This window comes from Pseudomonas fortuita (assembly GCF_026898135.2).
Classification (GTDB): Bacteria; Pseudomonadota; Gammaproteobacteria; order Pseudomonadales; family Pseudomonadaceae; genus Aquipseudomonas; species Aquipseudomonas fortuita.
Genome location: NZ_CP114035.2, coordinates 2,245,579 through 2,360,921, shown reverse-complemented (window position 1 = coordinate 2,360,921; position 115,343 = coordinate 2,245,579). Strand labels below are relative to the sequence as shown.

90 protein-coding genes and 5 pseudogenes (2 of these 95 only partly in view) are annotated in these 115,343 nt (G+C 64.0%); 49 read left to right on the top strand and 46 right to left on the bottom strand.

Going from position 1 to position 115,343, the window contains the following annotated elements; genetic code table 11:
* Positions 1-469, bottom strand: partial view of an MFS transporter gene (locus OZ911_RS10795; protein ID WP_095114874.1) — the 5' end (the start) only. It extends 743 nt beyond the left edge of the window; the window shows 469 of its 1,212 coding nt (coding positions 1-469); it begins with the start codon at positions 467-469; the stop codon falls past the left edge of the window.
* Between the two features lie 194 nt (positions 470-663).
* On the opposite strand from OZ911_RS10795, the gene OZ911_RS10790 reads away from it, so the two are divergent.
* Positions 664-2,037, top strand: a complete 1,374-nt coding sequence (locus tag OZ911_RS10790) for an 8-oxoguanine deaminase (protein WP_070086755.1) — start codon at positions 664-666, stop codon at positions 2,035-2,037.
* A 121-nt stretch (positions 2,038-2,158) separates the two neighbouring features.
* Positions 2,159-3,664: a nucleobase:cation symporter-2 family protein gene (locus OZ911_RS10785; protein ID WP_023047301.1), complete on the top strand. Its 1,506-nt coding sequence runs from the start codon at positions 2,159-2,161 to the stop codon at positions 3,662-3,664.
* A gap of 48 nt (positions 3,665-3,712) precedes the next feature.
* Here OZ911_RS10785 and OZ911_RS10780 read toward each other — a convergent pair whose 3' ends face one another.
* Positions 3,713-4,444, bottom strand: a complete 732-nt coding sequence (locus OZ911_RS10780; RefSeq protein ID WP_023047300.1) for an SDR family oxidoreductase — start codon at positions 4,442-4,444, stop codon at positions 3,713-3,715.
* Positions 4,445-4,566: 122 nt separating this feature from the next.
* Between OZ911_RS10780 and OZ911_RS10775 the strand changes: the two genes are divergently transcribed.
* The gene (locus tag OZ911_RS10775; RefSeq protein ID WP_023047299.1) at positions 4,567-5,343 is read left to right on the top strand and encodes a LysR family transcriptional regulator; all 777 of its coding nucleotides are present in this window, start codon (positions 4,567-4,569) and stop codon (positions 5,341-5,343) included.
* A gap of 28 nt (positions 5,344-5,371) precedes the next feature.
* Here OZ911_RS10775 and OZ911_RS10770 read toward each other — a convergent pair whose 3' ends face one another.
* From OZ911_RS10770 to OZ911_RS10740, 7 genes are all read right to left on the bottom strand, one after another.
* On the bottom strand, positions 5,372-6,784 hold the full coding sequence (locus OZ911_RS10770) for an MFS transporter (RefSeq protein ID WP_024717939.1): 1,413 nt from the start codon (positions 6,782-6,784) through the stop codon (positions 5,372-5,374).
* Between the two features lie 95 nt (positions 6,785-6,879).
* Complete coding sequence (gene aroQ / locus OZ911_RS10765) at positions 6,880-7,317, bottom strand: type II 3-dehydroquinate dehydratase (protein ID WP_023047298.1); 438 nt, start codon at positions 7,315-7,317, stop codon at positions 6,880-6,882.
* A gap of 3 nt (positions 7,318-7,320) precedes the next feature.
* Positions 7,321-8,139, bottom strand: coding sequence for a shikimate dehydrogenase (aroE, locus tag OZ911_RS10760; RefSeq protein WP_023047297.1), 819 nt, complete (start codon positions 8,137-8,139; stop codon positions 7,321-7,323).
* On the bottom strand, positions 8,136-9,368 hold the full coding sequence (locus OZ911_RS10755; protein ID WP_023047296.1) for a CaiB/BaiF CoA transferase family protein: 1,233 nt from the start codon (positions 9,366-9,368) through the stop codon (positions 8,136-8,138). Before OZ911_RS10755 ends, aroE begins: the two co-directional genes overlap by 4 nt.
* Positions 9,365-9,820: a MaoC family dehydratase gene (locus OZ911_RS10750; protein WP_031311769.1), complete on the bottom strand. Its 456-nt coding sequence runs from the start codon at positions 9,818-9,820 to the stop codon at positions 9,365-9,367. Before OZ911_RS10750 ends, OZ911_RS10755 begins: the two co-directional genes overlap by 4 nt.
* Entirely contained in the window at positions 9,817-10,215 is a 399-nt protein-coding gene (locus OZ911_RS10745) for a VOC family protein (RefSeq protein ID WP_016486090.1), read from the bottom strand. The genes OZ911_RS10750 and OZ911_RS10745 overlap by 4 nt, the downstream gene beginning before the upstream one ends.
* Positions 10,212-11,159 (bottom strand): ketopantoate reductase family protein, encoded by a 948-nt coding sequence (locus OZ911_RS10740; protein ID WP_016486089.1) that lies wholly within the window; start codon positions 11,157-11,159, stop codon positions 10,212-10,214. The genes OZ911_RS10745 and OZ911_RS10740 overlap by 4 nt, the downstream gene beginning before the upstream one ends.
* Positions 11,160-11,252: 93 nt before the next feature.
* Here OZ911_RS10740 and OZ911_RS10735 point away from each other — a divergent pair, with 93 nt between their 5' ends.
* Positions 11,253-12,161, top strand: coding sequence for a LysR family transcriptional regulator (locus OZ911_RS10735; RefSeq protein ID WP_016486088.1), 909 nt, complete (start codon positions 11,253-11,255; stop codon positions 12,159-12,161).
* Positions 12,162-12,175: 14 nt separating this feature from the next.
* Here the strand turns inward: OZ911_RS10735 and OZ911_RS10730 are convergent, their stop codons facing one another.
* Positions 12,176-12,667: a GNAT family N-acetyltransferase gene (locus OZ911_RS10730; protein ID WP_023047290.1), complete on the bottom strand. Its 492-nt coding sequence runs from the start codon at positions 12,665-12,667 to the stop codon at positions 12,176-12,178.
* A 183-nt stretch (positions 12,668-12,850) separates the two neighbouring features.
* Here OZ911_RS10730 and OZ911_RS10725 point away from each other — a divergent pair, with 183 nt between their 5' ends.
* The gene (locus OZ911_RS10725) at positions 12,851-13,441 is read left to right on the top strand and encodes a biliverdin-producing heme oxygenase (RefSeq protein ID WP_023047289.1); all 591 of its coding nucleotides are present in this window, start codon (positions 12,851-12,853) and stop codon (positions 13,439-13,441) included.
* A 204-nt stretch (positions 13,442-13,645) separates the two neighbouring features.
* Positions 13,646-14,020: a hypothetical protein gene (locus OZ911_RS10720; protein WP_031311767.1), complete on the top strand. Its 375-nt coding sequence runs from the start codon at positions 13,646-13,648 to the stop codon at positions 14,018-14,020.
* Between the two features lie 232 nt (positions 14,021-14,252).
* On the opposite strand, the gene OZ911_RS10715 is transcribed toward OZ911_RS10720, so the two are convergent.
* Complete coding sequence (locus OZ911_RS10715) at positions 14,253-14,411, bottom strand: DUF2986 domain-containing protein (protein WP_016486084.1); 159 nt, start codon at positions 14,409-14,411, stop codon at positions 14,253-14,255.
* Between the two features lie 204 nt (positions 14,412-14,615).
* Here OZ911_RS10715 and OZ911_RS10710 point away from each other — a divergent pair, with 204 nt between their 5' ends.
* The 3 genes from OZ911_RS10710 to OZ911_RS10700 all read left to right on the top strand — a co-directional run bounded on the left by OZ911_RS10710 (position 14,616) and on the right by OZ911_RS10700 (position 18,772).
* The gene (locus tag OZ911_RS10710) at positions 14,616-16,370 is read left to right on the top strand and encodes a phosphoethanolamine transferase CptA (protein WP_080641008.1); all 1,755 of its coding nucleotides are present in this window, start codon (positions 14,616-14,618) and stop codon (positions 16,368-16,370) included.
* A gap of 208 nt (positions 16,371-16,578) precedes the next feature.
* Positions 16,579-17,247 (top strand): TetR/AcrR family transcriptional regulator, encoded by a 669-nt coding sequence (locus tag OZ911_RS10705; RefSeq protein WP_023047286.1) that lies wholly within the window; start codon positions 16,579-16,581, stop codon positions 17,245-17,247.
* A 10-nt stretch (positions 17,248-17,257) separates the two neighbouring features.
* On the top strand, positions 17,258-18,772 hold the full coding sequence (locus OZ911_RS10700; protein ID WP_070086754.1) for an MDR family MFS transporter: 1,515 nt from the start codon (positions 17,258-17,260) through the stop codon (positions 18,770-18,772).
* Positions 18,773-18,782: 10 nt separating this feature from the next.
* On the opposite strand, the pseudogene OZ911_RS10695 reads toward OZ911_RS10700, so the two are convergent.
* From OZ911_RS10695 to OZ911_RS10675, 5 genes and pseudogenes are all read right to left on the bottom strand, one after another.
* Positions 18,783-19,055: pseudogene (locus OZ911_RS10695) on the bottom strand (ABC-type transport auxiliary lipoprotein family protein); the annotation flags it as partial.
* Positions 19,049-19,363 (bottom strand): annotated as a pseudogene (locus OZ911_RS10690) (paraquat-inducible protein A); the annotation flags it as partial. The pseudogenes OZ911_RS10690 and OZ911_RS10695, both read right to left, overlap by 7 nt.
* Positions 19,360-19,464: pseudogene (locus OZ911_RS10685) on the bottom strand (paraquat-inducible protein A); the annotation flags it as partial. The pseudogenes OZ911_RS10685 and OZ911_RS10690, both read right to left, overlap by 4 nt.
* Before the next feature lie 108 nt (positions 19,465-19,572).
* Positions 19,573-20,478 carry a LysR family transcriptional regulator gene (locus OZ911_RS10680; protein WP_016486077.1) on the bottom strand — a complete coding sequence of 302 codons (906 nt, stop codon included), beginning with the start codon at positions 20,476-20,478 and terminating at the stop codon, positions 19,573-19,575.
* Between the two features lie 150 nt (positions 20,479-20,628).
* Positions 20,629-20,814 (bottom strand): hypothetical protein, encoded by a 186-nt coding sequence (locus OZ911_RS10675; protein WP_024717937.1) that lies wholly within the window; start codon positions 20,812-20,814, stop codon positions 20,629-20,631.
* 163 nt (positions 20,815-20,977) lie between these two features.
* Between OZ911_RS10675 and OZ911_RS10670 the strand changes: the two genes are divergently transcribed.
* Positions 20,978-21,364: a VOC family protein gene (locus OZ911_RS10670; protein WP_016486075.1), complete on the top strand. Its 387-nt coding sequence runs from the start codon at positions 20,978-20,980 to the stop codon at positions 21,362-21,364.
* 30 nt (positions 21,365-21,394) lie between these two features.
* Positions 21,395-21,964 (top strand): hypothetical protein, encoded by a 570-nt coding sequence (locus tag OZ911_RS10665; RefSeq protein WP_016486074.1) that lies wholly within the window; start codon positions 21,395-21,397, stop codon positions 21,962-21,964.
* 104 nt (positions 21,965-22,068) lie between these two features.
* On the opposite strand, the gene OZ911_RS10660 is transcribed toward OZ911_RS10665, so the two are convergent.
* A complete protein-coding gene (locus OZ911_RS10660; protein ID WP_016486073.1) occupies positions 22,069-23,742 on the bottom strand; it encodes an MFS transporter in 1,674 nt (557 codons plus the stop codon).
* A gap of 207 nt (positions 23,743-23,949) precedes the next feature.
* Between OZ911_RS10660 and OZ911_RS10655 the strand changes: the two genes are divergently transcribed.
* Positions 23,950-24,636 (top strand): helix-turn-helix domain-containing protein, encoded by a 687-nt coding sequence (locus OZ911_RS10655; protein WP_023047283.1) that lies wholly within the window; start codon positions 23,950-23,952, stop codon positions 24,634-24,636.
* Here the strand turns inward: OZ911_RS10655 and OZ911_RS10650 are convergent.
* The 3 genes from OZ911_RS10650 to OZ911_RS10640 form a co-directional block, all read right to left on the bottom strand.
* The gene (locus OZ911_RS10650; RefSeq protein WP_023047282.1) at positions 24,598-25,500 is read right to left on the bottom strand and encodes a sterol desaturase family protein; all 903 of its coding nucleotides are present in this window, start codon (positions 25,498-25,500) and stop codon (positions 24,598-24,600) included. The genes OZ911_RS10655 and OZ911_RS10650 overlap by 39 nt on opposite strands.
* 245 nt (positions 25,501-25,745) lie before the next feature.
* The gene (locus tag OZ911_RS10645) at positions 25,746-26,165 is read right to left on the bottom strand and encodes a VOC family protein (protein WP_070086753.1); all 420 of its coding nucleotides are present in this window, start codon (positions 26,163-26,165) and stop codon (positions 25,746-25,748) included.
* A 77-nt stretch (positions 26,166-26,242) separates the two neighbouring features.
* Positions 26,243-27,169, bottom strand: coding sequence for an alpha/beta fold hydrolase (locus OZ911_RS10640; protein ID WP_016486069.1), 927 nt, complete (start codon positions 27,167-27,169; stop codon positions 26,243-26,245).
* Between the two features lie 184 nt (positions 27,170-27,353).
* On the opposite strand from OZ911_RS10640, the gene OZ911_RS10635 reads away from it, so the two are divergent.
* Together OZ911_RS10635 and OZ911_RS10630 are read left to right on the top strand one after the other, a co-directional pair.
* Positions 27,354-32,243 carry an NEL-type E3 ubiquitin ligase domain-containing protein gene (locus tag OZ911_RS10635; RefSeq protein WP_311124161.1) on the top strand — a complete coding sequence of 1,630 codons (4,890 nt, stop codon included), beginning with the start codon at positions 27,354-27,356 and terminating at the stop codon, positions 32,241-32,243.
* 169 nt (positions 32,244-32,412) lie between these two features.
* A complete protein-coding gene (locus tag OZ911_RS10630) occupies positions 32,413-36,891 on the top strand; it encodes a dermonecrotic toxin domain-containing protein (RefSeq protein WP_023048952.1) in 4,479 nt (1,492 codons plus the stop codon).
* 173 nt (positions 36,892-37,064) lie between these two features.
* On the opposite strand, the gene OZ911_RS10625 is transcribed toward OZ911_RS10630, so the two are convergent.
* Positions 37,065-39,581, bottom strand: coding sequence for a UvrD-helicase domain-containing protein (locus OZ911_RS10625; RefSeq protein WP_060516365.1), 2,517 nt, complete (start codon positions 39,579-39,581; stop codon positions 37,065-37,067).
* Positions 39,582-39,755: 174 nt separating this feature from the next.
* On the opposite strand from OZ911_RS10625, the gene OZ911_RS10620 reads away from it, so the two are divergent.
* From OZ911_RS10620 to OZ911_RS10600, 5 genes are all read left to right on the top strand, one after another.
* Positions 39,756-40,454 carry a pirin family protein gene (locus OZ911_RS10620; protein WP_016486065.1) on the top strand — a complete coding sequence of 233 codons (699 nt, stop codon included), beginning with the start codon at positions 39,756-39,758 and terminating at the stop codon, positions 40,452-40,454.
* A gap of 215 nt (positions 40,455-40,669) precedes the next feature.
* The gene (locus OZ911_RS10615) at positions 40,670-43,441 is read left to right on the top strand and encodes an amino acid adenylation domain-containing protein (RefSeq protein ID WP_070086550.1); all 2,772 of its coding nucleotides are present in this window, start codon (positions 40,670-40,672) and stop codon (positions 43,439-43,441) included.
* 97 nt (positions 43,442-43,538) lie between these two features.
* Complete coding sequence (locus OZ911_RS10610) at positions 43,539-44,069, top strand: sigma-70 family RNA polymerase sigma factor (RefSeq protein WP_023047927.1); 531 nt, start codon at positions 43,539-43,541, stop codon at positions 44,067-44,069.
* 2 nt (positions 44,070-44,071) lie between these two features.
* A complete protein-coding gene (locus tag OZ911_RS10605; protein WP_016486061.1) occupies positions 44,072-45,019 on the top strand; it encodes a FecR domain-containing protein in 948 nt (315 codons plus the stop codon).
* Positions 45,020-45,103: 84 nt separating this feature from the next.
* Positions 45,104-47,554 (top strand): TonB-dependent siderophore receptor, encoded by a 2,451-nt coding sequence (locus OZ911_RS10600; RefSeq protein WP_070086549.1) that lies wholly within the window; start codon positions 45,104-45,106, stop codon positions 47,552-47,554.
* A gap of 161 nt (positions 47,555-47,715) precedes the next feature.
* Here the strand turns inward: OZ911_RS10600 and OZ911_RS10595 are convergent, their stop codons facing one another.
* The 5 genes and pseudogenes from OZ911_RS10595 to OZ911_RS10575 form a co-directional block, all read right to left on the bottom strand.
* On the bottom strand, positions 47,716-48,201 hold the full coding sequence (locus OZ911_RS10595) for an isochorismatase family protein (protein ID WP_016486059.1): 486 nt from the start codon (positions 48,199-48,201) through the stop codon (positions 47,716-47,718).
* Positions 48,202-48,260: 59 nt separating this feature from the next.
* On the bottom strand, positions 48,261-50,747 hold the full coding sequence (locus tag OZ911_RS10590; RefSeq protein ID WP_023047923.1) for a TonB-dependent siderophore receptor: 2,487 nt from the start codon (positions 50,745-50,747) through the stop codon (positions 48,261-48,263).
* Between the two features lie 188 nt (positions 50,748-50,935).
* On the bottom strand, positions 50,936-51,880 hold the full coding sequence (locus OZ911_RS10585; protein WP_023047922.1) for a FecR domain-containing protein: 945 nt from the start codon (positions 51,878-51,880) through the stop codon (positions 50,936-50,938).
* Between the two features lie 3 nt (positions 51,881-51,883).
* Positions 51,884-52,393 (bottom strand): sigma-70 family RNA polymerase sigma factor, encoded by a 510-nt coding sequence (locus OZ911_RS10580; protein WP_023047921.1) that lies wholly within the window; start codon positions 52,391-52,393, stop codon positions 51,884-51,886.
* Positions 52,394-52,533: 140 nt separating this feature from the next.
* A pseudogene (locus OZ911_RS10575) lies at positions 52,534-52,869 on the bottom strand (LysR substrate-binding domain-containing protein); the annotation flags it as partial.
* A 1-nt stretch (position 52,870) separates the two neighbouring features.
* Here OZ911_RS10575 and OZ911_RS10570 point away from each other — a divergent pair.
* Positions 52,871-53,065: pseudogene (locus OZ911_RS10570) on the top strand (L(+)-tartrate dehydratase subunit beta); the annotation flags it as partial.
* A gap of 43 nt (positions 53,066-53,108) precedes the next feature.
* Here the strand turns inward: OZ911_RS10570 and OZ911_RS10565 are convergent.
* Positions 53,109-54,167, bottom strand: a complete 1,059-nt coding sequence (locus OZ911_RS10565; protein WP_016486053.1) for a sigma-54 interaction domain-containing protein — start codon at positions 54,165-54,167, stop codon at positions 53,109-53,111.
* A 293-nt stretch (positions 54,168-54,460) separates the two neighbouring features.
* On the opposite strand from OZ911_RS10565, the gene OZ911_RS10560 reads away from it, so the two are divergent.
* From OZ911_RS10560 to OZ911_RS10535, 6 genes are all read left to right on the top strand, one after another.
* Positions 54,461-55,534: an ABC transporter substrate-binding protein gene (locus OZ911_RS10560; RefSeq protein ID WP_023047919.1), complete on the top strand. Its 1,074-nt coding sequence runs from the start codon at positions 54,461-54,463 to the stop codon at positions 55,532-55,534.
* 11 nt (positions 55,535-55,545) lie between these two features.
* The gene (locus OZ911_RS10555; protein WP_268968646.1) at positions 55,546-56,769 is read left to right on the top strand and encodes a lipase family protein; all 1,224 of its coding nucleotides are present in this window, start codon (positions 55,546-55,548) and stop codon (positions 56,767-56,769) included.
* Between the two features lie 12 nt (positions 56,770-56,781).
* Positions 56,782-57,981 (top strand): LLM class flavin-dependent oxidoreductase, encoded by a 1,200-nt coding sequence (locus tag OZ911_RS10550; RefSeq protein ID WP_016486050.1) that lies wholly within the window; start codon positions 56,782-56,784, stop codon positions 57,979-57,981.
* Between the two features lie 4 nt (positions 57,982-57,985).
* Positions 57,986-59,539, top strand: a complete 1,554-nt coding sequence (locus tag OZ911_RS10545) for an ABC transporter substrate-binding protein (RefSeq protein ID WP_070086548.1) — start codon at positions 57,986-57,988, stop codon at positions 59,537-59,539.
* Positions 59,540-59,757: 218 nt separating this feature from the next.
* Positions 59,758-62,334 (top strand): TonB-dependent receptor plug domain-containing protein, encoded by a 2,577-nt coding sequence (locus OZ911_RS10540; protein ID WP_070086547.1) that lies wholly within the window; start codon positions 59,758-59,760, stop codon positions 62,332-62,334.
* A 28-nt stretch (positions 62,335-62,362) separates the two neighbouring features.
* On the top strand, positions 62,363-63,451 hold the full coding sequence (locus OZ911_RS10535; protein WP_060516378.1) for an LLM class flavin-dependent oxidoreductase: 1,089 nt from the start codon (positions 62,363-62,365) through the stop codon (positions 63,449-63,451).
* Between the two features lie 323 nt (positions 63,452-63,774).
* Here the strand turns inward: OZ911_RS10535 and OZ911_RS10530 are convergent, their stop codons facing one another.
* From OZ911_RS10530 to OZ911_RS10500, 7 genes are all read right to left on the bottom strand, one after another.
* The gene (locus tag OZ911_RS10530) at positions 63,775-65,559 is read right to left on the bottom strand and encodes a dipeptide ABC transporter ATP-binding protein (RefSeq protein WP_070086546.1); all 1,785 of its coding nucleotides are present in this window, start codon (positions 65,557-65,559) and stop codon (positions 63,775-63,777) included.
* Positions 65,556-66,383, bottom strand: coding sequence for an ABC transporter permease (locus OZ911_RS10525; RefSeq protein ID WP_070086545.1), 828 nt, complete (start codon positions 66,381-66,383; stop codon positions 65,556-65,558). Before OZ911_RS10525 ends, OZ911_RS10530 begins: the two co-directional genes overlap by 4 nt.
* Positions 66,376-67,452, bottom strand: a complete 1,077-nt coding sequence (locus OZ911_RS10520) for an ABC transporter permease (RefSeq protein WP_023049244.1) — start codon at positions 67,450-67,452, stop codon at positions 66,376-66,378. The genes OZ911_RS10525 and OZ911_RS10520 overlap by 8 nt, the downstream gene beginning before the upstream one ends.
* Positions 67,445-69,016 (bottom strand): ABC transporter substrate-binding protein, encoded by a 1,572-nt coding sequence (locus OZ911_RS10515; protein ID WP_016486044.1) that lies wholly within the window; start codon positions 69,014-69,016, stop codon positions 67,445-67,447. The genes OZ911_RS10520 and OZ911_RS10515 overlap by 8 nt, the downstream gene beginning before the upstream one ends.
* Before the next feature lie 10 nt (positions 69,017-69,026).
* Positions 69,027-70,214 (bottom strand): LLM class flavin-dependent oxidoreductase, encoded by a 1,188-nt coding sequence (locus OZ911_RS10510; protein WP_016486043.1) that lies wholly within the window; start codon positions 70,212-70,214, stop codon positions 69,027-69,029.
* Between the two features lie 163 nt (positions 70,215-70,377).
* The gene (locus OZ911_RS10505) at positions 70,378-71,109 is read right to left on the bottom strand and encodes a class II aldolase/adducin family protein (protein WP_023048648.1); all 732 of its coding nucleotides are present in this window, start codon (positions 71,107-71,109) and stop codon (positions 70,378-70,380) included.
* A gap of 18 nt (positions 71,110-71,127) precedes the next feature.
* On the bottom strand, positions 71,128-72,189 hold the full coding sequence (locus OZ911_RS10500; protein WP_070086544.1) for an ABC transporter substrate-binding protein: 1,062 nt from the start codon (positions 72,187-72,189) through the stop codon (positions 71,128-71,130).
* A 378-nt stretch (positions 72,190-72,567) separates the two neighbouring features.
* Between OZ911_RS10500 and OZ911_RS10495 the strand changes: the two genes are divergently transcribed.
* The 12 genes from OZ911_RS10495 to OZ911_RS10440 all read left to right on the top strand — a co-directional run bounded on the left by OZ911_RS10495 (position 72,568) and on the right by OZ911_RS10440 (position 89,788).
* Complete coding sequence (locus OZ911_RS10495) at positions 72,568-73,800, top strand: acyl-CoA dehydrogenase family protein (protein WP_016486040.1); 1,233 nt, start codon at positions 72,568-72,570, stop codon at positions 73,798-73,800.
* A 92-nt stretch (positions 73,801-73,892) separates the two neighbouring features.
* Positions 73,893-75,668: an ABC transporter ATP-binding protein gene (locus tag OZ911_RS10490; RefSeq protein ID WP_070086543.1), complete on the top strand. Its 1,776-nt coding sequence runs from the start codon at positions 73,893-73,895 to the stop codon at positions 75,666-75,668.
* A complete protein-coding gene (locus OZ911_RS10485) occupies positions 75,661-77,511 on the top strand; it encodes an ABC transporter ATP-binding protein (protein WP_024717693.1) in 1,851 nt (616 codons plus the stop codon). The genes OZ911_RS10490 and OZ911_RS10485 overlap by 8 nt, the downstream gene beginning before the upstream one ends.
* 419 nt (positions 77,512-77,930) lie before the next feature.
* Positions 77,931-79,082 (top strand): LLM class flavin-dependent oxidoreductase, encoded by a 1,152-nt coding sequence (locus OZ911_RS10480; protein WP_070086542.1) that lies wholly within the window; start codon positions 77,931-77,933, stop codon positions 79,080-79,082.
* 18 nt (positions 79,083-79,100) lie between these two features.
* Positions 79,101-80,165 carry an ABC transporter substrate-binding protein gene (locus tag OZ911_RS10475; RefSeq protein ID WP_016486036.1) on the top strand — a complete coding sequence of 355 codons (1,065 nt, stop codon included), beginning with the start codon at positions 79,101-79,103 and terminating at the stop codon, positions 80,163-80,165.
* Positions 80,162-81,220 carry an ABC transporter substrate-binding protein gene (locus tag OZ911_RS10470; RefSeq protein ID WP_016486035.1) on the top strand — a complete coding sequence of 353 codons (1,059 nt, stop codon included), beginning with the start codon at positions 80,162-80,164 and terminating at the stop codon, positions 81,218-81,220. The genes OZ911_RS10475 and OZ911_RS10470 overlap by 4 nt, the downstream gene beginning before the upstream one ends.
* Before the next feature lie 205 nt (positions 81,221-81,425).
* Positions 81,426-83,669 carry a TonB-dependent receptor gene (locus tag OZ911_RS10465; protein ID WP_016486034.1) on the top strand — a complete coding sequence of 748 codons (2,244 nt, stop codon included), beginning with the start codon at positions 81,426-81,428 and terminating at the stop codon, positions 83,667-83,669.
* A gap of 140 nt (positions 83,670-83,809) precedes the next feature.
* Positions 83,810-86,257, top strand: a complete 2,448-nt coding sequence (locus OZ911_RS10460; RefSeq protein WP_268968645.1) for a TonB-dependent receptor plug domain-containing protein — start codon at positions 83,810-83,812, stop codon at positions 86,255-86,257.
* A gap of 257 nt (positions 86,258-86,514) precedes the next feature.
* A complete protein-coding gene (locus tag OZ911_RS10455; RefSeq protein ID WP_016486032.1) occupies positions 86,515-87,267 on the top strand; it encodes an ABC transporter permease in 753 nt (250 codons plus the stop codon).
* Between the two features lie 10 nt (positions 87,268-87,277).
* Positions 87,278-88,033: an ABC transporter permease gene (locus OZ911_RS10450; RefSeq protein WP_016486031.1), complete on the top strand. Its 756-nt coding sequence runs from the start codon at positions 87,278-87,280 to the stop codon at positions 88,031-88,033.
* Between the two features lie 11 nt (positions 88,034-88,044).
* Positions 88,045-88,830 carry an ABC transporter ATP-binding protein gene (locus OZ911_RS10445; RefSeq protein WP_016486030.1) on the top strand — a complete coding sequence of 262 codons (786 nt, stop codon included), beginning with the start codon at positions 88,045-88,047 and terminating at the stop codon, positions 88,828-88,830.
* Between the two features lie 289 nt (positions 88,831-89,119).
* Positions 89,120-89,788: a class I SAM-dependent methyltransferase gene (locus tag OZ911_RS10440; protein ID WP_024717695.1), complete on the top strand. Its 669-nt coding sequence runs from the start codon at positions 89,120-89,122 to the stop codon at positions 89,786-89,788.
* 59 nt (positions 89,789-89,847) lie between these two features.
* Here OZ911_RS10440 and quiC read toward each other — a convergent pair whose 3' ends face one another.
* Entirely contained in the window at positions 89,848-91,755 is a 1,908-nt protein-coding gene (quiC, locus tag OZ911_RS10435; protein ID WP_060518764.1) for a 3-dehydroshikimate dehydratase QuiC, read from the bottom strand.
* 289 nt (positions 91,756-92,044) lie between these two features.
* Here quiC and OZ911_RS10430 point away from each other — a divergent pair, with 289 nt between their 5' ends.
* Positions 92,045-93,418 carry an MFS transporter gene (locus tag OZ911_RS10430; protein WP_016486027.1) on the top strand — a complete coding sequence of 458 codons (1,374 nt, stop codon included), beginning with the start codon at positions 92,045-92,047 and terminating at the stop codon, positions 93,416-93,418.
* Positions 93,419-93,555: 137 nt separating this feature from the next.
* Here OZ911_RS10430 and OZ911_RS10425 read toward each other — a convergent pair whose 3' ends face one another.
* The 5 genes from OZ911_RS10425 to OZ911_RS10405 form a co-directional block, all read right to left on the bottom strand.
* On the bottom strand, positions 93,556-94,968 hold the full coding sequence (locus tag OZ911_RS10425; RefSeq protein WP_070086460.1) for a DOPA decarboxylase: 1,413 nt from the start codon (positions 94,966-94,968) through the stop codon (positions 93,556-93,558).
* 200 nt (positions 94,969-95,168) lie between these two features.
* Positions 95,169-96,113 carry a LysR family transcriptional regulator gene (locus OZ911_RS10420; RefSeq protein WP_060518766.1) on the bottom strand — a complete coding sequence of 315 codons (945 nt, stop codon included), beginning with the start codon at positions 96,111-96,113 and terminating at the stop codon, positions 95,169-95,171.
* Positions 96,114-96,194: 81 nt separating this feature from the next.
* The gene (locus OZ911_RS10415; protein ID WP_016486024.1) at positions 96,195-96,905 is read right to left on the bottom strand and encodes a YebC/PmpR family DNA-binding transcriptional regulator; all 711 of its coding nucleotides are present in this window, start codon (positions 96,903-96,905) and stop codon (positions 96,195-96,197) included.
* Between the two features lie 97 nt (positions 96,906-97,002).
* Positions 97,003-98,394 carry an FAD-dependent oxidoreductase gene (locus OZ911_RS10410; RefSeq protein ID WP_070086461.1) on the bottom strand — a complete coding sequence of 464 codons (1,392 nt, stop codon included), beginning with the start codon at positions 98,392-98,394 and terminating at the stop codon, positions 97,003-97,005.
* A 15-nt stretch (positions 98,395-98,409) separates the two neighbouring features.
* On the bottom strand, positions 98,410-99,726 hold the full coding sequence (locus tag OZ911_RS10405; RefSeq protein WP_023048825.1) for an MFS transporter: 1,317 nt from the start codon (positions 99,724-99,726) through the stop codon (positions 98,410-98,412).
* A gap of 244 nt (positions 99,727-99,970) precedes the next feature.
* On the opposite strand from OZ911_RS10405, the gene OZ911_RS10400 reads away from it, so the two are divergent.
* Together OZ911_RS10400 and OZ911_RS10395 are read left to right on the top strand one after the other, a co-directional pair.
* The gene (locus OZ911_RS10400) at positions 99,971-100,840 is read left to right on the top strand and encodes a LysR substrate-binding domain-containing protein (protein WP_023048826.1); all 870 of its coding nucleotides are present in this window, start codon (positions 99,971-99,973) and stop codon (positions 100,838-100,840) included.
* Between the two features lie 141 nt (positions 100,841-100,981).
* Entirely contained in the window at positions 100,982-101,353 is a 372-nt protein-coding gene (locus tag OZ911_RS10395; protein WP_023048827.1) for a DUF2784 domain-containing protein, read from the top strand.
* On the opposite strand, the gene tam is transcribed toward OZ911_RS10395, so the two are convergent.
* Positions 101,343-102,119, bottom strand: a complete 777-nt coding sequence (gene tam, locus OZ911_RS10390; RefSeq protein ID WP_016486020.1) for a trans-aconitate 2-methyltransferase — start codon at positions 102,117-102,119, stop codon at positions 101,343-101,345. The genes OZ911_RS10395 and tam overlap by 11 nt on opposite strands.
* A 104-nt stretch (positions 102,120-102,223) precedes the next feature.
* Here tam and OZ911_RS10385 point away from each other — a divergent pair, with 104 nt between their 5' ends.
* Entirely contained in the window at positions 102,224-102,403 is a 180-nt protein-coding gene (locus OZ911_RS10385) for a hypothetical protein (RefSeq protein WP_016486019.1), read from the top strand.
* A gap of 3 nt (positions 102,404-102,406) precedes the next feature.
* Here OZ911_RS10385 and OZ911_RS10380 read toward each other — a convergent pair whose 3' ends face one another.
* Entirely contained in the window at positions 102,407-103,822 is a 1,416-nt protein-coding gene (locus OZ911_RS10380; protein WP_016486018.1) for an amino acid permease, read from the bottom strand.
* A gap of 325 nt (positions 103,823-104,147) precedes the next feature.
* On the opposite strand from OZ911_RS10380, the gene OZ911_RS10375 reads away from it, so the two are divergent.
* Complete coding sequence (locus OZ911_RS10375) at positions 104,148-105,572, top strand: aminotransferase-like domain-containing protein (RefSeq protein ID WP_016486017.1); 1,425 nt, start codon at positions 104,148-104,150, stop codon at positions 105,570-105,572.
* A gap of 141 nt (positions 105,573-105,713) precedes the next feature.
* Here the strand turns inward: OZ911_RS10375 and OZ911_RS10370 are convergent, their stop codons facing one another.
* Positions 105,714-106,952, bottom strand: a complete 1,239-nt coding sequence (locus OZ911_RS10370) for a Zn-dependent hydrolase (RefSeq protein ID WP_023048829.1) — start codon at positions 106,950-106,952, stop codon at positions 105,714-105,716.
* A 31-nt stretch (positions 106,953-106,983) separates the two neighbouring features.
* Positions 106,984-108,288, bottom strand: a complete 1,305-nt coding sequence (locus tag OZ911_RS10365; RefSeq protein ID WP_070086462.1) for an MFS transporter — start codon at positions 108,286-108,288, stop codon at positions 106,984-106,986.
* A gap of 290 nt (positions 108,289-108,578) precedes the next feature.
* Here OZ911_RS10365 and OZ911_RS10360 point away from each other — a divergent pair, with 290 nt between their 5' ends.
* The 3 genes from OZ911_RS10360 (at position 108,579) to OZ911_RS10350 (ending at position 111,048) form a co-directional block, all read left to right on the top strand.
* On the top strand, positions 108,579-109,487 hold the full coding sequence (locus OZ911_RS10360) for a LysR family transcriptional regulator (RefSeq protein WP_070086463.1): 909 nt from the start codon (positions 108,579-108,581) through the stop codon (positions 109,485-109,487).
* 103 nt (positions 109,488-109,590) lie between these two features.
* Positions 109,591-110,388, top strand: a complete 798-nt coding sequence (locus OZ911_RS10355; RefSeq protein WP_023048831.1) for an SDR family NAD(P)-dependent oxidoreductase — start codon at positions 109,591-109,593, stop codon at positions 110,386-110,388.
* Between the two features lie 117 nt (positions 110,389-110,505).
* A complete protein-coding gene (locus OZ911_RS10350; RefSeq protein WP_023048832.1) occupies positions 110,506-111,048 on the top strand; it encodes a WYL domain-containing protein in 543 nt (180 codons plus the stop codon).
* Positions 111,049-111,100: 52 nt separating this feature from the next.
* On the opposite strand, the gene nfsB is transcribed toward OZ911_RS10350, so the two are convergent.
* Entirely contained in the window at positions 111,101-111,754 is a 654-nt protein-coding gene (gene nfsB, locus OZ911_RS10345; protein ID WP_023048833.1) for an oxygen-insensitive NAD(P)H nitroreductase, read from the bottom strand.
* 111 nt (positions 111,755-111,865) lie between these two features.
* On the opposite strand from nfsB, the gene OZ911_RS10340 reads away from it, so the two are divergent.
* Genes OZ911_RS10340 through OZ911_RS10330 form a run of 3 tightly spaced genes read left to right on the top strand, consistent with a single transcriptional unit; the run spans position 111,866 to position 114,303 of the window.
* Positions 111,866-112,789 carry a LysR family transcriptional regulator gene (locus OZ911_RS10340; protein ID WP_016486010.1) on the top strand — a complete coding sequence of 308 codons (924 nt, stop codon included), beginning with the start codon at positions 111,866-111,868 and terminating at the stop codon, positions 112,787-112,789.
* A gap of 48 nt (positions 112,790-112,837) precedes the next feature.
* Positions 112,838-113,668, top strand: a complete 831-nt coding sequence (locus OZ911_RS10335) for an AraC family transcriptional regulator (protein WP_016486009.1) — start codon at positions 112,838-112,840, stop codon at positions 113,666-113,668.
* 50 nt (positions 113,669-113,718) lie between these two features.
* Complete coding sequence (locus OZ911_RS10330) at positions 113,719-114,303, top strand: LysE family translocator (RefSeq protein ID WP_016486008.1); 585 nt, start codon at positions 113,719-113,721, stop codon at positions 114,301-114,303.
* A 173-nt stretch (positions 114,304-114,476) separates the two neighbouring features.
* Here the strand turns inward: OZ911_RS10330 and OZ911_RS10325 are convergent, their stop codons facing one another.
* Positions 114,477-115,343: the 3' portion of a sugar transporter gene (locus OZ911_RS10325; RefSeq protein WP_023048834.1), read on the bottom strand. The gene runs 333 nt beyond the window's last position; 867 of the gene's 1,200 nt are visible here — the last part of the coding sequence; the start codon falls outside the window, past its right edge; its stop codon occupies positions 114,477-114,479.

Here is a 115,343-nt window from a genome sequence, read left to right as displayed (position 1 = left end):
ACATCGCCGCCGAGATGCCCAGGTACACCTTGGAAATGGCTTGCCCTGCTTTATCAGGCTCGGCCAACTGGCCGGCCGTTTCACTGGCCGTGCCCCAGAACACCGGCAACGCCAGTGCCGGCACGACCCGCGCGATGGCCAGCACCCAGAAACTGGTCGAGGCCGCAGCCAATGCATTGGCTGCGGCAAATACCAGCAGAATGGTGATGAATAACCGCTTGCGGTCCAGGTGCGCCAATGCCGCCGTCAGGAATGGGCCGGCTAGCATCACAGTAAAGGCAAACAGCGTGACCAACTGGCCCGCCATCGAAATGGAAACCCCCAGGTCCTGGCTGAGCGCGGGCAACAAGCCGACAATCAGGAACTCGGTGGTGACGATCAAAAAGGCCGAAAAGGCAAGGATCGCGACGCTGATTGCAGCAGTACGGCCGGTGGCAGTAGCCCCAAGGCGGGGTTCAAAAGCAGACATCAAAACAGGCTCCAGAAAAGATGCTGCCAGTCTATTGGTAAATAAAATTCCTATTTTTGGTTATTTTTCACGAATTGAATGAATCAAGATCATCAATTGCAGTTGAATGTATACAACTTACAGGTTTCCTGATTACATTATCCCTCGCCTACGACCTCGGTAATCGCCAAGGCGTATTGCAACGGGCTTAAGCCATGTTATCTGCAACCGGTAAGCAAACCCTCCTCGTCAAAAACGCCGCACTTCTGGTCACCATGGACGGCGAACGCCGCGAGATCAAGAATGGCGGCCTGTACATCGAAGACAACCTGATCACCCAGGTCGGCCCCACTGACACCCTGCCACAACAGGCCGACGTGGTCCTCGACATGGCCGGCAAAGTGGTCATCCCAGGCCTGGTCAACACCCACCACCACATGTATCAGAGCCTCACTCGCGTGGTGCCGGCAGCCCAGGACGGTGAGCTGTTCAACTGGCTGACCAACCTGTACCCGATCTGGGCGCGCCTGACCCCTGAGATGATCGCGGTGTCGACCCAGACCGCCATGGCCGAACTGATCCTGTCGGGCTGCACCACCTCCAGCGACCACCTGTACATCTACCCCAACGGCTGCAAGCTGGACGACAGCATCCACGCCGCCGCCGAGATCGGCATGCGCTTCCACGCCGCGCGCGGCAGCATGAGCGTGGGCCAGAGCCAGGGCGGCCTGCCGCCGGACGCGGTGGTGGAAAAGGAAGCTGACATCCTCAAGGAATCCCAACGCCTGATCGAGGACTACCACGATGCCAGCCACGGCTCGATGCGCCGCATCGTGGTAGCACCCTGCTCACCCTTCTCGGTCAGCCGTGACCTGATGCGCGAAGCCGCCGTGCTGGCACGCCACTATGGCGTGTCGCTGCACACTCACTTGGCTGAGAACGTGAACGACATCGCCTACAGCCGCGAAAAGTTCGGCATGACCCCTGCCGAGTACGCCGAGGACCTCGGCTGGGTCGGTCACGACGTATGGCATGCCCACTGCGTGCAGCTCGACCAGCACGGCATCGAGCTGTTCGCCCGCACCGGCACCGGCGTCGCCCACTGCCCATGCTCGAACATGCGCCTGGCCTCGGGCATTGCCCCGATACGCAAGATGCGCGACCACGGCGTACCGGTGGGCCTTGGGGTCGACGGCTCTGCCTCCAACGACGGCGCCAGCATGATCGGTGAAGTGCGCCAGGCCCTGCTGCTGCAGCGGGTAGGCTTCGGCCCCGACGCCATGACCGCCCGCGAAGCGCTGGAAATCGCCACCCTCGGCGGCGCCAAGGTGCTCAACCGCAACGACATCGGCGCCCTGGCCCCGGGCATGGTCGCCGACTTCGTCGCCTTCGACCTCGGCCACGTCGCCTATGCCGGTGGCCACCACGACCCGCTGGCGGCACTGGTGTTCTGCACCCCGACCCAGGTGCACACCAGCGTGATCAACGGCCGCGTCGTGGTGAAAGACGGCCAGTTGGCCACCGTCGACCTGCCACGCGTGCTGGAGCGCCACAACCAGCTGGCACACCAGTTGGTCAGCGGCAACTGATGGACCCGGGCTGCTGCGGCCAAGACCGGTTGCAGCAGCCCACGCCTCCCACTCAAAACTCAACGAATGCGACTGAGACCGTGCTGTTAGACGCATAAAACAATAAAGCGAGCTACTCACCATGACTTCTCCCGCTTCCCCTCGTCCCGAAGACGAGAACCTCGGCGTGGGCGCCAACCTGGCCTATGGCCTGCAACATGTGCTGACCATGTACGGCGGCATGATCGCCGTACCGCTGATCATCGGCCAGGCCGCAGGCCTCAGCGCTGGCGATGTCGGCCTGCTGATTGCCGCCTCGTTGTTCGCCGGTGGCCTGGCGACATTGCTGCAGACCTTGGGCATTCCCTTCTTCGGCTGCCGCTTGCCGCTGGTGCAGGGGGTTTCCTTTGCCAGCGTCGCCACCATGGTTGCGATCATCGGCAATGACGGCACCGGCGGCATGCAGGTGGTGTTCGGCGCGGTAATCGTGTCATCACTGGTCGGCCTGCTGATCACGCCGCTGTTCTCGCGCATCATCAGGTACTTCCCACCGCTGGTGACAGGCATCGTCATCACCACCATCGGCCTGACCCTGATGCCGGTTACCGCGCGCTGGGCCATGGGCGGCAACAGCCAGGCCGCCGACTTCGGCAGCCCGGCAAACATCGGCCTGGCGGCGTTCACCCTGGCCTCGGTACTGCTGCTGAGCAAGCTGGGCAGTGCCAGCCTGTCGCGCCTGTCGATCTTGCTGGCAATCGTGATCGGCACGCTGGCCGCGATGGCCACCGGCATGGCCGATTTCTCCCAGGCGCTGCAAGGGCCGTGGGTGGCCATGCCCGAAGTGCTGCACTTTGGCGCCCCGCAGTTCCAGGTAGCAGCGATACTGTCGATGCTTATCGTCATTGTGGTGACCATGGTGGAGACTTCGGCAGACATCCTGGCCGTAGGTGAAATCATCGGCACCCCGGTGGACTCCAAACGGCTGGGCAATGGCCTGCGGGCCGACATGATCTCCAGCGCCTTGGCGCCGTTGTTCGGCTCGTTCACGCAAAGTGCCTTCGCGCAGAACGTCGGCCTGGTCGCCGTGACAGGGGTCAAGAGCCGCTACGTGGTGGCCAGCGCCGGCCTGATCCTGGTCACGCTGGGGCTGCTGCCGGTCATGGGCAGACTGGTGGCCGCGGTACCTACCGCCGTACTCGGTGGTGCCGGGCTGGTGCTATTCGGCACGGTCGCAGCCAGCGGCATCCGCACCCTGGCCCAGGTGGACTACCGCAACAACATGAACCTGATCATTGTCGCCACCTCGATCGGCTTTGGCATGATCCCGATCGCGGCGCCGGGCTTCTATCACCACTTCCCGACCTGGTTCGAGACCATTTTCCACTCCGGCATCAGCTCGGCGGCGATCATGGCGATTCTGCTCAACTTGCTGTTCAACCACCTGCGCGCCGGCAACTCCGACCAACAGTCGGTCTTTGTCGCTGCCAGCGAACGCACCCTGCGCTACCGGGATATCGCCGGGCTGAATGAAGGTGATGTGTTCCGTGATGGCAAGCTGTATGACCGCCATGGCAACGAGGTGCCGATCATGGAGCCTGATGAGGGGCATTTGAAACCGGTCAAGGTGCCAGTGGCGCACATGCACTGACAGCACATCTCTAAAGCCTGGCGCGGCCTTATGTCGCGATCGGGCCAGTCATTGCTGCTGGCGGGTAGCGCACACCACGATTTCGCGGATGCACACGGACTGCGGCTGGCCATAGGCGAAACCGATGGTCTCGGCAATGGTCTCGGCCGTGAGCACCCCGCCCATCTCCTGCTTCCAGTCGTTGTAGCCTGCCTTGATGGCGGCATCGGTCGTGTGGCTGAGCAGTTCGGTGTCGACTGCGCCCGGCTCGATGGTGATTACCCGCACGTTGCTCGGGGCCAGTTCTTCACGCAGGTTTTCCGACAGGCCGGTTACGGCGAACTTGGTCCCGACGTAGGCGACATGGTTGGGGAAGGCCTTGCGCCCGGCCACGGAACTCACGTTGATGATGGTGCCCTGCCTGCGCTCGACCATGCCACTGGCGACCGCATGGATCCCGTTGAGCAGGCCACCCACGTTGACGTCGAGCATACGGTCCCACTGCTCTGGGTCCTGGGTAGCGATATTGCCCAGCAGCATCACGCCGGCATTGTTGATGATCGCGTCTACCGGGCCGAAGCGCGTCTCGGCTTCAGCAACGGCTGCCAGCACAGCCGCGCGGTCGGTGACATCGACCGCCAGCGCCAGGCTGTTGGGCAGCTGCAGTTGTTGCATGGGTGCCAGACGGCGGGACAGCAGCAACAGGGCGTGGCCACGGCTGGACAGCAGCTTGGCGGTGGCCAGGCCGATGCCGGAGCTGGCACCGGTAATGACTACCAAAGGTTTATGGGTGTGGGTCATGGTCGCCATCCTGTTATCCGATTTGCCTATGGGTCAGAAGTAGAGCAAGTATAAAAGCTGCTTTTTCTTGCGAAAAATGGGAAATTCTTTTCGCAGCCATCGGCATCACTTATGGGTACCTCATGGATTATCGCCAGCTTCGCGCCTTCATCGCCGTGTTCGAAGAACGCAACATCACCGCCGCCGCGCGTTCGATACACCTCAGCCAACCGGCGCTTTCCGGTAGCATCAGGGCACTGGAGCAGGCGCTGGGCACCACGCTGTTCGTGCGCCAGGCCCGCGGCGTCGAGGTGACCGAGGATGCCCGCGCGCTGTACCCCGAAGCGCAGCGCATGGTCGCCGACGCCAACCGCCTGCTCGGCCGTTTCAAAGGCGATCGTGAACGTGCGCCGTTGCAGATCGGTGTGGGGCAGGACGTGAGTGCCGCTGTGCTGGGCCAGGTGGTGCTGGCAGCGGCGGGCATTCAGCCCCCGGTGCGCCTGCAACTGGTGAGCGGCTGCATGGGCGAGGTGCGGCTGGCCAGCGAAGAACTGCGCTGTGAAGATGAGTTGTTTCTGCCGCTGCACAGCGACCCGTTCGTGCTCGCGGTTGCGCACCAAACAACAACTACTCAAGCGCGCTGGGTCACCTGCCCTGCACAGCCCAGCCATCAGCGCCTGCAACCTTTCTACAGCGGTATTCTGGTCGCAGAAGCAGACACCTTTGCCCTGGCTCTGGAGCTGGTTGCCGCAGGCGTGGGTGCCGCGATCGTGCCGGAGTCACTTGCCACCGAACACCGCGGTGTGCGCATCGAGCCAATGCCGCAGCTCGACCTGCGCCGGCGTATCGGCCTGTGCTACTCGGCCCAGGCGCTGACGCTTGACGGCGTCATTCAGTTGCGCGATGCCTTGCAGGGTTGAGTGACCGGTACCGGCCCTGTCGCTGGTCTCAGGTGCGCAGCACCTGTTCCCCGGCGTTGCGCGGCAAGCGAATGGCATCGGCCAACGCCACACAGGCAATCAAGGCAACGCCAATCAACGCCCAGTGGAAGTCGCTGACCGTCAACCCGCCTTCGCCGCCCCGCACCATCATCGCCACACGCAGCAGCAATGCCACCACCGCAACACCCAACGCCATCGCCAGCTGGAAGCACATGCTGAATAACGTCGACGCCTCGCCCATCTGCTGCTTGGGCACTTCGGCAAAGCCGACGGCGTTGTAGGTGGTGAACTGCATCGAGCGCGAAAGCCCGCCCACGAACAACACCACGGCCATCCCGTACCACGGCATGCCTTGCTGCAAGCCCAGGCAAGCCAGAATGCAACCAACGCCAATCAGCCCGTTGACCAGCAACACGCGGCGGAAACCATAGCGGCGCAGCAAGCCGGTGGTAAACGGCTTCATCGCCAGGTTGCCAGCGAAGATCGCCAGTACCAGCAGCCCGGCATCCACCGGCGACAAGCCGAAACCAATCTGCAGCAGCAACGGGATAAGGAACGGCAAGGCACTGATCGAGAGGCGGAACAAGGTCCCACCCACGATGCTGACCCTGAACGTGGGGATAGACAAGGTATCCAGTGGCAAAAGCGGCGATGGATGCCGCTGACAATGGCGAATCGCCAACCAGGTAAGCAAGCCGCCCAGCGACACCAGTGCCAGCCCGGCGCCCAGGCTACCCCCCGCCAGAGAGCCAAGCATTTCCAGGCCGACCAGCCACGCTGCACATGCCGACGCCAGGCAAACGAACCCCAGCGTGTCGAAGCGGCGCTTTTCAGCTGACCGCGCATCAGGAATCAGTAGCCAGGCCGCCGCAATGGCCAGCAACCCGAGGGGGATGTTCAGGTAAAAGATCCAGGGCCACGACCAATGCGTGACGATCAGGCCGCCAAGCGGTGGGCCCAATACTGGCGCCACCAGGCCAGGCCAGGTGATTACCGCGAGCATTCTCACCAGGTCTTTTTTCTCGGTTGTGCGCAGCACCACCAACCGGCCCACCGGCACCATCAGCGCACCTCCAATGCCCTGCAGTACCCGAGCCCCGACAAAGGTTTCCAGGCTGGGGGCCATACCGCACAGCAACGAAGCCACGGTAAACAGCCCGATGGCGCCAGCAAAAACCCGTCGCGGGCCATAACGGTCGGCCACCCAGCCACTGAGTGGGATGAACACCGCAACGGCCAGCAAGTAGGCACTGATGCCGATATTCAGGCTGACCGCGCTTTCACCGAAGTCACTGGCCATTTGCGGCAGTGCCGTGGCAATCACGGTGGCGTCGAGGTTTTCCATGAAGAAGGTGATAGCGACCAGCAAGGCAATGCAGGTAGCGTGGCGGGAGGTATTGGTCACTGCCGGGCTAGACACGGTAGAGTTCCTTCGGGTCGGTGATGCATCATGGGCTTTTGAGCGCACCCTGTGGGCACGGACATGCCCACGCCCACAAAAGTCGATGCCTTGGCTCAAAGCATGCGCATGGCCGCACGCAACGCCAGCAGGTAGGTCTCTACGCCAAAGCCACAGATCTGCCCCCGCACCACGTCGGCAAACACCGAATGGTGCCGGAACGGCTCCCTGGCATGGATATTGGACATATGTACTTCTACCACCGGCGCTTCGAGAATGGCCAGTGCGTCGCGAATACCATAGCTGTAATGCGTCCACGCCCCGGCATTGATCAGCACCGCATCCACCCGTTCTTCAAACGCCTGGTGGATTCGCTCGCACATGGCGCCTTCGAAGTTGGTCTGGAAGCTCTCGACCCGCGCCCCCAGTTCCTCGCCCAGCGCACGCAAGGCCTGGTCGATATCGGCCAGCGTGGCCGTACCGTACTGGCGCGGGTCGCGTTTGCCGAACATGTTGTGGTTGATGCCGTGCAGCATCAGGACATTGGCGACCATGCCTTACTCCAGCGGGATCGTCAGGCGATCAATCACCGCACGCGTATCGGGCCGCACCCCGCGCCACCAGGCAAACGCTTCTGCCGCCTGTTCGACCAGCATGCCCACGCCGTCGGCCAGGTGCGTCACACCCCGCTCCCCGGCCAGGCGCAGGAAAGGCGTGAGGCCTTTGCCATACGCCAGTTCGTAGGCCAGCCGCGTGCCGCCAAGTACCCCGCCAGGTAACGGCGGCTGTTCACCGACAAGGCTGGCAGAAGTGGCATTGATCACGATGTCGAACGTTTGCCCTTCCAGCGCTTCGTAACGGCTGATACGCAACCTTGGGTGATCCAGCTCGTTGCGCAGCACCAAGGCTTTGCTCATGTCGCGATTGGCAAGTACCAGCTCGCTGGGCCCAGCCTGCAGGAAGGGCAGTAACGCGCCACGAACCGCACCACCGGCGCCGAGCATCAGCACCCGACGGTTGCGCAGCGGCTCACCGAGGTTCTCTTCGATATCCCGCAGCAAGCCGATGCCATCGAAGTTCTCGGCGAAGATATGGCCATCCTCGAACTTTAGCGCATTGGCCGCCCGCGCCAGCTCAGCCCGCTCGCTGCGCCGGTCGGCAAGCTCGAAGGCGCGCAGCTTGAATGGCGCTGTGATATTCATGCCCCGCCCGCCAGCACTGCAAAATTGCAGCACCTGGGTCTCGAAACCCTCGAGCTCGCCCTCGATCGCGCCGTACTCCAGGGTCTGACCGCTGGCCTGGGCAAACAGGCCGTGGATCAACGGGGATTTAGTGTGGTTGATCGGTCGGCCAATCACTGCATAGCGGTCGCTCATCGTGCATCTCCGTGGGTGAACAGCACACCGGCCGCTTGCATGGCGGTGATTTCTTCGGGACTGAAGCCAAGCCCCGCAGCGACCTCGGCATTGTGCTGGCCAAGGTCCGGGGCAACCTGATGGATCGTGGTATCGCAGTCAGAAAAGCGGAACGGCAGATTGGGCAGGCGCAAGGTGCCGTAGCGCGGGTGCTGCTGTTCGATGACCATGTTGCGAGCCTGAATCTGCGGATCGGCCAGCACTTCATCAATGCGTTGCACTTTGGCGCTGGGAATGTCGATGCCATCGAGCAGTTGCAAGATGTCGGCGACCCGACGCACGCCGACCCAATCCCGGACTACCGCCAGAATCGCCTCGCGATGTGCATTGCGGCCATTGAGCTTATGGTAGCGGCCATCGCTACCGAACCCAGGCGGGCCGCCATTGGCCTCGACCATGGCGGCGAAGCGCTGCCAGGCGTCGTCGACCTGAGCGGCGATGACCAGGTCGCCATCGGCTGCGCGGAAGACGCCATACAGGGTCGAGGTCGGCATGTCATGGCCGGTCTGCTCGGGTAGCACTGTGCCCTGCGACAACGTGTAGCACTGCACCGCATACTCGTGCATCGACACCAGCGTGTCGTACAGGGCCATGTCGATATGTTGTCCGCGTCCAGAGCTGACCCTGCCCAGCAGCGCCGCGTTGATCGCCGCTACAGCATGGATACCGGTGTACATGTCGCCAAGGGAAATGCGCAGCAACGGCGGCGCTTCGCCCGGCACGCCAACCATCTGCATGATGCCGCTCTTGGCTTCGGCGATCAGCCCGAAGCCGGCGCGGTGGGCATCAGGCCCGGTGTGGCCGTAGGCGGAGATCGAGCAGTAAACCAGACGCGGGTTACGCGCCGACAGCTCGGCATAACCAAGGCCAAGCTTGTCCAGGGCACCTGGACGATAGTTCTCGATGAACACGTCGGCCGAATCAGTCAGGCGTTGCATGAAGGCTTTGCCACGCGGGTCCTTCATGTTGACGCTGACGCCCTGCTTGCCCATGTTCAACTGCAGGAAGTAGCCGCTCTGCTGCTCGTCCAGGGTAAACGCATGCTGGCGCCCGGCATCGCCGCTGCCCGGCCGTTCGACCTTGATCACCTCGGCCCCCAGCGCGGCCAGGCAGCGGCCCACATAAGGGCCGGCGAGGAAGTGGCTGTAGTCGATGACGCGGATACCCGCCAAAGGCAACGCCTGGCTCATGCTTCTGCCCTCCTTGGCACCATCAGGCGGTGCTCACCGCGCTGCACGACTTCGCCATTCTGGTTGATCAGTTCCGACGGCAAAACCACGATGCCCCAGCCCGGGCGACTTTTGCTGGGACGCATCGCCCCCACGCGCATGCGTACCTGCAGCACATCGTTGACCTTGATCGGCAGTACGAAATCCCACGTCCAACCCAGCGACATGCCTGGCACGAAGCGGTATTGGCATTGGGTCTTCAAGCCATCGGCGATCGACAACCCGAACAAGCCGTGGGCGACCAGGCAGCCGAAATGGCTGGCATTGGCGTATTCCTCATCGACATGGACCGGGGTGTGGTCGCCGGTAAGGTCGGCGTAAGCCAGGATGCGCTCGCGGGTTACCGTGTAGGTGGGGCTGAGGCATTCATCGCCTTCGCGGGCATCGTCCCAGAATTTCTCCACTACGCTCATGCCGATACCTCCGCACGCGGGTCGATGGCCAGTGCCTGGGCGACGCAAGTGGCCGGCGAGGCCTGGATGAACTCAACTGCCAAACCGTCCGGCAGGCGCAGCCAGTTGCGGCCCTGAGGCATTTCGCTGACGCCGAAGCGCTGGGCTGCGGCAAGGGCGGCTTCGAGGTCCTCGCACATGATGCCCAGGTGGGCCATGCGCCCCTCCGGCCCGGCGAAGTCAGGCTGGTGAATGAACTGCAGGCCGCCCAGCGTCCAGTACTGCGTGGGCTGCTCGACATCGCCCTGCGCTTCTCGCAGGGCCATACCGCACACTTCGTTGAAGAAACGGATATGCCACTGAATGTCGCGCACCCAGAAGGCAACGTGTTCGAGGTAGGCTTTCGGCTGGCTCATGGGTTATCCCTTTTCTGGTGATCGGCCATCGCGCGTTCAATGCCCTTGATACAGGCCACCAAGGTCGCGTTGACGGGGGTGGCAACGCCATGGCGCTGGCCCCAGCGCACGACGGAGCCGTTGATGAAGTCGATTTCGGTGATCGAGCCTTTTTCCAGGCTCTGCAGCATCGAGGTACGGAAGCTTGCCGGCAGGCCCTCGGCGGCCAGTGCCCATGCCGCATCTGGGCTGGTAAGGCCCAGCCTGATACCGGCCCGTTGTGCAACGGCCATTGCCTCGGCCACGGCAGCCTTGGCGGTGCTCTCGAGCAACGGTTCGCTGTACAGCTGGCCATAACTGAGCATGGTGATACCGCTGAGCGCGCCGGTTGCGACATTCACCAGTAACTTGTCCCACATGGTGCCGAGGATATTGTCACTGACCGTGGTGGCCAGCCCCGCAGCATTGAAGGCCTCGGCGATGGCCTGCACGCGAGGCGTCAGTTGCCCGTCCAATTCACCGATGTAAGTGTGCTTACCCGCCACGCCAGCTCGGATCGAACCCGGTGCCAACAACACACCGCCGACATAGGTTTTGCCCGCCAGTACTCGCGCTCTGCCGACGACCTCGGCCAGAATGTCTTCATGCCCGAGGCCGTTCTGCAGCGACAGTACCAGCGTCTGCGGCCCGAGCAGGGCTGTGGCACCGCCCATCGCTTCAGCGGTGTGGAACGACTTCACCAACACTACGACCAGGTCAACCACGCCCACGTCGTTGGCAGCGGTGGTGGCATTGACACGTACTTGCCGCTCGCCGTGTTCGTCCTGTACCTGCAAACCGTGCAGGTTGATGGCTTCGACATGCTCACGGCCACGGTTGAGCAGCCAGGTTTGGTGCCCGGCCTCACTCAACGCCGCGCCAATAGCGCAGCCCAGGGCACCGGCACCCAGAATGCAGATTTTCAAATCGCAGACCTCCTGTGGTTTGCGATTACCTTATGCAGCGTCTCCCGATCGGGCTATACAATGGCCTCAATACACCTATTGAGAATTGCAATAATGAGTGCCGCCGATGCCCTGCCCGAGCCCAAGTTGCTGCAACTGTTCGACCTGCTGTATCACTGCCGCAGCGTTACGCGTGCCGCAGAGCAGCTGGGCCAAAGCCAGCCAACCATCAGCATCTGGCTGGCCCGCCTGCGTCAGCAACTGAACGACCCGTTATTTGTCCGCACCCCCGGTGGCATGGCCCCGACTCCGCGCGCCGACCAGTTGATCGGGCCCTGCCGCGAAGTACTCGAATCGCTGCGTCGGCTGACGGCGTGGGAACCGCAATTCACACCCGCCACCGCGCAAAGACACTTTCGCCTGTGTGTCAGCGATGCCAGCCATATCACCTTGCTGCCGAGCATCCTCAACTACCTGCGCAGCCATGCCCCCGGCATTCGCCTGGAGGCGGCGCGCATCGACGGCAATAGCGAAAGTGCCCTGGAGTCGGGCGAGGCCGACCTGGCCATTGGTTTTGTGCCCTGGCTGGGAGGCGGGATGTATCAGCAGGTATTGTTCGATCAGGACTGGGTGTGCCTGAGCAATCGCCAGCACCCGCGCCTCGCCCATGGCATGAATGTGGCCCGCTACCAAGCCGAAGGCCATGTACAGATCAGCGCAGGCACCGGCCAGAAGTTGCTGGAGGCGGGGCTGGCCCGGGCGGGTATAGAGCGCCGGATCGTGCTGGATCTACCGGCGTTCCTGGGGCTGGGGATGATCGTTGGCAGCACCGACCTGGTCGCCACCCTACCAAGGCATATCGGCCAGACCCTTGCCGACATGCACGACCTGCAAGTGCACGACTGCCCATTCGCTGTGGAGGGCTTCACCGTGAAACAGCACTGGCATGCGCGCTATCACCAAGACAGTGGCAACCGCTGGCTCAGGGAAGTGATCCACGGTCTTTTCGGTCGATCGGCCTGATCCTGGCCCATGGATTACAGCGCGAGGATCATTTCATGCCAGGCCATGCCGCCATGGTCCGAAGGCGACGGTTTGACGTACTGATATCCCATCTTCTGGTACAGCGCCACATGCTGCTGCTTGCACATCAGGTGAATGGCCTGTTTGCCTGACGCCTTCATGCGGGCGATGAATTCGTCCATCAACCGCTTGGCGTAACCGTTGCCCTGGTGCGCAGGGTCCACCACCACCGACATGATCACCACGTTCGGTGCTGCCGGGTCATGGCCGACCAGTTCCTTGAAGTCTTCATCAGACATGACCACTTCGTAGGCGCAACCGCTATTGATGAAGCCGACGATTTCACCCATGTTTTCCAGGATGAGGAAGCCGTGCGGATACTGCGCGATGCGGGTGCGGATTTTTTCCAGCGTGGCCGCTTCATCTCCTTCATAGGCGCCGATTTCAATGGCGTAGCAGCGCTCGGCGTCTGCAACGGTGGGGGTACGGAACTGTAGGGTACTCATGACTGGCTCCCGGGGAACTTGAATGCGTCAGCCATGTTAAATCAGTCGCGGGCAAGCCGCTCCTATAGCCCAAGGGCTGGTGTTTTTTCGACCCACCGACGTGCGGGGCTCTCGCTCGCGCTTGCCGCCTACCCTTGCTGGCAAGCATGATTGACACATTGCCTTCTTGCCACGGATACACCCATGACAGCTGTACACTCCGACCTCTTGCAGCCGAGCCGCTGCCAACGCCTGAAAGCGGCTAGCAGCCGGGACCATGACAGCGTTGATCAACTGGTAATGGCGGCCCGGCCCTTCGAGAGCCACGAGCGTTATGGCCGCTTTCTGCAGGTGCAGCACCGTTTTCATGGCAGCCTAGTGGCGCTTTACCAGGATGACCAACTCAACCAGCGCCTGCCGGGCCTGGTGGCGCTGTCACGCTTCGCGGCAGTAGAGGACGACTTGCGTGACCTGGGCCTGTCGCTGCCAGCGCCGCCTCGACAAGTCAGCGCCAGCCCGGCCCAGGCGCTGGGATGGCTGTATTGCAGTGAAGGCTCGAACCTGGGGGCGGCGTTCCTGTTCAAGCAAACCCAGCGCCTGGGCCTGGATGGCGATCAGGGTGCCCGCCACCTGGCACCGCACCCCGATGGGCGCGCGTTGCACTGGCGCGAGTTCGTGGCCAGGCTTGATGGCCTGGTGCTGACTGACGAGCAAGAGGCCGAGGTGATTGTGGGTACGATTGCCGCGTTCGACAGTTACCGGGCACACCTGCGAGAAGTGTTCGCAAACCAATGAACAGTAGATCGCTGCACGCGCACAGTCAGGCTTGTGGAACGTAGTGACCAGGCATCATAAATTTCTACAAGTTGTTGCTGTAGCGAACTTTTTCCCGTTTGCCGGTCTATGTGGGAGGCACAGAAAGGTAGCGGAACGCGAGACAAGGTTCGTCCACACCTGCTGGCCAGATGGCTCAATTGTTATCAGAGGTTGGCTTCGCTCATGAAAATACATGTCGCAAGGTTGGTGCTGCTCGGCCTGTTCTCGTTCGCGGCGGTGGGCACGGCATCCGCAACTCAAATGAAAGCACCGGTGGCGATGGCGCCTGCGGTTCAGTCACCGTTACAGCCTGCCGCCAACCCCTGGTCGAGGGTGGCCAGTGTAGCCAATGCACAGCCGGCCACGCTGCTGGCTCACGACGACGACCGCTGGCATGACCACAGAAGCGACTGGCGCCGTGAGCAGTGGCGGCGGGAGCAAGCCCGGCGGGACTGGGAGCGGCGGCGTGACTGGGAACGGCGCCGTGATTGGGAGCGCCGCCATGAGCGGGCCATGCACCAGCGCCACCATGGCGACTACCGTTATTACCGCCGTTGACCATCACGCCTGATGCGGGTCGCACGCTCTGTGGGACAGCTGTCTGGTGCTGCTTGATCTGGCCTCATCGCCGCCTGGCCAGCGCCCACAGGTACAGCGCAAGCTTCAGACTTATGCAGTACCTGTGAAAGCAGCCCCGGCAAGGGTTGCCGTGACGTTGAAATCTGGGGCCGCTATGCGGCCCTATCGCGACGCAAGGCCGCTCCCACAGGGTAAGTTTCCAATTCCGCTATCAGCTTTGCGCTGCATCAGGGGTATCCCCCGCCGCCTCTGCTTCCATCTTCAAGCGGTCTGCCTTGCAGATGTACTTGGGCTTGCGCGGCGCCAGTTTGGCATTGGCCTTCTTGGCATGCGCCTCCAATAGCTGCTTGATTTTCTTTCGACGATTCATAATCCACAGGGCCTGTCAGTGCGGTTTTGCAGACTACATAGTACCTGTGTGGTCGGCGTATTGCGCCAGTAAACATGGCGCCGGGTAACCGGCCAGCCCCTGTCAGTCGCCACGTTGACGTTATTTTCACACGCCGCACATTAGCGTCACGCCCTTTAAGGTCACGGGCACATCCGCTGGCCGTCAAGGTACGACGAGGCATACGTGTCACACACTACATCCCCCACCGTGCGCACGCGCGTGGACTGGGCCGGCCTGGGCTGGCTGCTGCTGTTCTTCTGGTACTTCTCTGGCGTCACCCAGGCATTGCTGCTGTTCAGCGGTACTACCGGCTTCGCCGGTTTTCGCGATGCGTTCTTCCTCAGCAGCCTGTGGCTGGCCCCGGTGTTGCTGCTGCCCCGCTTCACCCGTGCCACGGCGGCCGTCATCGGCCTGGTACTGTGGGCTGCATCGCTGGTGGGCTTGAGCTACTTCGGCATCTATCGCCAGGAGTTCTCGCAAAGCGTCATCTTCGTGATGTTCGAATCCAATACCGCCGAGGCCGGTGAATACTTCAGCCAGTACTTCAGTGTGTGGCTGGGCCTGGCGCTGCTGCTCTACACGCTGGGTGCGGTACTGCTGTGGAAGCGCGTGCGCCCGGTCAGCCTGCCCCTGCGCAGCCGCCTGCCGGTGGTGGCCCTGTTGCTGGTGGCCAACCTGGTGTACCCGTTCTACAAGCAGATGGTCACCCAGGAGCGCAACTTCGCCGATGCCGCCGAGAAGGTGCAGCAGCGCATGGAGCCCGCCGTGCCCTGGCAACTGCTGGTGGGCTACCGTCAGTACCGCCAGCAACTGGACAACATGCAGGAGTTGCTGGCGCAGAATGCCGCGTTACCGCCTCTGCAAAACCTGCGTGACAGCAGCGGTACGGCGCCACGCACCTTGGTGCTGGTGCTGGGCGAGTCCACCACCCGCGAGCACATGCACCTGTACGGCTACAACCGCGACACCACACCCAACCTCGACGCACTGGCGGCCAGCGACAAGGGCCTGACGGTGTTCCGCGACGTGGTATCCCCACGCCCGTACACCATTGAGGTGATGCAGCAGATCCTCACCTTTGGCAACGAGCAAAACCCGGACCGCTTCCTTACCGATCCCTCGCTGATCAACCTGATGAAACAGGCAGGCTACAAGACCTTCTGGATCACCAACCAGCAGACCATGACCAAGCGCAACACCATGCTGACCACCTTCTCGCAGCAGACCGACGCCCCGGTCTACCTGAACAACCAGCGCAACCAGAACGCCAGCCAGTACGATGACGTGGTGCTGGCGCCGTTCGAGAAGGCCCTGCAAGACCCGGCGCCAAACAAGTTCATCATTGTGCACCTGCTGGGCACGCACATGGACTATCGCTTCCGCTACCCGAACGACTACGCGCACTTCACCGATGGCCAAGGCGTACCGAAAGTGCTGACGCCAGACCAGGTAGAAACCTACAACTTCTACGACAACGCGGTGCGCTACAACGACTACGTGGTTTCGAGCCTGATCAAGCGTTATGCGGCCGGCAGCCCCAATGGCTTCCTGCTGTACCTGTCTGACCACGGCGAAGACGTGTACAGCTCCGGTAACCACGACCGCCTGGGGCGCAACGAAGGCGCGCCGACCCGGCCGATGTACACCATCCCGTTCCTGCTGTGGACCTCGCCACGCTGGCAGGCCGAGCACCCCCGCGACCTGCAGGCGATGGCCAGCCGCCCTTACAGCAGTTCGCACCTGATCCATACCCTGTCCGACCTGGCCGGGCTGAGCTACGACCGCTTTGAGCCGGCCAAGAGCCTGGTGAGCACAGAATTTGTCGTGGCACCACGCTGGATTGGTGACCCGTACCGCAAGGATGGCTTGCGCGAGTTCGACCACCTGCCACTGGACAAGCCCGGGCAAGTGCAGGAAACGGCCAGTAATCACCAGTAGATCGTCACGTGTAGGGGCAGCCTTGTGCTGCGAAGAGGCCGGTATTGGAGGCATACGGATGCGTGGCCTGTACCGGCCGCTTCGCAGCACAAGGCTGCTCCAACAAGAATCGCGATAGGCCGTTTGCCGTATAAATTAAATTTAAATTGATTTTAGATTAAGTCTCAGCCACGCTCTGCCCACATTCCTGGTTTGCAGAGTACCCACCATGTCCGCAGCCCCCCGCGAACCCCGCAAGGACGGCGCCGTCACCCGTACGCGCATCCTCGAAGCCGCCGGCGAACTGTTCGCCGCACTGGGTTACGCCGAAACCAGCAACAAGGCCGTCGCGGCCAAGGCCGAGGTCGACCTGGCGTCGATCAATTACCATTTTGGCAGCCGCAATGGCCTGTACCTGGCCGTGCTCGACGAGGCCCGCCAACGCTTCCTCGACCTCAGCGACCTGCAACGCATCACCCAAGGCAGCCAGACACCGGCCGAAAAGCTGCGCGTGCTGGTGGAACTGGTGGTCTACAAGGCCACACAGGCCCGGGACAACTGGCACTTGCGGGTACTGGCCGCAGAAATCCTCGCCCCCAGCCCTCATGGCCAGGCGCATCTGCAGGCGGCCGCCCCCCTGCGCCTGTCACTGCTCAAGGGGCTGTTCAGCGAGGTCAGCACCATCCCCGTCGACGAACCGGCCCTGACCCGCTGCATCCTGTGCGTCACAGCGCCGTGGGCAATGCTGCTGATCGGCCCGCGCGGCGGCTCCGGGGCGCTGCACGAAATTCTGCAGATGCCCAGCGAGGCCGTTGCTGTGCAGCTTTACCGCTTTGCCCTTGCAGGCCTGCAGGACGCTGGCCAGCAGCATGCCCAGGCCAACGCCACACCCAGCTGAGGTAAGCACCGTGCAACCTGTATCCAATGATACCTCCCCCGCCGCAACGGACGCGCAAACCTCCATTCCACTGCTGCTGGCAGCGCTCATGCTGGTGATGTTCCTGGCCGCCCTCGACCAGACCATCGTCTCGACCGCACTGCCAACCATCGTCAGCGACCTCGGTGGGCTGCGCTGGCTGTCGTGGGTGGTCACCGCCTACCTGCTGGCCTCCACGGTAGTGGTGCCGCTGTATGGCAAGTTCGGTGACCAGTTCGGCCGCAAGCGCGTGCTGCAGGTGGCCATCGTGCTGTTCCTGCTGGGCTCGGCCTTGTGTGGCGCAGCACAGGACATGGCCCAGCTGATCGTCTTCCGTACCCTGCAAGGGCTGGGTGGCGGCGGCTTGATGGTGGTGGCGATGGCCGCCATCGGTGATGTCATCCCGCCTGCCGAACGTGGCCGCTACCAGGGCCTGTTCGGTGGCGTGTTCGGCCTGGCCACCGTGGTAGGGCCGCTGATCGGCGGTTTTCTGGTCGAGCAACTGTCGTGGCACTGGATCTTCTACATCAACCTGCCCCTGGGCCTGCTGGCGCTGCTGGTTATCGGCAGTGTTTTCCGCCCGCACGTGGCCCTGGTACGGCATACGGTGGACTACATCGGCGCGTTCTTTCTTACCGTGGCATTGGCGGCCCTTGTACTCATCACCAGCCTGGGCGGCAGCTTGCTGGCGTGGCAGTCGCTGGACATGCTTTGCCTTTCGTTGTTCGCCCTGATCGGCCTGGTCGGCTTCGTCCTGGAACAACGCCGCGCCGCCGAGCCCATCATGCCGCTGCACCTGTTCCGTCACCGTACCTTCGTGCTTGCCGGGCTGATAGGTTTCATCGTCGGGGTGTCGCTGTTCGGCGCGGTCACCTTCCTGCCGCTGTACATGCAGGTAGTCAAGGACGCCACGCCCACCAGCGCCGGGCTGCAGATGCTGCCGCTGATGGGTGGCCTGCTGGTGGTGTCGGCGATTACCGGGCGGCTGATCAGCCGCTGGGGGCGTTACCGGGTGTTCCCGATCCTCGGCACGTTGCTGCAAGCCATTGCCCTGGGCCTGCTCAGCCGGCTGGAGCTGGATACCCCCATGGCGCTGATGAACCTGTACATGGGCTTGCTGGGTGCCGGCCTGGGGATGGTCATGCAGGTGCTGATCCTGGCCGTGCAGAACAGCGTCGAGTTGCGCCACATGGGCGTGGCGACCTCAGGGGCCACCTTGTTCCGCTCGATTGGCGGCGCCATTGGCGTGTCGTTGTTCGGCGCCCTGTTCTCGCATGCCTTGCTGGGTGGCCTGGGCAGTGACTTCGCCGCCAGTGCCGGGGGAGCCGCAAGCCTTTCGCCAACTGCCGTGCATGCCCTGCCCGCCGCCCTGCAGCACAGCTACCTGCAGGCATTTTCCGGGGCGATGCATGGCGTGTTCCTGCTGGCCGCAGCGATCACCAGCGTGGCTTTCGCACTGTCCTGGCTGCTGCGTGAGGTGCCGCTACGCAAAGCGACGCAGGGTTGACGACAGGCCTTCAGCCAGCTTGCAAGCAGCTACCCCGACCGGCACTGCCCCGCACCGCCTCGGCCAGCTTGCGCAGGTTGGCCTGATGCGCATTCACCAGGCTGGTGATGCTGTTGTCAGCCACCGTCTGCACCGAGGTGCGGCAGGTCAGCTCAGCCTGCCCTACCCGCTTCAGCCGCCACACAGCGTCCAGCGAGGCATAGCGCCCCGGCACCGTATCGAAGCGCTGTACGTCCACCCGCAGTGCCGCAGTGCCGCCACCCGCTGGCCCACCCAGCTGGCAATGAAGATCATCAGCGCGATGTCCCAGGCGCCGGCCTCCCAGAACTCCAGCACGCCACCACCAATGGTGCTTTCACTGCCACTGCCAAGCATTTGGGTGTGTATCACCGGCAGTAGGTTGGCAGGGATATAGAACACCAACGCCGCCAGCAGAAACGCCCAGCCCCGAGTGATGGCATTGGCCTTGCGTCGGTGGATGGCTGCACCGCAGCGGGTGCATCTGTGAGCGCCGCTACTCAGCTCACAGGCCTGGCCGCAGCCATGGCACAGGCACAGGCCCAGCTCGTCGGCGTTGGCCGGGTCATTCATACCTGCACCCACAAGTCGCGAATATCCTTGCCGGCGATATGGATGATCAGCATGCTCAACGCGGCCAAGGCCAGCAGGCCGATACCGGGGATCGCCGGCAAAGGGCGCGCTCGTGCTTGAGCAGTGGCGCACGCTGGTACACCGTGTCGCAGTACTCACAGATGATCAGATCCTGGCGCTGCTAGTGCGTGCCGCACGGCATGCCCGCCTCAGAACTTCGCCAGTTCTTCCCGGCAAAACTCCACAAACAACTGTGCAGGCTTGGTCAGTTGCACCCGCTTCAACCACGCCGCCGCCAGCCCCGACAACGCCACCGGCTCGGCGATATCCAGGATGGCCAGACGCTGGCCGTCGTAGGTGAATTCCGAATGCGGCCGGGTCACCAGCAGCGAAAAACCGAAGCCCTGCCCGACCATGCCACGCACCATCTCGATCGACGGCGAGCTGAAGACGATGTTCGGCGTCAGGCCCATCTCGTTGAACAGGCTGACGAAGTAGGTGCGGCTGGGGGCCACGTCCAGCAGGATCATCGGCTCCGGGCACAGGTCGCGGAGCGACACGTGGGCCTGGCCGGCAAAGCGGTGGTTTTCCGGCAGCAGCACGTAGGGCTTTTGCGGCGGCATCAACGGCTCGGCTTCGATGGTGCCGTCCAGGTCATGATCATAAAGAAACGCCAGATCGAACGTGCCGGCGGTCAAGCCCTGGATCAGCTCCTGCTGCTCGCCGTCGCGCAGGCGGATATCCACGCCGGGGTAACGCTGGCGAAAGCCGGCGATCAGCCGCGGCAGATACAGCGGTGCGACGGTTTCGAAACAGCCAATGTCGATCTGCCCCGCCACGGTGTCGTTGTCGGCCAGGGCGTTCTGCTCGAATTCATGGGCCATCTGCAGCAGCGACCGGGTCTTGGCGTAGAAGCGCTTGCCGCTGGGCGTCAGTGATACGCCTTGGGCGTGGTGGCGGATGAACAACTGCACACCAAAGCTTTCTTCCAGGCTCTTGATGGCCGTGGAAATGGACGGCTGGGCAATGTACAGCTGGCGCGAGGCCTCAGCCACGCTGCCGGCCTCCACGGTGGTGACGAAGTACTTCAGTTGTCGCAAGGTATAGGCAGCCACAGGGTACCTCTCTGACGCTGGTCTGGGCAGACTGGGATCATGCCTGACACTTTACCCCTGACCAGCGGCGAGTGGGTGCTGAGAGCGGAAGGATTTACCTATGCCTTGCACAGGTTTTTTGTATGGGCCGAGTTGCCCCGGCCCGTTGCTTCACTCGAATTCCGGGTTCTCCGGAACGCAGTCCTCCCCAATCTGCTTGTACCCCGACTCACAGCCCATTGCGCAAACCGGGGCCACGCTACGCTTGCGCCGGGACAGCGTTGCAGACGGCTTGGCGGCATCCGCCTGATCCTCATCACGGGTGTCTGGCAGGTCTTTCATCGGTTCATCTTGCACGCATTGCACTCCTTGGTGGGTTAGGTAAGGCCAGGCCAACGATAGGTCGCGCATCCACTGCCACGCAGCGGGAAAAAAGCCCCACAGGCAATGCAGCCACTGGTCAAAAACGCCCTAACGTCTTTACTGATAGTCATCGGCCCCAGGTAAACGGTGTGCGCTTATGAAGATCGTGGTCACCAGCATTCTCGTCGACGACCAGGCCAAGGCCCTGGCCTTCTACCACTACGTACTCGGTTTCGAGCCCAGACATGACATTCCCATGGGCCGGCACCGCTGGCTGACCCTGACCTCCCCCAACGATCCCAGTGGCGTCGAACTGCTGCTCGAGCCCGACGCGCACCCGGCGGCCAAGGTGTACAAGGCCGCCTTAAAGCAGGACGGGATCCCCGCCACTTCGTTTGGCGTACGTGATATCCAGGCCGAATACACACGGCTGTGTGCAGCGGGCGTGCAGTTCACCCGGCCGCCCACCGACATGGGCCCCGTCACCGTGGCCGTATTCGATGACACCTGTGGCAACCTGATCCAGATCGCCCAGAAACACTGACACCCCAACGCGCACCAATAAGGAAAACAGATGCGCCACGAATTCAGCGAAGTACTCAATGACCTGGTCGATTACTTTCTGCTTGGCGATATCCAGCTGCTCGAGCGCTTCAAGCAAGAGCATGAGCTTGCAGATGACCTGGCCTACGCCTTCACCCATGACGACAGCGGCGACAAGGCGGTGCGCGAAGGCATCGTGCTGCCGCTGGCCGGGGTCGACAACCTGCCTTACCGCATCCTGTTCACGCTCGATGGCCATACCCCGGCCCTGCGCGAAGCCGGCAGCCGGCTCAAGCACCGGCGCAATGGCTATGTGCTGCGCGTGGAGCATGGGGCGCTGATGCTGTACACCTGGCGCATCCTGCAGCACTTCACGCCCAAGACCCTGGGTGACCTGATTGCCCGCTACCAAGTGCCGGGGCGGCCCATCATCGAGCTGGACAACGGCTGGTATGACGTGGAAGTGCTGGCGGGGGCACTGGTGCGCGACGGGCTGTACGAGCCGGCGTTCGAATTCGTGTTGAAAAAGCGCTGGAGCCGGGGTGAGCCAGTTGACGTGGATACGGGGTATACCTTCGGCTTGCGAGGGTACTTCGACTGATTGACTGCCTGTGCCGGCCGCTTCGCGGGTAAACCCGCTCCCACATGTACAACACAGTCTGTGAGAGCGGGCTTGCCCGCGAAGCGGCCGGCACAGCTGCCCCATCAGTTGATATCCCGGTCCTTGGTCTCTGGCAGGAACAGTATCCCCAGCACCGCCGTCATTACCGCGATCACGATCGGGTACCACAAGCCGTAATAGATATCCCCGGTAGCCGCCACCATGGCAAACGCAACCGTGGGCAAGAAGCCGCCGAACCAGCCATTACCGATGTGATAAGGCAGCGACATCGAGGTGTAGCGGATACGCGCCGGGAACAGCTCCACCAGCCAGGCAGCGATTGGCCCGTAGACCATGGTCACGTAGATCACCAGGATGGTCAGCAACAGCAGCACCATCGGGTAGTGGATCTTCGCGGGGTCGGCCTTTTCCGGGTAGCCTGCTTCTTTCAACGCACCACTCAAGGTGGCGGTAAACGCCTCGTTCTGCACTTTGAAATCCGCTGCGGCCATGCTGCTGCCTTCAAAGCTTGGCAGTACCCGCTCACCGATACGAATCTGCGCCACGCTGCCAGGTTCGGCCGCCTGGTTGGTGTAAGGAATGGCGCGCTTGGCCAGCAGGCTCTTGGCAATGTCGCAGGAGCTGGTGAATTTGGCCTTGCCCACCGGGTCGAACTGGAACGCGCACTGGCCAGGGTCAGCCACCACCACGACCGGGTTCTGCTCCTGGGCGACGAACACGTCCGGGTTGCCGTACTCGGTCAGCGCCTTGAAGATCGGGAAATAGGTCAGCGCAGCGATGATGCAGCCGGCCATGATGATTTTCTTGCGGCCAATGCGGTCGGACAGGCTGCCGAAGAATATGAAGAACGGCGTGCCGATCAGCAACGAGCCAGCAATCAGCAGGTTGGCCGTCTGCGGCTCGATCTTGAGCATCTGCAACAGGAAGAACAGTGCATAGAACTGCCCGGTGTACCAGACCACGGCCTGCCCGGCGGTGCCGCCCAGCAGCGACATGATCACCACCTTGAGGTTGTCCCAGCGGGCGAACGACTCGGTCAGCGGTGCCTTGGATGCCTTGCCCTCGGCCTTCATCTTAAGGAACACCGGCGACTCGTTGAGCTGCATGCGGATGTACACCGAGATTGCCAGCAGCAGGATCGACAGCAGGAACGGTACCCGCCAGCCCCAGGCCTCGAACACCTCGGTACCCATGACCGTGCGGCAGGTCATGATGACCAGCAGCGACAGGAACAGCCCCAAGGTCGCGGTGGTCTGGATCCAGGCGGTAAAGAAGCCGCGTCGGCCCTTCGGCGCATGTTCAGCCACATAGGTGGCCGCCCCGCCGTACTCGCCACCGAGGGCCAGGCCCTGCAGCAAGCGCAAGGTCACGAGGATGATCGGCGCTGCCACGCCGATCGCGCTGTAGCTCGGTAGCAGGCCCACCAGTGCCGTGGACAGGCCCATGATCACAATGGTGATGAGGAAGGTGTGCTTGCGCCCGATCATGTCGCCCAGGCGACCGAACACGATAGCCCCGAATGGCCGTACGGCAAAACCGGCGGCAAAGGCCATCAAGGCGAAGATGAACGAGGTGGTTTCATTGACACCGGCAAAGAAGTGCTTGGCGATGATCGCGGCCAGTGAACCATACAGGTAGAAGTCGTACCATTCGAACACCGTGCCCAGAGACGAGGCGAAGATGACCTTGCGCTCCTCCTTGGTAATGCCGCGTTGGGGCGCGCTACTGCCCGTGGATGCGCTGTCGATAACCGCCATGGGTTGCCTCCGTCTTGTCGTCATGCAGGCCGGAGCACCTCACAGGGAGTGAGTCACATCCCTTTCACCGTCGCACCCAGGCCCTAGGGCTTGCTTTGGTTGCGCGAAGCACGACGAGGCGGGCCGCCTCGGATCGCAGCAAGGTAAATGAAGCATAATCGGCTTTGCCGGGATATCCACCCGCCTGGCGCTACACAAGAGGGCGGCATGAACGACAAGGCAACACCGGGCTGGCAGGGCGACATCTGGTTGGCTGACGATTACTGCCTGCTGCGGTCTACGCTCGGCAGGACCGACAGCCACGTGCACTACGCGCATCAGATACTTGTCGGCCTCGGTGCGGATGTCGAGGTGCGCCTGGGCGAGCAGATCTGCAGCGGCCCGCAGGTGCTGATCGCGTCGCGGCAACCCCATGCCATCCTCAGTCATGGCGTACCCTGCCTTACCCTGTTCGCCGAACCGCTGGCGTTCGACCTGGCAGACCTTGCCCAGGCCTGCGAGCAAGCCGGCAACAGCGCAGAGCTTCTGGCTGAGAGCCTGGGGCGCTGGCCGCGTCGCCCGCTCGACCCGCGACTGGAAAAAGCCCTCGAGCGAATTCGCGCACTCGACCACAAGACATTGCCGGCCCAGGAACTGGCCAGCACTGCAGCGCTGTCGATCAGCCAGCTGGAACGCCTGTTCAGCGGCTCACTGAAACTGTCAGTGCGCCGGCTGGTGCTGTGGCAGCGCTTGCGCGTGGCCCTGCAACGGGCGCTGGGCGGCGCCAGCCTGACCGAAGCGGCATTGGCGGCGGGGTTTGCCGACTCGGCGCATTTCACCCGCAGCGTTCGCCACCAGTTCGGCCTCAGCCCCGGGTCAGTTTTGCGTCACTTGCGCCTCCGTACGCTCGGCTAAAGCCTGGCGCAGTCCGACCGGCAATAGCGCAGGTGGGTGAAACTCCCCGCTCACCCACGGCTCACGCAATTGCGCCAGGTACGCCTGCGGGTAGTCAGGCCGATCACCGATGCCCATGTCGTCATCCGCCAGCGCATAGCCTGGCAAGTACAGTAGCGTGCCAAGCAGGCGGTCCCAGAGCGGAAAGAACAGCGCAAAGTTGACGTCGCCGGTGCGGCCGTACTTCAGGTGATGCAGGCGATGCACCGGCGCCCAGGCAAACACATGGCGCAAGCCGCCGATGCGCATGTCCACATTACTGTGCTGTAACAACAGCTGGACAGACACACTGAATGCCAGCAACGCTGCCACATCCACGGGTAAGCCGAGCAGTAGCAGCGGCAAGGTGCCGCCCAAGGTTTCGAGCAACTGGTGAAGAGGGTGTTTCATCAACCCATTGAAGCCGTACAAGCGGGTGACACTGTGGTGCACCGCATGCAGCCGCCACAGCAGCGGGCTACGGTGGCTGGCGTAATGCACCAGGGTGATGCCCAGGTCGGCCAACGCAATGGCCAGCAGCAACTGCAAGGCCAACGGCCACTGATCAGGCCAAAACCCTGCTCCCGGCAGCCAGTGGGCAAGCAGCGGGATGGCCGCCACACTGCAGAGCGTCAGGCATTCGTTGATCAGTGCGTGGCAAAGGTCGCGGCGGCCATCGCCTTGTGTCTGGTTCCAGGCGGCCTTGTAGGGGATGAGTCGTTCGCAGGTGAATGACAGCAACACCGCACTGGCCAGCAGTGGCAGCAGCCACAACGGGTGGTCTGCCAATGACAGTGCCGCGGCAATGTAACCGAAGAAAAATAGCGGGGCGTAGAGGGTGCGCATGGGTGACTCCAGGTTGTCAGGAGCCACCAGTGTCGGGCCTGAGGCCAGGTAGGCGCTTGAAAGAACGGCGCATGCACAGCCGCTGAATCGGGGATGAATGCCCCCTTGGGTTCTGCTGCCACACAGAGACAGTGGTCTTGTGGGAGCGGACTTTGCCGGTGTTCGCGGGCCAAGCCTGTTTCCACAGGGGCCGCGTCAAAGTCGAGAAAACCGCTCGATCCAGTGCTCGCGAATGCACAGGTCGCTCATTTCGCCTCCGCGACTGGCCCCTTCAACTCCACCTGGTTGCCATCCGGGTCGTAGCAGTACAGGGACAGCCCCTCGCCTTCGGCGCCATAACGCTTTTCTGCGGGCTCGACCTTTACCCCGGCGGCTTCCAGGTAGGCGGTCAATGCGGCCTCGTCGAACGGCTCGATCCGCAGGCAGAAATGGTGCAGGTTGCGCCCCTCCACCCCCGGTGCCGCCCCGCCTGGCCGCCCCAACGGGCCGTCCAGGGTTACCAGGTCGATCATCGCCGTACCCGTGGCCAGGTGCACCATGCCCAGGTCTTCCCGTACGCGGCTCACATGGCAGCCGAGCAACCCGGTGTAGAAAGCAACGCTGCGCGGCAGGTCGCTGACGCGCAACACAAGGTGATCGATGTGCTTGATGGTGAACGGTCGCATGCCTGGGCTCCCTTTGGCGTTTTACGCAATGACGTTGGCCACCTTAGCCCAGGTCGCTGGAGCGTGACCAGAATCAGCTACTCATTCACCAACCGTTGCAGCACGCCGCCTTCATGCTGCGCGAGTATTCGCAACAGTTGGTCGACCAGCGCCCGGTCCGGGGCATCCAGGTGGAAGTGGTGCCCACCCGGGTGCCAGGAGACCTTCGCCTGGCTGGGCAAGGCCGCCTGACGCCGGGTAAAAGCCTCACCGGTGAATGCACCCTGCCGGCCGAACAGCAGGTACAACGGGCAGCGGATCTGGTTGAGCAGGTCGCAGGCGTCGCGCTCGGTCAGCGGCATGGGTTCGGGCAACACCAGGCGCGGGTCGTGGCGCCAGCAATAGCCATCACCCAGTTGCAGCAGGTCCCGCAATGCCAGCAACCGTGCGGCACCTTCCGACAGTTCGGTGTCGAGGCGCTCGCGGCGTTGCGCCAGGGCAATGTCCAGGTCTTCGAAGCGGCCAACGTCCGGCTCGGCGAAACCCGGCAGCTGGCTGCGCTGCACCATGCGCTTGAGCCGATAGGCCCGCGCCAGGTGCTGCACGCGGTCATCCTCGGCCACTGTGAACGGTGCACCCATGCCGTCGAGGAAGGTCATGCTGACGATGCCACTGGTCATGGCCGCCAGCAACGATGCAACACCGGTGCCCATGCCATGGGCCAGCACATGAAACTGTGACAGGCCCAGGCTGTCGGTCACCGCCAACATATCTTCGGCGTGCTCCCACAGGTAGTAGCCGCTGTCATGCCGGCGATGGTCCGAACGGCCATGACCGACCAGGTCGGGGGCCACAACGAAGCAGCCGTCCAGCATCGGTGCCAGGCGTTCGAACGAGGCAGCGTTGTCCAGCCAGCCATGCAAGGCCAGCACCGGGATACCGTCTTCGGCCCCCCAGGTACGCACCGCTATTTCAATACCATCGAGGTCAAGCAGATGATCTTTCGGACTGCACAGCGAACGCATTGCAATTCTCCTTGGCTGAAGCCTGCGCCATGGCCTGCTTCACCCTCTCGCAGATGCCCCCTCGCTGCTAGCCCCTCACCGACCCGTGCATGCGCAGGACCGACCGGTGCCGACATCTATCTACCGCACCATGGCGCCTTCATCAGCGTGGACTATTCACCCCCCAACGCAAGAGATCGTTGCCATGACCCACCCCACGCCCTTACATCAAAGCCAGATAACCCGAACACTGCCGAAATGGAGCAAGGCGCTGCACCCCGCGCATACGCATACCGTGCTGCAAAGCCTGCGCAAGGAATACCTGGCTGAAGATGGCACCCCTTACTCGTGGTACGCCACTGCCGATGAGCAAGCGCGTGAGCAGTTGCACAGCGCTATCGAAACGCGGAACAAATACCTGGCGCAAGTCCGGCAGGCCTTGGCGGGTTTCAAGGACATCATCGACTTCTGTACCCCTCTGCTGACCCGGCAGTTGCAGGTAAGCGTGCCCGTAGACAGGGCGCAATATGTCTTCCAGCCCTTCGAACCCACAGCCAACATCTGGGTCGGCGTACCCGCTGTAGAAACGCCCTTGGTCCCGGACCTTGAGGTGGACGTCCTTGCCACTCGCCCCGTGGGCGAGCCGCAAACCCGCAGTTTGCTGGAGGCTGCCCTGCACAACTTCGAGGGCCTGGACGAAGTCGGTGCTTACAGCAGGCTCACCAGCGCTGCTGGCAGCGATACGCCCCTGCCTGGCCTGACGATGGCGGACTTCGTCAACCATTGTCGGGCGCTGGACCTTGGCGAACGCTATCAAGCGCATTTGCTTGCCACCCACGAAGGCGCCAATCGCGCCGAAATCCAGCACCTGTCGATAGCAGCAAATCGCGAATCCCTCAGGGTCCAGGCACTGATGGCAAAGCTCAAAGGCCTGTTGAGCAGACCTGGGCTCGAGGCGCTTATGCAACTGTGCAACGGCCAGCCTCAGCCCACCTATGAAAACCAGCCATTGCATTGCTGGAACTTCAGCCTGTTCGAGATCCCCGTTCACGACGTGCTGTTCATGGGGCCAGACGATCCGGACCGGCAAAACCCCTGTATCGTGTACATACCTGGCGACAGCGAGCACCCGGTAAGGGAATATGCTTCTCGTCAGGACGCGGGCAAGCACCTGCGCAGCCGGCTATTGCAAAGCGGGTTTCGCCGAGCCCTGGTGCAATGCGCCTACAAGGACAGGCAAAAGGAACTGGCCGAAGCACTGGAACATGCGCTGTTCGAACAGGATGAAGCCGGCAGACGCACACCCAGAAGCACCCCCGTCCTCCGTTTCACGCCCTCGCCCATCCGAACCGACCCTTGGACGACCTTGTACAACGCACACCTTGCGCGCATGAAGGCCGACGCAAAAACCATTGCAGTCCCTACCGCCGAGGTCGACGCCAGAGCCCGTGACAAGCGCCTGAAGCACTGGCTCGATTGGGGTATGAATGTACTCAACGTCGCCGCCTTTTTTGTGCCGGGGTTGAACACGGTCATGCTGGGCGTTTGCGCATACGATCTGATGAGCTCGGTGTTCACCGGGTTCGAGGCGTGGGAAGAAGGTGATACCCGGCAAGCACTGGCGCAACTGGAATCGTTGGCCGTCAATGCGGCAGTGATTGCCGGCTTTGCCACGGGTGCCAAGATCGTCCAGGCATCAGGCTTTGTCGATGCGCTGACCAGTGTGTGGCATGAAGACAAAGAAGTGCTCTGGCACCCCGACATGAAGCCATACGCGAGCACAGCGCCCATCCCTGATCAGGCTCAACCCGATTCGCTCGGCCATGTGCACGTCGGTGGGAAGACCTTTCTCAAACTGGACGGCACGCTGTACGAAGTGTTTCAGGACGCAGCACAACAATGGCGCGTTCGCCACCCCGATGACGCGCAGGCCTATGCCCCACCCCTGCTGCATCATGGTAACGCTCGCTGGCAACTGGCGCATGAACAGCCTCTGGAATGGGACGGCGCACAACTCATGCGCCGCCTCGGCAGCTATAGCACAGGCCTGGACGACAGCGAACTGGAAAACGCCATGCGCATTACCGGTACTGATCAAACCGTGTTGCGCCGCACCCACGCTGCCGGCGTGCGTCCACCTGCCTTGTTGCTCGACACGCTACTGCGCCTGCAACTGGATAACCAGGCACAACACATCATCACCCGCGTACGCCATGGGCTACCGCTGGCTGCGCACGAGAACTTTGCCTTACCCGAGTTGCTGCGCCTGCCGGGCTGGCCTGAGGGGAACGTGATCAAGGTTTACCAAGGGCCAGAACCTTGGGGCGAATCGGTGCGCTACGGCGCTATCGACACGGTTGGCCAGGTAGAAATCGAGGTTACCCGTAGTGATCTGGACAATGGCCAGCTGAGCCAGACCGTGTTGGCTCAGCTGGATGAAGAAGCCATTCTGCAGTTGCTCGGTGACACGCCGACCGAGCACAGATCATCTACCCTGAACCATAAACTCGCACAACGCCTTGAACAACATCGTGGGGCTCTGTTGAGCAGCCTGCAACAAAGTCACCGGCCCACCCTCCCCCCCACCGTACAACCTCTCGCCCGGCAGTTTCCCGGCCTGCCGGACAGCGCGCTCGAAGCATTGCTGGCCAACATCAGCACCGTGGAGCAGGAACGCCTGGCAAACGGACGTGTGCCTCTTCGCATTGCCGAGGAAGCCCGCCTTCTGCAAGCACGGGGGCGGCTTGACCGCGCCATCCTTGGCATCTTCAGGCCCAGCCTGGCTAATGACGACAGCCAGCGCCTGATACAAGCGCTGCAAGCTGAGCACCCACAGGCCGACTCGGCCCAGTTGCTGCAACTCGCCCTGGGCGATCGCCAGCACTGCGCCTCACTGCTCGGCCAGCAACCGATCAACCCCAGATTCCGCTCCCCCTTGCGATTGGCCAGCGGCCAGCTTGGCTATCCCCTGAGCGGCCGAGGCTCCCAAGGGCGCGCCTTGCCAGCCGCGCGCCGGCTTCGGGCACTGTACCCCGAGCTCAGCGGCCAGCAGATCAGCGCACTGCAAACCGAACTTGCCTTGGGAGGCGACCTGGGCAGCGTGATCAGTCGGCTTGAAGTAGAGCAACGCACCCTCAACCGAGATCTCAATCGCTGGATTAACACCTCAGCCACCCTTGACGAACGCTTTGATCGGCAGCGGTGCACGGCGCGACTGCTGAGTGCTTCGCGCCGAGAAGGCGGCACGCAACGCGCAGCACTTGTGCTGAACCATATGCACATGGAAGCGCTGCCACCGTTCACTGCCCCTATGCCGCATATCCGGCAACTGGTAGTTGATGGGCTGCAGATGCGGCGCCTGGAAAGCGGTTTTTTGCCAAACTTCCCTAACCTGGAAACCCTGGAAATCATCGGCAACCCGGATATGGACGCCGAAACATTGTTCGAGGCACTCAAGTCTGTGCCACGGCTACGCGAACTGGCCCTGACAGACAATGGCTTGACCAGCCTTTCAGCCACTGCCCTACAGGCCATCGGGGCGATGCCCGGCCTGAGGGTACTGATCCTCAGCCGTAATCGGCTACGGCTCGATACTGCCAGCCTGGCCTTCCTGACGCGTTTACCCCTGGATGGACTTGGCCTGAGCAGCAACCAGATCACACTTGATGAAAGCCTGGCCGCCCAGTTTCAGGACATGATCCACCCCAGGGTGCTGCACCTGTCGGGCAACCCCCTGCGGCTGGCGCCAGACCTGCGCTTCATGGCCCGCCTGAGCCATCTGGACCTCGAGGGTTGCCAACTGCAGCAGTGGCCGGACAGCCTGACAATCCTGATGAGCCAGCCGCAGTATCAGCTGCGCTATCTGAACCTCTCCTTCAACCGCATTCGTACCCTGACAGATTTGCCAGGCGTGCTGCGAACCCCGTTCGCCCGCGATGTCGCGGCGCGCTTGCCGGAGCGCCGCTGGCTGTTCAACTACAACACCTTGGAAGCCCAAACACGCGCACGCCTGGGCAGCAGTGGCGTCAACGTATTCGAGCACGCAGGCGACATGCCGCAGTGGCAAGGCCTGTACCGTGGCCAGGCGAGCAGTGCCGAAGAGCAACTGTGGCGCGACCTGTTCGACCAAGGTGAGAATGCGGCGGTGCTTGGGGTGCTGGAGCGGCTTGCCCAGTCGGCAGAAGCGCGGCGCGATGCCGTGGCGTTGAGGGAGCGTGTCTGGAGCTTGCTGGAGAACGCTGCCCAGGACACCGTGCTGCGCGAACGCCTGGCCACAGTGGCCGGCGATTTCCCGCCAACCTGTGGCGATGCAGGTGCCGACGCTTTCAGTGCCTTGGAGATAGAAGTGCTGGCCCACGAAGCTGCAGGCCAGGCCGGTAGCCGAGCGGCCGATCTGCTGAACCTGTATTGCAAGTTGTATCGACGCGATCAGGTCAACCAACTGGCCGACCGTATCAGCTTGAAAAGGTCCGTGCGCAAACAGGCACTGCTCGATGGCGTCTTTAACGGCGACCTCCCCCCATACGACGAGCTCGACGACCCCTCAGCCTTTCCAGACATCGACCTTGAAACGGGCCTGGTGGACGATATCGAGCTGCGCCTGGCCTTGCGCCAGTCCTTGGCGACTGCGCTGGATTACCCTGAGCCGAGCCGAGGCATGCTGTATCGCGACACGGCCAGGGTCAACCAGACAATCATCAACCGTGTGAAAGCAGCAGTCGTGGCACTTGATACAGACGCCACAGCCCGGGAGCAATGGTTGAACCAGCAGCCGGGCTGGGTGGAGTACCTGAAACGGGAACATGCGGCACAGTTCAGCCTGATAACCGATTTTTGGCGGCCAGGCCTGGACTACCTCTACTACTGCCTGGATGAAACCGCCGACCCGGTAACGTCCCTGGACAACTCTGTGCGACGAGCATTGACCAGCGTCATGCCGGAAAACCCCTTGGATGCTCGGGGTGTTCTGCATCGCGTGGCGATCACCGAGCAGCAGTACCGTCAAGGCGTGGACTTGCTGACTGCCGAGCAGCAGCAGGTGGAACACGGCCTGCTGACAAGCCTCACCCGCCAGACGCAGACAATGGGCAGTTAACCCGCAGTCATTGGCCGCGCAAGCCTTCAAGTAAGGCCTGCCGGCCACCTGCCTGACAGAACGCACGCAACACCCGCATACGCATGAGCGCCCTGGGCAGGCAATTATCTACCGCACAGTGCGCCCGCGTATGCGGCCCCATAGCGGCTCCCGTACACGGAGTGCCGACATGAGCCACACCCCTTATCACCACGCGCAAATGGCGCGTACCCTGCCCGGCTGGAGCAAGGCATTGCATGGCGAGCATGCCCGCCAGATCACGGCGCGCTTGCACAAGGACTACCAGGACGGCCAGGGCAATACCTACGCCTGGTATCAACAGGCAGACGAAGCTACCCGCCAAGCCCTGCAGCGCGCCATCGCCAAACGCGATGCAAGCAGCAGGGCCTTGCAGGCAGCGCTCGGCAACTTGCAGGGCGTCACCGAGTTCTGCGCCCCTTTGCTGCAAAAGCAGCTGAACATCGACACCCCGGTCACCCAGGCGCAATACGTTTATCAAGCGACCACGGTCAAGCAACCCGTCGGGCTGCCCACGGGCCCGGCAGTGCCCCATGAGCAGGGCGAGATCGTTTCCAAGGGGGCCCCGCAGTACCGCAGCCTGCTCGAAGCGGCCCTGCACAACTTCGAAGGCACTGCCGACACCACGCGGTTCAGTCGCCTGCAGCACAGCCGGCAGGACATCAGGGCCATGGCTGGTCTGACGTTGACAGGCTTCATTGAGCAATGCCGGGCGCTTAACCTGGGTCAGCGCTACCAGCTGCACCTTGACCAAATCTTCGCCGGGCCAAACAGAACCGAACTGCAAGCGCTGGCCATCAACGCACGGCGTGACGAGTTTCGTGTGCAAACCCGCATCGCTGGCTGCAAAGGCCACCTCAGCGCGCCCGGCGCTCTCGCGTTGCATGGCCTGTGTGCCGAACGCGCCGACCCCACCTATCAAGGGCGTCCCCTGCGTTGCTGGCAGTTGCAGCTGTTTGGCATCCCGATCCATGAGCTGTTGTTCATTGCCCCCCTGCAAAACCGCAAGCACGACCCGGTATTTCTCTACAACCCGATGGATGTCGATGCGCTCAGGGAGTTCGCCTCGCTGGGCGAAGCACGCAAGTATTTGCGCCAACAGCTGATGCAGGACGACTACCGCAAGCGCTTCGTCGCCCTGGCATTGCAGTCACAGCAGGCTACCTTGAGCAAGCGGCTCGAGCGCGCCCTCTACAGCAACGCCGACCAGGAAGAAGGGGCGCAGCTGAAACCCCGCAAGTCGGTACACCTGGAATCCATCGACAGAAGCTTGCCCGATGCCCCTTGGGGCCTACTGGAGTCCAGCCACCTTGCGCGCCTGAGAGCGGATGCTCGCAGGGTCGCGGTTCCCACCGAAGATGTTGACGCCAGGGTACGCTTGCAGAACATCGAATACTGGCTGGACCTGGGTATGACCGTGCTGAATGTCGCAGCGATGGTCGTGCCATGCCTGAACCCGATCATGTTGACCCTCGGCGCCGCGCAAATCATGGGCAGTGTATTCGAGGGCATCTCGGCCTGGGAGGAAGGTGACAATGAAGAGGCTGCAGCCCAGCTTGAGTCGGTGCTGCTGAACATTGTCACGGTCGCTGCCGTAGGTGGCGGTGCCGTGGCGCTGAAGGCTTCCGGCTTTGTCGACGCCATGCAGAGCATCGTCAAGGATGGCAAGGACTACCTGTGGAACGCCACGCTGAAGGACCATGCAAGCCCCGTGTCGATTGGCGAAGACCTTGAACCCGATGTGCAGGGCCGTTACACGGTTGACGGGCGTCACTACATACGTATCGAGGGTGTTGTGTACGAACAGTTGCAGGAACGCGGCCAATGGCGGATCCCCCACCCGCAAGACCCGCAGGCCTATCGGCCAGTGATTCGGGACAATGCCGCAGGCGCGTGGCGCGCGGCACACGAAGTGCCTCTGGAGTGGGATGACCTGCAGCTCTTGCGACGTTTGGGGCCGATCAGTGAGGGCCTGACTGACAGCGAGTTGCAGGCCGCGCTGGAGTGCTCAGGGGTGCAAGGTGATGAACTGCGCCACACCCAGGTGGCCGCACAGCATCCGCCCGCCTTGCTGTCCGACGTACTTGAGCGATTGAAAGCCCCAAACCAGCCCGGCATGCCCGAAGAGGCCGGGCCTCTGAACAGGCAATTCCCGGGCCTGCCGCAGCATGCCATCGAGCAGATCATGGCCAGGACCTGTGCCCGTGAACGCCTGCTGATGGCCCAAGGCAGGGTGCCCTTGCGCGTTGCCGAAGAGGCCCGGGCCCTGCAGGCACACACCCGCCTGAGCAGGGCCTTGCTGGGGCTGTATCGCACTGATCTGGCCACCGCCGACAGTGAGGTACTGGACCTTGCGCTGCAAGCAGAACACCCTGATCTCGATGCGCGCCAACGGTATCACGTGGCCATCGCCGACCGGGGGCATGCGGCCAGCCTGATCGGGCAACAGCCCATCAGGCCTGGTTACCGTTCGCCAATGCGCCTGGCCGATGGGCGCGTTGGCTACCCACTCAGCGGGAGGCTGCCTTGGCCCAATACTGCAGATCGACGTTTGCGTGCGCTCTACCCCGGCCTGAACGCAAGCGCACGCAATACCTTGCGGGGCCAGCTACGCCAGCGCGGTAGCGTCTCGGCACAGCTCAGGGCACTGGAAATCGAGCGCGACACCCTTGACGACTCGCTGCGTGACTGGGCGAACCAAGGCGGTGAAAGCCAGCGCAACGCGCGCACCGTGGTGCGTGAACTGTTCAATGCCGCCTGGCGCCGTGACGACCCGTACAGCCTGACACTGCAAGACCTGGAACTCGACACCCTGCCATCACTGCCAGCGCGCTTCGATCACATCACCACCTTGAACATCCGCGCCATTGGCATCCGCCAGATACCGTCAGACTTTTTCCAGAGCTTCCCCTCGCTGCGCGTCCTGCGCCTGACGCAAAACCCAGAACTCGACTTCGAAGGGCTGTTCCAGGCACTGGCGGCCACCCCGCAACTCGAAGTACTGGATCTGGGCAACAACCAGTTGAACAGCCTGACTGAGGTAATGCGTCACCGGCTGGGTGGCCTTACCCGCCTGCGCCGGCTGAGCTTGCGTCTGAACAGGTTGCAGCTGGCCGAAGCCGACCTGCAGACCCTTGCACGGTTACCCCTCGAATACCTTGACCTGGAGAACAACCACATTGCATTGAGTGAAGGCGTGGCAGCGCGTTTCGCCGACCTGCGCAGCCTGCGCCATCTGCGCCTGACCAACAACCCGCTGGGGCAGGCGCCTGACGTGACCGGCCTGACATTCCTGGCCAACCTGCAACTGCGCAACTGCGGCCTGCGTGAATGGCCACGTGGCCTCACCTCGCTGATGACGCCGACCGCCCCGCAATTGCGTCACCTCAGCCTGAGCTACAACCCGATCGGCGAGGTGCCGGACCTCGATCAGGTACTGGCCAGCCCCTTTGCCGAAGCCTTGCGTACGCCTGGACGCGATAGCTTCTGGGACTTCAATGAAAACAACCTGGATGCCGCCAGCAACCGCCGGCTGCGCACGGCAGGGGTCGAAGTGCACGGCGCCGATCAGCTGTCGGATATCAGCGAGGACTTCTGGCTGGTGGATGCCAGCCCGGAACAGGCGCAGCTCTGGGACGCGCTGTTCGAGGGTGATGCAAACCGCCATTTGCGCGAAGTGGTCGAACGCGTGGCACGCTCGCAGCAAGCCGAGCGCAACCTGCGAGCGCTGACCCAGCAGGTTTGGCAGCTGCTTGAACAGGCCGGACGTGACGAGGCGTTGCGCACCCATCTGGACAATGTCGCGCAAGATTACCCACCTACCTGTGGCGACGCCGGCACCGATGCATTCAGTGCCCTGGAGCTCGAAGCCCAGGTGTTCAGGCAAGTGGCCGAGGAAGCGGAGCGCCCTGCCTACCTGTTCACCTTTTTCAGAAACCTCTATCGCCGCGAAATGGTCAACGCGCTGGCCGAACGGATTCAGCTTGCCCGCCTGGCCCGCCAGGCGCGCCTGCTGGAGCTGGAACGGCTGCCCGCCCAGGCTCAGCCCGCAAGGCTTGACGTACCTGAACTGGACCCCCTGGACGAACTGAGTGACGACGCCCTGCTCACCGGCGGCACTGACCTGATCGAAATACGCCTGGCCTTGCGCCAGTCACTGGCAGAACCGCTCAATTTCCCGGAAACCAGCCAAGGCATGCTGTATCGCCAAGAAGCGATGATCTCGGCACGTGTGGCCAGCAATGTCGAACGCGCTGTCCTGCAGCTCGACGATACTGTTGCCGAACGCAGGGCCTGGGTTGCCCGGCAGCCCAGCTGGCAACGCTACCTTGCCCAGCGCTTCGCCAGCCGCTTCGCCGCGCTGGATGAGCGTTGGTACCACGGCATGCAGTACCTGGATTATTGCCTGGATGGCGAAAGCGAAGCCGTCACCTTATTGGATGGCGCGGTGCTGCAAACCCTCACCGAGGTACTGCCCGCGCCACCGCTGGATGTAAACGGTCAATTGCACAGGATGGACTTGGGTAGCCAGGCTTACGACCTGGCCAGTCGGCGCCTGAATGCCGGGCGTGACCAGCAGCGCGAGGCATTGTTCGAAACGCTGACCCACGCGCAAGACCCGAACCGCTGAGCCTCTCATTTGAACAGGTTCACCTGAAGCCTCTCAGTCACGCCATTTGGGGCCGCTTTGCGGCCCTTCGCGGGCACGCCCGCTCCCACAGGGACTGCACATTTGGGAAGCTGTGGGACCGGGCGTGCCCGCGAGGGGCTGCAAAGCAGGCCCAGGAGTGCTTAGGCTTTGGCCTACTGCCCACGCAGGTCTTCGAAAAAGGCCTGCCTGCCATCCACCTGGCTGGACGCCCGCGGGGCAGCGGCCGCATCACCATTGGCGGCCTCGACATGCCAATAGCAGTGCTGCACTGCGCGCGTCACCGCCACGTAGGCCAGGCGTTGCACTTCGTCCTTCTGCGCCGTATCGAACGGCTGGGCGTCACCGGCCTTGCCCAGACCGGCCTGGCGATACACCTGGTTCTTGTAAGGCGAGCTGGTCAGGTAATGGCAGTCGCCCAACATGAACACCGCATCGGCCTGCAAGCCCTTGGCACTGTGGTAAGTCAGCTGTCGCAGCCGGCGCTGCTCGGCCGGCAATGCGGCCTCGGCGTGCAGCACGCTTTGCAGGTGCTCGCTCATCAAGGCCCTGTCACTGCCCTTGCGGTACAGCATCATGACCGTCTCGCCCCGTTGGTAGTGCTCGATCAGCGTCTCGCCCAGGGCAGCCTCATCACGGTCGAACACCTTGACCGGCGAGCAGGGCAAGCCGGCTGCCGGGCCGCTGGCGCGGGCTTTCTTGCCGGCAATTGCCGGGGTCCCTTTGACCAGGTGCTCAGCCGCGTCGATCACCTGCTGCTGGCAGCGGTAGTTGTCGACCAGCATCACCCGCGTGCTGGCCGGTGACGGGAAGGCTTTGCTGAACTCCATGAAATACTTGGGCGAACTGCCACGCCAGCCATAGATCGACTGCCAGTCGTCACCCACACAAAGCAATGACGAGTGCTGTGCATGGCGCCCGGTGTGCATGGCGGGGCCACGCCGGCGGATTTCTGCAAGGCTGGCACGCAACCAGCTGACGATCTGCGGCGACACGTCCTGGAACTCATCGATCATCAGGTGAGCCAAAGGCCGCAACAACGGGTCGGGCAGCAGTTGAAGGTTTTCCGGGTTGTTCTCGCCGAACAGGGCGAACATGCGGTTGTAGCTCATCACCGGCGGCGACTGGTCCAGCAGGTGTGCCTCCAGTGCCTTCCAGTACAGCGCCAGGGCCTCGAAGAACAAGGCATCGCTGTCGCCGGAAGGAAAGCTCATTGCCGCCACCGCGTTGTTCACGTCCAGGCCAAGGTTCTCGATGAAGTTGGCCGCACCGACAAAGGCATCCAGCAACGGCGCCGGGGCCAGTTCACCCTTGACCTTGTACTCGAACCCGGGGCCGGCCACAGCATCGCCAGCCAGCGAAGCCGCCAGGCGCCGGGCCATGGCGTAGTTGTCGAGCCAGATCAGCGGCCGATCACAAAAGGCCTGCAACAGCGTGCGCTTGACCGCCCACTCGGCACGCACTGCCAGCTTGGCCCCGGGGCGCTGGTACTGCGCGCTCTCGGCAGGGTCGAAGCCCAGCACGACCAGAGGCCCTTGGCCAGCCAGGCGGCCATGCACATGGAAGCGGCTGCCCCGGATATCCACGGTTTCGCGGCAAGGCTCTATGCCCTTGATCGGCCAGGCGCCGGCGGCGAACCACAGGTCTTCGATCACGTCGCACAGTTCTTCGTCGCGCTGGGCCGCCAATTGGGTCACCTGTGCACGCTTCTGTACGTCGGGGTTGTTCGGGTCCAGTGGTTTCAGCTGCAAGGCTTCGCTGCGCAACAGGCCTACCAGCTCGGCAAAACGCGGGCTCTCGCCCAGCAAGCCGCTGTAGCACTGGTTAAGTTGCTGGCGCTGGGCATCGTTAAGGCGCAAGTCGAACGGGTTACTGTCAGCCTCGGCTTCGCGCCCGGCAGGCATCTCGTTGCCCAGGGTTTCGAATGCGCGTACCTGGCCGAAACCCGGCAGGCTGCGCACCAGCGGCAGGATGCGTGAATGGAAGGTACGCACCAGCTCGCGCGCCTGTGCCGGCTGCAGGTTGATCTGCCACAGGGCGAACACCTGCAGCAGGCGCTTGATGAAGTCCTTGCGCGACTCGCGGGTGAACGTGACCACGGTCATCGCGTCCAGTTCGTAACCCAGATAATGGCGCAGCAGCAGAATGCGTAACACCAGCGACGTGGACTTGCCTGCCCCGGCGCCGGCCACTACACAGGTAGACGGGGTGTCACTGAAGATCAGCTTCCACTGCGCGGCGCTGGGCTGCGCCTCGGCGGGCAGGCGCTGGGCGACATCGGCCTTGAAGCGTTTCTTCAGCTCGGCCGTCAGCGGCAGGCGCCAGTCGTCGAACAGGTTGTCGTCCCGGCCGGGTACCGCAGCGGTGTCAGGGCGCGAATCGCGAATCACCAGTACCTGGCGCCCAGCCTCATAGCCCTCCAGCCGACCGCGCTCGAACCCCTCACGCACACCGTCGGCATGCCCAGTGCGCTGGCCCGTGGCGTGGCCCAGGAACCAGGAGTCACGATGCTGGGCTTGCAGGCGGGTCAGGCCACGCCCCAGCAGGCGGGCGGCCAGGCGGCGAAACCAGGGCAGTTGTGCAGGCGGCGTAAGGTCGGCGGGGGCCTGGGGTTGCTCGTGGGCCACGGTCACTCCGTTGAAAAACAAAAACAGCCGGCATGTTCGCCGCATCGACGGAAAATCGCCAGCGAATGCTTGCAGATCAGTGGATTAGGCGATGAAGCGAGTCAAACACTGCACAAATAATATCGACCAATATGATTGTTTTGAGCCGATATTTACGCTTATTTTCGATGTTTCTTTAGCGCATCATGGCGTCATTCCACTGATTCAAGGAGCACGATCATGCTGCAACTGCGACCCTTCGAAGGCCTTGGCCACGCCAACCACGGCTGGCTCGATGCCCATCACCATTTCTCGTTCGCCGAGTACCACGACGCGCAGCGCATGCACTGGGGCAACCTGCGTGTATGGAACGACGACCTGATCGCGGCTGGCAGTGGCTTCCCGCCGCACCCGCACCGCGACATGGAAATCATCACCTATGTGCGTGAAGGCGCGATCAGCCATCAGGACAGCCTGGGTAACAAAGGCCGCACCGAGGCCGGTGACGTGCAGGTGATGAGTGCCGGTAGCGGCATCGTGCACAGCGAGTACAACCTGGAAGACGTCGACACGCGTATTTTCCAGATCTGGATTGTGCCTGAGCGCACGGGTGAAGCACCGCAGTGGGGTAGCCGGCCGTTCCCCAAAGGCGAGCGTGGCGAAGGCTTCGTCACCCTGGCCAGCGGCCGTGCCGGTGATGAAGACAGCCTGCAGATTCGTACCGATGCCCGACTGGTAGCTGCCACCTTGCGTGCAGGTGAAACCGCCGAGTATCGCTTTGAGGCCGCACGCCGGGGTTACCTGGTGCCGGCCAAGGGGCTGGTGGAGATCAATGGGCTGCGGGCCAAGGCGCGCGATGGTGTGGCGATCGAGCAGGAAGAAGTGCTGCGGGTCACCGCCGTCGAGGACAGCGAGATCGTGCTGGTGGATGTGGCCTGAAATCGCAGCGGACAGGGCTCCCACAGAGTCCCTGCCAGATCAATGAGTCATGGTCTGTTCTAGGAGAGCGGGCTTGTGCCGCGATTGGGGCGCACAGCGCACCCGACTGTCGACAAGCCTCGCCCAATCCCGCTGAACATTGGCGCCATCGGCCACCCTGCACTAGCGTTGTGCTACCAGCCAGCCCCAACGTTCATGCGGAGCCCTCACCCATCATGCCGGACCTGCGCCCGAACCCGACGCTGTGCCTGGAGTACCGTGCCGACCAGCCGATTCATTGCGCCTTCCTCGAGCAGGCCGGCCGCTGCCCGGATGCCACCGCCATCCTGGCCCGGCACACCACCTGCAGCTATGCCCAACTGGCGCAGATCAGCCAGGGCATTGCCGCCTGTCTGCTGGAACAATCTGCCAGTGGCGCCGATCGTGTGGTTATCGTCGCCAGCCGGGGCGCGGGTCTGGTGTACGCCATGCTCGGCTGCCTGCGCGCCGGCCTGGCCTTCACCGTGGCCGACGCCGCCTACCCGCCCGCGCGCATCGGGCAGATCATCCGCACACTGACGCCGGCTGTGGTCTTGCGCTGTGGCGAGGCATCCGTCGATACCAACGGCCCCCTTGTCATATCGGTGCCGGAAACCACCGCCGAGGCACTACAAGCCTTCCCTTGCCACTGCGTCGCGCTGCCCAGTGTGAGCCCCGAGCAACCGGCTTACATCACTTTCACCTCGGGCAGCACCGGTGAACCCAAGGGTATCGTTACCCATCACGCGCCCCTGGTGCATTTCATCGACTGGCATGTGCGCCAGCATGGCTTCACCCAGGCCGACACCTTCTCTCTGCTTTCCGGTCTGGGCCATGACCCGGTGTACCGCGACGTGTTCACGCCCCTGTCAATTGGCGCAACCCTCGCCTGCCCCGCCCAGTCGACCCTGACCGACCCGGCACGGCTGGCAGGCTGGATTCACCAGCACGGCGTGAGCGTGATCCACCTCACCCCGCCGCTGGGCAAGCTGATCGAAACCGGCGCACACCTGAATGGCCAGCTACTCGAACACCTGCGCTACCTGTTCTGGGGCGGCGATGCGCTCAGCCCGGCGCTGTACCAGCACATCCGCGCCATTGCGCCCAATGCTGTCAACGTGAACTTCTATGGCACCACGGAAACGCCACAAGCCATGGCCTTCCATACCCTCGACCCTGATTCGGACAGTACCCGGGTGCCCTTGGGCAAAGGCATCGCCAATGCGCAGCTGCTGGTGGTCGACTCGACCAACCAGTTGGTCAGCGTGGGCGAAACCGGTGAAATCCTGATCCGCAGCCCCTACCTGTCGCAGGGATACTGGGGCGACCCGGCGCTGACCGAGGCCACGTTCATCGCCAACCCGTTCACCGGCGCCGCAGGCGACCGCTGTTATCGCACCGGTGACCTGGGCACCTACCTGGCCGATGGCAGCGCCAGTTTCCTGGGGCGCGGTGACAACCAGGTCAAAATCCGTGGCCATCGCATCGAGCTGGCGGAAATCGAGAACGCCATTACCCGTCACCCGCTCATCGGCCAATGCGTGGTGGTGGCCAACCGCGACAGTGCGTCGCCCCGGCTGGTTGCCTATTGCGTTGGGCAAAAACCCATACCCGCCGAGGACCTGCGCCAGGCGCTCACACGCCAGTTGCCGGACTACATGGTGCCAGCGCTATTCGTGTTCCTCGACGCCCTGCCGCTCACCCCTAACGGCAAGGTGGACAAACGCGCCCTGCCTGCGCCATTTGACGACAGTGCCCACCCACCTTTGTCCCCTCTGGCCGAAAAACTGAGCTCGGCCTGGGCTCGCATTCTGCAGGTGCCACGCCTGGACGCCAGGTTGAGCTTTGTCGAACTGGGGGGCGACTCGTTGTCATTCGTGCAGGCCTCGCGGGTGCTGGAGGAGCTGATCGGCCACCTGCCGCAGCGCTGGGAAACGCTGCCGGTGTGCCAGCTGGCCGAGCTGAGTGCGCCCCCCAAAGGCGCGTTGCGGTCGATGGAAATGCCGGTGTTCGTGCGCATGCTCGCCATCATCCTGATCGTGGTCGGCCACCTGAGCGAGTTCGACCACTGGCTGATCGTCGGCGAAACGTCTGTGCTGTTCCTGGTGTCCGGCATCAGCCTGGCGCGGTTCCAGCTCAAGGCAATCGACGAACGCGGAGATGCCCGCACGCTGCTCAGGTCGCTGGCGGCCATTGTGGTGCCGACGCTGTTGTACACCGCGCTGATCCAGTTGGTGTTCGACCGGTTGCACTGGCAATCACTGCTTCTGGTGTCCAACTGGTTCCCGGCCAATGAGGTGAGCCTGTTCAATTACTGGTACATCGAAGTGCTGGTACAGATGATCGTGATCATCGGTATCGTGCTGTCGATCAGGCGCGTACGTCGGGTCGTCCTCGCCGACCCGTTCCGCTGCCTGATCATTGCAACCTGTGCGCTGGTGGCGCTGGATGTGCTGCTCAACCGCTTCGTGTTCGACGCCAGTGCGCTGCTCAACCGGGTACCGCAGCACTTCCTGGCGGTCATGGTGCTGGGCATGGCCGTGCACCATGCCGACACCACAGCGCGCAAGTGGGTAGCCAGCGCGGTGGCCGTGCTGGTGGTCGCCGAGCTGGATTTGATGGCGGTTGCCGGCGTTGGCTGGGAGGCTTTCTCGCGCTATGTCGATATCGCCCTGCCAGCAATCCTGGCCCTTATCTGGTTCCGCTCGGTGCCAGTGCCTGCCCTGGTCGCACGGGCGGGTGCGGTCATCGCATCGTCAACCTTGTTTATCTACCTGACGCATTTCCAGTTCCAGTCGCTGGCAGACCATGTTTTAAGGCACCCGTTGTTCGAGGTAGCCCTGGCACTCGCCGGAGGGGTGCTGGTGGGTTACTGCTGGAACACCCTGTTGCGTCTGCTGTTTGCGCGCAGGCACAAGCAGAACCAGGCGCGTGAGGCTGATTCGGCCAGGCGTGCTACCTCTGCCTGAGCTGAATTGCCGGCACGGGATCTGTGATTGCAAACCCTGAAACACTCTGCCTAAAATGCGAACCATTAACATTTGCAAGCATTTTCAGGCGGCACGGATGAGCATCCCGGATGTAGCGTTCACTTCTCAAGTCAGCCAGCTGTACCGGGCCCAGAGCAAATGGTTGCATAACTGGCTGAAACCGCGGGTGAACTGCAGCCACCTGGCAGCGGACCTGGTCCAGGATGTGTTCGTGCGTGTCATGTCTGCCGCCGACGCCGCCGTCAAGCTCGCCGCCGTACGCGAACCCAAAGGCTACCTGGCGACCATCGCTCGCCGCCTGATGATCGATCACCTGCGCCGGGTGCACCTGGAAAGGGCCTGGCTTCAGGTGCTCGCCGAGCAACCCGAAGCACTGGACATCTCACCAGAGCAACGTTTGGCCTTGCTGCAAACCTTGTTCGAACTCGACGCCATGCTGGCTTCGCTCGGGCCCAAGGTACGTGAAGCATTTCTGCTTTCGCAGATCGACGGCATGCCCTACAAGCACATCGCCATCCAGCTGGGTGTTTCCGAAGTCAGCGTGCGCCGCTACATTGCCAAGGCCGCCGAGCACTGCATGATCTACAGCCTTGGCCATGGCCAGTGAGCATGAACCTGAACGCCGAGCAACTGGCCTCGCTACGCCAGGCCGCGCACTGGTTCAGCCAGCTCAACAGCGGTGAGGTGCAGGCCAGTGATTACTCGGCCTGGCAACTGTGGCTGAATGCAACGCCCGTCAATGCCTGGGCCTGGCAGCAGGCCGAGCGCCTGCAAACGCGCATGGCAGCAAGCGAAAACCCGGCATCGGCACGGGTGTTGGCGCTGGCAGCGCATGACCGCAACGCCAGCCGTCGGCGGGTGGTCAAGGCAGGCTTGCTGCTGCTGGGCGGCGGCGCGCTGGGCCTGGGGGGGTACCGCGAGGTCAAGCAGTCTGCAGTGTTGGCAGACCTGCGCACCGGGGTGGGCGAACAGCGCTCGCTGATGCTGAACAATGGCACCAAGCTGATGCTCAATACCGCCTCTGCGGTCGATGTGGATGACGCGCTCGACCCTGCGCGCTTGCGCCTGCGCCAAGGTGAAGTCATGGTCGCTGTGCCGGCGCGCCAGCACTGCAGGGTCAGCACCCGAAACGGCACGGTCGAAGCCGGCGAAAGCCGCTTTGCCCTGCGGCTGTTCGATGACGGCAGCAGCCTGGAGGTATTTGCCCGGCAGGCCCGTGTAACCCTGAGCTCGGGCCAGACCCTGCTGGTAAACAGTGGCGAGCGTTGTCGCTTCAATGAGCAAGGCTTCGCCGCGCTGGAACCCGTCCCCCTGGCCGCAGATGCCTGGGGCCGCGGCTTGCTGATTGCCAATGATCAGCGCCTCGACGCCTTCATCAGCAACCTTTCACGCTACCGCCCGGGCTGGCTGCGCTGCGCGCCAGCCGTGGCAGGGCTGCGTATCAGCGGCACCTACCGGCTCGACGATACCGACCAGATCCTGCGCGCGCTGACCACGTCGCTGCCGGTGCAGGTACAGGTGCGTACGCGTTTCTGGGTCACCATCACGGCGGCGTAAAAAAATGCTGGGCGCCTGATCACTTTGCCAGGGCTTATCCGACTCATAGGTATCCCGACTTTTACCTATCAGAGAAACGCGACGATGACCTGCCGCTTCAAACCCAGGCCTTTCACTGCGCCAGGCCTGCGCACCTGCCTGCTACTGACTGCACTGCTCGCGGGGCCTGGCGCTGCCAGCGCTGCGCAAGCCCATGACTACCACCTGCCACAGGGCGACCTTGGCGAAACGCTGACCCAGTTCGCTGCCGAGTCTGGCATCGTGCTGTCGTTCGACACCCACTGGACGCGCGGTAAACGTTCGCCTGCGCTTGAGGGGCGCTATGACGTCGACCAAGCCTTGCAGATCCTGCTCAGTGGCACCGGGTTGCAGGCCACCCGGGAAAGCGACGGGCGCTACTCGCTGCTGTTGAGCACCCAACAGGGGGATGTGCTTGAGTTGGCCCCCAGCCGCGTCGATGCGCTGGGGCTGGGTAACGGCACCGAGGGTACCGGCGCCTACACCACCGGCGGTTCTACCAGCGCAACCAAACTGCCGCTGACCCTGCGCGAAACGCCGCAGTCGGTCAGCGTGATCACCCGCCAGGTTATCGACGACCACGGCTCGCAAGACATCGGCGACGTGCTGCGCAACACGCCCGGGGTTTCGGTCCAGGCGTACGACAGCGAACGCATGGAGTACTCCGCACGCGGGTTTGCCATCACCAACTACCAGTACGATGGCATCAATACCATTTACGACGGCGTTTACGATGAGGGCGTGACCCACGTCGACATGGCGCCCTACGACCGCATCGAAGTGATCAAGGGTGCCACCGGCCTGATGACCGGCTCTGGCGACCCCTCGGCGACGGTCAACCTGGTGCGCAAGAAGCCCACTCAAGACTTCAAGGCGTCGATCACCGCCAGCGCGGGGTCCTGGGACAACTACCGTACCGAAGGTGATATTTCGGGTTCGCTCAACGACAGCGGTAGCGTACGTGGCCGCCTGGTGGGGGCCTACCAGGACCGCAAGTCGTACCTGGACCACTACAAGCAGAAAAAGGATGTTTACTACGGCATTCTTGAAGCCGACCTGACACCCGACACCCTGCTCACCTTCGGCATCGACAACCAGACCACGACTCCGCGTGGGTCGTCGTGGACCGGTAACCCGACTTACTTTTCCGACGGCAGCCGCACCGATTTCTCGCGTTCGCACAACCCGGCGGCAGACTGGAGCCGTCGCGACTTCGAGTCAACCACGTACTTCACCTCGCTGGAGCAGGCCCTGGCCAACGACTGGAAGGTCAAGCTCAGCCTCAACCACATGATCAGCGACCATGATACGCGCCTGGCGTCTGCCAGCGGCGGCAACCCAAACCCGGCAACCGGCGAGGGCATGTTCCTGTACTGGGGGCGTTGGGAAGGTCACCGCGTGCAAAACACCGCAGACGTGAATATATCCGGCCCGTTCACCCTGTTCGGCCGTGAGAACGACCTGGTGGCAGGCTTCATGACCTCGCATTCGAAGCAGACCGGCGATACCTACGACGCCAGCGCGTTCGCCATGGTGCCCGGCTCCATCTTCGACTGGAACGGCAAACTGCCGGAGCAGAACTTCCCGAAAAACGGCGACTACACCACCACGCAAAGCCAGAATGGCGCCTATGTGGCCACCCGCCTGAGGCCGACCGACAAGCTCTCGGTCATTCTCGGCACCCGGGTCAGCACCTTCAAGTACAACGATGATCAGGACTATTACCCAACGTCTTCGTTGAGCGACACCCACGCAAGCTACAAGGAACACGGTGTGGTCACCCCCTATGCGGGCGTGGTCTATGACCTGGACGACACCTACTCGGTGTATGCCAGCTACACGTCGATCTATCAGCCGCAGGTTTACAAGGACATCAACGGCGCCACCCTCGCTCCCGTCGAAGGCGACGGCTATGAAGCCGGGCTGAAGGCTGCCTGGTACGACGGCAGGCTGAACGGCACCCTGGCGTTCTTCCGCATCGAGCAAGACAACGTCGCTTCCAATATCGGCACCAATCCGGTGACCAACGAAGGCATCTACAAAGCCATCGACGGCGCCACCACCAAGGGCGTCGAACTGGAGCTGGCCGGCGAACTGGCACCCGGCTGGAACGTCACCGCCGGCTACACCTACGCCCGTACCCGCGATGCCGACGACCAACGGATTTTCGGCTTCCCACTGGCAACCACCAAGCCCGAGCACGTGGTACGGCTGTTCAATACTTACCGCCTGCCTGGCGCATTCGACCAGCTGACCGTGGGCGGTGGGCTGCGCTGGCAGAGCGGCTTCTACGGGAATATCTACAGCCCGATCGCCAACGACTATACCCGCATCAAGCAAGGCGGCTACACACTGGTGGACCTGATGGCCCGCTATCAGTACAGCGAGCACTTGAGCTTCACGGTCAATGCCAACAACGTGTTCGACAAGGTTTACCTGACCGGGCTTGGAAACTTCGATACCACGTACTACGGCGAACCACGCAACCTGATGGTCACGACCCGCTGGGACTTCTGACAGGGCGGTGAACCAGCGCCCAGCCATTGTGGGAGCGGGCTTGTCCCGCGAGGGGGACCGTGCGCTGCATGGCACCGGCTTTGCCGGTGTTCGCGGGGCAAGCCCGCTCCCACAGGACTGACAGACTAGCCTGCCTGCACGATGATCTGGCACTGCAGGTCTTAGCGTTGTCCCGCCAGTTCGGCCAGCACTTCAGCCGAGGTCGTGACGTGGCGAAAGTGATGCTGCCACAGCTGGATCCCCAGCTTGGCCGACCGGTCCAGTGAAGACCCAACCGTCATGTCCGTCACCAGGGTGGGCGTCAGCCCCGCATCGAACAGGGCAAAGCCGGCGGCCAGCACACAGGTTTCGGTCTGCAGCCCACACACCAGCACGCGCTCCACACCCAGTTGCCTGATGTACTCGATGGCTTCGGCGCTTTGCCCGTAGCCATGCTTGACGAACACCTGGTCGGCTTCGACCAGGCTTTCGTCCTCGGCAGCCGGGTGCCAGCCGAGCTGCCGTTCGAACGGCGTGACCTGTTCGTCGTGCAACTCGACCGAGGCAACGGTAGGGATGTTCGCTGACAACCGTCGCAAGCCATCGACCAGCCACTCGGGCGGGCTGAAGGTGGACTGGACATCGACGATGAGCAAAACCTGGCGCATAGCGTTCTCCCGCCATTGGCAAAATGGCGCGGAGTATACCGCGTGGCGCGGGGGCTTGATCACCAGTCGTAGGTCAGCTCTACCGACGCAACCCGCTCCTGTCCGTAATAGCAGCCAAACGCGTAGTTGCAGTCAGAAACGTACTCGCGATCGAAAATATTCTGAACATTCACGCTGGCCTGCAGGCCACGCAGGCTTGGGTCGAGCTTGGCCAGGTCGTAGCTGACGGTAGCGTCATACACGGCGTAGGCCGGTACTTCGAAGGTATTGGCCGAGTTACCCTGTTTGCGGCCGGTATAACGTGCCCCGGCGCCAAAGGTCAGGCCATTGAGGGTGGCCTGGGTGAAGTGGTAATCCACCCACAATGTGGCAGACACCGGGGCCTGCGCCTCATTGCGGTTGCCCTGGTCGCCATAGGTGCTTTTGGTATAGAACGAGTCGATGTAGGTGGCCGCGGCCAGTACATCGACATTCTCGATGCTGGATTTGAGCTCCAGCTCCACACCACGGGAGCGCACCTCGCCATTTTGCGTCTGGTACTGCGGGTACTCGGTATCGCCGGTCAGCATGTTCTTCTGTTTCACCTGGAACACCGACGCCGTGAACAAGGTCCCGTCGACAGGCTGATACTTCAGCCCCACCTCGTATTGCTCGCCTTCGCTTGGCTCGAACGCCTTGCCACCGCGCTCGGGCGCTGCCGTGCCCACGGTTGGCAAGAACGACTGCGAATAGCTGACATACGGCGCCAGGCCAAACTCGGTGACATAGGTAAGGCCGATGCGCCCGGTGAACTTGCTGTCGCGTTGGGAGGCAATGCTGTGCGCCAGCAGATCCTTGTTGTCGACTTCCGCCCAGTCCTGGCGCCCGCCTACCGTCAGGATCCAGTTATCCAGCTTGATCTGGTCCTGCACGTAGACCCCGGTCTGGCGCAGTGTATTGTCCCAACGGGTATCCAGCACCGGCGTTACGTTGCTGGTGGGGTAGTTGTTCTTGCCATACAGGTCGACCGGCAACACGTTGTAGGCGTTGTAACCATCGTACTTGCGCGAGAAGTGACGGTAGTCCGCGCCGGCCAGCAAGGTGTGCCGCAGTGCGCCCGTGTCAAAGGTGTACTCCAGGTTGTTATCGAGGGTGTAGGCGATGTTGTGCTGACGCCAGTCAAGCTTGACCCGGTTGGCGCGGGTGTAGTCGACCACATCACCTTCTGTCACGAAGCTGCGCAGGTAAAAGCCTTTGTAGCGGTCTCGTACGTCGGTGTAGCGCGCGGTAGATCTGAATGCCAGCTCGTCATTGAAACGGTGGCTGAAGTCATAGCCGAAGATGTACTGGTTGCGCTTGTAATCGTTGTACCGCGAGTCCCCCGAAAAGAAGTCGCGGTCGATATGCTGGCCTGTCGGGCCACGCTTGAGCGAGCCGATCATCGGCAACGTCTGATAATCGGGCAGGCCATCATCACGCTGCACTTGGGCGAGCAGCGTCAGGGACGTGTCTTCGTTTGGCGCCCAGGTCAGGCTCGGCGCCAGCAACAAGCGCTCGCTATGCGAGTGAGCGACCATTTCGTTGCCTTTGTCGGCAACCCCGACCAGGCGATAGGTAAAGACCTTCTGCTCGTCCAGCGGGCCGCTGGTATCGAAGGCGCCGTTGACCCGGTTGTAGCTGCCAGCGCCAAGCTTCACCTGGCTACGCGGCTCGCGGGTGGGGCGCTTGGAAACCATGTTGATCAACCCACCCGGCTGGTTCTGCCCGTACAGCACCGAAGATGGGCCTTTGAGTACTTCGATACGCTCCAGCGTGTAGGGGTCGATCTGGGGTGCACCCCCGAGGCTACCGGCGTACGGCAGGTATGCGCCGTCCAGGTACAGCGGGGTCGGAGCAAACCCGCGGCTGGTGATTTCGTCAGCAATGCTGTTGCGATCGGTAAAGCCGCCGGTGGCCAGGCCCGGGGTGTAGCGCAGCGCCTGGGTCAGGTTGCGCGCGCCCTGGGCTTGTACCTGGTCGGCGGTGATCACGTTGATGGCCTGAGGGATCTCCAGGATGGGCGTGTCAGTCTTGGTCCCGGTGGCACTGCGGCTGGCAACGTAGCCATTCACGGGCCCATAGGCGGACTCCGCAGCCGCACCGGTGATGCTGGTGGTATCAAGCTGCAGGGTCGAATCGTCACCGACCATGGGCAGCAGCGAGTAGCTGCCATTGGCCTGCTTCAACACCTGCAACCGGTTACCCGCCAGCAACTGGCGCAGGCCGGCATCGGAGCTGTAGCGGCCATGCAGGCCGGGCGACTTCAGTGCCTGCACCGATGACGGCTCGAAGGACACCGTCACTCCCGCAGCCGAAGCAAATTGCGTAAGCGCCGTGGCCAGGGGGCCGGCGGCAATATCGAACGAAGTTTCGGCCTGGCTTTGGGCAATGGCAGGGCTGGCCACCATCAGCGTTGCCAATGGCGTCGCCAGCACCACACTGAACATTGCGCGATTCACGGCACGCGCCAGTCTGGTTTTGGTCGAGTTGATCAAGAGGATGCGGTTGCAATCGTTGACAGCGAGCATGCGGTTTCCTTTCGCCCTGCGGCAGTGTTTTCATTGCGCTTGGTGCGCGTCTACCTACAAGTCGAACGAGAACGACAATCGATAACCCCCCCAGGCAAAAAAATCGCCAGCCTTAAGGCCACGACACTCAATCAAGCATCCTGGGGCCGCGTTGCGGCCCTAAAATGCTCAACTACCGGCATCAGGCTTCAGGCAGCCTCGACGCGCGTCCAGTAGCGGCTGAAGCGACGAATGCGCACAGGCAGCGTGGTCGTGAGGTTTTCCAGGACGATATCGATGTCGCCCAAGTGAAACGCCCCGGACAGTCGCAACCCACCCACGGCCTCATCACAGCCCAGGTACCCGGGCCGATACCGCTGCAGTTCGCTGACAACATCGGCGAGGCGCCAGTCATCCACGATCAACATCTCGCGGGACCAGGCGTCTGCCATCGCCGCTAGCGGTGTCACGTTGCCGGTTTTCCCCGCGCTGAATTCCAGCTGTTGCCCGGCCTCTACCCGCACAGACGCCAAGGCAAGTGCACTGCGCACCTCCACGGCATGCTGCAATACACAGACCCGCACAAGGTCGTTGTCGCAGCGCACGATGAAGCGCGTACCGAGTGCGCGGACGCTACCCTGCCCGGTATGCACGACGAAAGGCCGAGACAATGCATCCGAGGCGGTTTGCACCAGAATCTCTCCTTTGAGCAACTCAAGGGCCCGCCACTCGCCGTTGTAGCGAATATCAACAGCAGTGTCGGTGTTCAGGCGCAACTGGGTCCCATCGTCCAGCCGCAACGAACGCTGCTGGCCAACGCCTGTGCGCACATCGGCTGTCAACCGTGCAACGATGCCATCCTGCAACACCACCCCCCCTGTCGCGCTCCCGACCAGCAGCACTGAAAGCACCTTGAGGACCTCACGTCGCTTGGCCCTGGCACTGGTTAACGTCGGCCGTGCAATGCCGGGCGTAACCTGCGCCAGCTTGCCCTGCAAGCGTGCCAGGCGCTCCCAGGCCAGCAAGTGTTGCGGGTTACTCGACAACCAGCGCTGGTGCGCCGCTCGCAGGGTGTCATCCGCCCCGCAGCGCAGCTCGACATACCAGCGTGCGGCAGCCTCCAGTGTATCGCGGTCCAATGGTTCGGCCGCCATGGTTCAGGCCTCGGCCAGCATCAGGCAATGAGTCAGCGCCCGCACTGCATGCTTTTTGACAGTAGTGAGCGAAACATCCAGGCGCCGCGCAATTTCCACATAGCTCAAGCCATCGAGCTGGGCCATGAGGAAGATCTCGCGGGTACGCGAGCCCAGCCCGTCGAGTAGCCGATCGATTTCCAGCAGGGTCTCGATGATCAGCAGGCGCGCCTCCGGCGAAACTTCTACAGGCTCAGGCCGTGCCGCGAGGGTTTCCAGGTAGGCCTGCTCCACGGCACGCCGCCGAAACATGTCGATCATCAGGCTGCGGGCAATACTGCTCAGATAAGCCCGTGGCTGTTGCAGCTCGGCCGCCTTGCGCAGGGTCAGTACCCGCATGAACGTGTCCTGGGCCAGGTCGGCCGCATGCTCCGCACACCCGAGCTTGCGGCGCAGCCACCCGCACAACCAGGCATGGTGGTCCTCGTAAAGCGTGTGCACGGCTTTTTGCAGGGAAGGGTCAGCACAGGACATGGTAGAACCGATGAGAACGTCTTTAATAATGACTCTCATTTAACCTGAGTCTGACCGGATTTCGCAATTGCTTTGCGCAGCGGTCATGGGAAACCAAGGTCTTCGGCCAGGCCCAAGAACGCTGAGCTGACGATGCGCCATCGCAGGTGGTCAGCCAGGTTCCACTCGGCCCGCATCAGGATGCCTTGCCCATCGAGGGCCCAGTTCAGGGCGACCTCGCCATCGTTTGTGCTCAGGCTGCCGCGCACTTTCACCGACTCGCTCTGCTTGCCACGGCTGAGCCGCCAGATGCCGAACGCGGCATCGTTCTGGCGCAACACGATGCAGTTGTGGCTGGCCAGGTCTTTTGGTGCTTCAGGGGTGCCGTGGGCCTCCAGGTAAGCGGGCGCCGCGCATAACCGGCGGCGGTTGGCAGCGATCTTGCGCGCGATCAGGCGCGAATCAGGCAGCTCACCAAAGCGAATGGCCACATCGATAGTAGAGCGTGCGGAGTGGCAGGACCTGGGCATGCCGGAGACCCTTTGGGTGAACCGTGTTCGCGAGCTCGGGCCGCTGATCATCTCCATCGATACCAAGGGCAACAACCTGTTCGAGCAGAACAAGGCCCGCTTCAACGAACGTAAAGGGGCAGTGATCGAGAAGATCATCAGCCAGGTGCGCTTCATCAAATAACCAAGCCACTTTCGGGCCGCTGTGCGGCCCCAAGACAAGCAAATCAAGCCTTCGACAGTTCGCCAATCTTCTCCAGCCGCGCCCGCACGATGTTGCGGCTGATGTTCAGCAACCGCCCTGTCTGCAACTGGTTGCCGTGGCAATACCGATACGCCGCCCTGAACACCGTCTCCTCAATATGCTCATACAAATTCGGCACGTTCTGCTCGAACAACGCCAGCAACGCGCTTTCCAGGTCAGGCGGTGCCGCGCTCGCTGCCGGCAAATACGCATGGGCCGCAGGCGCCGCCACCTGTGGCCGCATATCGACCAGGTGCAGGTCCGCCGGCGCCACCACCTGATACCGGCACACCAGCAACGCATGGTGAATGGCGTTTTCCAGCTCGCGGATGTTGCCCGGCCAGCTATGCGCCAGCAATTTGCGTTCGGCATCCGGGCTCAACGAAGCACGCTCGTAACCCAGGCGTCGGCAATGTTCCTCGATGAAGAATTCCGCCAGCGGCAGGATGTCCCCCGGCCGCTCGCGCAACGGCGGCAAGCGAATCGTCGCCACATGCAGGCGGTAGAACAGGTCTTCACGAAAGTGCCCCGCCACCACCGCATCGGCCAGGTTGACGTTGGTCGCCGCCACCAGCCGGACATTGATCGGAATTGGCGTTCGTGAACCCAGGCGCACCACTTCACGCTCCTGTAGCACCCGCAGCAACTTCACCTGCATGTTCAGCGGCAGGTCACCGATTTCATCCAGGAACAACGTGCCGCCATTAGCCGCCTCGAACCAGCCAGCCTTGTTACTGGTGGCGCCCGTAAACGCGCCTTTTTCGTGGCCAAACAGCTCGCTCTCCACCAAGGTTTCGGCAAAGGCACCGCAGTTGACTGCCACGAATGGCTCACGCCCACGGCGGCTAAGGTGGTGGATATGACGGGCGACCAGCTCCTTGCCGGTGCCGGTTTCGCCGATGATCAGGGTGTTGGCCTCGCTGGGCGCCAGGCGCTCGATGCGGCTGAGCAGTTCCTGGGAGCGCGGGTCCTTGAACACGAGCACGGTGGCACGTACCGACTTGGTCAGCTCGCGGGCATTGGGGTGGGTGATCAGCGACATAGGGGCATTCCTGGCAGTTGACGCGCAGGCCCATAGTGCATGAAACAAATTAGATCAAAAAATTATTAATTAATATTTAGATATTCGAATTAAGAATATTCAAATTTTCAGCAGCTGATTGCTGCCACAGCAGCAACCCGTCAGCACTCCCCTGCCCGCCGATCAGCAGACCTTGCCTTGCACACCTACGTGCTCATGGCTGGAGGCCCTGTAAATAGGGGGCTTGCGCCACTTCAAGGCATGCTGGCATGCATTTCGCTCCTGGCCTGTAGAACCTTTGCCTGGAGCTGCACATGAACAATCCCTGGCGTAATGCCCTCGCCCTGCTGGGCGGCCTGTTCCTTAGCCTGACTGCGCTGGCCGCCGAGCCACCGGCGGCGGTGCGCATCGCCATTGTTGCCTTCACCCAGGGTGGCGCCCCGGTGTTCGGCGGCATCCCGGGGCGGGTGATTGAAGAAGGCTGGCTGGAACAGCAACTGGCCGCCCGCGGCGTGAAACTGCAATGGACCGCCCTGCCGCATGCCGGCGCCGGGCCGCAGATCAACGAAGGCTTCAGCAACGACAGCCTGGACTTTGCCGTACGCGGCGACCTGCCCTCGGTCATCGCCGGCGCCGGCCAGGTGCCGGGCAAGCTGGTGGTACCGGGTGGCAGCGGCAACAACATCTACCTGGTAGTACCGAGCAACTCGACGGTGCGCAGCATTCAGGACCTCAAAGGCAAGCGCCTGGCTTTGCACCGCGGCCGCCCATGGGAGTTCGCCTTCAGCAATTTCCTGCAAAGCCAGGGCCTGGCACTCAGTGATTTCAAGATCGCCAACCTCAACCCGCAAGTAGGCGCGGCTGCGGTGTCCGCCGGCAAGGTCGACGCTGCCGTGCTGCTCAACGAAGCCTATGCCCTGGAAGACAAAGGCGTGGCGCGCATCCTCTGGTCGACCAAGCAAGGCGCCAACGACTGGCGGCTGGTGTCGGACCTGTGGGGCACTGACCGCTTCGTGCAGCAGCACGCCGACCTGACGCAGCTGGTGGCCACCGCCTGGGTGCGCGCCGCCTGGTGGATTTCTCAGGAGCAGAACCGCGACGCCTACTACGGGTTGTCTTCGCGCGCCGGTGTGAGCGAAAGCGTGCTGCGCCGGGACGACCATGACGACCCGGTCGTGTGGAAGGCGCGCTGGGCACCGAAAAGCGATGCCCAGCTCAAGGCCCACTACGACGCCCTGGGCCAGTACGCCCTGGCCAACCGGCTGATCCGCACGCCCTACGACATTACCAGCGACCTGGCCACAGGCTTTACCCGCCAGGCGCTGATCGACCTGCAACTGACCCACTACTGGCCGTCCCTCGACGCCCAGATCAGCCAACAACCTTGAGAGCCTTACCCATGAAACTGCCTGCTTCGCTCGTCTTCGGCCTCAGCGCCCTGGCCCTGTCCATCGGTGCCATGGCCGCCGAAACCTACGCACCCAAACCTGATCCGCAGCAGGGCGATGGCCGTGTGTCGGCCTTCTACACCTGGAGCAAGGCCATCCCCGGCACGCCCGGTAAACTGCTGCGCAGCGAACCGCTGGACCAGGCACTCAGCCTGCCCAACGCAGCCAGCGCGCAACGCATTCTCTACACCTCGCTGGATGGTATCGACGGCAAGACCCCGATCGTGGTGTCCGGCGCACTGTTCATTCCCAAAGGCCAGGCACCGGCAGGCGGCTGGCCGGTCGCCAGCTGGGGCCACGGCACCGTCGGCGTGGCAGATATCTGCGCACCGTCCTGGGCTGGCCGCAGCTACCGCGATGTGCAATACCTCAACCGCTGGCTCGATGAGGGCTACGCCATCGTCGCCACCGACTACCAAGGCCTCGGTGTACCGGGTGGCCACCCGCTGCTGAACAACCGCATGGCCGCCTACGGCATTCTCGATGCGGCCAAGGCGGTGGTCGCCGGCGTGCCAGGGCTGGCAGACAAGGTGCTGATCATTGGCCAGTCGCAAGGCGGCGCCGGGGCCTTTGCCGCCGGTGCCTATGCGGCGACCTATGCGCCCAAGCTGGGCGTCAAGGGCAGTATCGGCACGGGGGTGATCTACACCGTGGGCTCGAAGAATGTCGGTGAACAAGACCAGGACAAGGTCGACCCGGCCCTGGCCTATGGCTTCTACACCCTGCTGGCTGCGCAGCAGTACGACCCAAACATCGACCCGCGCGACTTCTACACCGACAAGGCCTTGCCGCTGTTCGAGCAGGCGCGCACCAGCTGCCTGTCAGCCTTGGTCAGCGACGTGGTCGGCACAGGCCTGACCCCGGCCAACGCCAAGAAAGACTACAAGGGCGACCAGCTCAAGCCATGGCTGGCGCAGGTGTCGTACCCGACCCTGAAACTGGCCCAGCCGATCTTCATCGGCACCGGCGCCGAGGACAAGACCCCCGCCGCCGCTACCCAAGTGGCGCTGATGCAGGACGCCTGCAAGGCCGGCTCGGTGGTGCAGGGCCACCTTTACAAGGGCCTGGGCCACAGCGAAACGGTGAATGCCTCGCTGAAGGACTCGATCCCCTTCGCCCGCCAGGTCATCAGCGGCCAGCCGGTCACCCCCAATTGCAGCCCAAGCGTCCAGTAAGGAGGCCAACCCATGAGCATCGAATTCTTCACCCGCCTGCCCTTGCATGGCGAAACCCAGTTCCTCCCCGGCGACCCGCGCAACCGCGGCGACTGGCATGCGGGCGGGCCCAGCACCGGTGCGGTGTCGGGGTTTGCCGTGGGTGATCACTTCACCTATATCGACTACCTCGGTCAAATCGCCCGCGCCGCTGAAATAAACGGCTTTGGCGGCGCACTGATGGTCAACGCCCCCACCGGCGAAGAGCCATGGACGGTGTGCTCGCTGCTGGCCCGGGAAACCCGCACGCTGAAATTCGTCACCGCGTTCCAGCCCTATCACTACACCCCGTGGGTGGCCGTGCAACAGGCCGCGACCTACCAGCGCGCCACCGGCAACCGGCTGGTGTGGAACATCATCAACGGCGGTTCCGATGCCATCCAGCGCCAGGTGGGCGACTTTGAAGACCATGACCAGCGCTACGCCCGTGCCACCGAATTCATGGACGTGGTCCGCGGCTATTGGCACAACGAGCAGTTCCACTACGAAGGCACCTACTACCGCGCCGAGGGCGGTGGCCTGCGCGGCCCGCTGAAAAAGGCCGAGCTGCCGCTGATCTGCACCGCAGGCTCGTCGGTGGCAGCGCGCGAGTTCGCCGCCAAGCACGCCGATTTCTACCTGATGCGCGCCGAGCACCCGGACGAGATCGCCGCGCTGATCGCCGACATCCGCGCCCGGGCGCTGAAGTGGGGCCGTACCGACATCCGCTTTGGCCTGTCCATCGACGTGATCGCACGCGAGACCGAAGCAGCCGCGCTGGCCGAGGCCAAGCGCTTCTTCGACGAAGGCGTGGCCAAAGGCACGGTCAAGGCCCGCGCCGCCCACGCCGGCCTGCGCACGGCGCGCAAGCTGAGCTACGAGCACGGCTACAGCGACCAGGACCAGCAGCAGGCCTTTGACGACTTCTTCATCCACCCCAATGTGTGGACCGGTTTCGGCTACATCGGCATCCCGCCGGGCTGCGCACTGGTGGGCAGCTACACCAACGTGGTGGCGCGTATCCGCGAGTATCACGGCATCGGTGTCGATCTGTTCTTCCTCGCCGGCTACCCGCACCTGGAAGAGGCCTACCGCATCGGCGAACACATCCTGCCGCACTTCCGTGCGCAGCGCGCAGCCCTTGCCCGCCCGGCAGCCGAACCCGTGCAACTGCACGCCAGCAACGGGGCCTGACGCCATGGCCAGGGACGGTTACCCACTGAGCCGGCGCGGCTTCCTCGGCCACGCTGGCGTGCTGGCGGGCGGGCTGCTGGCCGGCTGCGGCCCCGCCGACAGCCCCACCCACGCTGCAGCCGACCAGCCGCGCCACGGCGGGCGCTTGCGCCTGGGCATCATCGACGGCAACCAGAGCGGCAACCTCGACGCCCACAAGCCCATCGGCAGCGGCATCGTGCGTGGCTTTGCCCTGTACAGCAAACTGTGGGAATGGGACGAGCAGATGCAGCCGCGCCTGGCCCTGGCCGAGTTCGCCGAGCCCAATGCCGATGCCAGCAGCTGGACCTTGCGGCTGAAACCGGGGCTGGAATTCCACCACGGCAAGACCATCGACGCCGACGACCTGATCTTTTCCATCCGCCGCCTCACCGACCCGCAGCTGGCCTCGCCCTATGCGGCGCTGCTGCACTGGGTAGACCGCAACAACCTGGTCAAGCTGGACGACCGCACCGTACGCCTGGGCTTTCGCGAGGGGCGCAGCTACCTGCCGCTGGCAGAAACCTGGGTCAACTTCGGCGGCATCGTACCGGTGGACTACCACCCGGTCACCAACCCGGTCGGTGCCGGGCCGTACAAATTGAAAAGCTTCACCCCAGGCCAGCGCTCGCTGTTCACCCGCTTCGACAACTACTACAAGCCCGGCAAGCCCTACGCCGATGAACTGGAGATCATCGACTTCAAGGACCAGACCGGCCGCCTGGCAGCGTTGCGTGCGGGGCAAATCGACATGGCCAACGTCATGTCCACCGAGCACTTGCAGGTACTGCAGGCCGACCCTCGGCTGCGGCTGCTGAAATCGGTGAGCGGCAACTGGCTGTCGTTCGACATGAACACCGCCAAGGCGCCCTTCAACGACCCGCGCGTACGGGAAGCATTCCGCCTGCTGGCCGACCGTGACGAATTGGTGCGCCGTGCGCTGAATGGCCAGGGCCGGGTGGCGAACGACCTGTATGCACCGTTCGACCCCACCTTCGACCACAGCCTTGGCCCGCGCCCTCATGACCCGCAGCGTGCGGCGCAGTTGCTGCGCCAGGCCGGCCATGAACAGTTGCAGGTGGATCTGGTGACCACACCAGGGCCGGGGCTGGCTTCGGCCCTGGTATTGGCCGAGCAGGCCCGACGTATCGGCGTGACCCTGAACGTGCGCCAGGTCGACCTGGCCACCTTCCAGGGCCCGCAGCGCGACGACTGGACCTTGAGTACCGGCGGCAGCATCGGTGCGCCGTTCCTGGCCAGTGCCATCCACACCGACGCGCCGTTTGCTGTAGCCAACAAGACCCACTTCCACGACCGCGAATTCAGTGAGGCCTTCCTCGCCGCAATGGCCCAGCCGGACCTGGAGCAACGCAAAGCGCTGGTACACCGGGCGCAACGCATTCAGTACGAGCGCGGCGGCATGCTGATATGGGGCTTTGCCGACCTGCTCGACAGCGTCAGCACCCGCGTGGGTGGCGCGCAGGCCGAGCAGTCGCTGTTCAGTACCTGGCGGTTCGAGAGCCTGTGGCTGAAAACCTGATCCGTCCCAAGACAGCCTATTCCCCTGTGGGAGCGGGCTTGTCCCGCGAATAGGCCCGCCTGGACACCAGAGGTGCATGGCCAGGGCTTCGCCCTGGTTCGCGGGACAAGCCCGCTCCCACCGGACCTCCTGACAGGCTTGAGAGATACCCACCCAACCGCAGGCGCGGCTGCGCCCTCGCTTCTCCCACATTCCTGCTATTGAACGAGGCCCAGCCAATGCCCCGCGTGACCTTGCTGCACCCCAAATTCCCGCCCAGCGCCCTGGCGCTGGCCATGCTGGCCGCCAGCGCGCCGCTGGCCCACGCCCAAGACACCCAACTGCAAACCGTCACGGTGCAGGCCGAACAGACTGACGACGATGCCCTGCCCACCCGACCGCCCGCCTCGATCTATGGCGGCCTGGAAGCCAAGGTGCTGGACACCCCGCGCTCAGTCACCCAGATCAACGCCGAGCAACTGGCCAACGACCCGATCCGCAGCTCCGACGACCTGGTCAAGTACGCCCCCGGCATCACCCGCGGCGGTGGCCAGAACGCCGGCATCGCCCCGCAGATGCGCGGGCAGAATACCGAGGTGTTCCAGGATGGCCAGCGTGCCTACGGCGTGCGCCACCCGGCCAACTTCAACGCCTACGAAGGCGCCGACATCGTCGCCGGGCCGTCGTCGGTGACCTACGGCTCGGTCAGCGGCAGTGGCGGCTACGTCAACTACCTGAGCAAGAAGCCTGACTTCAACCGTTTCCGCACCAAGCTCAGCGGCGAAATCGGCAGCTGGATCCCCGATGGCGAATCACGCGATGCCACCAAGTTCAGCATCGACAACACCGGCCCGCTGACGGACAACCTGGCTTACCGGGTGAGCATCACCCGCCAGCGCCAGGAAGACTTCTACGACAATGTCGAGAACAACTTCGACGCCTTCTACGGCGCGCTGGCCTGGCGCAACGACAACCTGCGGGTGGACTGGAACGCCGCCTACGACGACTACTTCGACTACAACATCACCCACGGCTGGAACCGCGCCACCCAGGACCTGGTCGACCACGGCAAGTACTACGCCGGCCGCGCCACACCGGTCATCCAGAACGGCAATACACTGTGGTCGCCAGTGCTGTCCTCCGGTGCCTCCGATGCCCAGGTGCTGGGCTGGGTGCAACGCCAGCGCAATGCCCAGGGCCAGTACCAGGTGGTCAACGGCAGCTTCCAGGGCGCGTCACCCAATACGCAGGCCAACCCCGGCAGCCTGCGGGGCTGGGTCTATGACCCGTCGCTGGCGGGCAACGGCCTGACCTCCTTGTCGTCACAAACCGGCCAGCGTGCGCAGGACGAAAACCGTTCGCGGCGCTTTACCACGCAACTGCGCATCGAAGGCGACCTGACCCCGTCGATCACCTTGGCCAACAGCACCTTCTACCAGCACTCCACCGACACCACCGATGCCGTCGGGGCGTTCCAGGTGCAGGGCAAGGACGACATCTTCGACAACCGCTTCGAATTCCGCGCACGTGGCCAGTGGCAACTGGGCGACCTGACCCTGGTCGACGACAGCAACACCGGGCTGATCTACCGCCGCGAGCGCAATGAGTCGATCGCCGCCAACAACAGCTTCGGCAGCACCATCAACGCCTATGACCTGACCCTCGACCCCACCTTGAAAAACCCCGGCGACCTGCTCGGCCTGAGCGGCCGCAACCCCGCCGGTGGCAACGCCGCCTGGATCGGCCAACCCGGTGTGCCGCAGCTTTCCAGCTACTACGGCTGGCTCAACCTGCCCGCCATGTACCCGGCCGGGCACGGTCTGTATGCAGAATCGGTGGCGCCCTACACCGCCGACAGCACCTGGACCACCCAGACGCTGTTCAGCCAGCACAACCTGCGCCTGGGTGAACGTGTGGGCCTGAACGTGGGCGCCAGCCGCAGCTGGATCGACGCCCGCATCGAAAACCCGTTCGTGCTGACCGGCGGCAACCCGCGCAAGGACTCGGATAATTACCGGCTGTTCTCGGTGCAGGTCAGTCCCTATTTCAAACCCACGGAAAACAGCACGCTGTACTACACGTTCGACCGTTCCCTCGCAGTGAATACCGGCTTCTTCACCAACGGCCTGGGCTGGGGCAGCGGCACGGGGGCCAACCAGCTCAACCCACTGGCCTTCGAGAGCCTGAGCGTGTTGCATGAGGTCGGTTTGAAGGTGGAGGCTGTGCCCGACCAGCTGTTCTTCACCCTGGCTGCCTACAAGCAGGCCCGTGACCAGTCGCCGGACAGCAACAACAACATTGCCCGGCTGATCGTCAAAGGCTGGGAAGCCACCCTGCGCTACCAGGACCAGCACCTGCGCGGCGGCCTCAACCTCAGCCGCATCAGCGCCTACAACGAGTTCACCAGCCAGGCCGGGTTTGCCTCGGCCGGCTTCATCCCCGACAACGGCACTGTGTTTGGCGAAAACAACAGCCTCAACCAGCGCCCGGCCGGCAAGTTCGATGCGGTGCAGATCCCCGAATACAACGCTGGCGGGTATGTCGACTACCGCTTCGACTCAGGGTTTGGCGTTGAGCTTTCCGGCTGGTGGACCAGCAGCTGGTACCTGAACCTGAGCAAGACGGTGAAAGTGCCGGACGAATACAACCTCGATCTTGCCGTGTACTACCGCCAGCCGCAGTGGGGCGTGACGGTGCGCATGCTCAACGTCACCGACGAGCTGAATTTCGTCAGTGGCCTGGCCGGGTCCACCAATACCTTTCTGCAACCGATGCCGGGCCGCACGCTGCTGGCCCAGGTCGATTACCAATTCTGATTCCTCCTCAACCTGAAAGGCCTTAGCCATGTCCATTGAATTTGTCGGCATGATCTTCCCCCGCCAGTGGTCCGAGACCCGTGGCGTACGCACACCCGACTTCGACCTGCCATTCATCCGTCACCACGCCCGCGCCCATGAGCATGCCGGGTTCGACCGGGTGCTGATCGCCAGCGGCCCTGGCAGCGCCGACAGCCTGCAGATTGCCGCCTATGCTGCCGCGCACACCGAACGCCTGGGTTTCATGATTGCCCACCGCCCGGCGCTGACCGCGCCGACGGTGGCCGCACGGGCATTCGCCACGCTCGACCACACCACCGGCGGCGGGCGCATCCGCCTGCATGCAATCACCGGTATCACCGCCGAGCCGCAAGAGGGGGACACGCTGCTGGACAAGACCGAGCGCTACCGGCGTGCCGACGAATACCTGGAGATTGTCCGCCGCACCTGGACGGCCGAGGCGCCGTTCGACTTCGAGGGCCGCTACTTCAATATCAAGGGTGCCTTTTCACCGGTGAAGCCGCTGCAGCAGCCGCATATCCCGATTTCCTTCGGAGGCTCGTCCGACATCGCCTACCAGATCGCCGTCAAGCATGCGGATCTGTATGCGCTGTGGGGGGAACCGCTGAGCGGCGTCGCCGAGCAGATCGGCAAACTCAAGGCTGCCGCGAACGCCGCAGGGGTGGCAGCGCCAAGGGTCAGCCTGTCGGTGCGGCTGATCCTGGGTGCCACCGAGGAGCAGGCCTGGCAGCGTGCCGAACAGATCCTCGCGCAGATCAAGGCCAACCCGCAATTTGCGGCCGACAGCCCTTGGCAGAAACGCATCAAGGGCACCGGTTCTGAACGCCTGCTGGCAGCCGCCGCCCGTGCCGACCGGCATGACCGGGCGTTGTGGATGCCGACGGCGACGGCGGTGGGTGCCTATGGCGATACCACCGCACTGGTGGGCACGCCGGAGACCGTGGCCCAGGCGTTGCTCGATTATGTCGACCTTGGGGTGACCACCTTTCTCAACCGGGGCTATGACCCGCTGTATGACACGGTGGATTACGGGCGCTGGGTGATACCGGCGGTGCGCGAGGAGGTGCGGCGCCGCCAGGCCCGGTTTGTGGGGTGAAGGTGGGGGGTATGGCTATGGGGTGCATCTGGTTTGCCGGGTGCATGCCTTGGGTTGTTTGGCGCCTGTGAGATCGAGCGCCGCCCGCGCGGCGCATCGCGACGCAAGGCCGCTCCCACATCTGTTTCGGGCCAATTACTCCTGTGACATGGGCGCGCGTCCCCTTGGCGCCCACCTCAATATCGAGACGGGCCAACAAGGCGGTCGCGCGCATTGGTACAGGTATGACTGGCCCGAAACAGATGTGGGAGCGGCCTTGCGTCGCGATGCGCCGCGCGGGCGGCGCTCGGTCTCACAGGCGCTGCATACCCCAAGGCAAGCACCTAGAGGCCAACACGCAACCTGGGCGAATGCTCCACCAGCGTGCGGGTATAAGCATCAACCGGCCGCCCCAGCACCTGATCGGCAATGCCCTGCTCCACCACCCGCCCCTGGCGCAACACCAGCACGCGGTCGGCAATCGCCCGCACCACCCCAAGGTCATGGGTGACGAACAGCAAGGTCAACCCCTCCCCCTGCAAGCGCTGCAACAAGGCCAGTATCGATGCCTGCACCGACACATCCAGCGCCGAGGTGATCTCGTCACATACCAGCAACTTCGGCCCGCAGATCAACGCCCTGGCTATCGCCACCCGCTGGCGTTCACCACCAGACAAGCTATGCGGATACAAGTCGGCCACACGCGCCGGTAGCGACACCCGCTCCAGCACGGCCTCGACCCGCTCGCGCGCTTTACCACCGCGCACCCCGAAAAAGTGCGCCAACGGCGCGCTGAGCGTTTGCCCGATGGTCTGCCTCGGGTTCAAGGCCCTATAGGGGTTCTGGAACACATACTGGATCTGGTGACGCAGCCGCGCATCACGTTCGCGCGCGGCAAACGCCAAAGGCGCGCCGGCGTAACTGAGTTGCCCCTGAACGTTTTCGCCCAGCCCGGCAATGGCCCTGGCCAGGCTGGTCTTGCCCGAACCCGACTCGCCCACCAGCGCCAGGCACTCCCCTTGCCTCACCCGCAGAGACACATCGAACAACACCTGGCGATCGTAAGCTACGTCCAGCCCCTGCACCTCCAGCAACACCGCTGCGCCCGGCGCAGCAGCCGCCTCGACAGCCGCTTCACCGAGGGGCAGCGGCTCTCGGTGCGGCACCAGGCAGGCCACTCGATGCCCGCCGTCATGCGCTAGCAACGACGGCTCGATCACTGAACACTCTGCACGACGCCTGCCGCAGCGCGGCGCAAACGCACAGCCATCCGGGCGCTGCCCCGGTGCCGGTGCATGCCCGGCAATCGCCTGCAAGGGCTGGCGCCGGGCAATGTCAGGTATGGCCGCGAGCAAAGCGCGAGTGTAGGGATGCGACGGCGCGCGGAACAACGCCTCACGCCCGGCCACTTCCACCAGCCGCCCGGCGTACATCACCATCACCCGGTCGACCAGGTCACGCACCACCGCCAGGTCATGGGTGACGTACAGCGCCGCCACACCTTGGTCACGGCACAGGCGCTTGAGGGTCTGCAGCACATGGGCCTGGGTGGTAACGTCCAGTGCGGTGGTGGGCTCGTCGAGTACGATCAGCTTTGGCCGCAAGACGAACGCCAGCGCCAGCATCACCCGCTGTTGCTGCCCGCCAGACAGTTGATGCGCAAAACGCCGCAGGAAGCCGTCGTCATCGGGCAAGCCCACATCCAGCAGGGTTTCGCCGATGCGCTGGCGCACCGCTTCACGCGACAGCGCAGGCTGGTGTGCCAAGAGGGTTTCACGCAGCAAAGCCCCCAGGCGCAGCGCAGGGTTCAGCGCCGTGGCCGGGTCCTGGGCGACGTAGCCGACCAGCCCGCCACGGGCCAGGCGCAAGGCCTCACCTTCGAGTTCAAGCAGCGATTGCCCGGCCACCACCACTTGCCCGCCCACAATGCGCGCGCCCTGCCGGGCATGGCGCAGCAACGCCGTGGCCAAGGTGGTCTTGCCCGAGCCGGACTCACCCACCAGGCCAACAATCTCGCCCGCTGCAACGCTGAAGGACACCTCGGCCAGCACATCGACCTGCCCGGCCAGCTCTACCCGCAGGTCGCTGACCTGCAACACTTCACTGGCCACATTCAACAGCGCGCTCATGGCTGCTTCTCCCCAATCCGGGCACTGGCCCGGCCAACCCCTTCGGCCAGGATGTTGGTGCCATAGGCAAACACCCCGATCAGCAATGCAGGTGCCAGTACGGCCCAGGGCTGCACCAGCAGGCCGGCCTGGTTTTCGTTGATCATCAAGCCCCAGTCCGCCGCCGGCGGTGCCACCCCGTAGCCCAGAAAACTCAAGCCGGACAGCATGCCCACCGCCCAGGTCAGCATGTTGCCGAAGTGCACCAATAGCGGCGTGAGGATGTTCGGCAGGATTTCATGAAAGAGGATGCGCCAACGCGGGTAACCCATCATCTGCGCCGCCTCCACGTACTCCTGCCCGGCGACCGCCACGGCACTGCCGCGGGCCAGGCGGACAACCCCCGGGGTAAAGGCGATGGCCACGGTCAGCACGATCAGCCAAGGTGCACGGCCGAGCATGGACACGATCAGCAGCACCAGGATCAGGTCCGGGAACGCCAGCGATACGTCCGCCGCCCAGCTGATCGCCTGGTCCAGGCGCCTGCGCGAGAAGCCGGCCAACAGGCCCAGGCTGCCGCCAACCAGCAATGCGAGGGTGGCTGCTGCCACCGACATCCACAGCACCGACAGGCCGCCGCTGAGCAACCGCGAGAGCAGGTCGTGGCCCAGAAAATCGTGCCCCAGCGGTGCCCCGGCAGCCGGGGGGCCGTACACCGGCCCGACCATCGCCGTGGGCGCATGAGGTGCCAGCCAGGGGCCAAAAGCGGCCAGCAGCGCCACCATCAAGGTGATTACAGCGCCACGCCGCACCTGTGGGTCGGCCAGCCAACGGGATTCAATCATGGGTCGCCTCCTGGGCAGGGGTGCTGCGCGCGCGTCGCCACCAAGGCCGAATGCCGCGCCGGATACGGCGGATCATCCGCACCCGGCGCGCCGTGCGCAGCTTGGGGGTGAGCAATACGGTCAGCAGGTCGGCCAGCAGGTTGATCAGCACCACCGCCACGGTGATGACCAGCACCACGCCCTGGATCATCGGCAGGTCGCGCATCTGGATCGCCGCATTCAACGCAGTGCCAATACCGGGGTAGCTGAAAATCACCTCGGCCAGCAATGCACCGCCGACCAGCGTGCGCAGGGTCAGGGCCACGCCCTGGATCGCCGGGGTCAGGGCATTGGGCAAGGTGTGCCGCCAGACGATGCGCCGCTCGGGGACACCCCGCAGCCGCGCGGCAATCACATACTCGGACTCCAGCGCCTCGATCATCGAGGCCCGCACCATGCGCGTGAGGTACGGCAAGGCCGTCAGGCTCAGGGCCAGCACCGGTAGCACCAGTGACGGCCACTGCCGCCACAACGGCAACTGCGGGTCGAGGATCGACACCGCCGGCAGCCAGCCCATGCCCGGCATTGAAAACAGCAACACCAGGCCGATGGCCAGCAGAAAGCCCGGCGTGGCCTTGAGCAGAATCAACGCCGACAGGCCCCAGCGGTCCAGCCGGCTGTCGCGGCGCAGGGCCAGGCTCACCCCCAACAGCAAGGCCACCGGAACCACCAGTGCCAACACCCCGGCCAGCAGGGCAAGGGTGTGGCCCAACCGGCCGAACAGCAGTTGTGCCACCGGCACCTGTGAGTCCAGTGAAATGCCCAGGTCCCCGCGTAATGCTGCGCCTAGCCAGCGCAGGTACTGCACCAGAATCGGCTGGTCGAGGCCCAGTTGCCGTTGCAGGGTGAGGATGCTTTCCAGCGGCGCATCTGGGCCGAGAATCACCCGCGCAGGGTCAGAAGGCAGTGCCTGGGTGGCGATGAACACCACCAGGCTGATCACCCAGGCCGTGAGCAACCCGTAACCGAGGCGGCCGATGAACCAGGCCAGCCAGGCCGGCGTGCGGGGCGTGTGTCGAGGATCAGGCATTGGGGTTCAACCAGAGTTCGTCAAAGCGCCAGGAGGCGAAGGTGGTCTGTTCCGGGGCAAGCCCGCCAACCCTGGACGACGCCGCATCGAGCACGTCGGAAAAGCCCCAGATCAGCAACCCGCCACGTTCGTGCTGGATGGCCTGGGCTTCATGCACCAAGGCCCTGCGCCGCGCCAGGTCGGGCTGGGCCAGGGCTTGCTGGAACAGTTCGGTAAAGCGCGGGTCGTGGAAGTTGCTGCGGTTGTAGATGGCCTGCGGCGCATCGTTGTGCAGCGCCGAGGCGAGAAAGCCGCGCGCCGGGGTCGACCCGGGCGACAGCTGCCATTGCTCACGTTGCGGGCCGTTGAAAACGGACCCGTCCACCTGGTTGACCTTCACCTGCACCCCGGCCTTAAGGGCCTGCTGGGCAAACACCAGCGCGGCGTTGACGCCAGGCCCTGGCGTGGTGGTCAGTTCCACACGCAAATCGTCCTGCCCCGCCTGGCGCAGCAGCGAACGGGCCTGGTCCAGCGCGTAAGGGCGCTGGGCAATGGCGTGGTTGAAGGTGGGGTCGTGAGGCGAATACAAGTCGTTGGCCACCCGGCCAAAGCCATTGAGCCCACGCGCCACCAGCTCCTGACGGTCGGCCAACAGGCGGAATGCCTGACGCACCCGTACATCCTGGAACGGCGCCTTGGCCAGGTTCAGGTTGAAGCCGGTGAACGAGGTGCTCGGCGAGGCGTACAGCCGCAGCCGTGGGTCGGCCTTGAGCAGTGCACTGTGCTCAGCCTGTACACCACTGGCCACATCGATCTGCCCGGCGCGCAGCGCTGCGGCCCGCGACACCTGGTCCTTGAATTCGATGATTTCCAGCTCGTCCGCGTAGGGGCGATTGGGCTTGTAGTAGTTTTCAAAACGGGTGTAGAGCGAGCGCTGGCCAGGTATGAAGCTTTTCAGCCGGTATGGCCCGGCGCCCACCGGGTTGGTCACCGGGTGGTAGTCGGTGGGCACGATGCCGCCGAAGCTGATCAACGTTTCATCGAGCGGGTAGAAGCTTTGCCCCTGCTTGAAACGTATTTCAATTGTGCGCTCGTCCAGTTTGCGCAGTGCCTGCCGATCGATAGCGCCGACCAGCCCGGCGAAGGGCGAGGCCAGCTGCGGGTCGGTCAGGCGCAGGATCGAGAACAGCATGTCGTCGGCGGTGATGCTTTTGCCGTGGTGAAACTCCAGCCCAGGCTTGAGGCGGATGGTCCAGGCGCTGGCGTCGGCATTCGGCTCGGCGAACTCGGCCAGTGCCAGGCGCGTGCTGACGTCGGCGTTCCATTCCCAGCACTTGGCGTACAGCGCCCAGCCCCGGATGATGCCGCCGCCCACCGGCTTGTGCGCATCAAGGTTGCCGGCCTGGTCGCCATCAATAATGCCCACCCGCAAGCGCCCACCGTGCACCGGCGTGCCCGGCAGCGCCGCACTGGCCGCTGAAGACGCGCCGCTGTCGCAGCCACTGAGCAGCCCCCCCAGCAGCAAGCTGCCGCCAACGGCCAGGCTGTTGCCGAGAAACACCCGGCGCGAAAACAGCTCGCTCATGACCTTCTCCTTACGCCGGTTGCGCCACGCCGGGCTTGCTGACTGCGCCCAGGCGCGGCACCTCGAAGCCATGGTCCAGGTCAAGCAGCGGGAACAGCAGGTCTGCCACCCGGTGCGCCTCATCGATCAGCGGGAAGCCTGACAGGATGAATGCCGACGTGCCCTGGGCCTCGTATTCACGGATGCGTTCGGCGACCTGTTCGGCGCTACCCACCAGGTACGTGCCGGCTGCCGGGCCGAGGATGTTGAAGCCGAACAGGCTGGGGCCCAGCCAGACGTTGGGGTAGATCTCCAGCTCGCGGGCGGTGGGCAGCCGCCCGGCGCGGAGGCTGTCGAGGTTGCGCTGGATGCGCGGGTCGTCGCTGACGTAGCTGTCGAAGGTTTGCCCCGGCGGCAACTGGCGTTCGATGGCCGCGCGCGCGGTGGCCAGCGAGGTGCGCTGCAACAGGCGCTCGGCATGGGCCCAGGCCTCTTCCTCGGTTTCGCGCACGATCACTTGCAGGCGGGTGCCGTAGGTCAGCTCACGGCCAATCTTCGCCGCCTCGGCCGCTACCCGGCGGAACTTGTCGCCGAGCTTTTGCGGGGTGTCGGCGAAGCTCAGGTACACGTCCAGCAACTGCACCGAATGGGCCACGCCCGGTGCCGACGTGCCGGCGCCCCACAACGGAATGCCGGGCTTTTGCTTCGGTGGGTGCCAACCGCCCAGCGGGTGATGGGCGGCGGCCGGCGAACGGGGTGAAAGCTTGACGTAGCGGCCGTCGTAACCCGCCGTTTCACCGGCGTAGAAACTCTGGAAGGCGCGCCAGTATTCCAGGCTGAAGTCGTAGCGTTCATCGTGCGGGTAGTGCACGCCCAAGGTAGCCAGGCCGGCATCGTTGCCGTTGACCACGTTGAACAGCAGGCGGCCGTTGGAGAACTGGTCGAAGGTGAGCGCCCATTTAGCCAGCACCGCTGGCGACAACTCCCCCGGGTGCTGGGCGACCAGAAAGCGCAGGCGCGTGGTGGCGTCGATCAGTGCTGCCGACACGGCCAGGCTTTCGTTGGGGCTTGAGCCGAGCAGCGAGCCGTAGAAGCCCAGACGGTCAGCGGCGATGGCCAGTTGCTTGAGGTGTTCGAAATCGGTGTGCCAGCGGCCTTCGGGCTCCCAGGGATAGGGGCCGTCGGGGGTGGTGAGGTACCAAAGGATTTTGACTGCCATGGGGCTGGGTCCTTTTCAGATGAGGTGTTTGAGGGCAGGCCTCTGGGGCTGCTGCGCAGCCCTATCGCGACGCAAGGCCGCTCCCACATTGGTCGGCGTACGCGGGCCTTGTGGGAGCGGCCTTGTGTCGCGATAGGGGCGCAAAGCGCCCCCAGCGATCGCATCAGTTGCGCCGATCGATGCCAGGCACCAGGCCCAATTCGGTAGCACGGTCGTACAACCCGCTCATCTTCCATTGCTGGGTCAGCACCCCTGGCCCGTAAGGCCGCGACCCGCCCAGGGCATCAGCCAGCAACTGGATCTGCGCCCCCTCCTCCAGCAACAGGATGAACTCCGCCGTGGCCCGCAGCCCCTGCTTGCCCCACACCGTGGAGCCGCCGTTGGCTTCCAGGATGGCCAGGTTGAACGGGTTCTCGGCAATCTTGTCGAGGATGAAGTCCACCTCGGCCTGGCGCCGGTCGATGTACACCGGCAGCTCGCGGGCCAGCTGACAGCGTTGCACCGGCACGTAGTGGAACGGCAAGGTGCGGTGGGTTTGCGCCCAGGCACCGAGGTACGGGCTGTGCACGTGCGACACGGTGGTGACGTCGGCGTGGGTCTGGAACAGCTTGGTGTAACGCCCCAAACCGCCTTTACCTTTGCCGACGATGACGTTGCCCGCAAAATCGGTGACGGTGGCCTGCAGCGGCTTGCGATGGTTCCACGGCCCGCCGTAATTCACCGACACCAGCAGCTCTTCACCCGGCACACGTTCGATGAAGCCAACCGTGCCATTGGCGGTAATGGTGTTGGTTTCGCGAAAGACGCTGAAGGCCGCTTCAGCGTCGGCCACTACCTGGTCGATAAAGGCTTGCAGTTCGGCAGTGACAGGGCGTTCGTTGATCAGTACGGTCATGTTCAATCTCCAGTCAGGTCAGGCGCGGCGTTGGGCCAGCAGTTCATGGGCAGCTTGCAGAGGCCGCGGGTCGACCCAGTCGGCAATGGCGAAATCGGCTTCGAGGAAACCGTGCAGGTACAGAAAGTCCTTTTGAGTTCCGAGGAAGGCCAGGCGCTGTGCGGACAGGTCCGGCGCCAGCGTGGTGTGGAAGTCACCGCGGTAGGCCTCGGCCACACCCTGGCTGCCCGCGCGGGTTTCTTCTTCGAGAATGCGGTTGAGCGCGTCGCGGTTGCCGGCTGCCCACTCGGCGGCACGCAAGGTCTGGGCAAGGAAGCGCACCACCAGGTCGAAATGGTTGTCGAGCAGGCGTTGATGCACGGTGATCGGCCGTGGCGTGCCGTTGTTGATGCGGTGGCGCGGGTCGGGCAGCAGGTCGAGGTCGACGCCCACCACCAGGCCCAGCCGGCGTGCGGCATCGGCTGCTGCCGCGCCCTTCACGTACACGGCATCGACTTCACCGCGCGCCAGGTATTCCAACCCCGACCACAGCCGCTGCAAGCCCAACGCCGGGGTGGCGGCACTGGCCTGGTCGAGCAGGGCCACTTCCACCAGTTGCACGTCATCCAGGTGCAGGCCCGCCGAGGCCAGGGCGCCTTTGTAACCGTGAAGGCTCATGGCCCGGGCAATGCTGCCAGGCCGACTATCGCCCCAGGCCGGCAGCGCCAGGCGTTTGCCGCGCAAGTCGGCGGCGCTGCGGATGCCGGAGTCCGGGCGGACCAGGATGGTTTGCCATTCCTCGATCCAGGTCAGGCCGATCAACCGACTGGGGGAGCCGGCCGCACGTGCCGCCAGCGCCGGCACGTTGCCGCCTTCGCGAAACAACCCGGGCAGTTGGTGATCGTAGTGGTGATGGCCTAGCTGGCGGGCCTCCTGCAAGGTCGAGACAGGCAAGCCATCGGCGGCGAACTCTTGCTCCAGCCAGCCGAGTTTGTAGGCCAGGCCTGAGGCGGTGGGCACAGGGCAGCGGGTGAACCAGATGCGTTCCAGGGCGGATGGGTCGTCTGCCAGGCGGTTTGCTGTGGGGGTTGCGAGGGTCATGGGGTGGCTCCTTGGGCGTCGTGCAAGCACCATTGCAGCGTGCGTGCCAACCGCTGGAGGCCTTGATTTCCGTAGGATTGGCTGTTGTGTCGGAGGGCTGGGTGCTTGGCTGGGAGCAGGATTGCGGGCGGGGTGCTGCCAGATCAGCAACATGACTGCTGCTGAGGCAGCAAAGGCCGCTGGAAGCCACACAGGATGTGGCCTGAGGAGGGGTGGCAAAGATATTGCTCTAGGGCTTGGTACCGAGGTGTGGCCACTCGCGGGCATGCCCGCTCTCACAAGGGCCAGCACAACCCCCAAGGGCAGTGCTGCCTCTGTGGGAGCGGGCAAGCCCGCGAAACAGGCGCACTGGCCCTTCTGACAATTCGAGACCCCACCATGAGTGCCATAGAACCTTCCCCTGCCCGCCGCCTCACCAGCGAAACGGAAGCCATCGAAACCGCCCGCCAGGTCGCCGCGCACATCGCCGAACTGGCCGCCGATCCGCGCAACAACGGCCAGCTCCCCCACCGCCAGGCCGAGCTGTTGTCCAGCAGCGGCCTGACCGCCATCGCGGTGCCCGCCCAGTTCGGCGGCCTCGGTGCCTCGGTGCAGACTGTGGTGGAAACCGTGCGCCTGGTCTCCACCGCCGACGGCGGTGTCGGCCAGCTGCTGCAAATTCACAATGTGATGCTGCGCGGCATCTTTACCGGCTACCCCGACGAAATACGCGACCGGCTGATTGCCGACGTACTCGCTGGCAAGCGCTTTGGCAACGCCCTGGCCGAAGTCGGCGGCAAGAACAAGTTCGCCCTCAAGACCCGCGTCGAGCGCCGCGCCGATGGCCAGTGGGTGCTCAACGGCAGCAAGTTCTACTCGACAGGCTCCTACCTGGCCGAGTGGATCTCGCTGACCGCCGCCAGCGAAGACGGCGGCGTCGGCGTGCTGCTGCACCGCGACACTCCGGGGCTGACCCTGATCGATGACTGGCAAGCCTTTGGCCAGCAGAACTCGGTGAGCGGTACGGTGAATTTCGACAACATCGTGCTCGATGAGCGCTACCTGACCCGCCGCAACGGGCCGATGAAACGCACTGGCCTGACCTTCCCGCAGATCCTCCACGCCGCCATCGACACCGGCATCGCCGCTGGCGCCTTGCAGGCGGCTGTCGAGTACTTGCGCGAGCATGCCCGGGCCTGGGTGGAGAGCGGCGTGGAGCGCGCCAGTGACGAGCCGCATGTCATTCGCCAGGTCGGTGAGTACGCCGTGGCGCTGCGCGGCGCTGAGTCGGTGCTGCGCGAGGCGGCGCGGGTGTTCGACGAACACGAGCGCGACCCGGAGAACAAGGCGTTGCAGGATGAGCTGATCCTGTCGGTCGCTACCGCCCGTGCGCATTCCGATGCTGCATCGCTGAAGATTTCCAGCGACTTGTTCTCGTTGCTGGGGGCCAGCGCTTCGCTGAGCAAGTGGAACCTCGACCGCTTCTGGCGCAATGCCCGGGTGCACACCACCCACGACCCGATCCGCTGGCGGCTGCACAACGTGGGCAACTACTACCTGAACGGGGCAGACCCGGGGGAGTACACGGCGGTGCTTAATGCCAAGGAGAGCCAGGGCGCTACCCGCCGTTGAACCCAGCTGGAGCCGGGGGGGCGCGTCGCGCCCCATTCGCGGCACAAGGCCGCTCCTGCAAGGGCGGTGTCGCATTCTGATCGAGCATCTACATGAACCACCCGCTTCTTCGGGCATTGGCCATCTACCGCGAAATGCCTTGGCGCTTTGCTCTGGTCACTGCCTTGTACATCGCCGGCAACCTCGGCCTGGCCTGGCAGCAGTGGCTGATCGGCCATGCGGTCGATGATGTCAGCGCCGGCCGCGCCGTGCTGCGCCTGGCCGACGGCAGCCTGGACGCCAGCGTGGCCTGGCACTGGTTGTGGCTGCTGCTGGCCATCGCCCTGGGCCGCGGCCTGCTGCAATACGCCGCCGCCGTGCTGTCGCTGGTGCTCAGCCAGGCCCTGCTCACGCGCCTGCGTGAACGCATCCTCAGCCAGGTGCAGCGCCTGCACCTGGGCTATCACTGGCACCACGGCATGGGCGAACTGGTCACCCGCACCACCCGCGATGCCGACAAAGTGCGCGACGCACTGATCACCTTCTGGCGGCAGATCATCGAAACCCCGCTGGTGGTGCTCGTCGCGGTGGGCCTGTTGAGCTGGTACGACCCGCTGCTGGGGCTGGTGCCACTGCTGCTGACCGGCGCCGGGTTATGGCTGTTCGTGGTGCAGACCGATCGCCTGGTCACGCTTGACCGCGCCGTGGGCGCTGCCTATGACCAGGTCAGCCAGGACTTGGCAGAAGGCATCGGTGGGGTGCGGGTGATCAAGGCCTTTGGCCTGGAGCAGCAGCGCATTGCCCGCTTCGCCCGGCAGGTCGAGGTGTTCACCGACCATGCCCGCGCCGCCCTGGCCTACGCCAGTTCACGCATTCCGCTACCGCAGGCGGTGGTGGCGCTGGGGCATGTGTGGATCCTGGTATACGGCGCCCATCGCGTGGCGGCTGGCGCGCTGGGCATCGGCGAGCTGGTCACTTCGCTGCTGGTGGCCACCACGCTGGTGTTCCGCATCGAAGGCATAGGCCGAGTAATGCAGACCTTCGCCGATGCCCGCGCCAGCGCCGAACGCATCTGGCAGCTGCTGGACGAACGCCCGGCCATTGTCGGCGGCCATGCCACCCTGCCTGCGGGGCCGTTGGGGCTGAAGCTTGACCAGGTGCAGGTCAGTGCGGCAGAGGCTGGCCGGCCTGTTCTGCAGGGCTGCTCGCTAACCCTGCTGCCCGGTGAAGTGGTGGCGTTGGTCGGCGCCACCGGCACCGGCAAAAGCCTGCTGGCCAGCCTGCTGCCACGTTTGGCCGATGCACAGCACGGCAGCGTGCAGGTCGGTAGCGACACTGCCGGTTGGTACAACGTACGCGACCTCGACCTTGCCGACCTGCGCCGCCGCGTGCACGTGCTGGCGCAGGAAAGCTTTCTGTTCTCCGACAGCCTGGCCGCCAACCTGCGCATGGCCGCACCACAGGCCAGCGACGCCCGGTTGCGTGAAGCCTTGCGCCTGGCCGCCGCCGAGGACGTGCTGGAGCGCCTGCCCCACGGCCTCGACACCCCGCTAGGCGACCGCGGTGTGACCCTGTCCGGCGGCCAGCGCCAGCGCCTGTGCCTGGCCCGGGCGCTGCTCGGTGCACCCGACATCCTCTGCCTGGACGACGCCACCAGCGCCCTGGATGCCTTGGGCGAACGCCAGGTGCTGCACAACATCCGCCGCCTGCACAGCGCCAGCGGCCAAGGCCCGACCTTGCTGCTGATCACCAGTCGCCTCTCCACCCTGCTGCTGGCCGACCGCGTGCTGATGCTGGAAAACGGCCGCATCACTGCCAATGGCAGCCATGCCGAACTGTGCACGAACAACGCCCATTATCGCGACTTGCTGGGGATCGACCATGACTGATGCGCAGCACACCCCCGCCAGCGATATCGACATCGAGCAGCGCTTGGCCCGCCAGGCGCTGGACCGGGGCATGTTCCACCGCTTGCTGCCGCTGTTGCAGCCCATTCGCGGGCAGATCCTTGCCGTGATCGGCATCGAGCTGCTGCTGGTGTTCACCGTGTTCCTGCGCCCGTGGTTCGTGCGGGAACTGCTGGACAAGGGCCTGGTGCCCAGCGCCGACCACTGGCTGCTCGACGAGCGCCTGGTACTGTGGTTGGGCCTGGGGCTGGCCGCGAGCTGGCTGGGGCGCTTTCTGCTGGCCGGGGTATCGCAGTTCATCGCCGGGCGCGCGGCGATCGGCGTGCTCAATGCCCTGCGGGTGAAAGTGTTCGCCCATGTGCAGGCGCTGTCGGTGAGCTACTTCGACCAGACCCGTGCCGGGCGCATCATTTCCCGTGCCGACCGGGACGTGGATGCGCTGGAGCCGTTGCTCGTGCAAGGCCCGCCCGAGCTACTCGGCGCCCTGCTGCGTTGCGGCCTGGCAGCGGTAATGCTGTGGCGTATCGAGCCCAGCTTCTTTTACAGCCTGGCGGCCACAGTGCCGTTGCTGGCCGTGGCCACTTGGCGCTTCAAGCGCGTGTCGCAACGCAACTGGGCCAAGGTGGCCGAGCAGCGCAGCCGCTTCACCGCGCACTTGGTGGAAAGTGTGAGCGGGGTGCGGCTGATCCAGCAATGCGGGCAAGCGCAGACCAACCAGGCACGCTACCGGCGCCTGCTGGAGGACTTCAACCAGGCGCTGATCCGCGGCAGCCTGCGCGCCGGCTGGTTCGCGCCGTTTACCGCGTTGCTCAGCACCGCCGGCATGGCCGTGCTGTTGCTGGTCGGTGCCCATGGCCTGGCCGAGGGCAAGGTCAGCGTGGGGCAGGTGGCCGAGAGCCTGTTCTACGTGTTCCTGTTCCTTGGCCCGCTGCAAGAGCTGTCAGACCTGTTCGAGCGCTACGCCACCGGCAGCGCTTCAGCCCAGCGCATCTTCCTGCTGCTCGACACCCGCCCGCAAGTGCTCGACCCGCCCGCGCCACACGCCCTGACCCGGGCGCGCGGCCAGGTGGACTTCGACGCGGTCGGCTTTGCCTATACCCCTAACAGCTCGCGCCCGGTGATCGACGGGCTCGACCTGCACATCCGCGCCGGTGAAGTGCTGGCCATCGTCGGCCCCTCCGGGCATGGCAAGAGCACCCTGGTGCAGTTGCTGACGCGTTTCTACGAAGTGCAGCACGGCGCCGTGAAGCTGGACGGCATCGACCTGCGTGCGCTGGCCCAGCATGACTTGCGGCGCAACGTGGGCGTGGTGCTGCAGGACAACGTGCTGTTCAGCGGCAGCATCCTCGACAACCTGCGCCTGGCCGCGCCCGACGCAGACGATGCGCAGTTGGTGGCCGCCGCCCGTGAGCTGGGTGCCGACGAGGTGCTGGAACGTCTGCCGCAGCGCTACCACACCGAAGTCGGCCCGCTGGGCGCGCACCTGAGCCATGGCCAGCGGCAGCTGGTGTGCCTGGTGCGGGCTTACCTGGCCGACCCGGCGGTGCTGGTGCTGGACGAAGCCACCTCGGCGGTGGACGTGCACACCGAGCGGCGTATCCAGCGCGCGCTGCGCAGGCTGTGCCAGGGGCGCACTGCAATCATCATCGCCCACCGCCTGGCGACCATTCGCGATGCCGACCGGATTGCCGTGGTGAAGCATGGTCGGGTGGTGGAACAAGGGGCGCATGCCGATCTGATCGGGCGTAGTGGCGCGTATGCGGCGCTGTACCAAGCGTATCTGCGCAGCGCCGGGGAGGTTGCAACCGAGCAAATCGGGGTCTGACTCGTCGGCCTCTTCGCGGGGCAAGCCCGCTCCCATAGGTATGGCGCCGGACTGACTGACAGCGCCGAACCTGTGGGAGCACCTCTTCGCGGGGCAAGCCCGCTCCCACAGGTATGGTGCCGGACTGACTGACAGCGCCGAACCTGTGGGAGCGCCTCTTCGCGGGGCAAGCCCGCTCCCATAGGTATGGCGCCGGACTGACTGACAGCGCCGAACCTGTGGGAGCGGGCTTGCCCCGCGAAGAGGCCGGACCTGTTCATGCTGCTACCCCAGCATCCGTTGCTGCCGCACTGCTGCCACAGCAGCACCCCTCCCCCCCTCTACGCCTCAAACCCCCGCCCCACAGGCCATGCGCCGCGCATGGCACAGCCGTTGCACCACCCTCCTCATCCGCACAACCGCCCCCTTCAGGAGCCCCCATGACCACCGAATTCTTCTGGCGCCTGCCCTTGGGCACCGATGGCCCGCAGCTGTCCACCGACCGCCACAACCGCGGCAACCCCGCGCACCGCCCCGGCAATATCGCCCCCGGTCGCCTGCCCGATGGCCAGGCTGACGGTTTCAGCTACATCGACTACATCGCCCAGGTGGCCAAGGCCGCCGAGCTGGCCGGGTTCGAAGGCGCCTTGCTACCCACCGGCCCGGAGCCGTGGATAGCCGCCGCCGCGCTGGCCCGCGAAACCCGGCGCATCCGCTTCCTGATCGCCTTTCAGGCCACCTGGACCCTGCCCGCCTATGCCGCCCAGCAGGCGGCAATTCTGCAAAACCTTAGCGGGGGCCGGCTGGACTGGAACATCATCACCGGCGGTAACCCGGCCAGCCAAAGGGCCAATGGCGACTTCCTGGAGCATGACCTGCGCTACAAGCGCACCGGCGAATTCCTCGACGTGATCCAGGGCCTTTGGACACAGGAAAAGTTCTCCTACGAAGGCGATATCTACCGCCTGGAAAACGGCAGCCTGCCGCCGGGCCTGCAACACGAACGCAAACCGGGCGTGTACTTCTCCGGCTTTTCCGATGCCGCACTGGACGTGGCCGCGCGCCATGCCGATGTGTACCTGAACTGGGCCGAGCCCATCGACAAGCTCAAGCCGCATATCGAACGCGTGCGCGAGTTGGCCGACAAGCAGGGCCGCACCGTGCGTTTCGGCCTGCGTGTCGACCTGTTCGCCCGCGAGACCGAAGAACAAGCCTGGCGCGAACTGCGCCAGCAGTTCGAGCGCCTGGAAGGCAAGGCCAGCGCCAGCGCCAAGGGCTTCGTGACCGGCTCGGACTCTGTCGGCGGTGCACGCCAGGCCGCCTATCACCAAGGCTTGCAGGGCTTCGATGAACTGATCCTGGCGCGCAACCTGTGGGCCGGCTTCGCCAAGGCCAAGCCCGGCCCCACCGTGGGCCTGGTGGGCAGCCATCAGAACATCGCCGAACGCCTGGCTGAATACCGCGATGCCGGTTTCAGCACCTTCATCCTCGCCGCTAACCCGCACCTGGAAGAGGCGCTGCGCATCGGCCAGGAAGTGTTGCCGCTGGTGCAGCAGGCTGCCACCACCCCCCCTTTGCAGGCCAGTGCCTGAAGCCGAACGGAGCTGAACATGAGCCAACCCCTCGATACCTTGTGGTACACCCGCTGTCCGGTGCCCACCGGCCTGGGCATTGCCGTGCAGCAAGGCTGGCTGCAGGAAGACCTGGCCGGCCTCGGCACCCGGGTGCAGTCCCTGCGTGAAGCCGACCAGCAGGCGGTGCGCGAATCGCACTTTGACCACAGCCTGCTCAATTCGGTACGCCACGGCGGCAGCATCCCGGCTATCTGGGCCCGCGCCCAGGGCCGCGACACCCGGGTCATCGGCCTGTCGTGGGCCGATGAGGCGCAGTTGATCCTGACCCGCCCAGACAGCGGCATCCACACCGTAAAAGACCTCAAAGGCCGCCGCTTCGGCCTGCCCGACTGGGCCGCCGCACAGATCGACTTCACCCGTGCCCAGGCCCTGCGCGGGCTGGAAAACGCCCTCAAGCTCGCAGGCTTGCAAGTGGGCGACGTGGACTTGGTCAACTACCGCTACGACGGTACCTTCAGCGACCGCCCGGTGCGCAGCGTGGCCGGCACGCCGGTGTCCAGCACCCAGAGCGAAGGCCGCAACCTGGAGCTGACCGGCCTGCTGCGCGGCGAGGTCGACGCGATTTTCCTCAAGGGCGCCAGCGCCGTACAACTGGCCCACGCCTTCGCCCTGCACACGGTGATCGACACCGGCAGCCACCCCGACCCGCTGATCCGCAGCAACAACGGCACGCCACGCACCCTGGCGGTGGACAGCCACCTGCTGGCGCAGCACCCGCAGGTGGTGCGCACCCTGCTCGGTTCGGTGCTGCGCGCCGAACGCTGGGCCCACCAGCACCCCGACGAAACCCGCCGCTATCTGGCGCGGGAAACCAACAGCAGCGAGTACTGGGTGCAAGTGGCTTACGGCACCGACGCCCACCTGCGCCTGAGCACGCGCCTGGACGAACAGGCCATTGATGCCTTGCAGGACTTTGTCGAGTTCCTCAAGCGCTGGCGCTTCATCCCGGCGCGCTTCGAGGTGCGCGACTGGATCACTCGCCAACCACTGGACCAACTGCTGGCCCCCCTCCACATGGACAGGAAACCCGTTACCCCATGACCAAGCCCCTGGAAACGCTCTGGTACACCCACAGCCCCGTGCCCACCGGCCTCGGCATCGCCGTACAATCGGGGCGGCTGGCCGAGGCCTTCACGCCGTTTGGCACCAATATCCAGTCGCTGCGCGAGTCCAGCGAACGCGAGGTGCGTGAAGCCCACTACGACCATCATCTGCAGAACTCGGTGCGCCACGGCGGTAACATCCCGGCGATCTGGGCCTACGCCAGCGGCGTCGAGACCCGCGTGCTGGGGCTGTCGTGGAGTGATGAGGTGCAGTTGATCCTCACCACCGAAGAAAGCGGCGTACGCAGCATTCGCGACCTGAAGAACCGCCGTTTCGGCATACCCAAGTGGGCCAACGTACAGATCGACTTCACCCGCGCCCAGGCCCTGCGCGGGCTGGAAAACGCCCTGAAGCTCGAAGGCCTGGCGGTGGCCGATGTGGAACTGGTCGACTACCCCTACGGCGGCACCTACAGCGACGATGCCAAGCAGCACCTGTACGGTGCTGAAGTGAGCCTGGACACCAGCCGCTTCAGCCGCCGCAACAATGAGCTGATCGGCCTGCTGCGTGGCGACATCGACGCGATCTTCCTCAAAGGTGCGCATGCGGTGCACCTGGCCCACGAGTTCGGCCTGCGCGTGGTGGTCGACACCGGCAGCCATCCGGACCCGCTGATCCGCAGCAACAACGGCACCCCGCGCACACTGACCGTGGACAGGCACTTGCTGGAAAACCACTTCGATGCCAGCCGTACGCTGGTCGACACGGTGCTGCGCACCGAGCAATGGGCCTGGGCTAACCCGGAAGAGACCCGGCGCTTTCTGGCGCGCGAGCTGAACACCAGCGAGTACTGGGTGGCGGCGGCCTATGGCGATGATGCGCATCGGCGCCTGCGTACTACCCTGGACAGCCGCTCGATCGAGGCGCTGCAGGACTTTACCGAGTTCCTGTTCAGGTGGGGGTTCATACCGCGGCGTTTCGATGTGCGCGAGTGGATTGATTTTCGTGTGCTGGAGAGTGTGATCGGGTCGACTTCGCGGTTGGCGGTTTGAGATTGTTGGGGCCGCTTTGCGGCCCCAACAATCTCGGCCCCGCCACTGCTGCCCCAGCAGCACCCGGCCAGCACCCCACTGCTGCCCCATCTGCAACACCCGCTCAAAAACCTAATAAAAACCTTATATTTCAATAGCTTAACAACATGGCACAGTCCCTGCTCTAGCTCTCCCCAACAACGCTTTACATACGGGGAGATCCACCATGCACCAGCTCAATCCACTGGCCCGCCAGATCAGCCTGGCGCTGCTGCTGGCCGGCACCGGCAGCCAGGCCATCGCCGCCAACGAAGACACTAAAAACGAACCGGCCCTGGAAACCGTCACCGTCACCGCCCAGCACCGCGAACAGACCTTGCAGGAAGTACCGGTGGCCGTATCAGCCATCAAAGGCACCAGCATTACCGCCGATGGGGTGCGCTCGATGGGCGACATCACCACCTTCGTGCCCAACGCCTCGGCCAAGAACCCCGACGGCGACGGCCGCCCACGTTGGTATATCCGCGGCCTGGGCACCGGCGACACCGGCGCGGCAACGGTCTTCCCGGTGGGCATCTACGCCGATGACGTCTACCTCAACGCCCCCATCGCTGGCGGCGGGCCGCTGTTTGACCTGGAGCGCATCGAAATCCTGCGTGGGCCACAAGGCACCCTGTATGGCAAGAACACCACTGCCGGTGCAGTGAATGTGATTTCCAGGAAACCCACCTTCGACACCGACGGTTACGGCACCGTAGGCTTTGGCAGCAAGAACGAACGCATCGTTACCGGTGCCATCGGCGGCGCGTTGGTGGACGAAAAACTGGCCGGGCGAGTGGCGCTGTATTCCGAGGAGCGTGACGGCTTCCAGAACAACGACTTCGACGGCAACACCTATGGCGATGTGAACAAGAAAGCCATCCGCCTGCAGTTCCTGGCCCAGCTCAACCCCGACCTGGACGCCCTGCTCAAGGTGCACAGCCGCCAGTTCAAGGGCGACGGCAGCAATGGTTCGCTGCCCGTGGGCCGCTACTACAACGTCGGCTACGAACGCCCGCATGGCCGCGACATCTCGCTGAACGTCAACGAAGACTACCGCCTGGACCACGATGGCGCCTCGCTGACGTTCAACTACTACCTGGGCGACTACACGCTGACCTCGATCAGCGCCTACGACTACATCCGCAACCGCTCCACCAGCGACGCCGACTACACCCCCTACGAGGTCAACGGCGCGTCGATCACCGACAACAGCTATCGCCAATGGTCGCAGGAGCTGCGCCTGGCCTCGCCGGAAGACCGCCCGCTGCACTGGCTGCTGGGTGCGCACTACTTCCACGAAGACCTCGACAGCGCGGCACAGCGGGTGGTAACCCCCGGGCCGACGCCAAACGGTACCGGCTCGAACCAGGTGGGCACCACGGCGTTGCGCGATATGGGCTTCGATCACCGCACCGACAGCTACGCGCTGTTCGGCAACCTGACCTACGACTTCACCGATGACTTCAGCGTCACGGGCGGCCTGCGCTGGACCCAGGAGAAAAAGGACATCGACCTGGACCTGGTGCAGCTGACCCGCGCCACCGCCAACGGCCCGCTGATCCCGCTGGCGGGCGTGGGCACCAACGGCAATCGCCAGGAAGACAAGACCTGGGAAGCCTGGACCTACGACCTGACGCCCGAGTACCGCATCAATGACAACCTGCGGGTGTTCTTCCGCTACGCCCACGGCTTCCGCTCGGGCGGCTTCAACACCGGGCTGTCGACCAGCCTGGCGCAGCTGACCACGGTCGACCCGGAAGAGCTGGATGCCTACGAGCTGGGGCTGAAGTCGGAGTGGTTCGACCGCCGCCTGACCGTCAACGCCAACCTCTTCTACTACGACTACTCCGACATCCAGGTGAACCTGCTGACGGTGAACAACGGCGTGCTCACCACCGCGCTGACCAACGGCGCCAAGGGCAAGGTCAAGGGTGCGGAACTGGAGATCGAAGGCCAGCCGACCGAGCGCCTGCACCTGCGCGCGGCGGTGTCGTTCCTCGACACCGAATACACCGACTTCAAGAACACCAACCCGACCACTGGCGCGGTCACCGGCGACTACAGCGGCAACAGCTTCGTGCGTTCGCCGCGCAACGTGGTGTCGCTTGGCGCCGACTACACCATTCCATTGGAAGTGGGCGGCAAACTGGTGGCAGGGGGCGACGTGAGCTTCCGTGACAAGGAGTACTTCCTGGCCGACCGCCAGAGCAGCGCCGACGAAACCCTCAGCCAGCCGCACTACACGTTGGCCAACGCCCGCCTGAGCTGGTTCAGCCACGACGACAAGCTGAGCGTGACCGGTTTCGTCAACAACCTCACCGACCGCCGCTACCAGGTGCACGGCCGGCCCAACGGCACTGCCGGGCAGTACGTGATCACCTACGGCGACCCACGCACCGTCGGGCTCAGCGTTACCAGCCGGTTCTAGGTTGCCCTTTCCGGCCTTAGCGCCGGCAAGCCAGCGCCCACAGGTACAGCACAGGGCCTGAAATGTGTGGGGACCTGTGGGAGCTGGCTTGCCGGCGATAAGGCCAGCACTGCCAATACATCATTCAGCAGGAACACCCCATGCCCCACCACAACCCCTTGGCCAGCGCCATCGCCCTGACCATCGCCGGCCTCGCCGTGCCCGCATTCGCCGCCGAACCCGCCGACCGCCTCGACACCGTGGTCGTGGTCGGCACCCATCGCAGCGACGTCACCGCCCTGCAAAGCGCCGCCCCGGTCGATGTGCTGAGCGGTGAAAAACTCCAGGAAACCGGCGCCAGCGACCTGTCCGCAGCACTCACCGCGCTTTCGCCCTCGTTCAGCTTCCCGCAGTCGCCCCAGGGCGCCTTTGCCGGTTCCATCGCGCAGGGCGCCTCGCTGCGCGGCCTGGCTTCGGATCAGGTGCTGGTGCTGGTCAACGGCAAGCGCCGCCACACCAGTGCCAACGTCACCCGTCAGGGCCTGGTCAACGCCCGTGGCGCGGCAGCCGTGGACCTCAGCCTGATCCCGCTGTCGGCCATCGAACGGGTAGAAATCCTGCGCGATGGTGCGGCCGCCCAGTACGGCTCGGACGCTATTGCCGGGGTGATCAACATTGTCCTCAAGGAGCGCGACGAAGGCGGTAACGCCGGCTACCGCTTCGGCGGCTACAAAAAAGGCGACGGCCTGCAGCGCAAGCTCAGCGGCTGGAAGGGCTTTGCCTTGCCCAACGACGGCTTCCTGACCCTGGCCTTCGACGCCGGCAGCCAAGACCCTGCCAGCGACACCCGCGACGACAACCGCCTGTTCTACCCCGGTTCCACCCGCATCGATACCCCGCGCGAGCAGAACAATCGCTACCGCAACTGGCGCTGGGGTTCGGGCAATGTCTCGGACCAGTACAACTTCACTGCCAACGCCGAAATGGGTTTGAGCGAGGGGCTGAGCGCCTACGGTTTCGCCACCTATGCGCACAAGAATACCGATGCAGAGAACTTCTTCGACCCGCCCACCACACTGCGCAACAACTACGGCAGCGTAGCCCTGGCGCGCTACCCGGACGGCCGCCTGCCGGTCACCCGCTACGGCCTGGAAGACGTTGCCGTCACCGGGGGCTTGCGCTTCGAGGACCAGGCCCTGGGCAAATTCGACCTGGCGCTCAACTACGGCGACAACCGGGTCGACTCCACCGACCGCGACGCCATCAACCCCAGCTGGGGCAGCGCAAGCCCCTCGACCATCTACACCGGCCGCCGCGAAGCCGACCAGACCAACCTGACCCTGGACTGGACCCGTGACTTCGCCAACGACTGGCTGTTCAAGCCGTTGACCGTTTCCGCCGGGCTGGCCTGGCGCCAGGAACACTACGACCTCAGCGAAGGCGACGCCGCCGGTTGGTCCAACGGGCCGCTGTTCAATACGATCGACCCCATCACCGGCCGACGCATCCCTGGCTACTACTCGGGCATCACCCAGGTCGATGCCGTGTCACTGGACCGCCGCGTGATCGGTGCCTACTTCGATGTCGAAGCCCAGCTGACCGAAAAATTCCAGGCCGGCGTGGCCGTGCGCAGCGAGCATTATTCGGACTTTGGCGATACCACCAACGGCAAGCTGTCGCTGCGCTACGACTTCACCCCGCAGATCGCCGCACGCGCCAGCGCCAGCACTGGCTACCGTGCGCCTTCGCTGGTGCAGAGCGGGCTGTCATCGTTCAGTGTGCAGGTGGTGGAACAGCCACCGGGCAGTGGCAACTGGGTCGAGGTGCAGCAACGCACCCTGCGCGCCGACAGCCCAGAGGCAGCCTTGCTAGGAGGCAAGACGCTGAAACCGGAAGAGTCGACCAACTTCTCCGTGGGCCTGGTCTGGCGGCCATTGCCTAACGCCTCGGTCACACTCGACGCCTACCGTATTGACATCGACAACCGCATCACCCTGTCCGACCAGTTGCCTGCATCGGTGGTAGGCCCGATCTTCGCCGGTACGCCCTACGCCAACATCCAGAGCGCGGCGTTCTATACCAACATTGCCGACACCCGCACCGACGGTTTCGAGCTGGCAGGCCATTACCAGCTGGATGCGGGCCGCTGGGGGCGCGTGGATTTCAACGGCGGTTACGCGCGCAACAACACCCGCATTACCGGGCTGGACGATGTGGGCAGCATCCCCGGCAACCAGATCATTGGCCGCAACACCCAGGGGCTGATCGAGGATGGCACGCCCGAGGACAAGCTGACCCTCAGTGCCAACTGGCTGTATGACGGCTGGAGCGTCACCGTGGCCCAGCGCCGTTATGGTGAATGGAAGAACCGCAACGCTGCCAACCCCACGCTGGACCAGACCTTCAGCCCGCAGTGGGTGACCGACCTGGACGTGTCGTACCGCTTCGACCTGGGCCTGACCTTGTCGGCGGGCGCGATCAACCTGTTCGACAGCCACCCGGACAAGCTGGAAGGTGCGCAGCTGTATGGCGTGCCCAAGTATTCCATCACCAGCCCGGAAGGGGCGCAGGGAGCGTTCTACTACACCAGCGTGAGTTACGACTTCTAGCTGAAACCAGGTTGTCTTCTTCGCGGGCTCGCCCGCTCCCACAGGTACTGCACAGGTTCGCAGACGGGTGCCATCCTGTGGGAGCGGGCATGCCCGCGAAGAATCCAGCACCGATGCTGCTGACTGACTGCTGCTGTAGCAGCACCTCGCTGCTGCTCAAGCATCACCCTCGCCCTCCAGCCCCGCAATACGGGGCTCCCGCCCCCTGGCACAGCTCTTGCGATACACCTTTACCTTCTGCTTTCCCAAGGCCAGCCATGCGCGTGCTCCCTCATCTTTCCTGGTTCATCTCCCCCTTGGCCCTGCTTACCTGCTGGGCGGTGGTGGCCAATGCCGGGCTGTTTCCGGCCAACCTGCTGATCCCGCCGCTGGAGGTGTGGCACAGCCTCACCGACCTGCTGGCCACCGGCGAGTTGCAAGAGCACTTGGCTGGCAGCCTGTCGCGACTGGCCCTGGGCTTTACCGGCGGCGCACTGGCCGGCCTTGGTGTCGGCGCGGCGCTGGCCTTGTCGAAGACCGTGGAGGCCTACTGCGCACCGCTGTTCCACACCCTGCGCCAAGTGCCCAGCATTGCGCTGATCCCGATGTTCGTCCTGCTGTTTGGCGTGGATGAAACCTTCAAGGTGGTCATCGTCGCCAAGACTGCGTTTTTCCCGGTGGCACTGGCCACCTGCGAAGGTATCCGCGCCATCCCACGCAGCCATTTCGAAGTGGCGGCGGTGTACCGCCTGCGCTGGCCCACGCTGGTAGGCCGGATCGCCCTGCCCGCTGCGGTGCCGGCGATCGTCACCGGCATACGCGTGGCCCTGACCCGCGCCTGGGTGGTGCTGGTAGCGTGCGAGCTGCTGGCAGCCGACAGTGGCCTGGGGCAGATGATCGAGATGGGCCGGCAGATGCTGCGCATCGATGTAGTGATGGTTGGCGTGGTGCTGACGGGGCTGATCGGTTTCACCCTGGACTACACCCTGCGCCGCGTGGAACGACACTTGTCCGCCTGGCAAAGCCGTTGAGGAGGCTGTGATGAAACGAGCTGATTTGCGTGGCCTGGTACTGCCACTGTTGCTGCTCGGCGCCTGGGAGTACGCCTCGCGCCAAGGGGCGGCCGGGGCCTATGCGTTCGTGCCACTGGCGCAGGTGGGTACGGCACTGGCCGAACTGCTGGGCAGCGGCGAATTGCTGGTCAACCTGTGGGCCAGCCTGTTGCGCACCTGCAGCGGCCTGGCCATCGGCATGGTCGGCGGTGTCGGGCTGGGCGCGTTGATGGCCCTGTCCACACCCGCCAACCGCCTGATCGCGCCGCTGTTCCATGCCTTGCGCCAGGTGCCGATGCTGGGCTGGATCCCGCTGATCGCCTTGTGGCTGGGTAACGGCGAAGGCGCCAAGCTGCTCATCGTAAGCCTGGCAGCGTTGTACCCGATGGTGCTCAACACCTTCGAGAGCCTGCGCCAGGTTGCAGGCCAGCACCGCGAAGCGGCACGGGTGCTGATGCTCGGCCGCTGGCAGCAGCTTTGGCTGATCCTGTTGCCCGCCGCACTGCCAGGCATTGCCGCCGGGGTGCTGCAAGCCTTGGCCTTCGCCTGGGTTACCTCAGTGGGCAGCGAGCTGTTCCTGTCTGCCGGGGCCGGCCTGGGCAGCCTGATGATGAACGCCGAAGCTGCGGCGCGCATGGAGATCATTGTGGTCTGTGTGCTGTGCATCGGCCTGAGTGGCTACCTGATGTCCTGGCTGTGCACCCTGCTCACCCGCCGCCTGCTGCGCTGGCGCACCAACCATTGAAAGGCCCGACCATGAACGCCATCGCTCACGCTTTACCCACCACCGCCAGCACTGGCGCGCTGACCATTCGCGGCCTGAACAAGGCGTACCCGCTCAAAGGCAAGCATGTACCGGTGCTCGAAGGCATCGACCTGGACATCCGTCCTGGCGAATTCGTCAGCATTGTCGGCGCCAGCGGCTGTGGCAAATCAACCCTGCTGCGGCTGATCGTCGGCCTCGACCAGGACTACCAAGGGCAGATCCTGCTAGACCGGCAACCCGTGCGCGGGCCGGGCCTGGAGCGCGGTATCGTGTTCCAGGACCACCGCCTGTTCCCGTGGATGACCCTGCAGCAGAACATTGCCCTGGCCTTGAAAAACCATGCGCTCCCCGCAGAGGAGAAAAACCGCCTGGTAGCCGAGCACATCGAACTGGTGGGGCTGAGTGGTTACGAGCAGGCCTACCCGCACCAGCTGTCCGGTGGCATGGCCCAGCGCGCGGCAATTGCCCGGGCGTTGGTGAACAAGCCCAAGGTGCTGTTGCTGGACGAACCGCTCGGCGCACTGGATGCCTTGACCCGGGTACGGTTGCAGCAGGAGCTGCAGCGCATCTGGGTGCAGGAACGCTGCACGGTCATCATGGTGACCCATGACATCGAGGAAGCACTGTACCTGGGTGACCGGGTGCTCGTCATGGATGCGCACCCGGGGCGCATTCGCGAGGATTTGCGTATCGACCTGCCGCACCCGCGCCAGCGGGACAGCCAGGTGTTGCAGGGGTACAAGCAGCGGTTACTGGGCGAGCTGGTGGGGCATTGAGCGCGAACGGTACTGTGCCTGGACCTCAACAAGGAGCTTCGCACACGCACCGAAAACATCGACCAGCGTATCCTCAAGCAATAGCTGCGTCCTTGAAGTTCAGGCTATGATCGGGCCCTATGCCTCGGACGTCCTGCCCATGCGCGTAGACCTTCAAGCCTTGTACCCCAGGCTCATCCACCTGAGGCTGGACACCGTGTTCGTGGTCGACAGGGACAACCAGATCGTCTTCATCAGCGATGCCTGCCCATCAGTGGATACACGCAAATTCACCCACAGGGGCACCACCATGCATGACCCTGAAAGCACCCTGCTCGACAGTTGGCAACACAACGCCCGGGCCTGGATCGACGCCGTGCGCAGTGGCGCCATCGAGAGCCGTCGGCAAGTTACCGACCAGGCCATTTTGCTGACCATCCTTGGCCGCCAGCCCGGACGGGTGCTGGACCTGGGCTGTGGTGAGGGCTGGCTGCTGCGTGCACTGGACGACCGCGGTATCGAAAGCGTGGGCGTCGATGGCGACCGGGCACTGGTAGAGGCCGCGCGCGCTGCGGGCTCGGCCGAAGTGCACCTGGCCAGCTATGCGCAGCTTGCCGATACGCAGGTTTATGTGGGCAAGGGCTATGACCTGGTCTGTGCCAACTTTGCGCTGTTGCACCAGGACATCATCCCGCTGTTGGCGGCGATGAATGAGTTGCTTGTGCAAGGAGGGGCGCTGGTGATCCAGACCCTGCACCCCTGGAGCGTGGCGGGCGGTGACTATCAGGATGGCTGGCGAGAGGAGTCTTTTGCCGGCTTTGCCGGGGACTGGCAACCGATGCCGTGGTACTTCCGGACTTTGGCCAGCTGGCTGAATGCACTGGACATGGCCGGCTTGCGGCTGGTCAGTTTGCAGGAACCACAGCACCCGCAAAGTGCGGTGCCGCAGTCGCTGTTGATGGTGGCTGAGCGCCCCTGAGGCATACACGCTCGGTGTAGGAGCAGCCTTGCGCCACTCCTGCACCGACAGCGTCGGGGTCAGAGGACCGGCTTGCGCGCCGCGCCGCTGCGGGCCTTGGCCATGGCCGCCAGGCGCACCGGGACGTTGGCCGCACCGTAACCGGCATAGCCGCCCTTGCGTTGAATGATCTCGAAGAAGAAACGGTCCTCGAACGGCTCGGTGTACACGTGGAACAGCTCGCCGCCCTGAGCATCGCGGTCGTACAACACGTTGTAGTACGCCAGTTCGCTGAGGAACTCGTCATCAAAATCGAAGCGCGCCGCCAGGTCGTCGTAGTAGTTCAGCGGGATTTCCAGCAGCGGTACACCTGCCAGCTTGGCACGCGCCACTTCACGGAAGATATCTGCACAATCGAAGGCGATGTGATGAACCCCCGAGCCACGGTAGCTGGACAATGCATGAGCGATGGCGGTATTGCGGTTTTCCGAAATGTTCAGCGGTAGGCGCAAAGTGCCGCACTGGCTGCGCAGGGCGCGGCTCTTGACCAGGCCATACGGGTCGGGCAGCACCACTTCGTCGTCGGCGGCGAAACCGAACAGGCTCTTGTAGAACAGCACCCAGCTGTCCAGCGACTCGGCTGGCAGGGCCAGGGCCATATGGTCGATGCGGCGCAGGCCGCCAGTGGCCGCTGCATCCTTGTCCAGGCTGAAATCGGTGTCGTACAGGGTGTGGCCGGCGGTGCCCTGCTCTACCAGGTACAGCAGGCTGCCATCCGGCGCACGCACCGCCGGCACTTCGCACTCGTTGGGGCCGACCAGGCCGCGGAACGGCTGCCCGCGGAAGGCCGTGGCACGCTTCAGGGCGGCTTGCTGGTCGTTGACCCGCAGCGCGGTGGCGCACAGCGACGGGCCATGGGCCTCGAAGAAGTTGTGGCCGAAGGAGTACGGTTCGGCGTTCAGGACAATGTTGATATCGCCCTGGCGCAGCAGTTGCACTTCCTTGCTACGGTGCTTGCCGGCTTCGGCAAAACCCAGGCGCTTGAGCCAGCTGCCCAGGCGCGCCCCAACGGCTTCGTCGACTGCAAACTCAAGGAACTCCACGCCGTCATAGGTACTGGCCGCTGGTGGAGTGAACAGCACGCCAGGTTCGATCGGCGTGTTTTCCTGCTCCAGGCGCAAGCGGGTCTGTTCTTCGAGGTACAACAGCGACCGCAGACCATCGGCGGCATTCTGCCGGGTGGGCGCGGCGCGGAAGCCATCGTTGAAGATTTCCAGCGACAGCGGGCCGCGGTAGCCAGTGGCAAGAATCGGCGCCAGGAAACCGGCCATGTCCATTTCGCCCTGCCCCGGGAAGCAGCGGAAGTGACGGCTCCATTCCAGCACATCCATGGCCAGGATCGGCGCGTCGGCCATTTGCACGAAGAAGATCTTGTCGCCTGGGATGTCGCGGATCGCGCTCGGGTCGCCCTTGAGCGACAAGGTGTGGAAGCTGTCGAGGATCACCCCGAGGGCCGGGTGGTCCGCCTGGCGTACCAGGTTCCAGACTTGCTGGTAAGTGTTGACGTGGCGGCCCCAGGCCAGGGCTTCATAGCCAATGCGCAGGCCACGTTTGCCGGCATGCTCGGCTAAAAGGCGCAGGTCGTCGACCAGCAGCTGTTCGTCACCCAGGGCATCGGCCTGAACGTTGCTGCACACCAGCACCAGGTCGGTACCCAGCTCTTGCATCAGGTCGAACTTGCGCTCGGCGCGGTCGAGGTTTTTTTGCAGGCGGTCGCGACGGCAGCCTTCAAAGTCGCGGAACGGCTGGAACAGGGTGATGGCGATGCCCAGATCGGCGCACATCTGGCGCACCTGGCGCGGGCTGCCAGCGTAATAGAGCAAGTCGTTTTCGAAGATCTCGACGCCGTCAAAACCGGCGGCGGCGATGGCTTCGAGCTTTTCCGGCAGGGTGCCGCTCAAGGACACGGTAGCGATCGAACGCTGCATGGCGGGAGTTCCTTGTTGTTAGAAAATGACGGTGCCAGTCGGGTAAAAAAACCACTGTCACAGTTTATGGCACGATCAATTATTCGCAGGTAAAGTCGTCGCTTCAATCCCTTTGTACGGAATGGTTAGTTTTGCGTTCGATTATCGCACAAAACCCGTTTTAACGAATTGCTAGACCGCTGGCCCGTGGTCAACATGGACCACAGACGCAGGCATACCGACCACTGCCTCCTGCCCTGGCTAACCAACGGCGGAACCTGCGCAAACAACAATAACAACGGAGACAACGATGGCTCACTCCAGCTCGCAAGCCAAAAAAGCGACCGCCAGTGGATGGATAGGCTCGGCACTCGAGTACTACGACTTCTTCATCTACGCCCAGGCCGCTGCACTGATCTTCCCACAGATCTTCTTCCCCAATACCGACCCGAAAATGGCCATCATCGCCTCGCTGGCCACCTACGGTGTGGGCTATCTGGCGCGTCCGGTCGGTGCCTTCGTGCTGGGCCACTGGGGTGACACCCGCGGGCGCAAGAACGTACTGCTGCTGTGCATGTTCCTGATGGGCTTGTCGACCATGGCGGTAGGCCTGCTGCCCACCTACCACGACATCGGTTACCTCGCGCCAGCCTTGCTGGTGGTGCTGCGCCTGATCCAGGGCTTTGCCGTGGCCGGCGAAATCTCCGGGGCCAGTTCCATGATCATGGAGCATGCGCCGTTCGGTCGAAGAGGCTACTACGCCAGTTTCACCCTGCAAGGCGTACAGGCCGGCCAGGTGCTGGCGGCGGCAGTGTTCCTGCCACTGGCTTACTTCATGCCTAGCGAAGCCTTTACCGAATGGGGCTGGCGCATTCCGTTCCTGATGAGCGCCATCGTGCTGATCGCAGGCTTCATCATCCGCAAGGAAGTGCATGAAACCCCGGCATTCGTGAAGGAAGAGAAGCAGGAAAAGGTTGCCAAGTCGCCCATCAGCGAAGCCTTCCGTCACAGCTGGAAGCACATGGTGCTGGTGATGTTCATGGCCTTGATGAACGTGATTCCGGTGGTGGCCACCATCTTCGGCGCAGCCTACGCGGTGCAGCCGGCCTATGGCATCGGCTTCGACAAGAGCGTGTACCTGTGGATCCCGGTGGTCGGCAACATCGTCGCGGTACTGGTGATTCCGTTTATCGGCAACCTGTCGGACAAGATCGGCCGTCGCCCGACCATGATCGCCGGCTGCCTGGGCTCTGGCCTGCTGGCCTTCGTTTACCTGTATGCGATCAGCATCCAGAACGTGCCAATGGCATTCGCCGCCTCGATCGTGATGTGGGGCATGGTGTATCAGGGTTACAACGCGGTGTTCCCAAGCTTCTACCCAGAGCTGTTCCACACCCGCTACCGCGTTTCGGCCATGGCCATCGCGCAAAACATCGGCACCATGCTGACCGCCATGCTGCCCGCGCTGTTCGCCCTGGTTGCACCGCCTGGCTCGGACAACATCCCGCTGGTGGTCGGTAGCCTGGCGTTCTTCATCACCTGCGTGTGCGCCCTGGCCGCTTACATTGCCCCGGAAACCCACCGCCTGGCGATGGAAGACCTGGGTAACCCGAACGCCAAGCCGATGGAAAAGGCAGCGTATGAGGCGAGCCGCAAGGGTAGCTTTCAGGCGGTGAGCCACTGATAGACCGCCGGGGCGCTTCGCGCCCCATTCGCGGCACAAGGCCGCTCCCACATTGACCGCATCGCCTTCAAGCCATGCGCCATACCTGTGGGAGCGGCCTTGTGCCGCGGATGGGCCGCAACGCGGCCCCGGCAATCTCAGCCTTCAACCACTTCTTGCAGTCGCTTCCAAAGCGTCTCGACATGCTCCCGCTCAGTCGGCAGCGCCCCCACCGACACCCGCACCATCCATCGTCCGTCCAGCGTCGCCGGCGTCACATACGCATCCCCGGAGGCATTCAACCGCTCGGCCCACCCCTTGGTATGCGCATCCAGCGCCTCCCCTTCCAGCCCCGCCGGCCGATGGCGAATGCACAAGGTCTGCAATTGCACCGGTGCCAGCACTTCCCAGTGCGCCGCAGCCCCAACCTGCTCCGCCAGCCACCGGGCATTGTCCAGGTCACGCCGCAACCGCGCCTGCAACGCTTCAACACCCTCGCTGCGCAACATGAACCACAGCTTCAACGCGCGGAACCGGCGGCCCAGCGGGATGCCCCAGTCACGCAGGTTTTTCACCTCGCCATCCACCGCCGATTGCAGGTAGCTGGGGTTGGTGCTCATCACCCGGATCAGGTGCTGCGGATCACGCACGTAGTAGATCGAGCAGTCAAAGGCCACACCCAGCCACTTGTGCGCATTGACCACTACCGAATCGGCCAGCTCGATGCCGTCCCACATCCAGCGGCATTCGGGCAGGATCATCGCCGAACCGGCCATGGCCGAATCCACATGCAGCCACAGGCCATGGGCCTGGGCGATCTCGCCAATCGGGCGCAACGGGTCCAGCGCAGTGGTGGTGGTGGTACCGGTAGTAGCCACTACGGCGCATGGCTGGTTACCCGCTGCCAGGTCTTGCTCAATGGCTGCCTGCAGCGCCTGCGGGCGCAGGGCGTAGCGTTCGTCGGTGGGGATCAGGCGAATATTGTCGCGACCAAAACCCGCCAGCAACGCGGCCTTGTCCACCGAGCTGTGGGCGTGGGCGCTGACGTAGACGATCAGGGGTTTGGCCTGGGCTTGCAGGCCACCGCGCACCAGTGCGTAGTCGCTGGCGCGCTCGCGGGCGCTGATCAGCGCCACCAGGGTGCTGGTAGAGGCGGTGTCCTGGATCACCCCGCTCCATTGGCCCGACAGGCCGAGCAACTGGCGCAGCCAGTCGAGGGTGGTTTCCTCCAGTTCGCTGAGTGCGGGGCTGGACTGCCACGACAGGCCTAGCACACCCAGGCCGGTGCTGAGGAAGTCGCCGAGTACCGAGGACAGAGTACCGTTGGAGGGGAAGTAGCCGTAGAAGTCCGGATGCTGCCAATGGGACAGGCCGGGCATGACCAACCGGTTGACGTCGTCGAGGATGGCTTCGAAGGGTTCACCTTGCCGGGGAGCGGTGTCGGGCAAGGCGGCCTTGAGGTAGCCGGGCTCGACCTGGGCCATGACCGGGCGCTCGCCAACGGTCTGGCGGTAGTCGGCGATCAGGTCGATCAGTTGGTGGCCGTACTGGCGGAATTTTTCGGGGGTCACGTGGGCTCTCCTGTGGGTAATCCACTGCCTGTACTGGCCTCTTCGCGGGTAAACCCGCTCCCACAGGTACTGCACCAAGTTCGAGAACGGTGCAGTACTTGTGGAGCGGGTTTACCCGCGAAGAGGCCGGAACAGGCAACACTATGCCCCCAGTCTAGGCACCTATCCCCCGGCGAATAACCCCGCCTTGCGCATACCTGCTATGGCAAACCCGCATGCCCGCCCTGCACGCCAAACTGCGACTGACGCCACAGCTCGAACACCCGGTTGCGCAACCAGCGATGCTCGGCCGAAGCCTGCAGCCGCTGGTGCCACACCACCCAGTAGCGCTGGCTATGCTCGATAAAGCCCAACGGCCGCCAGGCCAGGTCATGCAAGCGGCACAGTTGCCGGGCGATGTGCTCGGGCACGGTGGCCACGGCATGGCTGTTGGCAACGACCTTTACGGTGGCGGAAAAAAACGGCACTTCCAGGCTGACACGCCGCTGCAGGCCTTGGGCGCGAAGGTGACGGTCGATGAAACTGTCCTTGTCGCCACCGCCAGAAATCCGCACATGCTTGTGCGCCAGGTAATTGGCCTGGCTGAGCGAGGTGTGGGCGGCCAGCGGGTGATCGTGGCGCATCAGGCACACCGCGCGGTCCTCACCCAGCAAGCGCCCGTGCAGGTTGGGTGGCGACTCGTCGAACAAGGTGGTTGCCAGGTCGATTTCGCCGCTGGCCAGCAACGCATACTGGCCGGCCTGCCAGGTACGGTACTCCAGCGATACGCCGGGCGCTTCGCGTTCCAGCGCGGCCACCAGTAACGGCAGCATGTGCTCGGCCACGTAGTCCGAAGCGGCCAGGCAGAAACGGCGCTCACAGCGCGCTGGATCGAATACGGCGGGCTGGCGCAGGGCGTGCAGTTCTTCGAGGACCTGGCGTAGCGGTTCAACCAGGGCTTCGGCGTATTCGCTGAGTACGTAGCCGCGGCCTTGGCGAACCAGCAACGGGTCGTCGAAGGCTTCGCGCAGGTGGGCCAACTGGCGGCTGAGGGCCGACTGGCTGACGCCCAGGCGCTCGGCGGCGTGGCTGAGGTTTTTCAACTGCAGCAAATGGTCGAGGGTGCGCAGGTGGGCGAGGCTGAGGGAGGCGAAGGTGGGGTTCATGCAGGCTGCCTGCGGTGGCATTCAAGGGCCTATTCGCGGGCAAGCCCGCGAAGGGCCGCAAAGCGGCCCCGGATACACACATTAGTCAGTGAGGCCGACGTAGACGTTCTGCACGTCATCGTTCTCGTCGATCGCTTCGAGGAACGCTTCAACCTCAGCCAGTGCTTCAGCACTCAGGCTGGCTGCGCTCACCGGGTTCTTCGGGGTATAGCCGATTTTCGCCGCGGTCACGGTGAAGCCGTGCTCCGGCAGGGCCTTCTGCACGGCATCGAGGTCAGTGGTGTCGGTAATGAACAGGGTCGAGCCCTCTTCTTCACCTTCTTCGAAGTCCTGAGCGCCGGCTTCGATGGCCGCCATTTCCGGGTCGGCGTCACCTTCCGGGGTGGCTTCGATCAGGCCGACGTGGTTGAAGTCCCAGGCCACCGAGCCGCTGGCACCCAGCTGGCCCTTGCGGAACAGCACACGGATTTGCGCGACGGTGCGGTTGACGTTGTCGGTCAGGCACTCGACGATCAACGGCACCTGGTGCGGCGCGAACCCTTCGTAGGTTACTGCCGAGTACTGCACGGCATCACCGTCCAGACCAGCGCCCTTGCGAATCGCCCGCTCCAGGGTTTCACGGGTCATCGAAGCCTTCTTGGCTTGCACGATGGCCAGGCGCAGGCGTGGGTTCATGTCGGGATCGGCGCCCGATTTGGCAGCGATCTGGATTTCCTTGGACAGCTTGCCCATGACCTTGCCTTTGGCATTGGCCGCTGTTTCTCTATGTTTGGCTTTCCACTGTGCGCCCATGTCGACTCTCTTGTTTCAGCGGCCGGTTCAGGAAGCGACCGGCCAAAAGTGGGGGCATTTTATACGCCCTCGAGCATGGGATCGACAAGAAATCTCATCAGCCTTTATCGGCTTTGCCCGCCGCCGCCGCAAACCGCGCCAGGCGCACATCCAGGCGACGCGGCCGCAAGCCGTGATCCTCGGCGCGCTCCTTGCGACGGATGGCATTGCGCACCATCAGCGAGCCCAGGTAGCGGATCGGTTCGGGCGGGAACAGCCCCAGCGGCCCCTTGACCAGCGGCGAACGGGTCCACGGGTTATCCAGCCCCAGCGCCAGCGACGAAAGAATCTGCCCGCCCATATGACACGGGCCAACGCCGCTGCCGGAGTAACCAAAGCCGTAGAACACGTTGCCCTGACCGTCCAGGCGACCAAAGAACGGCAAGCCGGTCACCGAACGGTCCGACGGCCCGTTCCAGCTGGCCGCCAGTGGCACCTCGGCCAAGGCCGGGAAAAACTCGCCAAGGGTTTCGCGCAGCAAGGGCCGGTACGGCGAAGGCTGGTCGAATACCGGCAGCATGCGCCCGCCATACGCGAAGGTGTTGCCACCCTTGCCGAGCATCAGCCGACCATCAGAGGTGTTGTGGTAGTAATGCACGAAAATACGCGAGTCGAGCACGCTGATTCCGCTGTCCAGGCCGGTCTGGCCGAGCAGTTCGGGGCACGGCTCGGTGATCACCATGTCGCTGGAAACGATCGCCACACTGCGCTCGAACTGCGGGAAGGCGCGTGCCATCCAGGCATTGAGGCCCAGCACCACGCGGTCGGCGCGCACGGTGCCATGAGCGGTGCGTACCTGCACCGGGGCACCGTGCTCCAGGCCAGTCATGGCTGTGCCTTCATGAATGCGCACGCCGCGTTGCAAGGCCACCCGACGCAAGCCGCGCACCAGCTTGCCCGGCTGCACCGTGGCGGCGGCCGGCGAGAACCAGCCCTCCAGGTGCCGCGCCGAACCCGCCAGGCGCTGCACCTGCTCCAGTGGCAGGCGGCGGAACGAGTTGATCCCCTTGTGCTCCAGCGCGGCGATCACCGCATCGGTGGCGCCTACCTGGGCCGGGTTGGTGGCAGTGTACAACGTGCCGTCCAGCCGAAAGTCGCAGTCGATGCCATTGGCCGCGCAAAACTCGCCGATGCAGGCGATGCTGCGCTCCGACTCGCGCACCAGGCGCACCGCCTCGGCCACGCCGAACAGGCGTTCGAGGGTGAAGTACTTGGCCGACCAGGACAACGCGCAGCCACCATTGCGGCCACTGGCACCGGCGCCGCAGATGTCGGCTTCGATCAGCACCACCTCCAGGGCCGGTACGGCCTCCTTGAGCATCAGTGCCGTCCACAGGCCGGTATAACCGCCACCGACAATGCACACATCGCAACGGGTATCGCCTTGCAGCGGCGGGCACACCGCCTCCTGCGTGGAATCCAGGGCCTGTTGCAGCCAGAAGGGTCTCATTTGCTCGCTTTCCTTTCAGGTACGCAGTGGCTTGATTGCCATGCTGGTATTCGGTGCTACGTCGGTACTTTGTGCATTGCTGGCCGGGCGGCTGTTCCAGTGAGGTAACAGCACCAGCGCCGAGAACAGCGCGCAGCCAGCGAACACGATGAACACCGTGACGCCATCGAAGTAACCGGGTAGCAGCCCGCCCAGCACCGCCCCCACCGAGCCACAGCCGTTGACGAAACCTGCGGCGGTGGCGCCGGCCTTGGCGGTGCCGAAGTCGATGGCTGCAGCACCACTGATCATTGAGTCCGGCCCGTACAGGGTCAGGCCCATGACGAACAGCAAGGCCACCACCAGCATCACGCTACCGGTATGCATGGCCGCCATGAACGCCGCCAGGGTCATGGTCAGCAGCACCAGGCTGATCACGCAGGCCGGCATGCGCCGGGCGCCGAACAGTTTGTCGGAGGCCAGGCCGATCATGATCGGGCCTAGCAACCCCGCCAGTTCGAAGGCGGTCGGGATGATTGCCGCCCCCACCTTGCCCACCGATGGCATCTGTTCGAAGACAATCACCGGCCCCCACAACAGGATGGCGTAGCGCGCCGGCTTCAGCAGAAAGTACGCAAGCCCCAGGGTCAGCACCGTGCGGTTGCGCAGGATCTCCCTCAGCGGTGCCCACACGCTGCACAGGTTGTCCGCCGGGGCCATGCTCTGCGGCTCGGGCTCCACGGCCGGCAGGCCGACATCTTCAGGCTTGTTGCGCTGCAGGAAGAAAAACAGCACGGCCACCAGGGCCACCACTGCGGCACTGGAGAAGAACGCTGCGTGCCAGGTGCCCACCAGGGTATAGGCCCACCACCCCGCGAACGGTGAGGCCACCAGGCCGCCGAAGGCATAGCAGGAACTCCACAGGCCCAATACCCGCCCGCGCTGCGAAGCCGGGAAGAAGCTGCCGATGTTCTTGCACAAGCCGGCCCAGCCGGTGGACTGCGCCAGGCCCTGCACCAGCATGCAGGTGGCAAAGATCGGGAAGGTGGCGTAACTGCCCATCACCACTGCCGCCACTGCAGAAATCAGCAACCCGCCAAGCACCACCACACGCGGGCCGAAGCGGTCGGCGAGCATGCCCCAGGTGAACTGGCCCACAGCGTAGGCGGCCAGGTAGATGGCGTCGAGGTTGGCCATGGCGGCCTTGTCGAGCATGAAGCCTGGGTCTTCGGCAATGCCCAGCTTGGCTACCGAGAAGGCTTTACGGGTGAAGTAGAAGGCGGCGTAAGCCAGCCAGGTGATGGCGAAAATCTGGATGCGCCAACGTTTCAACGCGGCTAGGGATTGATTCATGTAAGTCTGACCTCTTGCTCAAGTGTGCCGGCAGAATGTGAAGAAACGCCTGTCTTGTTCTTGTGTTACGCACAGCGATGACAAGGCTGTCATCGGGTCAGATGGCGCCGTGTGGGTGCCATGGCCCAGGCGGTACTCGTGGTACCCGCATCGGGCTGACATTCATGGAAACAGTTGCGCTAAGATAAATAAAATCGATTTATCGTATTACACACATAAGCCCAGCTTGTTACTGAGGTCTGTCATGTCGCTTTCCCACGCACAACTGAAGGCCTTCCATGCGGTGGCCGTGCACGGCAGCTTTACCCGCGCCGCAGAAAAGCTGTTCCTTACCCAGCCAGCGGTGTCGGACCAGGTGCGCAAACTGGAGGAGCGCTTCGGCGTCTTGCTGTTCCACCGCAACAAGCGTTCGGTGCAGCTCACTGATCTTGGCGAGCGCTTGCTGGGCATCAGCCAGCGCCTGTTCGCCTGCGAGGTCGAAGCTCAAGAGCTGCTGCACGATTCGCGTGCGCTGCACACCGGCAGCCTGGTGCTGGCGGTGGATGCGCCGGTACACGTGCTGCCGCAGATCGCCCGCTTCTGCCAGCGCTACCCGGGCATCCAGGTGAAAATCGAGACCGGCAACACCGATGAGTCGCTGGCCCGCTTGTTCAGCTACCAGGCTGACCTGGCCCTGCTCGGCCGGGATGTCGATGATGAGCGCCTGCATTGCCTGCCACTGCGCCGCGACCCAATGGTGGCGTTTGTTTCGCATAACCACCCGTGGTCCAGCCGTGGCTCGATCAGCCTCGCCGACCTCGACGACACACCCCTGGTGCTGCGCGAGCCCGGCTCGGTGACGCGCCAGACGCTGGAAGAAGAGATGCAACGAGCGGGTTTGCGGATTCGCCCGGCGATCCAGGTGGAAGGCCGGGAAGCGGCGCGTGAGGCGGTGGTGGTGGGGATAGGCGTGGGGGTGGTCTCGGCGGCCGAGTTTGGCGCCGATGCGCGGGTGTGCGCGTTACCGATTGTGGATTGTCAGCGGCATTTGACCGAGACGCTGGTGTGCCTGAGCGAACAGCGTACGCGCCGGGTAGTGGCGACCTTCTTGCAGATGGTTGAGGAAGGGTTGTAAGCCTGTACCGGCCCTTTCGCAGCGCAAGGCTGCTCCTACAGAGGAATGCGATAACCTGTAGGAGCAGCCTTGTGCTGCGAAGAGGCCAGTGCAGGCCACCCGACTATGCTGGGATAACTTCAACCCCCGGGCACACTAACCATGCTCTACCGCCTGGCCGCCGACACCCTGGTCCTGCTGCACCTGGCCTTCATCCTGCTGGTGCTGTTCGGCGGCCTGCTGGTACTCAAGTGGCGCCCTGCCCTGTTCATCCACTTGCCGGCCCTGGCCTGGGGCGTGGCGGTGGAATGCCTGCACCTGGGCTGCCCGCTCACCACCTGGGAAAACCGCATGCGCAGCGCAGCCGGGGGCGCAGGCTACCAGGGCGGCTTTGTGGAGCACTACATCTGGCCACTGATCTACCCCGCCGGGCTGACACCGCACATCCAGCTGTTACTGGGCAGCGTTGTGCTGCTGCTCAACCTCGGCGTCTACAGCTACGTGGCCTGGCGATGGCACCGCCCTAGCGGGTAGCGATCACGAACAACCGCGGGAACGGCAGCAGCACCTTGCCATCGGTGGCCGGCGGGTAGTCGCGCTGCATGGCCTGCAGGTACATCTGCAGAAAGTCGCCCTGCTCCTGCTCGTCAAGCCTGGCCAGGTAAGGCCGCAAGGCCGAACCCTTGAACCACTCCACCACCGCTTCGGCGCCACCCACCAAAGGGTGGTGATAGGTGGTGCGCCACACATCCACCCGCGCACACAGCGGGCTGAGCAGGTCGTAGTAGAACGCCGCACCGTGCCGTGGCGGCAACTGGAAATCGGCGAATTTCGCCGCCCAAGGGCCTTGGCTAGCAATCTCGCGCAACTGCCGATGGGCTGGTTCGTCGAGGTTGTCGGGGGTCTGCACGGCCAGGCTGGCGCCTTCACTCAACTGACGCACCAGGTGCGGGTACAGCGAGGCGTGGTCAGGTACCCATTGCAGCGAGGCATTGGCCAGGATCAGGTCTTGCGGCTCTGGGGCGGACCAGCCGGCAATGTCGGCAATGACCGTGCGTACCCGCGGGATGCACAGCCGTTTGCGTTCGCGGGCCTTGTCGATCATGTCAGGGTCGCTGTCCAGTGCCGTCACCTGGGCATCGGGGTAGCGCTGCAGCAGCACCTCGGTGGAGTTGCCCGGGCCGCAGCCCAGGTCGGTGGCGTGGCGCACCGGCCGTGGCGGGATGGCGGCGAGCAGGTCGCGTACGGCACGGGTGCGTTCGTCTTCGAACAGGGAATACTGGTTGGCGGACCAAGCCATGTGGGGCTCCTTTTGGGCGGGCAATGTGCCTAGCATATGCCATCTGTCGACTGTGAGGGCCCTATCGCCGGAACTGACCGCCTATGCGTGAAGTCAGTCCATGTATGCGCCTGCCCATGAAGACCTACATCGCCCTCGCCATCCTGGCCCTGATCGCCGCCGCCGCCCTGCTCGGCTCGCCGTGGATGAACCAGCGCTTCCACATGCCCGCAGAAAAAACCCAGGCCCAACAACGCGAAACGGCCGGGTCCCCAAGGGAGCCGGCCGTTTCCAGGCACGAGTGACGCTTAGTGCTGCTTGCTGCTGCCAGAGCGGATCTGGTGCACCACGCCCATTGCCACCACGACTGCCGCCGCAATACCGGTGGAAATCACCAGGATCTGGTAGTCAGGCATGAAGGCCATGGTGACCAGTGCGGCCACGATGAACGCGATCACCAGGTAGGTCAGCCACGGGAACAGCCACATCTTCAGGCGCACTTCCTTGCCTTCGGCAATCAGCTTGCGGCGCATGCGCAGCTGCGAGAAGGCAATGACCAGGTACACCAGCAGGGCGATCATGCCGGTGGTGTTCATCAGGGTATCCAGCACGTCTTTCGGGCGCAGGGTTTCGCTGAAGTTGATCAGCGCACACACCACGGCCACGGCGCACGAGCCCATGATCGCGTATACCGGTACACCGGTGCCGGCGCGGGTGATCTTGAAGAACGACGGCGCATCACCCCGTTGGGCCAGGGAGAACAGCATGCGCGAAGCGGTGTAGTGGCCCGAGATCAGGCAGCTGCTCACCGAGGTCAGCACCACGAAGTTCATCAGCAGCTCGGCATACGGCACGCCCAGCAGTTCCAGGGTACGGCGATAAGCGCCATAGCCGGAAACACCCAGGTGCGGGTCGTTCCACGGTACCAGGCAGACGATCAGGAAGATCGAACCGACGTAGAACAGGCACACACGCCATACCACCGAGTTGGTGGCCTTGACGATCTGCGCGGCCGGGTCCTTGGCTTCGGAAGCGGCGATGGTGACGATTTCGGCGCCCAGGAAGGCGAACATCACCCCAAGCAATGCACCGATCACGGTGGTGATGCCATTGGGCATGAAGCCTTCGGCGGTGAGGTGGCTGATGCCACGCACTTCACCAAACTGCCAGACGTTCATCACGGCAGCGGTACACACGATCAGGAAGCAGACAATCGCGATCACCTTGATCAAGGCGAACCAGAACTCGAACTCACCGTAGTGCTTGACGTTGAAGAAGTTGACGGTAATCAGCAACAGGGTCGTGGCCAGCACGAACACGTTGACGCTGACATCCGGGAAGAAGCCATGCAGGATCTTGCCCGCCACATAGGCTTCCCAGGCCATGAGGATGACCCAGTACCACCAGTACAGCCAGCCGATGGTGAAACCGGCCCAGCGGCCAATGGCGCGGTCGGCGTAGGTGGAGAACGAGCCGGTGTCTGGCGAGGACGTCGCCATTTCACCCAGCATGCGCATGATCAGTACCACCAGGATGCCGCCCGCCAGGTAGGCCAGGACAGCGGCTGGGCCGGCGCTGTGGATCACGCTGCCGGAGCCGACGAACAAGGCGCCGCCAATAACCCCGGCGATCGACATCATCGTCAGGTGGCGCGACTTCAACGAGGCACTGAGCTTGCTCTCGTGCCCGCCTTTCGCGGTGGTGGTTGTGGATGTTGCGTCCATCAGTTGTGTACCCCGTGCTTCTTTTTATCCAAGGAAAACCGTGAAACCCCGATGGCTGGCGGTTTCACCTGTACATCAGTGCTAATGCGGGCAGGATGGTGTGAGCGAACACACGCAGGCCCTCCATGGCGGCCTGCTGACGCGCCCCAGGACGACTGCCTGAAGCGAACTGAACATGCTTTATGTGGCGATATCCGACACCTAATGTAAAAATGTCCGACGCAGAGAGCCATGCACAGTGGCATGAATCTCGCACTGCACTGTACAGGTCGCCCATGCAGTACACCCTGCAAACGCCAGGCGATACGCACCCTGAAGGCCCCGAATGTTCGAATTACATCCAGACTCCCCCACCCCGCTGGTCAACCAGATCATCGACGGGTTGCGTGAGTTGATCGACAACCAGACCCTCAAGCCGGGCGCCAAGGTCCCGTCTATACGCGCCTTTGCCGCGAGCTATTCGGTGAGCACCTTCACCGTGGTCGAGGCCTACGACCGCCTGGTCGCCCAGGGGCTGCTGGTGAGCCGTGGCAATGCGGGGTTCTTCGTCAACCGTGCGGCGGGCGAAATGCTGGACCGGCACACTACCGAGGCCGACGCCAGTCGACCAATGTTCAACTCCGAGTGGTACCTGCAGCAGATCTTCGAGATCCGTCAGTTGCCCTACAAACCGGGGTGCGGCTGGCTGCCCAACGACTGGATGTACGAAGACGGCCTGCGTCGCGGGCTGCGCCAGGTGGCCGGCAGCCCACTGGAACTGTCGGGTTACGGCGACCCCATGGGCCTGATGGAACTGCGTACGCTGACAGCGCAGAATTTGCAGCAAGAGCTTTCCATCGTCGCCAACCCGGCACAGCTGATGCTCACCCACGGTGCCAGCCAGGCCCTGGACCTGGCCGCCCGCACGCTGGTGCGCCCAGGCGATGTGGTGCTGGTCGACGACCCTGGCTACCCCAACCTGATGAGCATCCTGCGTACCCAGGGCGCAACCCTGGTAGGCGTGCCACGCACCCCGGCCGGTTACGACCTGAACCAGCTGGAGCAGTTGCTCACCCACCACCGCCCGACGGCGTTCTTCACCCAGCCGCACCTGCACAGCCCGACCTGCTCACGCACACCGCTGCCGCAGTTGCACCGCCTGCTGCAACTGGCCAGCCAGCACGGCTTCCGCCTGGTGGAAAACAACCTGTACGCCGACATGGTCACCGAACCGCAGCCATGCCTGGCCAGCCTCGACCACCTGCAGCAGGTGGTGTACGTGGGCAGCTACTCCAAGAGCATCTCGCCCAATGTGCGGGTCGGCTACATGCTGGCCAACCCCGAACTGATGCAGAAGCTGCTGCACCTGAAGATGCGCTCAGGCCTGACCACCTCGCAGGTGATGGAGCGTGTGGTGTACGCCGCGATCATCGACGGCCGCTGGCGCAAGCACCTCAAGCGCCTGCGCCAGCGGCTGGCCGAGGCGCACCAGGAAGTTGGCCGGCATCTGCATCGACTGGGCTTCGAACTGTTCACCGAATCGGATGAAGGCATGTACATCTGGACCCGCCACCCGGCGATTCCGGACAGTGCCGCATTGCTGGATGATGCGCTGGAGAAAGGCATCATGCTAGGGCCTGGGCAGTTGTTCATGGTCGATGCCAAAGCGACCGGGTGGATGCGCTTCAATGTGGCGTTCAGTACGGACCCGGCGATGTGGGAGTTGCTGGAGAAGGTGTTCGTCAAGCATGTGCGAAGGGGTGGGATGTAGTTCGCCACGACATCCTCAGCGTGGGTAAGGTTTGCAGGAACTTGTGGGAGCGGGCTTGTCCCGCGAAGGGGGCCTGGCGATGCATGGCACCGGCTTTGCCGGTGTTCGCGGGGCAAGCCCGCTCCCACAGGGTCCCCCTATTCAATGAGTTATGTCGACACGGCCTGCACGTGCCAGCACAGCGTTCAGCAGTACATCCGCGCCCTGTCGGGCATCATCAGGCAGCACGTCCTCAGCCTCGTTGTGGCTCAGGCCACCGACGCAGGGGATGAACACCATCGCCGTCGGGCAGTACCGCGCCAACAGAATGGCATCGTGACCCGCCCCGCTGACAATCGATTGCTGCGCATACCCAAGGCCATCCACCGCTTGCTGCACGGCAGCCACGCAGTCGGCATCGAACGGGGTCGCCGGGCTCACCCAGTGGCGCTCGATACGCACTTGCAGGCCGCGCTGGCTGGCGATGGCTTGCAGCTTCAGGGTCAGCTCGCGCTCCATGGCTTCGATGGCCTCGTCGCGGTGATGGCGCAGGTCGACCGTGAACTGCAGCAGGCCGGGAATGGTGTTGCGCGAAGACTTGGCAATGGAGAGCTCACCTACGGTGGTCAGGCCTTGGGGGGAAAAGTCCGCTGCCAGTTGCTCGACCGCCTGGATCATCCGCGCAGTGCCGTACAGCGCATCCTTGCGCAGCAGCATCGGCGTGGTGCCGGCGTGTGCCGCCATGCCCTCGACCGTCACGTCCAGCCAGCGGATAGCCTGGCCACCACTGACCACGCCAATGGCCTTGGCGTTGTCTTCAAGGATCGGGCCTTGTTCGATATGCGCCTCGAAATAGGCATCCACCTCGCCGCCCAGCGGGCGTTGGCCGGCGTACCCGGTGCGGTGCAGTTCATCGGCGACGCTGACGCCATCGGCATCGCGAATGGCCAGCGCCTCGGCCAGCGCGAGGCTGCCGGTGAACACCGCCGAGCCAAACATGGCTGGGGTGAAGCGCGCGCCCTCCTCGTTGGTCCATACGGCAATTTCCAGTGGCTTGCGGGTCTGGATGTTCAAGTCGTTCAGGCGGCGCACCACCTCCAGGCCGGCCAGCACGCCATACACGCCATCGAAACGGCCACCTTCGGGCTGGGTGTCGAGGTGGCTGCCCATCATGACCGGGGCGGCATGCGGGTCACTGCCGGCACGGCGGGCGAACAGGTTGCCGATGGCATCTACCGACAGGCTAAGGCCCGCTTCGCGGCACCAGTGGCTGAACAGTTCACGGCCGGCTTTGTCCTCCTCGCTGAGGGCCAGGCGGCAGTTGCCGCCGCGGGCGGTGGCGCCGACTTCGGCCATGGCCATCAGGCTCGCCCACAGGCGTTCGCCATTGCTTTTCAACATATGCGGGTACTCCAGAATAGTGGGGGTTCGATCAGGCCAGTTCCAGGCGCTGGCTACGGGCGTACTGGCGCGCCAAGGCGAGCACGCAAACCAGCGAAATGGTGGCGATCAGGGTGTAGAAGGCTGCCATCGGCCACCATTGGCCGCTGAAGGTATGGGCCAGCCAGGTGCCAATCAGCGGGGTCAGGCCGCCAGCGATCGCGCCGCAGATCTGATAGGCCAGAGAAATGGCGGTGTAGCGCACGCGGGTTGCGAACATGCCGCTGACATAGCCGGCAATCACCGCGTAGAAGGAAGCCATGCAGGCTGCGGCCAGGGCGATGCCAAGCACGATCAACGGGCCCTGGCCCGAGCTGACCAGCACGAACATCGGGTAGGGCGAGGCCATCGCCAGCAGCGCAACCAGCGCCAGGAAGCGCGTCGCACCGACCTTTTCCGACAGCCACGCCGCAAGCGGCTGCACACCGAACTGGATGATCGCCACAAAGAACAGGCATTCAAGGATCAACGAGCGCTCCAGGTGCAACTGCTGGGTGGTGTAGCTGATCATGAAAGTGTTGGTGAAGTAGACCCCGGCAATGCCCAGGGTGTTGGCGCCGATGCACAGCAACAGCGGGCGCCAGGCGGTGCGCAGCACTTCAAGGACTGGCGCCTGCTCCTTGCGCCGAGCCTTTTGCGCCTGCTCGCGGCTGGCGATGAACTCGGGTGACTCATTCACCCCCAGGCGAATCGCCAGGCCCACCAGCAGCAGCAACGCGCTGGCCAGGAACGGCACGCGCCAGCCCCAGCTCATCAGTTCCTCTTCAGGCAGGCGGGTAACCGCGCCAAAGGCCAGAAGCGACAGAATCAGGCCAGCCGGGCTGCCCAGCTGGGCGAACGAGGCGAAGAAGTTGCGCCGACCTTTGGGCGCATGCTCGCCGGCCATCAATACCGCCCCGCCCCACTCGCCGCCCACGGCAATGCCCTGGACGATGCGTAGCAGGATCAACAGCACCGGCGCGGTAGCGCCGATCTGCGCGTAAGTCGGCAGCAGGCCGATGCACACGGTAACGATACCCATCATCAGCAGGGTGATGACAAGCGACTTCTTGCGGCCGATTCGGTCGCCCACGTGGCCGAAGACGATGCCGCCCAGCGGCCGGGCGAAGAAGCCCACGGCGAAGGTGCCGAACGCGGCCATGGTGCTGAACAGGCTGTCGTCAGAGGGGAAGAACAAGGCACCGAACACCAGGGCGGCGGCGGTGGCGTAGATGTAGAAGTCGTACCACTCGATCATGGTACCGATGAACGCGGCGGCGGCTGCACGGCGCGGCTGGGCGGAAGCGGTGGGGTTCATGGGGGCTCCTTTGCTTGTTGTTCTGGCAGGAGTTGCTGGGACACGGTGGCGCTCTGGTGGCGCTTGGCCTGCTGGTTCGGTGCTGGCTTGTTCGCGGGCTCGCCCGCTCCCACAGGGGTCGCACCCTGTCTGCAACAGTGCAGTACCTGTGGGACGGGGCAAGCCCGCGAAAAAGCCGCCGCCGACACACCGGGCTTCAATGCATGCGATTTATCGGCCCGGGGCTATGATTAGTCAATTTTCTATTTATTATTCGAACTATTAGCCACGCTTATCATCGAGTCCTCGCCATGTCTGACCGCCTGCTCAACGACCGCCTCGACTGGAACCTGCTGCGCACCTTCCGGGTCATCGGCCAGGAGCTGTCCATCAGCCGCGCCGCCGCCCGCCTGCACCTCACCCAACCGGCGGTAAGCCAGGCGCTCAAGCGCCTTGAAGAGCAGCTCGGCCGCCAGCTCATTGCCCGCCGTGGGCCGCGCTTCGTGCTGACAGAAATGGGCGAGCAGCTGTTCCAGCTGGCCGGCGAGGTGTATGGGCAAATGTCGCAGATCGGCGGCTTGCTGGAGCAACCGGCGGACGAAGTGGTGGGCAAAGTGCGCCTGCTGATGATCAGCCGCATCGTCAGCGAACGCTTCGACAACTTCCTCGCCGACTTCCACCGCCAGCGCCCGCGAGTGGAACTGGAAATCGACGTGATGCGCAGCTCCGACATCGTCGCCGCCCTGCAGGAAAAAACCGCCACGGCGGGCCTTAGCCTCACCCGGCGTGCACAGCCACGGCTGGAACAGCGGCTGTTCCTGCGCCAACGCTATGCGTTTTTCTGTGGCAAGCACCATGCCCTGTTTGGCCAGGCCGAAGGCGACCTGCAACGGGAGAACTTCGTCAGTTTCACCAGCGATCAGATTGGCGGCATGTTGTCGCCACTGACCATTTTCCGAGACCTGCAAGGGTTCGCCGGGCGGATCGTGGCCTCATCGCCAAGCCTTGAAGAAGTCCGCCGGCTGGTGATCGCCGGGTTTGGCATCGGCTGCCTGCCCGAGCATGTGGTGGCACCGGATGTCGAAGCGGGGTTGCTGTGGAAGCTGGCGCCGCAGGAAGGGATTGCCGATGTGGATATTCACCTGTTGTGGAACAGGGAACAGCGGTTCAGCCGGGCGGAAGAGGTGTTTATCGAGGCGTTGCAGCGTGTCATAACCTAGCGCTTCTGAGCGGCTCCATAGACCTCGCGCGCTCGCGCTTGCCAACCTGCGTGCTTCACTAGAATGGCTTGCATCACTGCAACTCACTTACAGGAGCCATCCCATGAACATCGACCTCGGCGGACGCACCGCCATCATCAGCGGCTCGACCGGCGGTATTGGTCTGGCCATCGCCCGTGGCCTGGCCCGCGCCAATGCCGACGTGGTCATTGCCGGCCGCAGCCAGAAGTCGCTGGACGCCGCCCTCGCCGAAGTGCGCAAGCAAGGTGGGCGTGGCCAGGTGCAAGGCGTGGTCGCCGACCTGGGTACCGCCGCCGGTGCCGAAACCCTGTTCGCTGCCCACCCACGGGCCGACATCCTGGTCAACAACCTGGGCATCTACGACGACGTCGACTTCTTCGATGTAGACGACAGCGAGTGGGCGCGCTTCTACGAAACCAACGTGCTCAGCGGTGTGCGCCTGGCCCGCCATTATGCCCCGGGCATGATCGAGAAAGGCTGGGGGCGGATCCTGTTCATTTCCTCGGAATCGGGTGTCGCCATTCCTGCCGACATGATCAACTACGGCGTGACCAAGGCCGCCAACCTGGCCGTTTCCCATGGCTTGGCCAAGCGTCTGGCCGGCACCGGGGTTACCGTGAACGCAGTGCTGCCGGGCCCGACCCTGACCGATGGCGTGACCGCGATGGTGGCCGATGCAGCCAAGGCTTCCGGGCGCAGCATTCGTGAAGAGGCGGACAACTTCGTCCGCACCGCGCGGCCAAGCTCGATCATCCAGCGCGTCGCCGATGTCGATGAGGTTGCCCACCTGGTGGTATACCTCGCCTCCCCTTATTCCTCCGCCACCACCGGCGCGGCCCTGCGGGTCGACGGCGGCGTGGTCGACAGCCTCGCTATCTGAATTCAACTGGCGGCATTCGGGGAAAACTTGGATCCCATTCTATGAGAGGGTATGCTGCGCAATAGCTATACGCCACTATCCAGGCAGGTTTGACGCCTGCCTTCAAGGACGAAGCCTTTGCCCAGCCACCCAACCCGCCATACCATCGCCCGACAGTGGCAGCTGCTCAAGTTGCTGCCCGGCCGCCACCCCGGGATGAGCTCTACCCAGTTGCAGGCCGCCCTGACAACCGTGGGCCATACCACCAGCAAACGCACCGTCGAACGCGACCTGGTCGAGCTTGCCGCGTTGTTCCCGTTGCAGTGCAACAGTAAAGGCATGCCTTACGGCTGGTACTGGCAACCGGGCCTGAGCCTGAGCGAAGCGCAGCAGCTGCAACCCGACGTGCTTACCCCCCCGGACCACGTTGAACTGCATGCCTGGGTCGATGACGCGCTGGCCCGCCGCCTGGAACAATCACCCCTGTCAGCAGACATGCAACTGACACCGCAAGCGAGCGGCGGCGCCGTGCTGGTCGCTACCGTGGCCGACAACCGGGCGCTGATGGGCTGGCTGCTGTCCCAAGCAGGTTCTATCCGCATCCAGGCCCCGCTGGCGCTGCGTGTGGCCATGCTCGAACAGCTGCGCCAGAGCCTGGCACTGCACGATGGCAGTTATTGACTGGCAAGCAAAAATTCATTGTCGGGCGGGGCCGTCTGTGGCCCCGGTAATCTCACAAGAAAGTGAACACTTGCGAAGCCGGCAAGCGTGATTTGTTCAGCCCGGCGTTGAAGTCCGACTCGCTGCGATAACCCAGGCTGAGGATCACCACACTGGTAAAGCCACGCTCACGCAAGCCCAGCTCAGCATCGAGCACCTTGCTGTCGAAGCCTTCGATCGGGGTTGCATCCAGACCATGCGCCGCTGCCCCCAGCAGCGCCGTACCCAAGGCCAGGTAAGTCTGCTTTTCCATCCAGTGCTGCACGTCCTTCTGGTCATAGCGGTGCAGGTTGACGTAATGGCGGCGGCTCTGGTTTTGCCCGGCGCGGGCTTGCTCGTCACGGAAACGGCCATCGGCAGCCTCTTGATCAAGCACCGCATTGAGGTGCGCTTCGGTCATTTCGGTGCGGGTGCAGAATACGATCACGTGCGACGCATCGAGGAGCTTGGGTGTGTTGTAGGCAAAACCCTCGTTGGTACTCTTTGCCAGGCGGGCCTTGCCTTCGCCGGTATCAGCAACGATGAAGTGCCACGGCTGTGAGTTGACCGAGGACGGGCTGTGGCGCAGTTGTTCAAGCAAGGCATCGACAGTGGCCTGGGGAATACGGCGCGAGGCATCGTAGGCTTTGGTGGTGTAGCGGCGCTTGGCCAGCGAGACGGTATCCATGCAACAACTCCGGGAATCAACGGTGTATGTGGCGTGTATCTTATCTTTCCAGTACAAAAGAAAAACCGGCACAATGCAGCAACACTTTCATCCACGGAGTGAAAATGCAACATGCTGCGTATTGCCGACCTCGAACTGTTTGCCCGCAGCAGCGTACTGGGCAGCTTCACAGCCGCCGCCCATGAAGCCGGCCTGCTGCCGGGCCAGGTGGCCGCAGCAATCAAGCGCCTGGAGCGCGACCTGGATGTACGCCTGTTCGCCCGCACCACGCGCAGCCTGCGCCTGACCGCCGAGGGCGAGCGCTACCTGCCCACCGCGCTGAATGTGCTGGAGAGCTTGCGCCAGGGCCATGAAGACCTGCATGGCAACCCCAATACCCTGCGCGGCACCCTGCAGGTGTCGGCACCTTCCGACATGGGCCGCAACATGTTGCTGCCCTGGCTCAGCGCTTTTCGCCGCGAGCACCCGGCATTGCAACTGCGTTTCTTCCTGTCCGACCAGATTGCCGACCTCAACCGCGACCCGGTGGATGTGGCCATCCGCTATGGCCTGAACCAGGATGCCAACTACATCGCTCTGCCATTGGCCGACTGGAACCGCAGAGTGCTGGTCGCATCGCCCGACTACCTGGCCCGCCACGGCCGCCCGCTCAGCCCCGACGCCCTGCAGCAACACGCCTGCCTGCTGTACATGCAGCACAACCGGGTATACGACAAGTGGCAGCTGGGCAACCGTACCGTGCAGGTGCGCGGGCCGCTGGTCAGTGACGATGCCGACGTCATCCGTCGCCTGGCCATTCAAGGCGAAGGCATCGTCTACAAGTCGTGGCTGGATGTCAGCGCCAACATTGCGGCCGGTGAACTGGAAATCGTCCTGCCCGAACTGCTCGGCGAACCTACCCCGGTCACCTTGGTCTGCCCGCATCGCAAGCAGCTCACACCGGCAGTTTCGCAATTGCACCTGTGGCTGCGCGAGCGCTTCGAGGCCCTGCGTGATCGGGCACTGACCAACGGCTGCACAATCGTTCCAGACTGAGCCGGGGGGTTGCGCTAAGGTAGCCATTTACCCCAACGGCACACGTTCATGAGCAACTGGATCGACCTCAAGCAAGACGCCGATACCGGCATCGAATCGGTCCGGGCGCATTTCGTCGGACATGCCTACGACCCGCACTGGCACGACAGCTTTCTGGTCGGCGTGACCGAGCAGGGCGTGCAGCAGTTCAACTGCCGTCGGGTGCGCCATCGCAGCACGCCGGGGCAGGTATTCTTGCTCGAGCCTGGCGACATCCACGATGGGCTGGCGCCCACCGAAGAAGGCTTCACCTATTCGACGCTGTACCTGCAGCCCGCTTGGCTAGACCAACAGCTGCGGTCGCTGTTCGAGCACACACCGGGCGACAGCCTGCCCAGTTTTGCCGATACCCTGTGCCACGATGAGCGCCTGGCGCGGGCCACCGCCCTCGCCTTCTGCACCGTGCACGACCGGGACTTGCGCATCGTGCGGCAAACGGCCATGGACGACCTGCTGGCCTGTCTGACCCGCCACATGCACTGGCGCCGACGCATCAACCCCGACCCGCGCCTGCCGCTGAGCGCGCAGCGCGCGCGTGATTACCTGCACGCCCACCTGGAGCGCGACGTCGGCCTGGAAGACCTGGCCCAGGCCTGTGGCATCGACCGTTTTCGCCTGACCCGTGCATTCAAGGCCGCGTTCGGCATTGCACCGCATGCCTACCTGATCCAGCTGCGCCTGGCCCGGGCACGGCGCCTGCTCGCCCAGGGCCAGACGCCTGCCGATGTGGCCGTGGCCTTGGGCTTCGCCGACCAGAGCCACTTGGGGCGCTGGTTCCGTCGGGCCTACCGGCTGACCCCTGCCGACTACCGCAGGCGCTGCTCAAACCTTCCAGACTGAACCCCTGAAGGCAGCGAGCATGGTGCTTCGATTTTCCGGAGCCATGAACCATGTCGCAGTCGTTGTTGCCTTTCATTCTGTTCGCCCTGGTTGCCAGCATCAGCCCGGGGCCGACCAACCTGCTGATCCTGGCCCATGGCGCGCGCGCAGGTTTGCGCGCGAGCCTGGTGCCAATCGTGGCGGCCTGTGGCGCGGCAGCGGCAATCGTGTTGATGGTCGGTCTAGGGCTGGGTGAGCTGCTCCTGCGTCACCCCTTGGCCCAACAGCTGATGAGCTGGGCCGGCGTGTTGTGGCTAAGCTGGCTGGCGTGGAAGATGCTGCGCAGTGCCGCCACCCCCTTGCAAGCGGCCACCGCGCAAGGGCTCAGTGCTTTCAGCGCCGCATCGCTGCAGGTGGTGAACCCCAAGGTGTGGCTGATGGCTGTGGCGGTGGTCGGGGTATTTGCAGCGCCGTCATTGCCGGTGTGGCAACTGGCGCTGGTATTTTTGCTGATCGCCCTGCCGTGCATGGCAGCCTGGGCGGTGCTGGGGGTGGGGAGCGCCAGGTGGTTGCAGGCACCGCGGCGGTTGCAGCTGTTCAACCAGGTGTTGGCGGGGGTGCTGTTGATTTCTGCCTGGGCTGCCGTACTGGCTTGAAGATCAAGCGGTATCCCCTCGGGTCTACGGGGCACCTGAAGGAGCGGCCTTGTGTCGCGATCGGGGCGCGCAGCGGCCCCAAGATGTCAGCTTCGCCGCAGACATTGCCGGGGCCGCTTTGCGGCCCATCGCGGCACAAGGCCGCTCCTACAAAAAGCCCGCTGGCCATTGGGTCAGTGCGTCAGCGCCTCGCGGTAGCGCCGAGTGCTGGCAACAGCCATTACCAGCCCGACCACCGCCACGCTACCGCCCACCAGGCCGATATCCGCCACATCCATCTGGCTGCTGACAATACTGCCCAGCAGCGCACCGCCCCCAATCCCGATGTTGTAGATACCCGAGAACAGCGCCATGGCCACATCGGTGGCATCGGATGCCAGCTTCAACGTCTTGGACTGCAGCGACAGGCTGAAGCTGAGGATCGCCACACCCCAGAACATGCTCAGCGCCGCGAACGCGTAGAAATTGCCCGACAGGGGCAACATCAGCAACAGGCATGCGGCGAGCAAGCCGATCGAGCCTACCAGGAAGCCATGGGGGAAACGGTCACTGTAGCGGCTGAACAGCAATGAACCGAATACCCCGGCACCGCCGAACAGCAACAACAACAGCGTGGTGCGCTCACCGCCAATCTGCGCCACGTGCAGGGCAAACGGTTCGATATAGCTATAGGCGGTGAACTGAGCGGTAATCACCAGCGTCACCAGCAGGTAGGTAATCACCAGCGCCGGGCGCTTGAACAGGATTGGCAGGCTGCGCAACGAGCCCGAGTTCTGGCTGGGCAGCAGCGGCAGCGACTTCATCAGGCACAGCATGGTGGCCAGCGCGACCCCGGCAATGCTAAGGAAGGTCACACGCCAGCCCAGCGCCTCGCCCACCACGCGACCCAACGGAATGCCCAAAACCATGGCCAGGGTGGTACCGGTGGCCAGCAGGCCCAGCGCCTTGGCCTGCTGGCCAGGTGGCGCCACGCGTACTGCCAACGAGGCGGTAATGGCCCAGAACACCGCATGCGACAGGGCGATGCCGATACGGCTGAC

Bases quoted from the DNA above. Each gene is read 5' to 3' on its own strand.
- OZ911_RS10420 (WP_060518766.1), bottom strand. From the start codon at position 96,113: ATGAACCCCACCTTCGCCTCCCTCAGCCTCGCCCACCTGCGCACCCTC.
- OZ911_RS10440 (WP_024717695.1), top strand. From the start codon at position 89,120: ATGCATGACCCTGAAAGCACCCTGCTCGACAGTTGGCAACACAACGCC.
- OZ911_RS10385 (WP_016486019.1), top strand. From the start codon at position 102,224: ATGCGCCTGCCCATGAAGACCTACATCGCCCTCGCCATCCTGGCCCTG.
- OZ911_RS10330 (WP_016486008.1), top strand. From the start codon at position 113,719: ATGTCGCAGTCGTTGTTGCCTTTCATTCTGTTCGCCCTGGTTGCCAGC.
- OZ911_RS10410 (WP_070086461.1), bottom strand. From the start codon at position 98,394: ATGAGACCCTTCTGGCTGCAACAGGCCCTGGATTCCACGCAGGAGGCG.
- OZ911_RS10625 (WP_060516365.1), bottom strand. From the start codon at position 39,581: ATGCGGCGAACATGCCGGCTGTTTTTGTTTTTCAACGGAGTGACCGTG.
- OZ911_RS10460 (WP_268968645.1), top strand. From the start codon at position 83,810: ATGCCCCACCACAACCCCTTGGCCAGCGCCATCGCCCTGACCATCGCC.
- OZ911_RS10595 (WP_016486059.1), bottom strand. From the start codon at position 48,201: ATGCGCCAGGTTTTGCTCATCGTCGATGTCCAGTCCACCTTCAGCCCG.
- OZ911_RS10375 (WP_016486017.1), top strand. From the start codon at position 104,148: ATGTTCGAATTACATCCAGACTCCCCCACCCCGCTGGTCAACCAGATC.
- OZ911_RS10755 (WP_023047296.1), bottom strand. From the start codon at position 9,368: ATGAGCCAGGCGTTGCCTTTGGCGGGTATCCGCGTCATCGACTACAGC.
- OZ911_RS10780 (WP_023047300.1), bottom strand. From the start codon at position 4,444: ATGACCCACACCCATAAACCTTTGGTAGTCATTACCGGTGCCAGCTCC.
- OZ911_RS10355 (WP_023048831.1), top strand. From the start codon at position 109,591: ATGAACATCGACCTCGGCGGACGCACCGCCATCATCAGCGGCTCGACC.
- OZ911_RS10530 (WP_070086546.1), bottom strand. From the start codon at position 65,559: ATGAGCGCGCTGTTGAATGTGGCCAGTGAAGTGTTGCAGGTCAGCGAC.
- OZ911_RS10495 (WP_016486040.1), top strand. From the start codon at position 72,568: ATGAGTGCCATAGAACCTTCCCCTGCCCGCCGCCTCACCAGCGAAACG.
- aroE (WP_023047297.1), bottom strand. From the start codon at position 8,139: ATGAGCGACCGCTATGCAGTGATTGGCCGACCGATCAACCACACTAAA.
- OZ911_RS10450 (WP_016486031.1), top strand. From the start codon at position 87,278: ATGAAACGAGCTGATTTGCGTGGCCTGGTACTGCCACTGTTGCTGCTC.
- OZ911_RS10560 (WP_023047919.1), top strand. From the start codon at position 54,461: ATGAACAATCCCTGGCGTAATGCCCTCGCCCTGCTGGGCGGCCTGTTC.
- quiC (WP_060518764.1), bottom strand. From the start codon at position 91,755: ATGCAGCGTTCGATCGCTACCGTGTCCTTGAGCGGCACCCTGCCGGAA.
- OZ911_RS10365 (WP_070086462.1), bottom strand. From the start codon at position 108,288: ATGAACCCCACCGCTTCCGCCCAGCCGCGCCGTGCAGCCGCCGCCGCG.
- OZ911_RS10475 (WP_016486036.1), top strand. From the start codon at position 79,101: ATGAGCCAACCCCTCGATACCTTGTGGTACACCCGCTGTCCGGTGCCC.
- OZ911_RS10515 (WP_016486044.1), bottom strand. From the start codon at position 69,016: ATGAGCGAGCTGTTTTCGCGCCGGGTGTTTCTCGGCAACAGCCTGGCC.
- OZ911_RS10705 (WP_023047286.1), top strand. From the start codon at position 16,579: ATGTCCGCAGCCCCCCGCGAACCCCGCAAGGACGGCGCCGTCACCCGT.
- OZ911_RS10485 (WP_024717693.1), top strand. From the start codon at position 75,661: ATGACTGATGCGCAGCACACCCCCGCCAGCGATATCGACATCGAGCAG.
- OZ911_RS10340 (WP_016486010.1), top strand. From the start codon at position 111,866: ATGCTGCGTATTGCCGACCTCGAACTGTTTGCCCGCAGCAGCGTACTG.
- OZ911_RS10670 (WP_016486075.1), top strand. From the start codon at position 20,978: ATGAAGATCGTGGTCACCAGCATTCTCGTCGACGACCAGGCCAAGGCC.
- OZ911_RS10730 (WP_023047290.1), bottom strand. From the start codon at position 12,667: ATGAGTACCCTACAGTTCCGTACCCCCACCGTTGCAGACGCCGAGCGC.
- OZ911_RS10650 (WP_023047282.1), bottom strand. From the start codon at position 25,500: ATGCGCACCCTCTACGCCCCGCTATTTTTCTTCGGTTACATTGCCGCG.
- aroQ (WP_023047298.1), bottom strand. From the start codon at position 7,317: ATGGTCGCCAATGTCCTGATGCTGCACGGCATCAACCACAACATGTTC.
- OZ911_RS10490 (WP_070086543.1), top strand. From the start codon at position 73,893: ATGAACCACCCGCTTCTTCGGGCATTGGCCATCTACCGCGAAATGCCT.
- OZ911_RS10660 (WP_016486073.1), bottom strand. From the start codon at position 23,742: ATGGCGGTTATCGACAGCGCATCCACGGGCAGTAGCGCGCCCCAACGC.
- OZ911_RS10610 (WP_023047927.1), top strand. From the start codon at position 43,539: ATGAGCATCCCGGATGTAGCGTTCACTTCTCAAGTCAGCCAGCTGTAC.
- OZ911_RS10720 (WP_031311767.1), top strand. From the start codon at position 13,646: ATGAAAATACATGTCGCAAGGTTGGTGCTGCTCGGCCTGTTCTCGTTC.
- OZ911_RS10510 (WP_016486043.1), bottom strand. From the start codon at position 70,214: ATGGCAGTCAAAATCCTTTGGTACCTCACCACCCCCGACGGCCCCTAT.
- OZ911_RS10640 (WP_016486069.1), bottom strand. From the start codon at position 27,169: ATGCGTTCGCTGTGCAGTCCGAAAGATCATCTGCTTGACCTCGATGGT.
- OZ911_RS10335 (WP_016486009.1), top strand. From the start codon at position 112,838: ATGAGCAACTGGATCGACCTCAAGCAAGACGCCGATACCGGCATCGAA.
- OZ911_RS10590 (WP_023047923.1), bottom strand. From the start codon at position 50,747: ATGCTCGCTGTCAACGATTGCAACCGCATCCTCTTGATCAACTCGACC.
- OZ911_RS10395 (WP_023048827.1), top strand. From the start codon at position 100,982: ATGCTCTACCGCCTGGCCGCCGACACCCTGGTCCTGCTGCACCTGGCC.
- OZ911_RS10455 (WP_016486032.1), top strand. From the start codon at position 86,515: ATGCGCGTGCTCCCTCATCTTTCCTGGTTCATCTCCCCCTTGGCCCTG.
- OZ911_RS10400 (WP_023048826.1), top strand. From the start codon at position 99,971: ATGTCGCTTTCCCACGCACAACTGAAGGCCTTCCATGCGGTGGCCGTG.
- OZ911_RS10745 (WP_016486090.1), bottom strand. From the start codon at position 10,215: ATGAGCCAGCCGAAAGCCTACCTCGAACACGTTGCCTTCTGGGTGCGC.
- OZ911_RS10735 (WP_016486088.1), top strand. From the start codon at position 11,253: ATGAGTGCCGCCGATGCCCTGCCCGAGCCCAAGTTGCTGCAACTGTTC.
- OZ911_RS10775 (WP_023047299.1), top strand. From the start codon at position 4,567: ATGGATTATCGCCAGCTTCGCGCCTTCATCGCCGTGTTCGAAGAACGC.
- OZ911_RS10630 (WP_023048952.1), top strand. From the start codon at position 32,413: ATGAGCCACACCCCTTATCACCACGCGCAAATGGCGCGTACCCTGCCC.
- OZ911_RS10600 (WP_070086549.1), top strand. From the start codon at position 45,104: ATGACCTGCCGCTTCAAACCCAGGCCTTTCACTGCGCCAGGCCTGCGC.
- OZ911_RS10790 (WP_070086755.1), top strand. From the start codon at position 664: ATGTTATCTGCAACCGGTAAGCAAACCCTCCTCGTCAAAAACGCCGCA.
- OZ911_RS10535 (WP_060516378.1), top strand. From the start codon at position 62,363: ATGTCCATTGAATTTGTCGGCATGATCTTCCCCCGCCAGTGGTCCGAG.
- OZ911_RS10565 (WP_016486053.1), bottom strand. From the start codon at position 54,167: ATGTCGCTGATCACCCACCCCAATGCCCGCGAGCTGACCAAGTCGGTA.
- OZ911_RS10550 (WP_016486050.1), top strand. From the start codon at position 56,782: ATGAGCATCGAATTCTTCACCCGCCTGCCCTTGCATGGCGAAACCCAG.
- OZ911_RS10585 (WP_023047922.1), bottom strand. From the start codon at position 51,880: ATGGCGGCCGAACCATTGGACCGCGATACACTGGAGGCTGCCGCACGC.
- OZ911_RS10655 (WP_023047283.1), top strand. From the start codon at position 23,950: ATGAACGACAAGGCAACACCGGGCTGGCAGGGCGACATCTGGTTGGCT.
- OZ911_RS10725 (WP_023047289.1), top strand. From the start codon at position 12,851: ATGACAGCTGTACACTCCGACCTCTTGCAGCCGAGCCGCTGCCAACGC.
- OZ911_RS10545 (WP_070086548.1), top strand. From the start codon at position 57,986: ATGGCCAGGGACGGTTACCCACTGAGCCGGCGCGGCTTCCTCGGCCAC.
- OZ911_RS10785 (WP_023047301.1), top strand. From the start codon at position 2,159: ATGACTTCTCCCGCTTCCCCTCGTCCCGAAGACGAGAACCTCGGCGTG.
- OZ911_RS10665 (WP_016486074.1), top strand. From the start codon at position 21,395: ATGCGCCACGAATTCAGCGAAGTACTCAATGACCTGGTCGATTACTTT.
- OZ911_RS10525 (WP_070086545.1), bottom strand. From the start codon at position 66,383: ATGATTGAATCCCGTTGGCTGGCCGACCCACAGGTGCGGCGTGGCGCT.
- OZ911_RS10540 (WP_070086547.1), top strand. From the start codon at position 59,758: ATGCCCCGCGTGACCTTGCTGCACCCCAAATTCCCGCCCAGCGCCCTG.
- OZ911_RS10465 (WP_016486034.1), top strand. From the start codon at position 81,426: ATGCACCAGCTCAATCCACTGGCCCGCCAGATCAGCCTGGCGCTGCTG.
- OZ911_RS10360 (WP_070086463.1), top strand. From the start codon at position 108,579: ATGTCTGACCGCCTGCTCAACGACCGCCTCGACTGGAACCTGCTGCGC.
- OZ911_RS10750 (WP_031311769.1), bottom strand. From the start codon at position 9,820: ATGAGCGTAGTGGAGAAATTCTGGGACGATGCCCGCGAAGGCGATGAA.
- OZ911_RS10555 (WP_268968646.1), top strand. From the start codon at position 55,546: ATGAAACTGCCTGCTTCGCTCGTCTTCGGCCTCAGCGCCCTGGCCCTG.
- OZ911_RS10500 (WP_070086544.1), bottom strand. From the start codon at position 72,189: ATGACCCTCGCAACCCCCACAGCAAACCGCCTGGCAGACGACCCATCC.
- OZ911_RS10635 (WP_311124161.1), top strand. From the start codon at position 27,354: ATGACCCACCCCACGCCCTTACATCAAAGCCAGATAACCCGAACACTG.
- OZ911_RS10430 (WP_016486027.1), top strand. From the start codon at position 92,045: ATGGCTCACTCCAGCTCGCAAGCCAAAAAAGCGACCGCCAGTGGATGG.
- OZ911_RS10370 (WP_023048829.1), bottom strand. From the start codon at position 106,952: ATGTTGAAAAGCAATGGCGAACGCCTGTGGGCGAGCCTGATGGCCATG.
- OZ911_RS10415 (WP_016486024.1), bottom strand. From the start codon at position 96,905: ATGGGCGCACAGTGGAAAGCCAAACATAGAGAAACAGCGGCCAATGCC.
- OZ911_RS10405 (WP_023048825.1), bottom strand. From the start codon at position 99,726: ATGAATCAATCCCTAGCCGCGTTGAAACGTTGGCGCATCCAGATTTTC.
- OZ911_RS10580 (WP_023047921.1), bottom strand. From the start codon at position 52,393: ATGTCCTGTGCTGACCCTTCCCTGCAAAAAGCCGTGCACACGCTTTAC.
- OZ911_RS10470 (WP_016486035.1), top strand. From the start codon at position 80,162: ATGACCAAGCCCCTGGAAACGCTCTGGTACACCCACAGCCCCGTGCCC.
- OZ911_RS10480 (WP_070086542.1), top strand. From the start codon at position 77,931: ATGACCACCGAATTCTTCTGGCGCCTGCCCTTGGGCACCGATGGCCCG.
- OZ911_RS10645 (WP_070086753.1), bottom strand. From the start codon at position 26,165: ATGCGACCGTTCACCATCAAGCACATCGATCACCTTGTGTTGCGCGTC.
- OZ911_RS10520 (WP_023049244.1), bottom strand. From the start codon at position 67,452: ATGCCTGATCCTCGACACACGCCCCGCACGCCGGCCTGGCTGGCCTGG.
- OZ911_RS10615 (WP_070086550.1), top strand. From the start codon at position 40,670: ATGCCGGACCTGCGCCCGAACCCGACGCTGTGCCTGGAGTACCGTGCC.
- OZ911_RS10620 (WP_016486065.1), top strand. From the start codon at position 39,756: ATGCTGCAACTGCGACCCTTCGAAGGCCTTGGCCACGCCAACCACGGC.
- OZ911_RS10380 (WP_016486018.1), bottom strand. From the start codon at position 103,822: ATGGACGCAACATCCACAACCACCACCGCGAAAGGCGGGCACGAGAGC.
- nfsB (WP_023048833.1), bottom strand. From the start codon at position 111,754: ATGGATACCGTCTCGCTGGCCAAGCGCCGCTACACCACCAAAGCCTAC.
- OZ911_RS10715 (WP_016486084.1), bottom strand. From the start codon at position 14,411: ATGAATCGTCGAAAGAAAATCAAGCAGCTATTGGAGGCGCATGCCAAG.
- OZ911_RS10445 (WP_016486030.1), top strand. From the start codon at position 88,045: ATGAACGCCATCGCTCACGCTTTACCCACCACCGCCAGCACTGGCGCG.
- OZ911_RS10605 (WP_016486061.1), top strand. From the start codon at position 44,072: ATGAACCTGAACGCCGAGCAACTGGCCTCGCTACGCCAGGCCGCGCAC.
- OZ911_RS10505 (WP_023048648.1), bottom strand. From the start codon at position 71,109: ATGACCGTACTGATCAACGAACGCCCTGTCACTGCCGAACTGCAAGCC.
- tam (WP_016486020.1), bottom strand. From the start codon at position 102,119: ATGGCTTGGTCCGCCAACCAGTATTCCCTGTTCGAAGACGAACGCACC.